This window comes from Amycolatopsis sp. NPDC104819 (genome assembly GCF_055583145.1).
In genome coordinates this window covers 1-115,343 of sequence record NZ_JBVJON010000011.1, presented here as the reverse complement: position 1 = coordinate 115,343, position 115,343 = coordinate 1, and the positions used below count along the sequence as shown (strand labels likewise).

36 protein-coding genes and 1 pseudogene (1 of these 37 running past the window's edge) are annotated in these 115,343 nt (G+C 75.1%); 22 read left to right on the top strand and 15 right to left on the bottom strand.

Translation table 11 applies throughout. The features are described from left to right. From ACZ63E_RS31905 to ACZ63E_RS31885, 5 genes are all read left to right on the top strand, one after another. On the top strand, positions 1-292 hold the final stretch of the coding sequence (locus ACZ63E_RS31905; RefSeq protein WP_465339866.1) for a M56 family metallopeptidase. Its footprint begins 632 nt before the window's first position; the window shows 292 of its 924 coding nt (coding positions 633-924); the start codon falls outside the window, past its left edge; the stop codon is at positions 290-292. 60 nt (positions 293-352) lie between these two features. After that, a complete protein-coding gene (locus tag ACZ63E_RS31900; protein WP_465339865.1) occupies positions 353-1,387 on the top strand; it encodes a glycosyltransferase in 1,035 nt (344 codons plus the stop codon). After that, positions 1,384-2,079 (top strand): polysaccharide deacetylase family protein, encoded by a 696-nt coding sequence (locus ACZ63E_RS31895; protein ID WP_465339864.1) that lies wholly within the window; start codon positions 1,384-1,386, stop codon positions 2,077-2,079. The genes ACZ63E_RS31900 and ACZ63E_RS31895 overlap by 4 nt, the downstream gene beginning before the upstream one ends. 206 nt (positions 2,080-2,285) lie before the next feature. Continuing rightward, positions 2,286-2,987: a response regulator transcription factor gene (locus ACZ63E_RS31890; protein WP_465339863.1), complete on the top strand. Its 702-nt coding sequence runs from the start codon at positions 2,286-2,288 to the stop codon at positions 2,985-2,987. Continuing rightward, the gene (locus tag ACZ63E_RS31885; protein ID WP_465339862.1) at positions 2,984-4,564 is read left to right on the top strand and encodes a sensor histidine kinase; all 1,581 of its coding nucleotides are present in this window, start codon (positions 2,984-2,986) and stop codon (positions 4,562-4,564) included. Before ACZ63E_RS31890 ends, ACZ63E_RS31885 begins: the two co-directional genes overlap by 4 nt. On the opposite strand, the gene ACZ63E_RS31880 is transcribed toward ACZ63E_RS31885, so the two are convergent. Beyond that, positions 4,561-5,547, bottom strand: coding sequence for an LLM class flavin-dependent oxidoreductase (locus ACZ63E_RS31880; protein WP_465339861.1), 987 nt, complete (start codon positions 5,545-5,547; stop codon positions 4,561-4,563). The two genes, ACZ63E_RS31885 and ACZ63E_RS31880, sit on opposite strands and share 4 nt — an antisense overlap. A gap of 130 nt (positions 5,548-5,677) precedes the next feature. Here ACZ63E_RS31880 and ACZ63E_RS31875 point away from each other — a divergent pair, with 130 nt between their 5' ends. Together ACZ63E_RS31875 and ACZ63E_RS31870 are read left to right on the top strand one after the other, a co-directional pair. Beyond that, positions 5,678-7,621: an acetoacetate--CoA ligase gene (locus tag ACZ63E_RS31875; protein ID WP_465339860.1), complete on the top strand. Its 1,944-nt coding sequence runs from the start codon at positions 5,678-5,680 to the stop codon at positions 7,619-7,621. A 186-nt stretch (positions 7,622-7,807) separates the two neighbouring features. Continuing rightward, the gene (locus ACZ63E_RS31870; protein WP_465339859.1) at positions 7,808-8,074 is read left to right on the top strand and encodes a hypothetical protein; all 267 of its coding nucleotides are present in this window, start codon (positions 7,808-7,810) and stop codon (positions 8,072-8,074) included. Here ACZ63E_RS31870 and ACZ63E_RS31865 read toward each other — a convergent pair. Both ACZ63E_RS31865 and ACZ63E_RS31860 read right to left on the bottom strand, forming a co-directional pair. After that, on the bottom strand, positions 8,071-8,508 hold the full coding sequence (locus tag ACZ63E_RS31865; protein ID WP_465314364.1) for an SRPBCC family protein: 438 nt from the start codon (positions 8,506-8,508) through the stop codon (positions 8,071-8,073). The two genes, ACZ63E_RS31870 and ACZ63E_RS31865, sit on opposite strands and share 4 nt — an antisense overlap. 84 nt (positions 8,509-8,592) lie before the next feature. Next, positions 8,593-9,810: an MFS transporter gene (locus ACZ63E_RS31860; RefSeq protein WP_465339857.1), complete on the bottom strand. Its 1,218-nt coding sequence runs from the start codon at positions 9,808-9,810 to the stop codon at positions 8,593-8,595. A 59-nt stretch (positions 9,811-9,869) separates the two neighbouring features. Between ACZ63E_RS31860 and ACZ63E_RS31855 the strand changes: the two genes are divergently transcribed. Next, the gene (locus ACZ63E_RS31855; protein WP_465339856.1) at positions 9,870-10,967 is read left to right on the top strand and encodes an ROK family protein; all 1,098 of its coding nucleotides are present in this window, start codon (positions 9,870-9,872) and stop codon (positions 10,965-10,967) included. Between the two features lies 1 nt (position 10,968). Here the strand turns inward: ACZ63E_RS31855 and ACZ63E_RS31850 are convergent, their stop codons facing one another. The 4 genes from ACZ63E_RS31850 to ACZ63E_RS31835 form a co-directional block, all read right to left on the bottom strand. Beyond that, positions 10,969-11,244: a cysteine hydrolase family protein gene (locus ACZ63E_RS31850; RefSeq protein WP_465340097.1), complete on the bottom strand. Its 276-nt coding sequence runs from the start codon at positions 11,242-11,244 to the stop codon at positions 10,969-10,971. A gap of 64 nt (positions 11,245-11,308) precedes the next feature. Next, positions 11,309-11,521: an isochorismatase family protein gene (locus ACZ63E_RS31845; protein ID WP_465339855.1), complete on the bottom strand. Its 213-nt coding sequence runs from the start codon at positions 11,519-11,521 to the stop codon at positions 11,309-11,311. A 15-nt stretch (positions 11,522-11,536) separates the two neighbouring features. Beyond that, a complete protein-coding gene (locus tag ACZ63E_RS31840) occupies positions 11,537-13,108 on the bottom strand; it encodes a cytochrome c biogenesis protein CcdA (RefSeq protein ID WP_465340096.1) in 1,572 nt (523 codons plus the stop codon). A 114-nt stretch (positions 13,109-13,222) separates the two neighbouring features. Further along, complete coding sequence (locus ACZ63E_RS31835) at positions 13,223-13,405, bottom strand: hypothetical protein (RefSeq protein WP_465339853.1); 183 nt, start codon at positions 13,403-13,405, stop codon at positions 13,223-13,225. 137 nt (positions 13,406-13,542) lie between these two features. On the opposite strand from ACZ63E_RS31835, the gene ACZ63E_RS31830 reads away from it, so the two are divergent. The 5 genes from ACZ63E_RS31830 to ACZ63E_RS31810 are packed head-to-tail and all read left to right on the top strand — an operon-like array spanning position 13,543 to position 15,875. Continuing rightward, entirely contained in the window at positions 13,543-13,914 is a 372-nt protein-coding gene (locus ACZ63E_RS31830; RefSeq protein WP_465339852.1) for a hypothetical protein, read from the top strand. Between the two features lie 7 nt (positions 13,915-13,921). Further along, on the top strand, positions 13,922-14,077 hold the full coding sequence (locus ACZ63E_RS31825; RefSeq protein ID WP_465339851.1) for a hypothetical protein: 156 nt from the start codon (positions 13,922-13,924) through the stop codon (positions 14,075-14,077). Positions 14,078-14,082: 5 nt separating this feature from the next. Continuing rightward, the gene (locus ACZ63E_RS31820; protein WP_465339850.1) at positions 14,083-14,439 is read left to right on the top strand and encodes a hypothetical protein; all 357 of its coding nucleotides are present in this window, start codon (positions 14,083-14,085) and stop codon (positions 14,437-14,439) included. A 13-nt stretch (positions 14,440-14,452) separates the two neighbouring features. After that, positions 14,453-14,755, top strand: a complete 303-nt coding sequence (locus ACZ63E_RS31815) for a hypothetical protein (protein ID WP_465339849.1) — start codon at positions 14,453-14,455, stop codon at positions 14,753-14,755. A gap of 28 nt (positions 14,756-14,783) precedes the next feature. Further along, positions 14,784-15,875 (top strand): ATP-binding protein, encoded by a 1,092-nt coding sequence (locus tag ACZ63E_RS31810; protein WP_465339848.1) that lies wholly within the window; start codon positions 14,784-14,786, stop codon positions 15,873-15,875. Here ACZ63E_RS31810 and ACZ63E_RS31805 read toward each other — a convergent pair. Continuing rightward, positions 15,851-16,525: a hypothetical protein gene (locus tag ACZ63E_RS31805; RefSeq protein ID WP_465339847.1), complete on the bottom strand. Its 675-nt coding sequence runs from the start codon at positions 16,523-16,525 to the stop codon at positions 15,851-15,853. The genes ACZ63E_RS31810 and ACZ63E_RS31805 overlap by 25 nt on opposite strands. A 202-nt stretch (positions 16,526-16,727) precedes the next feature. Here ACZ63E_RS31805 and ACZ63E_RS31800 point away from each other — a divergent pair, with 202 nt between their 5' ends. Continuing rightward, a complete protein-coding gene (locus ACZ63E_RS31800; protein WP_465339846.1) occupies positions 16,728-17,333 on the top strand; it encodes a MerR family transcriptional regulator in 606 nt (201 codons plus the stop codon). Positions 17,334-17,367: 34 nt separating this feature from the next. Here ACZ63E_RS31800 and eno read toward each other — a convergent pair whose 3' ends face one another. Next, positions 17,368-18,651, bottom strand: a complete 1,284-nt coding sequence (gene eno, locus ACZ63E_RS31795) for a phosphopyruvate hydratase (protein WP_465339845.1) — start codon at positions 18,649-18,651, stop codon at positions 17,368-17,370. 237 nt (positions 18,652-18,888) lie between these two features. Here eno and fbaA point away from each other — a divergent pair, with 237 nt between their 5' ends. Then, on the top strand, positions 18,889-19,920 hold the full coding sequence (gene fbaA, locus ACZ63E_RS31790; RefSeq protein WP_465339844.1) for a class II fructose-bisphosphate aldolase: 1,032 nt from the start codon (positions 18,889-18,891) through the stop codon (positions 19,918-19,920). A gap of 6 nt (positions 19,921-19,926) precedes the next feature. Here the strand turns inward: fbaA and ACZ63E_RS31785 are convergent, their stop codons facing one another. Then, complete coding sequence (locus ACZ63E_RS31785; RefSeq protein WP_465339843.1) at positions 19,927-20,367, bottom strand: PTS mannitol transporter subunit IIA; 441 nt, start codon at positions 20,365-20,367, stop codon at positions 19,927-19,929. 324 nt (positions 20,368-20,691) lie between these two features. Here ACZ63E_RS31785 and ACZ63E_RS31780 point away from each other — a divergent pair, with 324 nt between their 5' ends. The 3 genes from ACZ63E_RS31780 to ACZ63E_RS31770 all read left to right on the top strand — a co-directional run bounded on the left by ACZ63E_RS31780 (position 20,692) and on the right by ACZ63E_RS31770 (position 28,882). Next, positions 20,692-23,514 (top strand): ATP-binding protein, encoded by a 2,823-nt coding sequence (locus tag ACZ63E_RS31780; RefSeq protein WP_465339842.1) that lies wholly within the window; start codon positions 20,692-20,694, stop codon positions 23,512-23,514. A gap of 162 nt (positions 23,515-23,676) precedes the next feature. Then, positions 23,677-26,229 carry a helix-turn-helix transcriptional regulator gene (locus ACZ63E_RS31775; protein WP_465339841.1) on the top strand — a complete coding sequence of 851 codons (2,553 nt, stop codon included), beginning with the start codon at positions 23,677-23,679 and terminating at the stop codon, positions 26,227-26,229. Positions 26,230-26,233: 4 nt separating this feature from the next. After that, positions 26,234-28,882 carry an AAA family ATPase gene (locus ACZ63E_RS31770; protein ID WP_465339840.1) on the top strand — a complete coding sequence of 883 codons (2,649 nt, stop codon included), beginning with the start codon at positions 26,234-26,236 and terminating at the stop codon, positions 28,880-28,882. A gap of 166 nt (positions 28,883-29,048) precedes the next feature. Here ACZ63E_RS31770 and ACZ63E_RS31765 read toward each other — a convergent pair whose 3' ends face one another. Further along, positions 29,049-56,309: an SDR family NAD(P)-dependent oxidoreductase gene (locus tag ACZ63E_RS31765; protein ID WP_465339839.1), complete on the bottom strand. Its 27,261-nt coding sequence runs from the start codon at positions 56,307-56,309 to the stop codon at positions 29,049-29,051. 225 nt (positions 56,310-56,534) lie between these two features. Between ACZ63E_RS31765 and ACZ63E_RS31760 the strand changes: the two genes are divergently transcribed. Then, positions 56,535-57,353, top strand: a complete 819-nt coding sequence (locus tag ACZ63E_RS31760) for a DUF2306 domain-containing protein (RefSeq protein WP_465339838.1) — start codon at positions 56,535-56,537, stop codon at positions 57,351-57,353. A 158-nt stretch (positions 57,354-57,511) separates the two neighbouring features. Here the strand turns inward: ACZ63E_RS31760 and ACZ63E_RS31755 are convergent. The 4 genes and pseudogenes from ACZ63E_RS31755 to ACZ63E_RS31740 form a co-directional block, all read right to left on the bottom strand. Further along, a pseudogene (locus ACZ63E_RS31755) lies at positions 57,512-63,631 on the bottom strand (SDR family NAD(P)-dependent oxidoreductase); the annotation flags it as partial. Between the two features lie 9 nt (positions 63,632-63,640). Continuing rightward, entirely contained in the window at positions 63,641-83,224 is a 19,584-nt protein-coding gene (locus ACZ63E_RS31750; RefSeq protein ID WP_465339837.1) for a type I polyketide synthase, read from the bottom strand. 190 nt (positions 83,225-83,414) lie between these two features. Next, complete coding sequence (locus tag ACZ63E_RS31745; protein ID WP_465340095.1) at positions 83,415-103,508, bottom strand: type I polyketide synthase; 20,094 nt, start codon at positions 103,506-103,508, stop codon at positions 83,415-83,417. 23 nt (positions 103,509-103,531) lie between these two features. Next, on the bottom strand, positions 103,532-111,814 hold the full coding sequence (locus tag ACZ63E_RS31740) for a type I polyketide synthase (RefSeq protein WP_465339836.1): 8,283 nt from the start codon (positions 111,812-111,814) through the stop codon (positions 103,532-103,534). A gap of 201 nt (positions 111,815-112,015) precedes the next feature. Between ACZ63E_RS31740 and ACZ63E_RS31735 the strand changes: the two genes are divergently transcribed. From ACZ63E_RS31735 to ACZ63E_RS31725, 3 genes are read left to right on the top strand one after another with little or no spacing between them, the layout of a single operon-like run. Further along, positions 112,016-113,422, top strand: a complete 1,407-nt coding sequence (locus ACZ63E_RS31735) for a glycosyltransferase (protein WP_465339835.1) — start codon at positions 112,016-112,018, stop codon at positions 113,420-113,422. Then, complete coding sequence (locus ACZ63E_RS31730) at positions 113,419-114,381, top strand: ABC transporter ATP-binding protein (RefSeq protein WP_465339834.1); 963 nt, start codon at positions 113,419-113,421, stop codon at positions 114,379-114,381. Before ACZ63E_RS31735 ends, ACZ63E_RS31730 begins: the two co-directional genes overlap by 4 nt. Beyond that, positions 114,371-115,138: an ABC transporter permease gene (locus ACZ63E_RS31725; protein ID WP_465339833.1), complete on the top strand. Its 768-nt coding sequence runs from the start codon at positions 114,371-114,373 to the stop codon at positions 115,136-115,138. Before ACZ63E_RS31730 ends, ACZ63E_RS31725 begins: the two co-directional genes overlap by 11 nt. Positions 115,139-115,343 lie beyond the last annotated feature (205 nt).

Sequence of the window (115,343 nt, the reverse complement as noted above, 5' to 3'; positions counted from 1 at the left end):
CGCGGCCCACCGGGTCGGCGACCGGACGGTGGTCGCGCACGCCGTGGCCAAGGCCGCGCTCGCCGGGCGGGCACACGCGGGTTTCGCCCTAGCCGCCACCGGCGGCCCGGTCCCGCAGCGGGTGTCGGCGCTGCTGGCGCCCGCACCGCGGGTCCGCGGCCGCGTCCCGGTGGTGGTGCTGAGCGCGGTGATCCTCGGCATCGCGGGCCTGTCGGCCGAAACCGCCCTGGACAGCGCCGCCGACCTGCACGACGGCATCGAAGTCGCGCAGATCGGGAACGCCGGCCGATAACCCCACCTTAATCTACGCTCGTGTAGAACTTCTACTAAGCTGTCGTAGAAGGGAGCGGGCATGGCGCGCATCGTGATCGTCTCGGCCCGCGTGGGCGCCGGGCACGACGGAGCGGCTCACGCTCTGGCGGACCGGTTGACCGGCCACGCCGTCGAAGTCCACGACTACCTGGACCTCCTGCCCGGCTCGCTCGGGCACCGCTTGTGCGCCTGCTACCACCGCCAGCTCGAGGTGGCGCCCCGCAGCTGGGACTGGACCCTGAGCGTGCTCGGGACGGCGTGGGGTGCCGGGCTGGCGGCGCGGGCCGCCACCCTCGCCCGGCCGGGGCTGACCGCGCTGGTCCGCGACGCGGACCTGGTCACCTCGACCTACCCCCTGGCCACGCAGGCGCTGGGCGTCCTGCGGACCGCGGAGACCTCTCCCCTGGCGGCCTACCTGACCGATCCCGCCGTGCACCGGCTGGCCGTGCACCCCGGCGCCGACCTGCACATCGCCCCGAACCACCGGGCCGCGGAGCAGGCCCGGTCCCTGGGCGCCGCCGAGGTCGCCGTCGCCGCACCCCTGGTCCGGCCGGCCTTCCGCCGGGCGGGGCCGAGCGAACGTCTCGGCGCCCGGCACGCCTTCGGCCTTCCCGAACGCGGGTGCCTGGCGCTCGTGGTGGCCGGGTCCTGGGGTGTGGGGCAGGTCCGCGAGACCGTCGACGACGTCACGGCGTCCGGCACGGCGGTCCCGGTTGTCGTGTGCGGCCGCAACACGGCCCTGCGCGACCAGCTCCTCGCCGCCGGGCACGGGCACGTGTTCGGCTGGGTCGACGACATGCCGCGGCTGCTGCGCGCGGCCGACGTCGTGGTCCAGAACGCCGGGGGCCTGACGACGTCCGAGGCGCTCGCGGCCGGGCTGCCGGTGCTCACCTACCGCTGCCTGCCCGGCCACGGCCGCGCCAACGCCGCCGTGCTCGACCGGATCGGGGCGGTCCCGTGGATCCGCCGCCGCCGCGACCTCGGACCGGCGCTCGCCGCCGCCCGTCCGCACGACCGGCTCGACGAAGCCCAGGACGCCGTGCCGCTGCTGGAAAAGCTGATGGAGCTCGCGTGAAGACCGCCGTCGTGCTCGCCACGATCACCCTCGCCGCCCACGCCGCCCCGGCGGCGGCGTTCCTGCCCGGCCCCCGGCGCGCCCTGCTGCCCCGGCTGGCCGGCACGACGGCGCCCGGGCAGGTCGCCCTGACCTTCGACGACGGCCCGTCTCCCGTCTCGACACCGCAGTTCCTGCGGGTCCTGGCCGAGCACGACGTCCGGGCCACGTTCTTCCTACTCGGCGCCCAGGCCCAGCAAGCCCCGGACGTCGTGCGCGCCATCGCCGTGGCGGGACACGAGGTCGGCGTGCACGGCTGGGACCACCGCTGCCTGCTGGCCCGGTCACCGCGGGCGACGCATGGCGACCTGCGCGCGACCCGCGATCTCCTGCACCGCCTGACCGGAACAGCACCAGGCTGGTTCCGCCCGCCCTACGGCGTCTTCAGCACGGCGTCGCTGATCGCGGCCCGGCGCCTGGCGCTCCGCCCGCTCCTGTGGAGCACCTGGGGGTTCGACTGGACCGAAGGCTGCACCCCGGGCTCGATCCGCCGCCGCGTCGCCGGCAACCTCGGCGGCGGAGGCACGATCCTCTTGCACGACAGCGACACCACCACCGGCAACGGCGCCTGGCGCGCCACGCTCGGCGCGCTCCCCGGCATCATCGACGACTGCCGTCGTCGTGGCCTCACCTTCGGGACTCCTCGACGGTGAGGATCAGCCGGTCGCGGCTTTCAACGCCAGAGGCGCTGAACCTTCTCCGGGGTGAACCGGGCGCAGGACCGGACGAACTCCGGCTTCGGCACGCACCGCACCGTGCTGAGCGGGCGCCGGGCCTGGATCTGGCCACTGCGCCGCAGGTGGGGCACCATGGAGGACGGCCGCGGTGTGGCGGCCGGACGTCGGCGAAGGAGCCCGCGATGGACGCCCCTGCGACCCTGCCCGGCAGCCGCGCGGCCCCCGGGCGGCTCGTCCTGGTCGTCGACGACGACCCGCGGGTGCGGACCGTCGTGACGTGGCAGCTGGAGGCCGAAGGGTTCCGGGTCGCCGAGGCGCCCGACGGCCGGCGGGCGCTCGAAGCCATCGAACGCGAGCAGCTGGACCTCGTCATCCTGGACCTCGCGCTGCCCGGCGTCGGCGGCCTGGACGTGCTGCGGCGGCTGCGGGACGGCGTGCACGCCTCGTTGCCGGTGATCGTCCTGTCGGGCCGCAGTGGCGAGACCGACCGGATCGTCGGGCTCGACCTCGGCGCCGACGACTACCTCGTGAAGCCCTTCTCCCCCGGCGAGCTGGCCGCCCGCGTGCGCTCGGTGCTGCGGCGCGTCGCGCCCGCGCCGCCCACGACCGCCGCCGGCCTGCGGATCGACCACGCCGCCCGCGAGGTCTTCTTCGACGGCCGCGAGATCACCATGACGGCCAAGGAGTTCGACCTGCTCGCCTTCCTGGCCGCGCACCCGCGGCAGGTGTTCACCCGCGCCCAGCTGCTCGGACGCGTCTGGGCCAGCGCCGCCGAGTGGCAGAGCGAAGCGACCGTCACCGAGCACGTCCACCGCCTGCGCCAGAAGCTCGGGCCACGGCTCGTGCGGACCGTCCGCGGCGTCGGCTACCGGCTCGAGCCATGACGAACGTCCAAGAGACCGTCGGCGACACCGAGGCTCTGCTCCGGGCCCAGTCCGGCGTGCTGGAGCGCATCGCGGGCGGCGCGCCGCTGGCCGAGGTGCTGACCGAGGTCGCGACCGCCCTCGAACGGCTCATGCCGGGCTGCCACTGCTCGATCCTGCTGCTCGACCTGGAAACGGCGACGCTGCACCACGGCGCGGCGCCGTCGCTGCCCGCGGCCTACTCCGCCGGCATCGACGGCCTCCCCATCGGCCGCGACGCCGGGTCCTGCGGCGCGGCGGCCTACCTGGGCGTGCCGGTCGTCGCCGAGGACGTCACGACCGACCCGCGCTGGGTGCAGTTCCGCGCGCTCGCGGGCGCCCACCGGCTGCGGTCCTGCTGGTCGACGCCGATCCGCGGCCGGGACGGTGTGGTCGGCACCTTCGCCGTCTACCACGAGCGGACCCACCAGCCCGCGCCCCGCGAACGCGACCTGGTCGACCGGCTCACCCACCTGGCGTCGGTGGCCATCGACCACAACACGCTCTTCGGCGCGCTGGCCGACAGCGAAGAGCGGTTCCGGCGCGCCTTCGACGACAACGTGATCGGCATGGCGATCACCGAGCCCGACGGCGCCGTCACCCGGACCAACGAAGCGTTGCGGGACCTGCTCGGGCGCACCGAGTACGAGCTGATCGGCGCCCGGCTCGACGAGCTGCTCACCCCGGCCGGGGCACCGCCCTACGAGGCGACGCTGCGCCACCCCGACGGGCGCACGCTCGACGTCGTCGTCTCGGTGTCGCCGGTCGCCGGGCCGGACGGGCTCCCGGTCCGGCTGATCGCGAACGTCCTCGACGTCACGCAGCGCCGGGCGGCCGAGCGCGAACGCCGTGGCCGGCGCGAGGCCGAGGTGGCCCGTCAGGCGGCCGAGCAGGCCAGCCGCGCCAAGACCGACTTCGTCGCCGCCCTCGGCCACGAGCTGCGGACCCCGCTGCAGGCCATCACCGGCTTCACCGAGCTGCTGGGCTCGCTCGACCTGCCCCCGGAACGCCGGCGGGCGGCGCTGGAACACATCACCGGCGCGGCCGGGCACATCCTGGCCATGGTCGACGACGTCCTCGACGTGGCCCGGATCGAGGCCAGGGCGCTCCAGCTGCACCCGGCGGATATCAACGTCGCGGCGGTGGTCACCGAGGTGCTGAACCTGCTGGAGCCGCTGGCCGACGCCGAAGGTGTCCGCCTCCGCGACGAGAGCGGGCCGGCCACCGTGTGCTGCGACGAACGCCGGCTCAAGCAGGTCCTGCTCAACCTCGCGGGCAACGCCGTCCGCTACAACCGGACCGGCGGCACCGTCACGATCACCACCCGCACCGAGGCCGACGCCGTGGTCGTCACCGTCACCGACACCGGCCGGGGCGTCGCGCCGGAACACCTGACGCGGTTGTTCACCCCGTTCGACCGGCTGGGCGTCGACACCGACCAGGGCGTCGGCCTGGGACTGCCGCTGGCGAAGGGCCTCACCGAGGCGATGGGCGGCCGGCTCGCCGTCTCGACCGTCGTGGGCCAGGGCACGACGGTCGAGGTGCGGCTGCCGCGCTAGGCGGCGTTGACCTTCGGCATGATCTCCTCGGTGAGCCGCTTGAGGTCGTCGAGGGTCTTCGACGTCGGGACGTCGCGGAACGGCGGCCACAGCAGCGGCATCGTCAGGCCGGCTTCCTTGTAGCGCTTGAGGATGTCCTCGATCTGCTGGGCGCTGCCGGCCAGCAGGTTGGTGCCCTTGCCCGCCGGGGTCTGGTCCATCGGCTCGTCGGTGATGACGAACCAGATCATGCTGCACATCTCGAACCCGTCGGGGAAACCGCGGCCGAGCTCGCCCAGCTCGCGCTCCATCTCGCCCTTCCAGCGCTTGATGTCCTCGGGGGTGTCCTGGATGCCGATCCAGCCCTGCAGGCCGTACTTCGCGATGCGCTTGGCCGAGCGCTTGGGGTCCTTGAGCCCGGAGAAGAAGATGGGCGGCGGCTGCTGGATCGGCTTGTGCCCGAAGCCCGACAGCTCGAAGTCGGCGAACTCGCCGTGGTACTCGAACAGCTCGTTGGACCAGATGCCCTGCATGATCTCGATCGTCTCGCGGACGTGGGCGTGCCGGCGCGGGAACAGCTGCGGGACGCTCGCGGCGGCGAACTCCTCGGGCATCCAGCCGGAGCCGATGCCGACGTTGAGCCGGCCGCCCGAGAGGTGGTCCTGGGTGGCGAGCTCGGCCGCGAGCACGCCGGGCGAGCGGTACGGCGTGTCGATGATGCTCATGCCGATCCGGACCTTCGTGGTCTTCGCGGCGAGCCACGGGATCAGCGTCATGCCCTGGAACCACTTGCCGCGCGAGATCACCGGCAGCGCGTTGGGCAGGTCGGTCATCATGCCGAACGGGTACTGCAGCTCGGCGTGGTCGGACGTTTCGGGGACGACGATCCGGTCGAGCGTCCAGACGGAGTCGAAGTCGAGGTCCTCGGCCAGCGCCGTGAGGTCCTCGAGCTCCTTGAGCGTCACCTCGTCGCGGAAGTTGGGCAGGTACAGGGCGAGCTTCATGCGTCCGGCCTCCTCGTGACGTCGTCGTCCCCGGGATCGTGCGCCGGCCGGCTCAACTCGATCACACGCGATTCTCAAATCCCCGTCAACGGCGCCGGGGCGCGCGGCGAACTGTCTCTATGTTTCCGGTATGGACGTGCTCTGGAGCCCGGCGGCGGACCGCATCGAGAACTCCCCGCTGCGCGCGTACCTGAACTGGCTGGAGCGGCGCGAGGGGCGGCCGTTCCCCGACCACGACACACTCTGGGCCTGGTCGGTCGAGGACCTGGACCGGTTCTGGACCTCGATCGTCGACTACTACGACGTCGAGTTCACCACGCCGTGGACCCGCGTGCGCACCGCCGATCCCATGCCGCACACCCGCTGGTTCACCGGCGGACGGCTGAACTGGGCGCAGCACGCGCTGCGCCGCGGGGCCGACGACACCACCGCGCTGGTCTGCGTCCAGGAGGGTGGCGGGCCCGCGCGCGAGACGACTTTCGGCGCCCTGCGCCGGTCGGTGGCGGCCGCGGCCGGCTGGCTGCGCCGGGCGGGGGTGCGTCCCGGCGACCGGGTCGGCGCCTACCTGCCCAACACCGAGCACGCGGTGATCGCCTGTCTCGCGACCGCCGCCGTCGGCGCGGTGTGGGCGTGCTGCTCCCCCGACTTCGGCGCCGACGGCGCCATCGGGCGGCTCGCGCAGCTCGAACCCACCGTGCTGATCGCGGCGGACGGATACCACTGGAACGGCAAGGAAATCGACCGCGCCGACGTCGTCACGCGGCTGCGCGAGGAGCTTCCGACCCTACGGCACTTCGTCCACGTCCCGTACGTCTTCGACCGGCCGCACCCGGACGGCTCGACGCCGTGGGACGAGCTGCCGGCCCAGGACGCGCCGCCGGAGTTCGAGCCGGTCGAGTTCTCCCACCCGCTGTGGGTGCTGTTCTCCTCCGGCACCACGGGACTGCCGAAAGGCCTGGTGCACGGCCACGGCGGCATCACGCTCGAAGGGCTGAAGTGGTCCGGGCTCTACTGTGGACTGCGGGCCGGCGAGCGGATGTACACGTTCACCTCGACCGGCTGGGCGCTGTGGAACATGCAGCTGGGCGCGCTCACGCAGGGCGCGGCTATCACGCTCTACGAAGGCGCGCCCCACCACCCGGCGGGCGCGGTCTGGGAAGTCGCCGCCCGGGTCCGCGCCGACGTCATGCTGCTGGGCGCCGCGGTGGTCACCGCCAACACCGAGGTCTCGCCCCGGGACCGGCACGACCTGAGCCGGCTGCGGCACGTGATGGTCAGCGGCTCGGCGTTGCCGTCGGCCGGGTACCACTGGCTGATGGAGCACGTCCGCCCGGACCTGCGGATCGACTCGACCAGCGGCGGCACCGACATTTCCGGCTCGTTCGTCGGCGCCAACGAGTACACGCCGGTCCGGGTGGGCCGCATCGGCGGACGGCTCGCCGGCGTCGACTGCGCGGCCTGGGACTCCGGCGGCGAGCCGGTGGTCGACGAAGTCGGGGACCTCGTGATCACGCAGCCGATGCCGTCGATGCCGGTGTCCCTGTGGAACGACCCGGACGCCGCCCGCTACACCGAGTCCTACTTCGACACCTGGCCCGGCGTCTGGCGCCACGGCGACTGGGTGACTATGCACGCCGACGGCAGCGTCTCGATCCACGGCCGGTCCGACTCGACGCTCAACCGCCAGGGCGTCCGGCTGGGCAGCAGCGACTTCTACGACGTGCTCGAGACCCTGCCGGAGATCACCGAGACGCTGGTGATCGGGGTCGACCGGCCCGACGACGGGTATTGGCTGGGGCTGTTCGTGGTCCCGGCGCCCGGCCACACACTCGACGACACGCTCAAGGGGAAGATCGTCACCACCCTGCGGACCCGGCTCACCGCCCGGCACGTCCCGGACGAGATCGTCGAGGCGCCCGCCGTCCCGCACACGTTGAGCGGCAAGCGGTTGGAGGTCCCGATCAAGAAGCTGCTGGCCGGTCGCGCGCTGGAGAAGGCCGCGAACATCGCGTCGGTCGACGATCCGGACGCGCTGCGGTGGTACGCGCGGTTCGCCGCGGACCGGGCCCGCTGACATGCGTTTGGGAGCGACGCTCGCGTACTTGTCGCCCGGGCCGCCGATCGATGTCGCGGAGTGGGCGAAACGCTTGGCGGGCGCGGGTTTCGAGAGCTTGTGGACACCCCAGATCATCGGGCGCGGCTTCTTCGTGCCGGACCCGTTCGTCACGCTGGCGGTCGCCGCCACGGCCACCGAGAGAACGTGCCGCGGCTACGGGACCTGCTCGGCGACGAACGGCCACCGCTGCTCCTCGGTTCGTGGGGCGCCAACGTCGAGCGGGCCGCCCGCGAGTTCGACGGCTGGCCGGCGGCGGCCCACCGCCGCACGGCTGAGCAGATCATCACCGCCCACGACCGGTTCCGCGCCGCCGGCGGACGGCGGGCGATCGTTTGTGCCATCACGGTGTCCACAAAGGACGATCTCGACCCGGACGGGCCCGATCCCGCCCGGGTGCGAGCCCTGCTCTAGGTGAGCAGCTGCCGCAGGCCCGCGATGCCGCCGCCGTAGACGTCCTGGGCGAAGGTGCGGTCGAGCGCCTCTTCCTGGTCCGCGTCGGCGTCGTACTCCGCCCACCACTCGACGAACGACTCGCCCGTGTCGGTGACCGGGCTGACCCGGATCGTCGAGACGTAGCGGCGCACGCCGAACGGGTTCGCCCCGGTGAACGCGTAGGTGAGGGTGCGGGCGGGGTCGTCGAGGACGAGCAGCCGCTCGTCGAACGGGTCGCCGCCGGCCGCGAGGGTCAGCCGGCGGACGGCTCCGACGTGGCCGTCGGCGCCTTCGACGATCTCGCAGTGCCCGATCGCGCCGAGGAAGTCGGGCAGGTCGCCGAAGGCGCGGACCCGGGCCCAGACCTGGTCGACGGGCGCGGCGACAACTCCGCTGGCGTAGGGACGCGGCATGGTCTCTCCAAGTGTCGGTCCACCGGTCCCGGCGCCGGGACCTTCCGGATCATCGCAGCGTCTCACGCCGTTCACAACGGAATCTCAACCGGCCGTCAACTCGGCCGGTGGCCGCCGCTCGGCCTTGCGGCGATCCACCACGAACCCCACCACGGCCAGCCCGAGCCCGATCGCGCTCACCACCACGCCGGCCCACGCCGTCGCGCGGTAGCCGAGGCCGGCCGCGATGACCACGCTGCCCAGCGCCGCGCCGAGGCTGTTGGCCGTGTTGAACGCCGACTGGTTCAGCGCCGCGCCCATCAGCTGGGCGCCCGGGGCCACCGCGATCAGCCGGGCCTGCAGCACCGGGCCCAGGAACAGGATCGTCCCGCCGATCAGGAACGCGCCGGTGAACAGGCCGAACGCCGAGCCCACCGTCAGTCCGAAGTAGACGTTCGCGGCGATCACCGCGGCGAAGCCCACCAGCATGGCGCGCCGCAGGTTCCGGTCGGCCTGCCAGCCGCCCAGGAAGTTGCCCACCGTCATGCCGAGCCCGACCGCGACGAGCGCCCACGGGACCGCGCCCGGCGACAGCCCGGTGACCGAGGTCGTGATCGGCGCGAGGTAGCTGTCGACGGCGAAGAACCCGGCGATCCCGATCGACGCCGTCACCGCCACCAGCCACACCTGCGGCCGGCGAAGCGCGCGCAGCTCGTCGGCCGGCGACCCGCCCGCGGCCGGCGCGTCCGGCACGGTGACCGCCACCGCCACCAGCGCGAGCAGGAACACCCCGGCGATGACCAGGTACGCCGGCCGCCAGCCGACGGCCTGCCCGAGCCGGGTGATCACCGGGACCCCGGCGACGTTGGCCACCGTCAGCCCGCTGAGCACCACGGCGAACCCGCGCCCCTCGCTGCCCGGCCCCATCAGCGTCGCCGCCAGCAGGCCGGCGGCCCCGAAGTACGCGCCGTGCGGCAGGCCCGCGGCGAACCGGGCGACCAGCACCAGGCCGAACGACGACGCCACCGCGGAGGCGACCGTGCCGAGCACGAACAGCACCAGCAGCCCGAGCACCAGCCGTTTGCGCCGCATCCGCGCGGTGACCGTCGCGAGCACGGGCGCGCCCACGACCACACCGAGCGCGTACGCGGTGATCATCCAGCCGGCCCGCGCGACCGAGTCCGGTTCGGCGTTGCCGAGCACGCTGCGCGCGATGTCCGGCAGCAGCCCGGCCGGCACGAACTCGGTCAGCCCGATCGCGACCGAGCCGAGGGCCAGGGCGAGCAGGGCCGCCCAGCGGCGCCGACGGGTGAGGTCGTCCATTCCGGCGACTTTAGCAACGCTGTTGCGTTAATACCAGGGCCCGGCGGTAGGGTGACGCCGTGCACCTGGCTTTCCTGCGGGACTACCACGAAGCGCTGGTGATCGCGCTGGCCCGGACCGTGCCCACGCTCGAGCGCGGCACCGTCGCCGAGGTCACCGGGCTGACCCCGCAGGCCGTGTCGAAGGTGCTGGCCCGGCTGGTCGAGGAAGGCCTGCTGGAGCCCGCCGGCGTGCGACGCCCGCCGCGGGGCAAACCGGCCGCGGTCTACCGCCTGGTCCCCGGCAGCCGCTGGGCGATCGGCGCGCACGTCACCCGCCGCGAGCTGCGCCTGGTCCTCGCCGACCTGGCCGGTGACGTCCGCGCGTCGACGGCGACACCGCTGCCGGCCGACTTCACCCCGGAGCAGCTGCTGGACGAGCTGGCGGCCGGCGTCACGGCGATGATCGCCGGGCACGGTCTGGCCGGCCCGGAGCTCGCCGGGGTCGGGATCGGCATGATCGGGCCGCTCGACCAGTCGACCGGCACCGTCCGCGGCGCCCACCGGCTGCGGCACTGGCGTGACGTCCCGCTGGCCGCCCTCGCCGAGCGGCGGCTGGGCCTGCCCGTCGTGCTGGACAAGGACGTCACCGCCGGGGTCACGGCCGAAGCCTGGCGCCGCGGAACGGCTTTCCGCAACGCGGCCCTGGTCGTGGTCGACGCCGGCGTGGGCGCCGGGCTGTGGCTCGGCGGCGCCGCCCACCGCGGCGCGCACACCAACGCCAGTGAGTTCGGGCACGCCGTCGTCCAGCTCGACGGCCCGCTCTGCGCCTGCGGCCGCCACGGCTGCCTGGAAGCCGTGCACGAGCAGGCGACCGACCCCGCCGCGGCCGCCGCCGTGCTCGCGACCGGAGTCGTCAACCTCCTGCAGACCCTCGACCTCGGCCACATCGTCCTCGGCGGCGCGGACCTGCTCCCCCACGGCGAGCTCTACCGGGAAGCCGTCGACCACGCCGTGCGCACCCAGGTGCCGGGCGCCGAGTGGCTCACCGTGGACGTCTCCCTGACGTCGCTGGGCACGGACGTCGTGGCGGCCGGCGCGGCCATGCAGGTGCTCAACGCCCGCTACGGCCTCCCCGACCCGACCCGGCCCCGCGAGCCCGCGGCGGCGAGCCGGTGACTCAGGTTTCCGGCGACCAGTCCGCGCACGTGCCGACGGCGAAGCCGCGGCCCGGGAAGACCTTGCGCACCAACAGGTCGTGCACCTCCGGGTCGGCGTCCCCGCACCCGTCCGCCAGCACCGACACGCGGTAGCCGCGGTCCGCGGCGTCGTAGCAGGTGGCGGCGACCATCGCGCTGGTGGCGACCCCGGTGACGACCACCGCGCCGATCCCGCGCGCCCGCAGCACGACGTCCAGGTCCGTGCCCGCGAAGCCGCTCGCGCGGCGTTTGAGCACGACCACGTCCGCCTCGTGCACGGGCAGGGCCGGCTCGGCGCCGGCCGAGCCCTCGTGGAACGAGTCACCGGCGTCGAAGAACCCGGCGAACAACGGGTCGTCGTCCGGCAGGTCGGCGCGGTTGACGCGGAAGGCGGTGCGGGATGAACACCACGAGCGTCCCGGCAGCGCGCGCTCGCGGCAGGAGGTCCGCGACCCGCGGCAGCACGGCCGCGGCGAAGTCGTGGTTTCCGGTGATGCCCCGCTGGAGGTCACCGACGATCAGAGCCGTCTTCACGGGACGAGGCTACCGTCAGCCGAACGTGAAGGAATACGCCTGCAACCCTTTGCTCAGCTTCACGGTCACCGTGCCCTGCCGCGGATTCGGCGCCTGGACGACCGCGTGGATGTCCGGGCTGCCGGACACCGGGATCGTCTGTGTGACACCGCCGGCGGTCGCCGTGACCGTGCCCGTGCCGCCGACGTCGAGGTAGACCACCGAGGCGTTGTAGGTGAGCGTCAGGGAAGCGTCGTCGCCCGCGGTGAGGTACTCGGGGGTCGTGGTCCACGCGCCGTGGAGGTCGACCGGGGCGCCGCCGTCTCCGGCGCGTTCGGAGCCGAGGTAGGTTTCCGGGCTCTGCGCGGGGTTCGCGGGCGTGTCGTCGGCGACGTCGGTGCGCGGGGGCAGCGTCCGGGCCGGGTCGGCGGTGGTGAGCAGCTCGCGGATGAGCGACTCGGTGCCGTCGTAGTCGCCTTCGCCGATCGAGACGTGGCGGACCCGCCCGGTGGCGTCGGCGAGGTACTCGGCGGGCCAGGACTGGTTGCCGAAGGCGTTCCAGGTGGCGTAGTCGTTGTCGATCGCCACGGGGTAGGTGATGTGCTGGCGGGCGGCGCCGGCCGCGACGTTGGCCGGGACGTGCTCGAACGCGTACTCCGGCGTGTGCACCCCGACGATCTCCAAGCCCGCGTCGTGGTAGCGCTGGTACCACGCCTCGACGTGCGGAATGGCGCGCTGGCAGTTGATGCAGGAGTAGGCCCAGAAGTCGTAGAGCACGACTTTCCCCGCCAGCACCGGGGGTTTCCCGCCCGGGGTGTTGAGCCACTGGCTGATCCCGGCGGGCTGCGGCGCGGTGCCGCAGTCCTGCAGCTCGTCGGACGGGTCGCACGCCTGCAGGCTGCCGCCGCCCACCTTGTCCGTGCCGAGGGCCTGGTTCAGTCCCGCGGTGTAGTCGGGGATGGCGCGCTGCAGGGCGTCGGCGAGGTTGAACGTGAGCGCGACGGCGAGCCCGATGACCACCACACCCGCGGCGACGCGCACCTGCCGTTGCCGCGTGCGGAACGCCCTCACCCGCTCGGCGACGCGGTTGCCCGCCATCGCGAAGAAGAGAAGCGGAACCGCTGTGCCGACAGCAAAAGCGACGGTGAGCGCGATCGTCCCGGCGCCGATCGTGTGGGTCGCGCCGGCCACGGTGATGGCCGCGAGCACCGGTCCCGCGCACGGCACGTAGACGGTGCCGAGCGCGAGCCCGAGCACAAACGCGCCGCGGTCGCCCGGCACGGATCTGCGGCCCAGGCGGGCGAACGGCCGTTCCAGGAGGTCCTGCACCCGCGGGACCATCATCGCGATCCCGAGCACGACCAGCACGACGAGTCCCGCCCAGCGCAGCACGTCACCGGGCAGGTGCAGCGCGGCGAGCACGAGGGTGCCGAGGAGCGTGACGAGGCTGAAGCTCAAGGCCAGCCCGGCCACGATGAGGAACGGCCGGCGCCGGGTGGGTGCGGCCGCCGCCGCGCCCGTGCCGCCGGTCATGAAAAGCACCGGCAGCACCGGGAGCACACACGGCGAGATGCCGGTGATCAGCCCGCCGACCAAGCCGATCAGCACCAACGTGATCAGGGTGACCTCCTCTGTCCCGGCCGAGCGTAGGCCGATACCGGGTCGCCGCGGCCGGTCCCGCGGCGGCGGTCAGGGATTCGTAAGACTCGCTTCCGGTCCGGCTCAGTCGTGCCACCAGGTCAGCAGTTCCGGCGCCAGTGCACGCGCCTGCGCCGCGCCCGCGTCGGCCGCGATGGCGATGAACCGCGGATCGAGCAGATCCATCGGCGTGGTGAAGAACGGTTCCGCGACGACGACGCGCACCTGGTGACCACGCTCGGCCAAGAGGGCCTGAAAGAAAATCATCGGAAACGATTCGACGCGCTGCTGCTTCGAAACCCTGAGTCGGCGGCCGGGCGGCAACGTTACATCGGCCGAACCGGCCTGTATCAGCGGCCCGGCCCGCGGCTCTGACCAAGCAAGGGACCGGCGAAGGAGAGAGCATGACCGACAGTGGTCACCGGGTCGTCGGCGTCGGCGATCCGATGCTGCACGAGACTTTGCGGTGGTTGACCAGGATGTTCGACGGCATCAAGATCAGACCGCGGCCGCGGAGCGTCGAGGTCGTCGACCTCGAGGAAATCATCCGGTACTTCGTCGAAAACCACCCGGGCGACCCGAAGATCACCGCGGGCGCGCTGCTCCGGCTCCCCTTTCCCCAGGGCCACTTGCTCTTCCAGATCTTCCTCGACGACGCCGACCGCATCTGCCTCGACGAAAGCGGTCATCCGCACGGCCGGCGGCTGGTCGCGAAGTCCCTCGGCCCCGAGCTCGGCCGGCGGCTCGCCGAAGCCGACCTCGTCATCTTCCGATAGGACCACTATGTCGACAACCACGATCGCCGTGTCCATCTCCGTCGGCGCCGGGGCGGCGCTGGCGCTGATGTTCCTGGTGTTCCTGCTGACCGCAAAACGAAGAAGGGCCGCCAGGAGAGTCAGCCTGGCCGGTCTCAAGTCATGGTTCCGGCGAAGGGGATGACGGTGATGGAACCCATTTCACTCAGCTTGGCGATCGCGTCGTTCGTCGGATCGGTCGTCGTGGCTCTCGTGGTGTTGACCCTCCGGAAGATCGTCGACTGGTTCACCGCGCGCCGGCGTATCCCGCAGCGCGACCGCGACGTGATCGGGGTCGTCCTGGCCAAACGGTTGAACAACCACAACTATGTGGAGGTGCCGGGCGTCTTTTCCCGCACCAGCGCGAGCACCCAGATCGTGCAGGCGATCTACGACCGGCGAAACGGCACGGTGCTCGACGCGCGGGCGGTCTCTTCCCCGGCCACTTCCGACCAGGACCTGATCAGGAAGACGAACGAAGGCGACGGAATGATCGTCTTCACCTAGAAAGCCGGGGGAAATGGAACCGATCACACTCATCCTGCTCGCGCTGCTCGCCGGCGCCGGGACCGCGGCGGCCGCCGTTGTCGTCGAAATCCTGTCCTGGCGGGCCGTCGACAGTTACATCGCGTCCCGGTCGGCGGCCAGGGGCTCGGCCGAAATCATCAAGAACCGGCTGGCGACCGGCCGGTACCAGGTGGTCGTCGGCGTTTTCTCCCCGCTCGGGGTCAAGGTCGCCACGCAGTCGTGGGACGCGCAGACCCTCGACCCGGCCCTGCACAACCGCTTCGGTGGCACGAATGTCATCACGATCAGGACCTGACCGCGGTCCGGAAGACGGGAGAGCCCAGGTGGAACCGAGATCGTCCGACTTCTTCTTCGAGGGCACGATTCCGAACGCCGGCCCGACCGACCTGGCGATGTTCCGCGTGCGGCTGTTCGAGCTCATCTCGACCATGGCCCGCCGGAACCGGACCGGCCCCTTCGCGATCACCGCCGGATACGGGTCGCGGCAGCCCGCTCCGGCTCCGCCCGAGCGAATCCAGGCCGCGCCGAAAACCGAACCCCGCGCCGCGGTCCTGACCCCCGCCCAGCCCAAGTGGCGGTTCGACCAGCTGGTCCTGCCCGGGGAGACGACCGAGCTGCTGCTCGACTGCGTCGCCTTCGTCGAGGTCGCGCCGACGATCTTCGACCGGTGGAACCTCCGGTCGATCGAGCCGAACCCTTCGGTCGCGATCAACTTCCGCGGCCCGCCGGGCACCGGGAAGACGATGGCGGCGCACGCCGTGGCCCACCGGCTGAACCGCGGCATCATCACGAGCAGGCTGTCCGACCTGGAGAGCAAGTACCACGGAGACGGCCCCAAGAACGTGGTGAACCTGTTCCGGTCCGCCGCCACGCAGAACGCCGTGCTGTTCGTCGACGAGGCCGAATCCCTGCTGTCACGCCGGTTCTCGCAGCCCGACCAGGCGGCCGAAAGTGCCATCAACTCCATGCGGACGGAGCTGCTCATGGCTCTCGACTCGTTCGAAGGCCTGGTCATCTTCGCCACGAACCTCCAGGGCAGCTACGACACGGCGATCTCGTCCCGGCTCACCCACGTCGACTTCGGCCTGCCCGGCCCGGAAGCCCGGAAGGCGCTCTGGCGCAACCACCTCCCGGACGAGCTTCCGCTCGCCGCGGACGTCGACGTGGCCACCCTCGCGAAGATCGACGGGGTGACCGGCCGGGACATCAAGGAAGCCGTCCTGCGCGCGGCCGTCGCGGCGGCCCGGCGTGGACTGCCGGCGTTGCCGATGGATCTGCTGACCACGCACCTCCGGCAACGCTTGTCCGCCGGCGCCGAGGAAATCCCTTCGGGCTCTGTCGACCTGGCGGCGACGAAAGCCGAGATCGACGCCCGGCTGGCCAGCCGGGCTCAGGGCCGCGAGGGGGCGACGTAGGGACGCAGCGCCGTCGCGAGGTCTTCGTCCGCCACGACGTCGGCGACCGCGGCGTCTTCCGGCGCGGCCCGGTCGACCCGGTCGGGGCAGAACAGGTCGACCGGGGTGCGGTAGGCGTTGCTGTCCAGCTCGAAACTGCCGACCAGGGCGGCGGTGCGCGCTTGCCGCACTTCGTAGCGGTATCGCAGGCGGTACACGGCGATCGACCCGACGCCGCCCTGGTACGGCCCGCAGCCGTAGCCGACGCTCCGGGCGTCCACGGAGAGCGGGTATTCGCACACGACCAGCTGCACCTTCGCCGCGTAGATGGCACCGTGGCGGCCGTCTTGAACCTGCCGTCCGGTGGGATCCGTGCTGGGTTCGGGCACCGGCTCCCACGCCGTCGGAAGCTCCGGCGCGAACGAGCCCCACAGCAGCCGGTGGCCGTTGCCCGGGTCGGGATAACCGGACGTCGCCTTGATCAGGGTGGCGAACCGAGTCCCCGGGCCGGGGAAGGACGCACCGTCCTTGTTGTACGGCGCCGGTTGCTCCGAGGGGCCGGGGCACGGGCGAGCCGGCGGCTCCTCGGTCCCACATCCGGTGACGACGCTCACGGCCAGGAACAGGCCGGCGAGGACCACATTCCAGCGAGCACGCGCGACCCGACGCATCGGACATCCTCTCGGCCGGACCCGGGTTGGCGAGAAGACTCTCACGAAGCGCCGGGGACCCCTCCCGGCTGCTGCATCGCGCCGCGAAATGTGGTCATCCCACCAGACTTCACGGCCGGTGCTGGGCGACCCCGGGCCGCGCGCGGTTCACTGGGCTCTCCCGTGCGAACGGGTGCGAGAAGGGGTACCGGCGACCATGCGGATGGCTGAACTCAGCGCGGAATCGGGTGTTCCGGTCGCGACCATCAAGTACTACCTGCGCGAGGGCCTGCTGCCCGCCGGGCGGCGGGTCGGGCACAACCAGGCGCAGTACTCCCCCGAGCACGTGAAACGGCTGCGGCTCGTCTGCGCGTTGCGCGAGATCGGGGGGCTCTCGCTGGCCGAGGTCGCGGACGTGCTCGCGGCGCTCGACGCCGGCCGGGAAGCTCCGGTGGTGCTCGGTGTGGCGCAGGACGGCCGCGTGCACGTCCGGCCGGTCGCCGAGACCGCGCGCGACTGGGCGCTCGGCCGGGTCGCCGAGTTGCTGGGCGCGCCGGTCGACGACACCGACCCCGCCGTCGCCAACCTGGTCACCGTGCTGGCCGTCTGCCACGGCCTCGACCACGGCGCGATCTCCGGCCGGCTCGCCGAGTACGCCGACCTGGCCCGCGCGGTCGCCGCCGTCGACGCCGCCCTCATCAACGACGTCGGCCCGGCCCGGCGGCCCGGCGAAACCGCGCTCATCACGACCCTGCTCGGCGAACGGCTCTTCGCCGGGCTGCGCCACGTCGCCCTCGTCGACGTGCTCGCCGCGCCGGCGCAGGCCTGACGCCGGGACCCCGCGGTCCCGGCGCCGGCCCGGCTCAGCGCTGCCGGCTCAGCGGCGCCCGGCCCGCGTACCGCGCCGACCGCCCGAGGTCCTCCTCGATCCGCAGCAGCTGGTTGTACTTCGCCGTGCGGTCGGTCCGCGACAGCGACCCGGTCTTGATCTGCCCGCAGTCCGTGGCCACCGAAAGGTCGGCGATCGTCGTGTCCTCGGTCTCGCCGGACCGGTGCGACAGCACGACCCCGTACCCGGCCCGGGAAGCGACCTCGACCGCTTCGAGCGTCTCGGTCAGCGTGCCGATCTGGTTGACCTTCACCAGGATCGCGTTCGCCACCCCCTGCGCCACGCCGTCGGACAGCAGGCCGACGTTGGTGCAGAAGACGTCGTCCCCGACCAGCTGCACCTCCTCCCCCAGCGCCCGGGTCACCAGCTGCCAGCCGGCCAGGTCGTCCTCCGCCATCGCGTCCTCGATGGACGCGATCGGGTACCGGGCCACGAGGTCGCGCAGGTAGCCGGCGTGCTCCGACGCCGAGCGCTTCACGCCTTCGCCGCGGTAGTGGTAAACGCCGTTCTGGTAGAACTCCGACGCGGCCAGGTCCAGCATCAGCGCGACGTCGTCCCCGGGCACGTACCCGGCCTGCTCGATCGCCCGCACCACGAAGCCCAGGGCCTCGTCGGCCGTGTCGAGCTGCGGGGCGAACCCGCCTTCGTCCCCGACGTTCGTGTTGTGCCCGGCGTCGCGCAGGATCCCGCGCAGCGTGTGGAACACCTCGGCCCCCATGCGGACCGCGTCCGCGAAGCTCGTCGCGCCCACCGGCGCGATCATGAACTCCTGGAAGTCGATGCCGTTGTCCGCGTGCGCGCCGCCGTTGACGATGTTCATCATCGGGGTCGGCAGCAGGTTCGCGTCGTCGCCGCCGAGGTGCCGGTACAGCGGCAGCACGTGCGCCTGGGCGGCCGCCTTCGCCACCGCCAGCGAAACCCCGAGGATCGCGTTCGCGCCCAGGCGGGCCTTGTTCGGCGTGCCGTCCAGCTCGATCATCGCGCGGTCCACCGCGGCCTGCGACCGCGAGTCGAGCCCCTCGACCGCGTCGGCCAGCTCGCCGTTCACCGCGGCGACCGCCTTCGAGACCCCCTTGCCCAGGAAGCGGTGCGGATCACCGTCACGCAGCTCGACCGCTTCCCGCGTGCCGGTCGACGCGCCCGACGGCACCGCCGCCCGTCCGAACGAACCGTCGGCGAGCTCGACGTCGACCTCGACGGTCGGGTTGCCGCGGCTGTCCAGGATCTCCCGGCCGGTGACTTGGACGATGGCAGTCATTTCTCTCCTCAGCGCACGACGGAGTCGTACTTCGGTTCCAGGGAAGGCCGGCGGGACGAACACGGCACGGCCGGGACGACGTCGTCACCTGCCACCGGCCGGACCGGTACTCCCCTGTCTACCCGGCCGCCACTGGGGAAAACCCCAGCATCACCCCGCACGAGCACCGCCGGGCCCGGCCGCTGGGCTAGCGTTCCGCCGGAAACCCCACCCCCGAGTCCGAAGTGGAGCCCGACGATGCCCATCGCCACCCCCGAGGTCTACGCGGAGATGCTCGACCGGGCCAAGGGAGGCGAGTTCGCCTACCCGGCCATCAACGTGACCTCGTCCGAGACCGTGAACGCCGCCATCCGCGGGTTCGCCGAGGCGGAGAGCGACGGCATCATCCAGTTCTCCACCGGCGGCGCCGAGTTCGCCTCGGGCCAGAAGGTCAAGGACATGGTCGTCGGCGCGACCGCCCTCGCGGAGTTCGCCCAGGTCGTCGCGGCGCGCTACGACGTGAACGTCGCGCTGCACACCGACCACTGCCCGAAGGACAAGCTCGACGGGTTCGTCCGGCCGCTGATCGAGATCTCGGCCGAGCGGGTCAAGAACGGCCAGAACCCGCTGTTCCAGTCCCACATGTGGGACGGCTCGGCCATCGACCTCGACGAAAACCTCGAGATCGCCACGGAGCTGCTCGCCAAGACCGCCGCCGCGAAGATCATCCTCGAGGTCGAGATCGGCGTCGTCGGCGGCGAAGAGGACGGCGTCGAAGCCGAAATCAACGAGAAGCTCTACACCGCCGAAGGCGACTTCCTCAAGACGATCGACGCGCTGGGCGCCGGCGACCGCGGCCGGTACCTGCTGGCGGCGACGTTCGGCAACGTCCACGGCGTGTACAAGCCGGGCAACGTGAAGCTGCGCCCGGACGTGCTCAAGGGCGGCCAGGAAGCGGCGGCGAAGAAGCTCGGCCTGGACGCCGGGTCGAAGCCGTTCGAGCTGGTCTTCCACGGCGGGTCGGGTTCGCTGCCGGAGGAGATCCGCGAGGCGGTGTCCTACGGCGTGGTGAAGATGAACGTCGACACCGACACGCAGTACGCGTTCACCCGCCCGATCGTCGACCACTTCTTCAAGAACTACGACGGCGTCCTGAAGATCGACGGCGAGGTCGGCAACAAGAAGGTCTACGACCCGCGGTCGTACCTGAAGGCCGCCGAGGGCGGGATGGCCGCCCGGATCGTCGAGGCGTGCGAAGCCCTCGGTTCGTCCGGCACCCGCCTGAAGTAACCGGGTTCACGCTTCACGGAGGATCCGGGTGATCTCGTCCGGGTCCTCCGTGGCGCGCAGGACGTCGAGGTGGGTGGGGTGGACGAGCAGCGCGGTGATCCGGCAGAGGATTTCGACGTGCTCGGCGGCCGACGCGGCGATCGCGATACAGAGTGAAACTTCTTCGTCTTCCCAGGGAATGGGAGTAGCGAACCGCGTGAATGACAGGGACGGGTTCACCAGCAGGTAGTCGTGGACGTGCAGGGCGTGCGGAACCGCGATTCCGTGCCCCAGGTACGTCGACGCCCGGCGCTCGCGCGCGTGCAGCGAGTCACGGTATCCCGTGTGGACGGACCCGGACTCTTCGAGCGACTTCCCTATGTGCGCCAACGCTTCCCAGCGGCTTCCGGCGCGGACGCCGAGGTCCACCGAGCACACGGAGAAGGGCAGCACTTTTTCGTTCGGCATGAGTTCGTTCTTTCGGGAATCCGGAACAGACGGTCAGGGTCACGTCGTCGTGCCCGATCACCGTACGCCACGGAAAGCCGATCCGGCGGCGACCCGGGCGCGCGTCACACCATTCCCGGCTCATGGGAATTTCCTTCGAAGTGAATCTTTTGGCCGTTGTCAAGCGATTCCGCCGTTCTCCACGGAAAACCGGGTCCGGAACCGCCCGGCCAGGCACGAACCGCTCCCGCGCCGAGCCCGGTGCCGCGCGCGCCGGGCGGATGAGCCAGGCTGGAGGCGCCGGCACGGCCCTCGTCCCGGCGTCCGCGCGGAGACGGGAGAGACGTGGCTCTTCGGAGTGGCTTGCGGGGATCGGCCCGGCCGGGACTGGCCGGCCGGGACTGGGAGCTGGGGGTGCTCGCCGGGCGCGCCCGGGCCGCCGCCCTCGGTGAAGGCCAAGCGGTGCTCCTGCGCGGGCCCGCCGGTATCGGCAAGACGCGGCTGCTGGCGACCGCGCTGGCCGAGCCGGCCCGGACCGCGGCCACCGTGCTCACCGTGACCTGCGCCGAAGACGCCGTCGCCGCCTACGAAGTGGTCCGCGCGCTGTTCGCTCCACTGTGGCCGGACGGCGGCGCCGGGGAGTCCGGCCTGCTGACCGGAAGCGCCCGCCTCGCGTTGCCCGCGCTCGTGCCCGGCAGCGGGGACAGCCCGTCCGACACCTATTCGGTCATGCACGGCCTGTCCTGGCTCGTGGCCGGCCTCGCCGCCCGCGGCCCGGTCGTCCTCGCGGTCGACGACGTCCAGTGGTGCGACGAGACCTCCCTGCGCTGGCTCGGTTTCCTGCTGCGCCGCGCCGAAGACCTGCCGGTGCTGGTGCTGGCGGCCCAGCGCACCGGCCCCGGTGAGCCGGGGCCGGAGGAGCTCGCCGAGCTCGGCGCCGCCGCGAACTGCCTGTCCGTCGACCTCGCGCCGCTGGCCGCCGGCGCGGTCGCCGAAATCCTCGAGAGCGGGTTCGGCGCGGTCCCGGACCCCGAGTTCACCCGCCGCGCGGCCGAGGTCTCCGGCGGCAACCCGTTCCTGCTCGACCGCGTCATCGGCGCTCTGCGCGGCCACGTGCCCCCGGACGCGGCGCACGCCGGCGCGCTGGACGAGCTCGGCCGCGAAGCCGTGGCGCGCCCGCTGCTGGACCGGCTCTCCCCCGACGCGCTGGCCGTCGCGCGCGCGATCGCCGTGCTGGGCGGCGAAGACCTCGAGACGATCGCCGCGCTCGCCGGCACGCGGCCCGGGCCGGCGGGCGCCGCCGTGCGGGCGCTGCGGGAGGGCGAGCTGCTCGAGCCGGAGCGGCTGGACTACACCCACGACCTCATCCGCGCGGCCGCGCTGGCCACCGCGGACCCGGCCGAGCTGGCCCGGCTGCGGGAACGCGCGGCCACGCTGCTCAACGACAGCGGCCGCTCCAGCGAGGAGGTCGCCGTCCACCTGCTGGCGCTCGACGGGCCGCCGCGGCCGTGGATGGTCACGGTGCTGCGGGAGGCGGCCGCGGCCGCCGAAAGCCGCGGCGCCCCGGCCGCGGCCGCCCGCTACCTCGGCCGGGTGCTGCGCGCCCACGAGGACGAGGTGCCCGTGCTCGTGCACCTGGCGCGGGTGCTCGGGCAGATCGACCCGGCGACGTCGCTGCGGCACCTCGAGCGCGCCCTCGAGCTCGTCGGCGACCCGCGGCGCCGGGTGCCGATCGTGATGCAGTACGTCATGGTGTCGCTGAGCGCGCAGAACGCCCAGCGGTCCTACGCACTGGCCACCGAGGTGGCCGACGCACTGGAAGCCGTGATCGGGCCCGCGCCCACGGCGGCCGACCGGGCGCTGCGGATGGTCAGCCAGTCGGCGCTGCTGCTGTCCGGCCTGGACGAGAAGGCCACCGTCGTGCCGGTGGGCGCGCGGTTCCGCGACGTCGTCCCGCCGCCGGGTGACACCGCCGAGGAGCGGGACCTGCTCGGCATGCTTTCGTCGCTGGGCACGCTGCAGGGCCGTCCCGCCGCCGAGGTCGTCGCACAGGCCGGCCAGGTGCTGCGCATCGGCGACGTCGCCCCGGGCGGCTGGGCCGTGCTGAGTGCCGTGCTCACCCTCTACCTCGCCGACCACCCCGAGCCCGCGCTCGCCGCGATCACCGGGGTGCTCGGCCACGCGCAGCGCCGCGGGGAGGCCTGGACCTACGTCCTGGGCACGACCATCCGCTCGCTGATCCACCAGTTCTCCGGCAACCTCGCCGACGCGCTGGCCGACGCGCAGTACTCGTTCGACGTCATCACCCAGGAGCGCTGGGCGCCGGGCATCGCCATGCCGCAGACCGCGCTCGGCTCGCTGCTGGTGCGCCAGGGCGACCCGGCGGGCGCGGAGGCGGCGCTCGCCGCGATCGTCCGGCCGCGGCTCGAGGACTTCACGCTCGAGTACCACTGGTACCTGGTGGCGAAGGCGCGGGCCCGGGCCGCGCTGGGCGACGTCGACGGCGCGCTGGCCGGGTTGCGCACCTGCGGGGAAAGCCTGGCGGGCAACGGGATCGGCAACCCGGTGCTGGCGCCGTGGTGGTACGAGTCGGCCGAGCTGCTGGCCGGGCTCGGCCGCACCGCCGAGGGCGAGGCGGTGCTGGACTCCGTCGAGCCGGCGGTCCGCCGCTGGGGCACGAACCGGGCGCTGGGCATGCTGGAGACGGCACGCGGGGCGCTGGCCGACGGCGACGCGGCGATCGAGCGGCTGCGGACGGCGGCCGCGCTGCTGGCGGACTCACCGGCGAAGGTGGAGCAGGCGAAGGCGGAATACCTGCTCGGCCGCCGGCTGCTGGCACGCGGCGACGCCGAGGGCGCGCGCGAGCGGCTGCGCCGGTCGATCGACCTTTCCGTGCTCAGCCGGGACAAGCAGCAGCTCGGGCTGTCGCTGCCGGCGCTGGCCGAAGCGGGCGGCCGGATGCGCCACGGCACGGGCTCGCCGTCGGACGCGTTGAGCGGCAGCGAACGGCGCGTCGCCCAGCGCGCGGCCGAGGGCGCGACCAACCGCGAGATCGCCGAGTCGCTGTTCATCACCCAGCGCACGGTCGAGGTCCACCTGACGAGCGCGTACCGCAAACTCGGCATCGGCGGCCGCGCCGAACTGGCGGAAGCGTTGCGCGACCACTGAGTCACAGTTGGTCGCGGGTTGCCCGGCTGTGCCCGCGAATCCTGGTCAAGCGGGCAGAGCTCCCGGCCCCGCTCGACGGCTCGCCGCCGTCGCTCCCGCGGCGGCTTAGGCTGCGGTTCAGCCCCAGGTCGACGTCGACCGGCCGGCGGAGGAGGTCGTCCCGTGCGCGAACCGCGTCTCGTCGGCCGGGAACGCGCGACGACCGCGCTCGGCGACCTGGTCGCGGACCTCGCCCGCGGCCACGGCGCGACCGCGGGCATCTCGGGAGCCCCGGGCACCGGCCGGACGGCCCTGCTGGAGTGGGCCCGCCCGGCCGCCCTGGCATCCTGCGTCCCAGACGGCGTCCCGTTCGGCGCGGTGACCCAGCTGATGGCGGTTTTGTGGCCACCGGCCCGTTTTGCCGAGCTGCTGAGCGAGTGCTTGGACGACCGCGAACGGGCGGCCACTGTTCTCTGCGACGCGTTCACGTCGCTGGCCGGCGAACGGCCGTTGGTTCTGGCTCTCGACGACCTGCAGTGGGCGGACGAGTGGTCCCTGCGCTGGTTCGCGGCGATGGCGGAACGGACTCACGACCGAGGGATCCTGCTGCTGGCGACGGGGTACGAGCCGTCGGCGTTCGGGCGGCGGATTCCGTTGGCGCCGTTGACCGAGGACGAGACGGCGGTGCTGGCGCGGGAGGTGCTGGGTGAGCTGCCGCCGGAGGTGATGGCGGCGGTCCTGGATGTGGTGCGGGGGCGGCCGGCGGTTCTGCGGGAACTGGCCGCGGAGTGGGCGGCGGATGCGGGACAGGCCTCGGCATCGGCATGGACCCCAGCACCGGCACTGGCACCGGCATCGACCTCAGCCTCAGCCTCGACCAAGCACGGCATGGCCACGCACGAAACCGCGAGCATCGAAGTCGGCCAGACCTCACCCGCAACCCCACGCCCAGCCGCGAAGTGGGCCGCGGAAGCTAGCAAACCACCCGCGTACTGGCGCCCCGACCGGATCGCCGCGACCGGACAAGCGCTGGCCTCCGCTCGCGCAGCCCGGATCCGCCGGGGCCTTCCCCTCGATGCCCTGGCTCTCCTCCGGGGCATATCCGTCTCCGGGCGGCTCGGCGCCGGCGCCGCCGCGGCGCTCGCCGGGCTCGCTCCCGACGCCGTGCCCGCGGCTATGCGCGCCCTCGAAGCGGGTGGCCTCGTCGACGACCCGCGACCAGCCGATGTGCTCGCCGAGCTGAGCGGCCCGGACCGCGCCGCGCTGCTGCGGCGGGCGGCCGAACTGGCTCACCGGAGCGGGGCGGGGGCGCTCGTCGCCGCGGATCTGCTGCGGGGGGCTCCGCCCGTCGGGGAACCTTGGGCGCGGGCGGTGCTCGTCGACGCCGCCGAACAGTCCGCGGCCCAGGGCGACGCTCCCGCGGCCGCCGAGGCCCTTCGCCGTGCGCTCGCCGAGCCCGGCGGGCCCGCGGACCGGGCCGCCGTTCTGCTCCGGCTGGCGTCGGCGGTGGTCCGCCGCGAACCCGGGCACGCCGACCGGCGGCTCGTCCAGGTGCTGACCGAACTGCCGCACCTGCCGGCCGCGACCACGGCCGCCGACCTGCTCCTGGCCCGTGGTGACGGCGAAACCGTGCACCGGCTGGTCACCGGCGAACCCGCCCGGGCCGCCCTCGCGTGGCTCGCCCGGGCAGACGCGGCGGGCGAACCCGAATGGCCCGGCAGCGACGACGACGATCCCGCCGTCGCCGGGGCCGCCGCCTTCCGGCTGGCCGTGCGCGGGGAAAACCGGGCCCGCGCGCTCGAGCTCGCCGAACACGCCCTCGTCGTGCGGGAAGACGCGCCGCTGATGCCGCGCGTCGCCGCCTGCCGGGCGCTGCTCTGCGCCGGGGCGGCCGAAGCGGCCGTCGACGGGCTCACCGTCGTCGTCGCGGCCGCGCGCCGGCGGGACGCGCGCGCCGCCGCCGCCCGCGCCCTCGTGGACCGCGCCGCCGCCGCGCTGCGGGCCGACCGGCCGGAGGACGCCCTGTCCGATCTGGCCGCCGCCGACCGGGAGCTGCCCGTGCGGTGCTGGCACCCCGCCGCCGTCCCGCTCCGGCTCGCCGTCGAGGTCACCGCGCGGCTGCGGCTCGGCCGGCTCGACCAGGCCCGCGACGTCGCCGCCGAGGAGCTCCGCGGCGACGGTCACGGGGTGTCCACGGCGTTCCTGCTGCACGCCGAGGCAGAGCTCGCCCTCGCCGACGACGACCCCGAGACCGCGCTCGCCGCGGTCCTCGAATGCGGCCGCGTGCTGCGGTCGCGGGGCTGGGTCAACCCGATGGTCGCCGGGTGGCGCACGACGGCGGCCCTGGCGCTGCGCCGTCTCGGGGACACCGCCGCGGCCGTCGCCCTGGTCACCGAGGAGATCGAGCTCGCCGAGCGCTGGGGCACCGCCGCCGCGCTCGAAGCGCTGCGCGACCGGGCGGCCGCCGGCCCGCGCCGTGCCGTCCCCTCGCCGCGCCCGCCCGCCGACCCGCTGCCCGCGCCGCGGTTCCCGCAGCGGCCCGACACGCTCTCCCCCGCCGAACGCGACGTCGCCGAGCTCGCGGCGCGCGGGCTCGCCAACCGCGAGATCGCCCGGGAGCTGTCGATCGCGCTGCGGACGGTCGAGCTGCGGCTGACCAAGGTCTACCGCAAGCTCGGGCTCAAGGGCCGGACCGCGCTCGCGGACCGCTGGACCACCCGGGCGCCGGGAGGCTGATCCGGTGCTGGTCGAACGCGAAAGCCAGCTGGCTCTGCTGGACGACGCCGTGCGCGAAGCCGGCGGAGTGGTTGCGGTGCAAGGGGAAACCGGCACCGGCCGCTCGGCGTTGCTGCGATGTCTGGGCCGCACGGCCGCGGACCGCGGCGCGCGGGTGCTGCGCGCCGGGGGCGCCCCCGCGGAGCGGGACCTGCCGTTCGGCGTGGTGCGCCAGCTCGTGCTGCCGCTGCTCGACGACCCGTGCGGGGCCGCGCTGCCCGCGCTCGCCGGGCGGATGGTGCGGACGCTGGCCGGTCCGGTCCCGGACGGCGTCGACGAGGTTCCCGTGCTCCACGGCCTGCACGTCCTGCTGGCTTCGCTGGCCGAGCGCGAGCCGGTGGTGGTGGTCGTGGACGACCTGCGGTGGGCCGACGCGCTTTCCGTGCGCGCGCTGGGTTTCCTCGCCGGCCGGCTGCGCGGGACGCGGGTGCTGCTCGGGGTCGTGCTGCCGAACACCCCGCGGGCGCCGGACCTGCGTGAGCTCGACCGGACCGCGCGGCGCCGCGTGCGCGCGCTGCCCCTGTCCCCGGCCGGCTCGCGCGTGGTCACGAACGCGCGGATCGGCGCCGGCGCCGCGGCGGAGTTCGCCGCGGCCTGCCACGACCTCACCGGCGGCCGGCCGAAGGACCTGGGCCGGCTGCTGGACCGCGCGTTCGCCGACCGCCTCACCGGCGCGGCCGCGGACTGCGCCCTGCTGCGCGAGCTCGGCGCCGCCGTGCACCGCGACCGGCTGCGGCTGCTCGTCCGGCGCGAGCCGGCGGTCGAGGCGTTCGCGCGGGCGGTGGTGGTGCTGGGCCGGCACGCCGAGCCCGCGCTCGTCGCCCACCTGGCCGGGCTGGACGACGCCGCGTGCGCCGAAGCCCGCGCCCTGCTGGGCGGGACCTGGCTGGACACCGCGGCCGACGGCCGGCTGGTGCCGGAGCCCGCGCTGGTGCGGGTAGTCGAGGAGGCGTGGTCCGCGGCCGGCGCCGCCGACGCGCACCGGGCCGCGGTGGCTTTGCTGACGGCGCAAGGGTTTCCGCCCGAGGACGTGGCCGGGGCCGACCCGCCCCGCGGCACCCTCCCCTGGGCGGCGCGGCACCTGCGTCGGGCGCTGCTCGACGTGCCGCCCGGGCAGCCGGGCCGGGCCCGGCTGCTGACCGAGCTGGCCGCCGCCGAGCCGGATCCCCGCGCCGCCGTGCGGCACCTGGTCCAGGCGGCGCCGCTGCTGCCCGCCGGCCGCGAGCGGGCCGAAGCGGTCGCGCGGATCCCGCTGACCGCGGCCGCGCGCGGACCGCTGGTGACCGAACTGGTCCGGACGGTCGGCGACGCGGCCGTCCCGGACGGCTCCGACCTGGCCCACCGCCTGGAAGCCCGGCGGTGGTTCACCGCCCTCGAGGACCCGGCCCGGCTCGCCGCGGCCGCGGCCCGGCTGCGGGAGCTGCCGGCCCGGCCGGGCGGTGGCGGTGAACGGGAGCTGCGCGCCGTGGTGCTGCTGGCCGCCACGCTCGGCGGCCGGATCACCGCCGCCGAAGCCGCCCGGCAGGCCGCGGTCCTGCTGGACCACGAGCCCGCACGGACGGTCCGCGCCGGGACCGCCCTGCGGATCGTCCCGCTCGTGCTGACCGCCGCGGGCCGGCCGGACGCCGTCGCGCCGTGGCTGGCGTCGGCGGGCGGGCCGCGGGCGACGGCGGCGACCCGGGTGCTCGTCGACGTCCACCGCGCGCTGGCGCTGCTTTCGCGCGGGCGGTTCACCGAGGCCGGGGAGCCGGCGGAACGGGCGTTCCGGGCGGCCGACCCGGGCGGTTACGACGTGCTGGCGCTGCCCGCGACGACCCTGGCGCTGGTCGCGGACTCCGCGCGCAGCCGGGACTTGGCCCGGCAGGTGCTCGACGGGCTGCCCGGGGACGACGACCTCGCGGTGTTCGCGGTCCGCCGGGGGCTGCTCGGGATGCTGGCCGCCCGCGAGGACCCGGAGGCGGCGCTGGCGCAGTTCCTCGACCGCGGCCGGCTGCTGGACCGGGCGGGCTGGCGCAACCCGGCGATCTACGCGTGGCGCGGCTCGGCGGCGCTGCTGGCGCGGCGGCTCGGTCACGCGGAGCAGGCCCGGCAGCTGGCCGAGGAGCACCACCGCCACTCCGTCGCGTGGGGCGCGCCGGCGATCCTCGGCCGGTCGCTGCGGATCCTCGCGGTCCTCGCCGAGCCACGACGCGCGGTGGAGCTGCTCCGGGAGGCCGTGGACCTGCTCGACGGCGCCCCGGACGAGCTCGAGGCGGCCAAGGCCAGCGCCGACCTGGGCACGCGCCTGCGCACGACGCACCCTGAGGCGGCGCGCCGCCTGCTGGCCCGCGCCCAGCAGCTGGCCGAAAGCTGCGGCGCGGGGCGCCTGGAAGCCCGCGAGGACGGCACGTTCCGCCACGCGGACCGCCCCCGCCCGCCGGCCGAGCTCACGGCGGGCGAGGCCACGGTGGCCCGCCTGGCCGCCGGCGGCCGCACGAACACCGAGATCGCCGACGAGCTGAGCATCAGCCGCCGCGCGGTGGAGAAGCATCTGACGAGTTTGTACCGCAAGTTGGAGATCGACGGGCGCGCTCAGTTGGGGGCGGTGTTGAGCGCTCGGCCGGCCGCGGGGTGAGAGGGGCGGTCGGCCGCCGCGAGAGACCGACCCCTTCCGGGCAGCCCGGCTGCGGGTTGAGAGGGACGGGTTGCCCGCTGCGAGAACCGGACCTTTCCGCGCAGCTCGGCTGGGCGCGTTCTTGAGCTCTCGCCTGGCCGCAGGCAGCCAGCTGGGCACCGTCCGCTCAGTCCTCCGCGCCCAGCTTCTCGTCCAGCAGCGCGAACATCTCGTCGTCGCTGGCGTCGGTGAAGTCGACCTCCGTCACGTCGTCTCGGGCGGTCCACGTGCCGCGGACCCGGTCCAAACCAGCCGTGATCTCCTCCCGGGCCTCCGCGTCGATCACCGTGTCGCGCAACGCTTCCTCCAGCCGGGCCAGGTCGGCGAGGATTGCCTGCTCCGGCTTGTCGTCCGGGGCCAGCAGCTCCGCCAAGTACCCCGCCAGCTCGCGCGGGGTCGGCTGGTCGAACGCCACCGTCGCCGGCAGGGCCAGCCCCGTCACCGCGCTCAGGCGGCGGCGGAGCTCGACCGCCGTCAGGGAGTCGAAGCCCAGCTCCGAGAACGCCTGGTCCGGGCCGACGGCGTCCTGGTCGCCGTGCTCCAGCACCACCGCCACCGCGTCCGCGACGACGGTGAGCAGCAGCTCGATCCGCTCCGTCCCGCCGAGCCCGGCGAGCCGGGACGCCAGGTCCGGGACGGCGGCGGCCGGAGTCCGCCGGGCCGGGACGAGCGCCCGCAGCACCGGTGGCACTTCCTCCAGCGCTCGCAACGCCGGCAGGTCGAGACGCACCGGAATCACCAGCGGGTCCGCGCCCGCCCGTACCGCGTCGAACGCGGCGAGACCGTCTTCGGGGGCCAGCAGCCCGACGCCGGCGCGGGCCAGCCGCCGGATCTCCGCTTCGGGCAGGGCCGCCGTCATGCCGGTCTCGGCCGTCCACGGGCCCCACGCCAGCGACACCGCGGGCAGGCCACGACGCTGCCGGTGGATGGCCAGCGCGTCCAAGACGGCGTTCGCGGCCGCGTAGTTCGCCTGGCCGGCCCCGCCGAACGTGCCCGCCAGCGAAGAGAACAGCACGAACCCCGCGAGGTCGCGCCCGGCCGTCAGCTCGTGCAGGTGCCGGGCGCCGTCGGCCTTGGGCCGCAGCACGGTGTCGAACCGCTCCGGCGAGAGCGACCCGACCACGCCGTCGTCCAGCACCCCCGCCGCGTGCACGACGGCGGTGAGGTCGAGCTCGGCCAGCACCGCCTCGAGCGCGGCGCGGTCGCCGACGTCGCACGCCTTCACCTCGGCTCGCGCGCCCAGCTCCGCCAGGTCGTCGAGCAGCCCGGGCTCGGCCCGCCCGGACCGGCTGACCAGCACGAGGTGCCGGTGCCCGCCGGCCGCCAGGCGACGCGCGACCAGCGCGCCGAGGCCGCCGGTGCCGCCGGTGACGAGCACCGCGCGGTCCCGGTCCCATCCGGCGCCGGCTTCGCCCGGCGTGGCCCGCCCGACCCGCGGAACCGAAGCCACTCCGTCCATAATGGACAATTCAGGTTCCCCGCTGCCGAGGAAGTCCTGTGTGGACAGTGATCCGTCGGAGTCGACGAGCACGAACCGGCCCGGGTTCTCCTGCTCCGCGGAGCGCACCAGGCCCCAGACGGCGGCCGCGGCGAAGTCTTCGCCGGCGAGCGCGCCACGGGTCCGCAGCACCAGCTTCGAGCCGGCGAACCGCGCCTCGGCCAGCCACGTCTGCACGAGCGCCAGCACGTCGGCCGTGACGGCGCGCAGGTCGGCTCCCGCCGGGACGGCCACCTCGACGAACTCGCCCACCACGGGCAGCTCGGCCAAGGCGTACCCGGAAACCCGGACGACGTCGGCGGGCGCGGGGGCGACCGGTGTCCAGTTCAGCCGGTAGAGGTGCGCGGCCCGCAGCTGCCCGGCTTCGCGGACCGTGAGTCCCTCGGCAGAGGCCACCGGCGCGCCGGACGTGTCGGCAATCTCCAGCGCGACGCTGTCCGGCCCGGCCGGTGCCAGCCGGACGCGCAAGTCCGTCGCCCCGGGCCGGTGCACCGACACCCCGCGCCAGGTGAACGGCAGCGCGGGCGGCGCGTCCGGATCGGCAATCAGCTTGCCGTGCAGCACGGCGTCGAGCAGCGCCGGGTGCAGGCCGAAACCGCCGGCGTCGTCGACGCGGACCTCGGCGAACAGCTCGTCGCCGCGCCGCCACAACGCTTTCAGGCCTTGGAACGCCGTGCCGTAGGCGAACCCGCGGTCGGCCAGGGCCTCGTAGGCGCCGGCCACCTCGACGGCGATCGCGTCCGCGGGCGGCCAGTCCCCCACCGCGAAGTCCGGCGCCGCGTCCGGGGTGAGCGCACCGGTCGCGTGCCGGGTCCACGAGCCGTCGTCGCCGCACGAGTGGATCTCCACCGGGCGGTGGCCGCTCGGGTCGGGTGCGCTGACGGCCACCTGCACGGTGACACCGTCGGTGAGGACCAGTGGCGCGAGCAGGGTCAGGTCGCCGACGCGCGCGCAGCCCGCCTGGGCGCCGGCGTGGCGGGCCAGTTCGAGGAACGCCGTGCCGGGCACGAGGTTCGTCCCGAAGACGACGTGGTCGGTCAGCCACGGCTGCGTCGAAGCGGACAGCCGGCCGGTGCTGACGAGCGTGCCGGTGCCCGCCACCTCGACGGCCGCGCCGAGCACGGGGTGCCCGTCCCCGCGCGGGGCCGCGGCCGCCCGCGCCGGCGGCCAGAACCGCCGGTGCTCGAACGGGTACGCGGGCAGATCGGCCCGCGGCCCGTCGGCGGGCCAGCCGACGTCGACGCCGGAGACGTGCAGCCGGGCCAGCGCCGTGACGAACGTCCGGTCCTCGGCGCGGTCGCGGCGGGCGAGGGGCACCACGGCCGCGTCCGGCACGTCGACCAGGCCGGACAGCACGGCGTCCGGGCCGACCTCGACGAACCGCGTGACCCCGGCCGCGGCGAGCCGCTCGAGCGCGTCGGCGAAGCGCACGGCGTCGCGCACCTGCCGCACCCAGTACGCCGGGTCGGTCACGTCACCCGCGGCGACCACCGGGATCCGGGGCTCGGTGAAGGTGAGGCCGGCGACGACGTCCCCGAAGCCGGCCAGCATCGGGTCCATCAGCAGCGAATGGAACGCGTGCGAGACGCGCAGGCGCCGTTGCTTGCCGAACTTGCCCGCGACGGCGGTGACCGCGTCCTCGAGCCCGGACAGCACCACCGACGCGGGCCCGTTGACGGCCGCGAGGTCGACACCGTCGCCCAGGAAGGGGCGCACATCGGCTTCGGTGGCCTGGACGGCGATCATCACGCCACCCTCGGGCAGCGCGCCCATCAGACGGGCGCGGGCCGAGACCAGCGTGCAGGCGTCGTCGAGGGTCAGCACGCCGGCGACGTGCGCCGCCGCGATCTCGCCCACCGAGTGCCCGGCGACGAAGTCCGGCCGCACCCCCCACGACTCGAGCAGCCGCGCCGCGGCGACCTCGAAGGCGAACAGGCCGGGCTGGGTGTGTTCGGTGCGGTGCACCCGGTCGTCGGCGAGCGCGGCCCGGACGTCGGGCGCGAACCGGTCGAGGACCTCGTCGAACGCCGCCGCGAACACCGGGAACCGCGCGGCCAGCTCGCGGCCCATGCCCGGCCGCTGCGCGCCTTGCCCGGAGAACAGGAACGCGGTCGAGCCGGCGCCGGCCACCCCTTCGACGACCTCGGCGGACGGCTCCCCGCCGGCGAACGCGGCCAGTGCGCCGGCGGGCCGCTCGGAGACGACGACGGCCCGGTGCGTGAACTTCGATCGCCGAGCCAGCGTCCGGCCCACCGCCGCCGCGGGCAGTGCGTCCACTGTGGACGAAAGCCGGGCCGCGTGGGCGCGCAGCGCCGCGGCCGAGCGCGCGGACAGCGGCCAGACGGCGGGCCCGGCTGACTCTTCGGCCGGCGCGGGAGTTTCCGAGGCCTGCTCGATGATCACGTGGGCGTTCGTGCCGCTGATGCCGAACGACGAGATCCCGGCCCGCCGCGGCCGCGCCGCCAAGGGCCAGTCGCGGGCTTCGGCGACCACCTCGACGGCCCCCGCGGTCCAGTCCACCTGGGACGACGGCGTGCCGCTGTGCAGGCTGGCCGGGACGACGCCGTGGCGCATCGCCTGGATCATCTTGATGATGCCCGCCACCCCGGCCGCGGCCTGGGTGTGCCCGATGTTCGACTTGACCGAACCCAGCAGCAACGGGGTTTCGCGGTCCTGGCCGTAGGTGGCCAGCAGCGCCTGCGCCTCGATCGGGTCGCCCAGCGCGGTGCCGGTGCCGTGCGCTTCGACGACGTCGACGTCCGAAGTGGACAGTCCGGCGCCGGCGAGCGCGGTGCGGATGACCCGTTGCTGCGACGGGCCGTTCGGCGCCGTGAGGCCGTTCGACGCCCCGTCCTGGTTGACCGCGCTCCCCCGCACCACGGCCAGGATCCGGTGGCCGTTGCGGAGCGCGTCGGACCGCCGCTCCAGGACCAGCAGGCCGACCCCCTCGGACCAGCCGGTGCCGTCGGCGTCGTCGGAGAACGCCTTGCACCGGCCGTCCGGGGACAGCCCGCGCTGCCGGGCGAACTCGACGAACGTCGCCGGGGTCGCCATCACCGTCACCCCGCCGGCCAGCGCCAGCGAGCACTCGCCGGACTTCAGCGCCTGGCTCGCCCAGTGCAGCGCCACCAGCGACGACGAGCACGCCGTGTCGACGGTGACCGCCGGGCCTTCCAGCCCGAGCGTGTAGGCGACGCGGCCGGACGCGACGCTCGGCGCGCTGCCGTTGCCCTGCTGGCCTTCGTAGCCGCTGCCGGCGAGCAGGCCGCCGTAGTCGCTGTACATCACCCCGGCGAACACCCCGGTCGCGCTGCCGCGCAGCGTCGCCGGGTCGATGCCCGCGTGTTCCAGGGCCTCCCACGACGTCTCGAGCAGCAGGCGCTGCTGGGCGTCGGTCGCGACGGCTTCGCGCGGGCTCATGCCGAAGAACGCGGCGTCGAAGTCCGCGGCGCCGGTGAGGAACCCGCCGGCCCGCGCGTAGGTCGTGCCCGGGTGGTCCGGGTCGGGGTCGTAGAGCGCGGCCAGGTCCCAGCCGCGGTCGGCGGGGAACGGGCCGATGGCGTCGCGGCCGGCGGCGACCAGCTCCCAGAGCTCGTCGGGCGACGCCGCGCCGCCCGGGTAGCGGCAGCCCATGCCGACCACGACGACCGGGTCGTCGTCGGCGGCGCGGACCGCGCGGGCCTCGGTCGCGGGCGCGTCCCCGCCGAGCAGCTCGGTCAGCAGGAACGCGGTGAGTGCCGCGCTGTTCGGGTGGTCGAACACCAGAGTGGTGGGCAGCCGCAGCCCGGTCGCGGTCGCGAGCCGGTTGCGCAGTTCGACCCCGGTGAGCGAGTCGAAGCCCAGCGCGGAGAACGCGCGGCCGGGTTCGACGGCCGTGCGGTCGGCGTGCCCGAGCACCGCCGCGACGTGCGTGGCGACCAGGTCGGCGACGACGTCGTGGCGGCCGGCTTCCGACAGCTCCGCCAGCCGCGCCGCCAGCTCGCCCGCGGCGGCGGCCCGGCGGGTGGTCGCGCGGACCAGCCCACGCAGCGGCGCGGCGACCTCGCCCGAGGCCGTGGCGGCCGGGCGGACCGGCACCAGGGCCGGGATCCCGGCGGTGACGGCGGTGTCGAACAGCGCGAGGCCGTCCTCGGCGGTCAGGGCCGTGATCCCGGCCCGCGCCATCCGCGCCACCTCGGCGTCGCCCAGCTCCGCGGTCATGCCGCCGACGCCCGCCCAGGGGCCCCAGGCGAGCGAGACGGCGGGCAGCCCGCGGGCGGCGCGGTGCTCGGCGAGCGCGTCGAGGTAGGCGTTGGCGGCGGCGTAGTTGGCCTGCCCGGCGCCGCCGATCGTGCCGGCGACCGAGGAGAACAGCACGAACCCGGCGAGGTCCGCGGTCAGCTCGTGCAGCAGCCACGCGGCTTCGGCCTTCGGCCGCCAGACGCGGTCGAGCTGGGCGTCGGTCATCGTCTCGACGGTGCCGTCTTCGAGGACGCCCGCCGCGTGCACGACGGCGGTCAGCCGGTGGCCTTCGAGGACCGCGGCGAGCGCGGCGCGATCGGTGACGTCGCACGCGGCGACGGTCACCTCGGCCCCGGCGTCGGTCAGGTCGGTGACGTCGGCTCGGCCACCACGGCTGAGCAGCAGCAGCCGGCGCATGCCGTGCGTGGTCACCAGGTGCTTCGCGAGCAGGCGGCCGAGACCGCCGGTGCCGCCGGTGATGAGGACGGTGCCGTCGGGGTCCCAGCCCAGCGGGGCAGGTTCGGCCGCGGCCTTCGCGAGCCGCGGGACCTCGACGACGCCGTCGCGCACCCGGGCCTGCGGCTCCCCGGCGACCAGGTCGATGTCGGCCGGGTCGGCGCAGTCGACGAGCACGAACCGGCCCGGGTGCTCGGACTGCGCCGCCCGGACCAGGCCCCACACGGCGGCCGCGGCGAGGTCGGAGCCGTCGGTGGCGCCGGTGGTGTGGAAGACGAGCTCGGCGTCGCGGGGTTCGGCGAGCCAGTCGCGGACCAGCTCCAGGGCCCGTGCGGGACCGTCGGCGGTGACGACGACCCGCTCCGGCCGGTCGCCGCGGGCCGGGGTGACCGGGACCCAGCCGAGGCGGAAGAGCGCGTCCTGGGCGCGGGTGCGGGCGGCGGTCGCCGGCCGGAAGGTCACCGCGTCGACGGCCGCGACCGGGTGGCCATCACCATCCGCAAAGGACAGTGACACGGCGTGTTCGCCGGCCGGGGTGATCCGGACGCGCACCAGCGACGCGCCCGTGCTGTGCAGCCGGATCCCGCGCCAGCTGAACGGCACGTGCGGCCGGGCGTGCCCGGCGGTGAGGGCGACGGCGTGCAGGGCGGCGTCGAGCAGCGCCGGGTGGATCCCGAAAGCCGCGGGCGGCTCGTCACCGAGGCTCAGCTCGGCGAAGACCTCGTCGCCGTGGCGCCAGGCGCGGCGCAGGCACTGGAACGCGGGGCCGTACCCGAGGCCGAGCGTGGCCAGCCGGTCGTAGGCGTCACCGAGGTCGAGTGGTTCGGCGCCGGCGGGGACCACCACGGTCCCGGTCGTGGCGGCGGTGTCCGGTTCGAGGACGCCGGTCGCGTGCCGGGTCCAGGCCCCGCCGTCCCCTTCGGCCCGGGCGAACACGTCGAAGTCGCGCAGCCCGTCTTCGCTGGGGGCGACGACGCGGACCTGCAGGTGCACGGCGCCGTCCGCCGGGACGACGAGCGGCTCGACGACGGTCAGCTCGCGCACGGCCGCGCCGGCGTGCAACGCCAGTTCGGCGAAGGCCGCGCCGGGCAGCACGGTCGTGCCGAGGACCGTGTGGTCGGCCAGCCACGGCTGGGCGGCCAGGGAGATCCGGCCGGTGTACAGCTGCCCGGCGCCGTCGGCGAGGTCGACCGTGCCGCCGAGCAGCGGGTGCGCGGCCGCGGTGAGCCCGAGGCCGGCGGCCTGCCGTGCCGCGGGCCAGAACCGTTTGTGCTGGAAGGCGTACCCCGGCAGCGGGACCGCGCGGCCGTCGGTGAGGCCGTCCCACCCGACCGGCAGGCCGGCCGCGAACAGGCGGGCGAGCGCGGTGCGGAAGGCGCGGGGTTCGTCGTGGTCGCGGCGCAGCACCGGCACGACGAGGGTGTCGTCGTCGCCCGCGGCGAGCCCGGCGAGGACCGCGGCCGGGCCGACCTCGACGAACTTGTCGACGTGCCACGCCCGCAGGGCGCGCAGGGCGTCGGCGAAGCGGACCGTGTCACGGACCTGGCGCACCCAGTACGCGGGATCGGTGACACTTCCGTTCGCCACCACGGGAATCGTCGGTTCGTGATAGGTCAGCCCGGCGGCGACCGCGCCGAACTCGGCGAGCATCGGGTCCATCAGCGACGAGTGGAAGGCGTGCGAGACCGGGAGCCGCTTGGCGTCGCCGAAGTGCGCGGCGACCGCCGCGAGGGCGGCTTCCGGACCGGAGACGACCACCGAGCGCGGCCCGTTGACGGCGGCGAGGGCGGCCCCGCCGGTGAGCAGCGGCCGGACGTCGTCCTCGGAGGCACGCAGGGCGACCATCGCCCCGCCGGGCGGCAGGGCCTGCATCAGGCGGCCGCGGGCGGTGACCAGCCGGGCCGCGTCGGCCAGGGAGAACACCCCGGCGACGTGCGCGGCGGCCAGCTCGCCGATCGAGTGCCCGGCGACGTAGTCCGGACGGACGCCCCGCGCGGCCAGGGTGTGGAACAACGCGACTTCGACCGCGAACAACGCCGCCTGGGTGTGCTCGGTCCGGTCGAGCGCCGCGGCGTCGTCGCCCCACATGACGTCGCGGACCGCCGGGTTCAGCTCGGCGAGGACGGTGTCGAGCGCGGCGGCGAACACCGGGTCGGCGGCCAGCTCGCGGCCCATGCCGAGGCGCTGGGATCCCTGTCCCGAGAACAGGAACGCTGTCCGGCCGGGGGTGACCACGCCGGTGACGACGTCCGGGTGCTCGCGGCCGGCGGCGAGCGCGGCCAGCGCGGCTTCGCCGAACACGGCGGCCCGCTCGTCGAAGCGGGCCCGGCCGTGGGTGAGGGTCCACGCGACGTCGCGTGGGTCGTGCTGTCCGATGTGGACGCTGAGCCGGTTCGCCTGGGCACGCAACGCTTCCGGCGTCTTGGCGCTGAGCAGCCACGGCACCTCGGGCGCCTCGGGCCGCTCGGGAACCACGCGCGGCGCGGGCTGCTCCAGGATGACGTGGGCGTTCGTGCCGCTGATCCCGAACGACGACACCCCGGCGCGGCGGGGGCGCCCGGCGTCGGGCCAGGCCGTCGCGGCGGTGGCCGGCTCGACCGCGCCTGCGGTCCAGTCGACGTGCCCGGACGGCTCGGTGACATGCAGCGTCCGCGGCACGACGCCGTGGCGCATCGCCTGCACCACCTTGATGATCCCGGCGACGCCCGACGCCGCCTGGGTGTGCCCGATGTTGGACTTCACCGAACCCAGCAGCAGCGGTGTCTCGCGGTCCTGGCCGTAGGTCGCCAGCAGCGCCTGCGCCTCGATCGGGTCGCCCAGGGTCGTGCCGGTCCCGTGCGCCTCGACGACGTCGACGTCCGAAGTGGACAGTCCGGCGGTGGCGAGCGCGGCGCGGATGACGCGTTGCTGCGAAGGGCCGTTAGGGGCGGTGAGGCCGTTGGACGCGCCGTCGGAGTTGACCGCGGATCCCTTGACCACGGCCAGGATCTCGTGGCCGTGGCGCTCGGCGTCGGAGAGCCGCTCGAGGACCAGCATGCCGACGCCTTCGGACCAGCCGACCCCGTCGGCGCTGGCGGAGAAGGGCTTGCAGCGGCCGTCGGCGGCGAGGCCGCGCTGGCGGGAGAACTCGACGAACGCCGTCGGCGTCGACATCACCGTGACGCCGCCGGCGAGGGCGAGGTCGCACTCGCCGGCGCGCAGGGCCTGCGCGGCCCAGTGCAACGCGACCAGCGACGAGGAGCACGCCGTGTCGACGGTGACCGCGGGGCCTTCGAGCCCGAGCGCGTACGCGACCCGGCCGGAGGCGACACTGCCGGCGCTGCCGCTGGTCTTGTACCCCTCGGCGTCCTCACCGCCGTCGAGCAGGCGGCTGTAGTCGCCGTACATCACCCCGGCGAACACCCCGGTGGCGCTGCCCCGCAGCGCCGACGGGTCGACGCCGGCGCTTTCCACGGCCGCCCAGGACGTTTCGAGCAGCAGGCGCTGCTGGACGTCGGTCGCGACGGCCTCACGCGGGCTCATCCCGAAGAAGCCGGCGTCGAAGTCGGCGGCGTCGTGCAGGAACCCGCCGTGGCGTGTGTAGGACGTGCCGGGGTGCGCGGGGTCGGGGTCGTAGAGCGCGGCGAGGTCCCAGCCGCGGTTCGACGGGAACTCGGTGACGGCGTCGCCGCCGCGCTCGACCAGCCGCCACAGGTCCTCGGGCGAGGAGACCCCGCCGGGGTAGCGGCAGGCCATGCCGACGATGACGACCGGGTCGCCGTCGACGGCCTTCGTGGTGGGGGCCGTTTCGGCCGGGGTGTCCCCGGCGAGGTGGTCGACCAGGGCGCCGACGGTCGGGTGGTCGAACACGAGCGTCGCGGGCAGCCGCTGCCCGGTGGCGGCGGTGAGCCGGTTGCGCAGCTCGACGGCGGTGAGCGAGTCGAAGCCGAGGTCGGCGAACGACCGGTCGGGGGTGATCCGCCCGGTGCCGCGGTGGCCGAGGACGTGCGCGACCTCGGTTGCGACAACCGCGGCGGCCTCCGCGCGACCACGCAGCCGCCGGTGCGCGGTAGCCGTCGCGCGGCGAGCCGGGGCGCGGACCAGACCGCGCAGCGGGTACGGGAGGTCGTCACGCCGGCGCAGGACCGCCCGGTCGAGCCGCACGGGCAGCACGACGGGCGCGCCGGCGGCGAGGGCGGCGTCGAAGAGTCCGGTGCCCTGGTCGACGGCGATCGGCGGGAAACCGGCGCGGGCGAGCCGGTCGAGACCGGTGTCCCCGAGCTCGGCGGTCATGCCGGCGGTGGCGACCCACGGGCCCCACGCGAGGCTCGTGGCGGGCAGGCCGCGGGCGCGGCGGTGCTGGGCGAGGGCGTCGAGGAACGCGTTGGCGGCGCCGTAGTTGCCCTGACCGGGCAAGCCCAGGGTGCCGGAGACCGACGAGAAGAGGACGAGGTCGGTGCCGTCGGCGGTGAGCTCGTGCAGGTGCCAGGCGGCGTCGGCCTTGGGCCGCGTGACGGCGGCCAAGCGCTCGGGCGTGAGGTCGGTCAGGAGGGCGTCGTCGAGAACGCCGGCGGAGTGGACGACAGCAGTGATGTCACGGTCTCGCAGCAGCAGCTCGAGAGCCGCGCGGTCGGCGACGTCACAGGCGGCGACGGCGACTTCGGCCCCGGCCGAGGTGAGCTCGGCGACGAGTTCGCCGGCCCCCGGGCTCTCGGCTCCCCGGCGGCTCACCAACAGCAGCCGGCGGGTCTTCCCGGTGGTGACGAGGTGCCGGGCGACGATCGCCCCCAGCCCGCTCGTTCCCCCGGTGACGAGGACGGCCCCCTCCGGGTTCCAGGACCCCGAGCTTTCACGTGAAAGCTCGGGGGTTGTCATCCGGGCGGCGAGGAGGGTTCCGGCGCGGAGGGCGAGTTGGGGTTCTTCGCCGGCCAGTGCGGCCAGGAGGAGCTCCGGCGAGACGGACTCGTCGAGGTCGAGCAGGCCGAAGCGGCCCGGGTGCTCGGCCTCGGCGGCACGGATCAGGCCCCAGACCGCGGCAGCCGGGAGGTCCGCTCCCGTGGTCGCGCCGCGGGTCAGGAACACCAGCTTGCCCGTCGCCGACTCCGTGACCCAGCGTTGGGCCAGGTCCAGGGCTCGGGAGGTCAGGGCCTGCGTCGAGGCCGGGATGTCGTCGCCACCGGCGAAACACGCCACCACCAGGGGTGACGAGGTGAGGTCCGCCGTGGTGGGAAGGGGCAGGGTGAACGGGTTCTCGCCCCACAAGACGGCCGACGGCGCCGGGGCGGGCACCGGCACCGGGGTCCAGGCCAGGGTGAACAGCGCGTCGGAGCGCTGGTCGGTCGGACGGTGTTCGCGCAGGTCCAGGGCGTCGATCGTGGCGACCGGGTGCCCGGCGGGATCGGTCAGCGTGAGGCCGTCGTCGCGGACGTGGACGCGCAGCGCCACCGCGCCCGCCGCGTGCAGCGACACTCCGCGCCACGAGAACGGGAGTGCCCGCGCCGGGGTGCCCGGGCGCAGCGTGAGGCCGTGCAGCGCTGCGTCCAGCAACGCCGGGTGCAGGCCGAACTCCGCCGCTTCCGCGTGGTGCTCGGCGTCGAGCGCCACTTCGGCGAACACTTCGCCGCCGCGGCGCCACGCCGCCCGCAGGCCGCGGAAGCGCGGGCCGTACGCGAACCCGTCCGCCGCGAAGTCCGCGTAGAAGTCGTCCAGTGGCACCGGTTCCGCGTCCGCGGGCGGCCACGCACCGAGGTCGGACGCGGGCAGCGCCGCCGCCGGGCTCAGCGAGCCGAAGGCGTGCTCGGTCCAGGAGTCCTCTTCGGACTGTCGTGAGTGGATCGACACCGGCCGGGCGCCGCGCTCGTCCGGCTCGCCGACGCGCACCTGCACCGACGCCGGCACCACCAGCGGGACGGCCATCGTCAGCTCGTCGATCCGCGGGCAGCCGCACTCGTCCCCCGCCCGGATCGCCAGTTCGGCCAGCGCCGTGCCGGGCAGGAGCGTCGTCCCCGCGACGACGTGCTCGGCCAGCCACGGCTGGGCGGCCGTCGACAGCCGCCCGGTGAGCACGTGCTCGTCCGAGCCGGCCAGCGCGACCGCGTCGTCCAGAAGTGGGTGCGCCATCGAGCCGGCCGGGCGCACCGGCCGCGGCGCGGGCCAGAACCGCTCGCGCTGGAACGGGTAGGTGGGCAGCTCCACCGGCCGGCCGCCGGCCAGCGCGGGCCGCCAGTCGACGTCCACCCCGGCCACGAACAGCCGGGCCGCGGCCTCGGTGAACGCGACCTCCTCACCGCGGTCGCGCCGCATCAGCGGCACCGCGAGCCCGTCCGGCACCAGCGCGGACAGCACACCGTCCGGACCGGCTTCGACGAACCGCGTCACCCCGGACTCCGTCAACGCCGTGACGGCGTCCGCGAACCGGACCGCTTCCCGCGCGTGCCGCACCCAGTAGTCCACCGTGGACGGATCCGCGCCGGAATCCACAGTGGACACGAACGGCAGGCGCGGTGCAGAGAAGGTGACTCCGCTCAGGACTTCGGCGAACTCCGCGAGCATCGGCTCCATCAGCGGCGAGTGGAAAGCGTGCGACACCGTGAGCCGCCGCGTCTTCTCGAACCGAGCGGCCACCTCGGCGACCGCTTCCGCCGGTCCGGACAAGACGAGCGAGCGCGGCCCGTTCACCGCGGCAATCGCGACGTCCGGGCCCAGCAGCGGCCGGACCTCGGCCTCGCCCGCCACGACCGCGACCATCGCGCCCCCGTCCGGGAGCGCCTGCATCAACGCGCCCCGGGCCACCACGAGCCGACACGCGTCGGCCAGGGAGAACACCCCCGCGGCGTGCGCGGCGGCGATCTCGCCGATCGAATGCCCGGCGACGACGTCGGGCGTGACACCCCACGACTCGGCCAGCCGCAACAGCGCGACCTGCACGGCGAACAACGCGGGCTGCGCGAACTCCGTGCGGTCCAAGCGATCCTGGTCGTCACCGCGCACGGCGCCGGCCACCTCGGGGCCGAACTCCGCGAGCACGGCGGCGTGGGCCTCGGCGAACACCGGGAAGCGCCGGGCCAGCTCCCGGCCCATCCCCGCGCGCTGCCCGCCCTGGCCGCTGAACAGGAACGCGGTCTTCCCCGGCGTCGCGACGCCGGTGACGGTCCGGCGGTCCCCATCGGCCGCGAGGACGACCGCCCGGTGCGCGAACCGGGACCGGGCGGCGAGGGAATACCCGACGTCGAGCGGGCTGCCTTCGAGCCCGGTCGCGCTTTCGTTCCAGGCGCGCAACGCGGGCTCGGACTTGGCCGACAGCGGCCACGGGACGACCGCGGGCACCGGCGCGGCGGGCGTCTCCGGGCCGGCCGGGGGCTGCTCGAGGATGGCGTGGGCGTTCGTGCCGCTGATGCCGAACGACGAAACCGCCGCGCGGCGCGGCCGGCCGCTCTCGGGCCATTCGGTGGCCTCGCCGAGCAGGGCGACACCGCCGTCTTCCCAGTCGACGCGTGAAGACGGCGTGTCCGCGTGCAGGGTCCGCGGCAGCACACCGTGGCGCATCGCGAGGACCATCTTGATCACGCTCGCGACGCCGGCGGCGGCCTGGGTGTGCCCGAGGTTCGACTTGACGGACCCCAGCAGCAGCGGCGTTTCCCGGTCCCGGCCGTAGGTCGCGATGAGCGCCTGCGCCTCGATCGGGTCGCCCAGTGGCGTGCCGGTGCCGTGGCCTTCGACGGCGTCGACGTCCACAGGGGACAGACCGGCGTTCGCGAGCGCCGCGCGGATGACGCGTTGCTGCGCCGGGCCGTTCGGGGCGGTGAGCCCGTTGGACGCGCCGTCCTGGTTGAGCGCGCTCCCCCGCACCACGGCCAGGACCGGGTGGCCGTGGCGGCGGGCGTCGGAAAGCCGTTCCAGCAGGAGCATCCCGGCGCCTTCGGCCCAGCCGGTGCCGTCCGCGCCGTCACCGAAGGACCGGCAGCGCCCGTCCGCGGACAGGCCGCGCTGCCGCGAGAACTCGACGAACGTCGACGGGGTCGCCATCACCGTGACCCCGCCGGCCAGGGCGAGGTCGCACTCCCCCGACCGCAGGGCCTGCGCGGCCAGGTGCAGCGACACCAGCGACGACGAACACGCCGTGTCCACCGTGACCGCCGGGCCTTCCAGACCGAGCACATAGGACACCCGGCCGGACGCCACGCTGCCCGCGCTGCCGCTGGTGAGGTACCCCTCGGCGTCTTCGCTGCCGCTGAGCAGGCGGCTGTAGTCGTGGTACATCACCCCGGCGAACACGCCGGTCGCGGTGCCGCGCAGCGCCGCCGGGTCCAGGCCCGCGCGTTCGACGGCCTCCCACGACGTCTCCAGCAGCAGCCGCTGCTGGGCGTCGGTGGCCAGGGCCTCACGCGGGCTCATGCCGAAGAACTCGGCGTCGAACTCGGCCGCGTCGTGCAGGAACCCGCCGTGCCGGGTGTAGGAGGTGCCCGCGTGGGCGGGGTCGGGGTCGTAGAGCGCGTCGAGGTCCCAGCCGCGGTCGGCGGGGAACTCCGAGACGGCGTCGCGGCCGTCGCGGACCAGCTCCCAGAGCTGGTCGGGCGTGCGGACACCCCCGGGGTAGCGGCAGGCCATGCCGACGATGACCACCGGGTCGCCGGTGGTCGCGGTGGCGCGGCGGACCTCGGCGGCGGGCGGGCCGGCGTCGACCAGCTCGGCCAGCAGGTACGCGGCGAGCGCGGTCACGGTCGGGTGGTCGAACACCAGGGTGCTGGGCAGCCGCAGCCCGGTGGCGGCGGCGAGCCGGTTGCGCAGGTCGACGCCGCTGAGCGAGTCGAAGCCGAGGTCGGCGAACGAGCGTGCGGGGTCGATGGCCGCGGCGTCGGCGTGCCCGAGGGCGAGCGCGACGTGCGTGGCGACCAGCCCGGCGAGGGCCTCGGCCCGCTCGGCGGCGGGCAGCGGCGTGAGGGTGCGGACCAGGTCGCCGGCCTGCGCCGACCCGGCGGCGGCGCGGCGGCGGCCGGGCCGGACGAGCCCGCGCAGGACGTGCGGGACTTCGGGCAGCCGCCGCACGGCGGCGAGGTCGAGCGGCAGCGGCAGGAGCGCGGGCTCGCCGGCGCCGCGGGCGGCGTCGAAGAGGGTGAGGCCGGTTTCGACGGGGACCGGCGGCAGCCCGGCTTCGGCGAGGCGGCGCAGGTCCACTTCGGACAGTGTGGCCGTCATGCCGCTGCCGGACTCCCACGGGCCCCAGCCGAGGCTCACGGCGGGGCGGCCGCCGGTGTGGCGGAGGCGGGCGAGAGCGTCGAGGAAAGCGTTTGCGGCCGCGTAGTTCGCCTGGCCGGCGCCGCCGAACGTGCCGACGACGGAGGAGAAGAAGACCAGCTCGGTGCCGGGCGCGGTGAGCTCGTGGAGGTGCCAGGCGGCGTCGGCCTTGGCGCGCAGGACGGTGTCGAAGCGCTCGGGGGTGAGGGCGGCGAGGGTGCCGTCGTCGAGGACGCCGGCGGCGTGGACGACGGTGGTGATGTCGCGGCCTTCGAGCAGCCGCGCGAGGGCGTCGCGGTCGCCGACGTCGCAGGCCGCCACCTCGACGCGGTCGCCCAGCTCGGTGAGCAGGCCCGGGTCGGCGGTGCCGGAGCGGCTGACGAGCAGCAGGTCCCGGCAGCCGCGAGCGGCGAGGTGCCGGGCGACGGCGCTGCCGAGCCCGCCGGTGCCGCCGGTGATGAGGACGGTGCCGTCCCGGTCGGCGGGTCCGGTCGGCGCTTCGGTGACGCGGGCGAGCCGGGCGGCGAGGACGCGGCCGTCGTCGATCTTCAGGACGGGTTCGCCGGTGGCGACGGCTTCGGCGGGCTCGAGGGAGCCGTCGGTCTCGACGAGCACGAACCGGCCGGGGTGCTCCGCCTGGGCGGCGCGGACGAGCCCGCCGGCGGCGGCCGCGACCGGGTCGCCGGGCGGCGTCACGACCACGAGGGTGCGCTCGCCGGCGAGGGTGTCCTGGAGCTTCGCCAGCACGCGGCCGGTCACCTCGCGCAGTGACCGCGGGACGTCGGTCACGTCACCGGCGACGGCGAGGACGTCGAAGTCCGGCGCGGGTTCCCGGGTGGTGACGGGTGTCCACTCGAGCCGCAGGAGCGGGCGCGGGGCCTTCGCGGCGCCGGGCCGGCGCAGGACGAGGCGGTCGACGGAGACGACGGGAGTCCCGGCCGGATCGGTGGCGTCGACCCGGAGGCCGCCGCCGGCCGCGGTGAGCCGCACGCGCAGGGCGGCGGCGCCGGTGGCGTGCAGGGTGACGCCGTGCCAGGAGAACGGGACGCCGCCGGTGTGGCCGGGGTCGAGCAGGGAGACGAGCCGGAGGGTGGCGTCGAAGAGAGCGGGGTGCAGGCCGAAGGCGGCGGCGTCGGGCCGTTGAGGTTCGGTGAGGGCGACTTCGGCGAAGATCTCGTGGTCACGGCGCCAGGCGAAGGTGGGGCCGGGGAAGGCGGGGCCGTAACCGAGCCCGTCGGCGGCGAGGCGGTCGGTGAGATCGGTGAGGTCGAGGGCTTCGGCGCCGGCGGGGGGCCAGGTGCCGGGCGAGCCGGATGCCGCATCGGCTGACGACCCGAAGCCCGGCGTTCCTGAGTGGCCGGTGTCGGCCGGGCCGGATGCCGCGTCGGCGGGCGGCCAAAGACCCGGCGCGCTCGGGTGGCCGGTGGCGGGCGCCGCATCGGCGGGCGACCCGAAGCCCGGCGTGCCCGGTTGCCCGCCGTCGGGCGAGGCGGATCCCGTGACCAGCGCCGTCTCCGGGAGCAGGCGGCCGCTTGCGTGCTGCTGCCAAGGCTCGTCCGCCTCCGCCGGGCGGGACGACACCGTGAACTCGCGTCCGCCCTCCTCGTCCGGCGCTGCCACGCGCAGCTGCAGGTCGTGGTCCGCGGTCAGCTCCAAGGGTGACTCGATCGTCAGCTCGTCTACGGCCAGGTCCGCGCCCGCCGTGAGGGCCAGCTCCACGAACGCCGTGCCCGGGAGGACCGGGACACCCTGGACCGTGTGGTCGGCGAGCCACGGCTGGGTCGCCGTCGTGAGGAGGCCGGTGCGGACCATGCCGCCGTCGGACAGGTCGAGGGCCGTGCCGAGCAGCGGGTGTCCCGGGGCCGCCGGCCAGAAGCGCCGGTGCTGGAACGCGTACGTCGGCAGGTCCACGACCCGCGCGCCCGAGCCGGCGAACCACGCTGGCCAGTCCACTGTGGAGCCCGTGACGTGCAGGCTTCCCAACGCTTCCAGGATCGTCTCGGTCTCGGGGCGGCCGCGGCGCAGGACCGGCGCCACCACCGCCGCCGGCTCGTCGACCAGGCCCGACAGCACCGCGTCCGGGCCGAGCTCGACGAACGTCGTCACCCCCGCCGCGGTCAGGCGGCCGAGCGCGTCGGCGAAGCGGACCGTCGCGCGCACGTGCTCGACCCAGTACTCCGGGGACGTCACGTCGCCCGCCGCGATCACCGGGACCACCGGGGGCGCGAACGTCAGCTCTGCCACGACCTCGCGGAACTCCGCCAGCATCGGGTCCATCAGGTGCGAGTGGAACGCGTGCGACACCGCGAGCCGCTTCGACTTCGCGAAGCGCGCGGCCACTGCCGCGACCGCGTCCTCGTCACCGGACACCACCACCGACCGCGGCCCGTTCACCGCCGCGAGGCCGGCGCCCGGGACCAGCGCCGCGCGAACGTCCTCTTCGGACGCTTCGACCGCCACCATCGCGCCGCCGCGCGGCAGGGCCTGCATCAGCCGGCCCCGCGCCGACACCAGCGCGCACGCGTCGGCCAGTGAAAGCACGCCGGCCACGTGCGCGGCCGCGATCTCGCCCACCGAGTGCCCGGCGACGAAGTCCGGCCGGACGTCCCACGACGCCAGCAGCCGCGCCAGCGCGACCTCGACCGCGAACAACGCCGGCTGCGCGATCCCGGTCTCCGCCAGCGCTTCGGCGTCGGCGCCCCACACCACCGAGCGCACCGCGGGGTCGAACGACGCCAGGACCTCGTCGAAGGCTTCCGCGAACACCGGGTACTCCGCGGCCAGCTCCCGGCCCATCCCGATCCGCTGGGCGCCCTGCCCGGTGCACAGGAACGCCAGCGACCCCGGCGCCGCGACCCCCCGCGCGACCTCGCGCACGCCGTCGGCGGTCGCCAGGAGCACCGCGCGGTGCGGGAACCGGGCCCGGGCGGTGGCCAGGGTGAACCCGGCGTCGAGCGGCGCGGGGGAAGCACCCGTGACACGCGTGATCTGCTCGTCCAGCGCGGCTTCCGAACGCGCCGAAAGCACCCACGGCACCACCGGACGCCCGGCCGCGGGCGCGGAACCGGCCGCCGGCGCCTCGATCACGACGTGGGCGTTGGTGCCGCTGATCCCGAACGACGAGATCCCGGCCCGGCGCGGCCGCTCGGCGACCGGCCACTCCCGCACGTCGGCGAGCAGCTCGACCGACCCGGCCGACCAGTCCACATGGGACGACGGCGTCCCCGACCACAGCGACTTCGGCACCACACCGTGGCGCATGGCGAGGATCATCTTGATGATCCCGGCGACCCCGGCTGCCGCCTGGGTGTGCCCGATGTTCGACTTCACCGACCCGAGCAGCACCGGCGTTTCCCGGTCCTGACCGTAGGTCGCCAGCAGCGCCTGCGCCTCGATCGGGTCACCCAGAGTCGTTCCGGTGCCGTGTGCTTCGACGACGTCGACGTCCGAAGTGGACAGACCGGCGGTGGCGAGCGCGGCGCGGATCACGCGCTGCTGCGACGGTCCGTTCGGCGCGGTGAGCCCGTTCGACGCGCCGTCGGAGTTGACCGCGGACCCGCGCAGCACGGCCAGCACCCGGTGTCCGTTGCGGACGGCGTCGGACTGCCGCTCCAGCACGAGCAGGCCGACGCCCTCGGACCAGCCGGTGCCGTCGGCGTCGTCCGAAAAGGACTTACAACGGCCGTCGCTCGCGAGGCCGCCTTGGCGCGCGAAGTCCAGGAACGTGGCCGGGGTCGACATCACCGTGACCCCACCGGCCAGCGCCAGCGAGCACTCCCCCGACCGCAGCGCCCGCGCCGCCCAGTGCAGCGCGACCAGCGACGACGAGCACGCCGTGTCCACCGTGACCGCCGGTCCTTCCAGGCCGAGCGCGTAGGCGACCCGGCCGGAGGCGATGCTGCCCGCGGTGCCGTTGACGTCGAAGCCGCGCGCGTCGGGATCCTGCGGGAGCGCCGCGTAGTCGTGGTACATCACCCCTGCGAAGACCCCCGTGTCACTCCCGCGCAACGAGGTGGGGTCGATGCCGGCCCGCTCGAACGCCTCCCACGACACCTCGAGGAGCTGCCGCTGCTGGGGGTCGGCGCTGAGCGCGTCGCGGGGTGAGATGCCGAAGAAGTCGGCGTCGAACCCGGTGGCCTCGTGCAGGAAACCACCTTCGAAACCGGCGCCGGGCGTGTGCCAGCCGCGGTCCGCGGGGACCGGCGTGATGCCGTCGCGCCCCTCGGTCAGCAGGTCCCAGAAGTCCTCCGGCGAGGCCACCCCGCCCGGGTACCGGCAGGCCATGCCGACGATCACCACCGGGTCGTCCTCGCGCGCCGCCACCCGGGCCGGGCGCCGGGCCGGTTCGTCGCCCGCCGCCAGGAACTCCGTGACGGCGTCGGGGGTCGGGTGGTCGAAGACGAGCGTCGCGGGCAGCCGCCGCCCGGTCGCTTCGGCGAGGCGGTTGCGCAGCTCGACCGACGTCAGCGAGTCCAGGCCCAGCTCGCGGAAGGTCAGCGACGAGTCGACCGACGCCGCGGACGCGTGCCCGAGGACGTTCGCCACCGTCGCCACGACCAGCGCGCCGAAGTCGGTCGCCGCCGCGGCCGCGCGCCGCGGGCGGGGCGGCGCCAAGCGATGGAACACCGGCGGCACGACGTCCAGGGCGCGCAGCGCAGCGCGGTCGACGTGCGCGGCGACCACCGCCGGCTCGGCCCCGGCCAGCGCCGCGTCGAACCAGGCCAGGCCCTCCGCGACCGAGTGCGTGGGCAGCCCGGCGCGCGCCATCCGCCGCAGGGCGGCTTCGGACAGCGTGCCGGTCATGCCACCGTCGCGCGCCCACGGGCCCCACGCGATCGCGCGGGCGGGCAACCCGGCGGCGGCGCGGACGCGGACGAGCTCGTCGAGAGCCGCGTTGGCCGCGGTGTAGGCGCTCTGGCCGCCGTTGCCGAGCACACCGAACACCGACGTGAACACGACGAACGCCGCAAGGTCCGGCGCCAGCTCGTGCAGGTGCCAGGCCGCGTCGACCTTCGGCGCGAGAACGCGCGCGAGCCGGTCCGGGGTCAGGGCGGCGAGCACACCGTCGTCGAGGACCCCGGCGGCGTGCACCACACCGGTGACGGCGTGGGCGGCGAGCAGCGCCGCGACGGCCTCGCGGTCGGAGACGTCGCAGGCGGCCAGCGCCACCTCGGCGCCGAGCGCGGTCAGCTCGTCGGCCAGCTCGCGGGCGCCGGGAGCGTCGGCGCCCCGGCGGGCGGCCAGCACCAGCCGCGTCACGCCGTGGGCCGTCACCAGGTGGCGGGCGAGGTGGCCACCGAGGCCGCCGGTGCCCCCGGTGATCAGGACGGCGCCGCCACCCCAGTCGACCGAGGCGGGTTCGGTGGCGGCGACCGGCGCGAGCCGCGGCACCTCGACGCGGCCGTCACGGACCCGGACCTCCGTCTCGCCGGACGTCGGCAGCGCGGCCAGCTCGGCCGCCGAGGGCACGCCGGAGAGCAGGAAGAACCGGCCCGGCCGTTCCGCCTGGGCCGAGCGGACGAGCCCTTCGGCCGCCGCGGCGACCGGGCCGCCGCCGGTGACGAACACCAGTCGCGTGTCGTCTTCGAGGTGCCCGCGCAGGTGGCTCAGCACGGTCGAGGTCACCAGGCGGACGCCGGCCGGGACCGGCAGGCCCACCGGGTCCGGGACCGGCACGAGCAGGACGTCGGCCGACGACGGGACCGCGTGCCGGCCGGCCAGCAGCGCGCCGAAGCCGTGGTCGTCGGCGCCGACGACGGCCCAGGTCAGCTCGGCCGGGGCGCCGAGGTCCTTCGGTGTCCACTCGACGCGCAGCAGTGGCGGCGCCACCGGGCCCGCGTCGGCCGGGGGGCGCAGCACCAGGGAGCCGACGGTGGCGACGGGCGCGCCCTCCGGGTCGGTCACCGACAGGGTCACGGTGTCCGGGCCGAGACGGCGCAGCCGCAGCCGCAGCGCGGACGCGCCGACCGCGTGCAGGCCGACGTTCGCCCACACGAACGGCAGCCGGGCGCGCGGGCGCGGGTCGAGCCCGAGGAACGGCACCAGGTGCAGCGCGGCGTCGAACAGGGCCGGGTGCAGCAGGTAACCCGCGGGATCCCCGGCTTCCTGCGGCAGCACGAGGTCCGCGCACAGGTCGTCGCCCTCGTGCCAGGCCGCGCGCACCCCGCGGAACGCCGGCCCGTAGTCCAGCCCGGCGGCGGCCAGGGTCGGGTACAGCTCCTCGACGTCGATCGGCTCGCCGCGCCCGCCGCCCGCCGGGAGCACCGGCGCCGGGACGGCCGGGACCAGCCGGCCGGTCGCGTGCCCGGTCCACGTGCCGTCGCCGGCGCGGGAGTGGACGGTGACCGGGCGGCCGCCGTCGTCGGCGCCGACGCGGACCTGGACGGTCACGCCGTCGCCGGTCAGGGGCAGCGGCGCGGTGAGGGTCAGCTCGGCGAGCGCGCCGCAGCCGACCTCCGCGCCGGCGCGCAGCGCGAGTTCGACGAACCCGGTGCCGGGGAACAGGATCCGGTCGTCGACGACGTGCCCGGCGGGCCAGGGCAGCGTGTCCGGCGAGACGTGCCCGGTGAGCACGACGCCGTCTTCGCCGGGCAGTTCGACGGGCGCGCCGAGCAGCGGGTGGCCGGAGCGGTCGAAGGGCCGGGCCGCGGGGCGGGCGGTGGCCCAGAAGCGTTCGTGCTGGAAGGCGTACGTCGGCAGGGCGACCCGGCGCGCGCCGGTGCCCGCGTAGAACGCCGTCCAGTCCGGCTCGACGCCGAGGACGTGCAGCCGGCCGAGCGCGGTCGCGAACGCCGTCTCCTCGGGACGGTCCGACCGCAGCAGCGGCACCGGCGCCGCATCGGGCAGCGTGCGCGCGACCAGCCCGGAGAGCGTGCTGTCCGGGCCGATCTCGACGAAGGCGCCGGTTCCTTCGTCGCGCAACGACTTCAGCGCGTCGGCGAACCGGACGGTCGCGACGACCTGGCGCACCCAGTAACCGGGGTCGGTCAGCTCGCCGGGTCGCACCGGGCGGCCGGTGACCGTCGAAACGACCGGCAGCACCGGCTCGTGGAAGGTCAGTTCCGCGGCGACGCGGCGGAAGTCGTCGAGCATCGGCGCCATCAGCGGCGAGTGGAAGGCGTGCGACACCGAAAGCCGCCGGGCCTCCTCGAACGACGCCGCCAGCCGCAGCAGTGCCTCCTCGTCACCGGAGACGACGAGCGACTCGGGCGCGTTGACGGCGGCGATCGCGACGCCGTCGGTGAGCAGCGGCCGGACCTCGTCTTCGGTGGCCTGCAAGGCGATCATCGCGCCGCCCTCGGGCAGCGCCTCCATCAGCCGGCCGCGCGCGACGACGAGCGCGCACGCGTCCGGCAGGTCGAGCACCCCGGCGACGTGCGCCGCGGCCAGCTCGCCGATCGAGTGCCCGGCCACCCGCTCCACGCGCACGCCGAGCGACACGGCGAGCCGGAACAAGGCGACCTCGAAGGCGAACAGCGCGGGCTGGGCGACCCCGGTGCGGTCGAGCACGGCCGGGTCGCCGGTGCCGACCGCCGCGGTCACCTCCGCCGGGAAGTGCGCGCAGACGTCGGCGTGGGCGGCCGCGAAGACGGGGAAGCGGGCGGCCAGCTCACGGCCCATGCCCGGGCGCTGGGTGCCCTGCCCGGCGAACACCGCGGCGACGGCGGGCTCGACGGCGGGCGCGGTGCCGCTCGCGATCTCGGCGCCGCCCAGCAGCACGGCCCGGCGGTCGAACGACGACCGGGTGGTGACCAGAGAGTGCCCGACGTCGACCGGGTCGGCGGCCACCGTCCGGAGCCGGTCCACGGCCGCGCGCAGAGCCGCTTCGGACTGCGCCGAGACGACCCACGGGACGGCGGCCGCGACGACCTCGCGCGCGGGCCCGGCGGCGACGTCGGCCGGGGCCTGTTCCAGGATCAGGTGCGCGTTCGTGCCGCTGATGCCGAACGACGACACGGCGGCGCGGCGCGGCCGGCCCGCCTCGGGCCACTCGCGGGCCGCGGAGACGAGGTCGATCGCACCCGCCGTCCAGTCCACATGGGACGACGGCGGGTCGGCGTGCAGCGTGCGCGGGACGGTGCCGTGCCGCAGCGCCGCGACCATCTTGAGCACCCCGGCGACCCCGGCGGCGGCCTGCGTGTGGCCGATGTTCGACTTCACCGATCCCAGCAGCAGCGGGGTTTCCCGGACCTGGCCGTACACGGCGAGCGCGGCGCGGGCTTCGATCGGGTCGCCGAGCCGGGTGCCGGTGCCGTGCGCTTCGAGGACGTCGACGTCGGCGGGGTTCAGGCCCGCGTCGCCGAGGGCCTCGCGGATCACGCGCTGCTGGGCCGGGCCGCTGGGCGCGGTGAGGCCGTTGGACGCGCCGTCGGAGTTGACCGCGGACCCGCGCACGACCGCGAGGACGTCGTGGCCGAGCTCGCGGGCGCGCGAAAGCCGTTCGACGACGACCATGCCGACGCCTTCGGCCCAGCCGGTGCCGTCCGCGCCGTCGCCGAACGCCTTGCAGCGCCCGTCTTCGGACAGGCCGCCCTGCTTCGCGAACTCGACGAAGATGCCGGGCTCGGCCATCACGGTGACCCCGCCGGCGATGGCCAGCGACGTCTCCCCCGAGCGCACCGACCGCACGGCCAGGTGCAGCGCGACCAGCGACGACGAGCACGCCGTGTCCACCGTGACGGCCGGGCCGCCGGTGCCGAGCACGTAGGCGACCCGGCCGGAGACCAGGCTCGGCGAGGTGCCGGTGAGCACGTACCCCTCGGCGTCGCCGGTGCCTTCGGCCAGCCGCGGGCCGTAGTCCTGCGCGGTGGCGCCGACGAACACGCCGGTCCGGGTCCCGCGCAGCGACGACGGCGCGATACCGGCGCGTTCCAGGGTCTCCCAGACGACTTCGAGCACGAGCCGCTGCTGGGGCTCCATCGCCTGGGCTTCGCGCGGCGAGATGCCGAACAGGCCGGCGTCGAACCCGGCGACGTCGGCGAGGAAGCCGCCCGGGCGCCCGGTGCCGAGCACCGACGCGGGCCAGCCGCGGTCGGCGGGCATCGCGGCGATCGCGTCCACTTCGGACTCGACGAGCCGCCAGAGGTCTTCCGGGGACGCCACCCCGCCGGGGTAGCGGCAGCCGAGGCCGACGATCACCACGGGGTCGGTGTCCCCGGCCGCGGTGACGGCGGGCGCGCTCGCCGCGGCGCCCCCGGCGAGGTGCCCGGCCAGCGCGCGGGCGGTCGGATGGTCGAACAGCTCGGTCGTCGCCAGGGTGCGGCCGGTGGCCGCGCCGAGGCGGACGGCGAGGTCGACGTTCATCGCCGAGTCGAAACCCAGCTCGCGGAACGGCGTGCCGGGGTCGACCTCGGCGCCGAGGACCGCGGCGGCCTCGGCCCGCACGAGCGCGAGCAGGTCGCGGTCGACCGGGACGGCCGCCGGGGCGGGCTCGGGCGCGTCGAACCAGTGGCGGCCGCGGTCGAAGGCGTAGGTGGGCAGGTCGACCGGCCGGCCGCCGTCGGTGAGCGCCGTCCAGTCGACACCGACGCCGTGGACGTGCAGTTCGGCCAGCGCGGCAACCGCGCCGAAGTCCTCCGGGCGCCGGGAGCGCGACGAGCGCACGGTCACCGGGTCGGTCCCGAGGCAGGCGCGGACCAGCGAGGTGAGCGTGCCGTCCGGGCCGAGCTCGAGGAACGCCGTGGTCCCCTGGTGCGCCAGCGTGGTGACGGCGTCGGCGAAGCGGACGGTGTCCCGGGCCTGGCGGACCCAGTGGTCGGCCGAGCACAGCTGGGCCTGGCGGATCACGCGGCCGGTCACCGTCGAGACCATCGGCAGCCGCGGCGGGCGCAGGTCGAGCTGCTCGACGACCCGGCGGTAGTCGGCCAGCATCGGGTCCATCAGCGGCGAGTGGAACGCGTGCGAGACGGCCAGGCGTGTCACCTTCCGGCCGCCGGCCTCGAACCGGGTGGCCAGCGCCAGCACCGGCTCTTCGGGACCGGCGAGCACGACGGACGCGGGCCCGTTGACCGCGGCGAGCACAACGTCGTCACCCAGCAGCGGCTCGACTTCGCCGGCAGCGGCGCGGACGGAGACCATCGCGCCGCCCGGCGGCAGCGACCCCATCAGCCGGCCGCGGGCGGTCACCAGCACGCAGGCGTCGTCGAGAGAGAGCACGCCGGCGACGTGCGCGGCGGCGATCTCGCCGACCGAGTGCCCGGCGACGAACTCCGGCTCGACGCCCCACGACGAGAACAGCCGGTACAGCGCGACTTCGTAGGCGAACAGCGCGGGCTGGGTATGGCCGGTTTCGGCGAGCACGGCGGCGTCGGCCGAGCCCGGTTCGGCGAACAGCACGTCCCGCAACGGACGTTCGGTGTCACAGCGCGCGCAGATCTCGTCGAGCGCTTCGGCGAACACCGGGAACCGCTCGTACAGCGCGCGGCCCATGCCGGGCCGCTGGGCGCCCTGGCCGGGGAACAGGACGGCCAGCCGGTGCTCGCCGGCGGTGCCGGTGACCACGTCCGCCGCCGGCTCGCCGGCCGCGAGCGCGGGCAGCGCGCCGGCGTCGAGGACGACGGCCCGGTGCGGGAACGCGTCGCGGGTGGTGACCAGGGAGTGCGCGACGTCGAGCGGGTCGGCGTCGAGGCCGGTCAGGGCGCGGGCCTGACCACGCAGGCCGCCCGGGGTGCGGGCCGAAAGCACCCAGGGGGCGGCTTCGGACGACGGTCGCCGGGGCGGCTCCGCGGCCGGGGGCGCGGCGGAGAGGACGAGGTGGCAGTTGGTGCCACCCATGCCGAAGGACGACACCCCGGCGTAGGCCCGGCCGCCGGGCCAGGGCACGGGGTCGACGGCGACGCGCAGGCGCCAGTCGTCGAACCGGATGGCCGGGTTCGGGTGCTCGTGGTTGCGGCTGGGCGGGACTTCGCCGTGGGACAGCGCCAGCGCGACCTTCAGCAGGCCCGCGACCCCGGCGGCGCCCTCGAGATGCCCGATGTTCGTCTTGACCGAGCCGACCCACAGCGGCTCCTCGCCGCGCCCGGGTGCGAAGACGGCGCCGAGCGCGGCGGCTTCGAGGGGGTCGCCGACACGGGTGCCGGTGCCGTGCAGCTCGACGTACCGGACGGCGTCGGCGGGCACGTCGGCGCGGCGCAGCGCGGCCCGGATGACCGCTTCCTGCGCGTCGGCGCTGGGGGTGGTGAGGGTTTCGCTGAAGCCGTCGTTGTTGACCGCGCCGCCCTCGATGACGCAGTGGACGCGGTCGCCGTCCCGCAGGGCGGCGGCCAGGGGCTTGAGGACGACGAAACCGCCGCCCTCACCGCGGACGTAGCCGTTGGCGCGTTCGTCGAAGGTGTAACAACGGCCGTCGGGCGAGAGACCGCCGAACCGGTCGGCGGCGATGGTGCTCTCCGGGGCCAGGTTGAGCTGGACCCCGCCGGCCAGCGCCAGCTCGGCCTCGCCGCTGCGCAGGGCCTCACAGGCGAGGTGCACGGCGACCAGCGACGACGACTGCCCGGTGTCCACCGACAAGCTCGGCCCGCGCAGGCCGAAGGTGTAGGAGATGCGGTTGGCGACGACGGCGCGGCTCTGCCCGGTGAGCGTGTGGTGCCCGATCGCGTTCGCGCCGCCGCGCTTGAGCAGCGTCGCGTAGTCGTCCGCGCTCGCGCCGACGAAGACGCCGGTCGGCGAGCCGGCCAGCCGCGACGGGACGATCCGCGCGTCCTCGAGGGCTTCCCAGCCCAGTTCGAGGGCGAGGCGCTGCTGCGGGTCCATCGTCGCGGCTTCCCGGGCCGGGATGCCGAAGAACGCGGCGTCGAAAGTGTCCACTTCGGACAGGAAACCGCCACGGCGGGTCTCGGGCGGGACGGAGGCGCGGCGCGCGGGCGGGACCTCGGTGGTGCCGTCGGCGCCGTCGCGCAGCAGGGTCCAGAACGCGCCGGGCGCGGGCGCCGCGGGCAGCCGGCAGGCCAGCCCCACGATCGCGACGGCACCTTCGCGGGCAACGTGCTCGGCTCGATCCACCGCGGCGCTCCCAGTGATCCGGTTCGGGCGGGCGCCCGGCCGCCTCACGACGCCGGAGCCACCGCCGGGGTTCAGGTCGAAGGCGACTATGCCGCCGCGCGGGCCGGTTTTTCCCCAGAGATCGTCGCTCCGCCCGCCGGCCGACGTCGCGAATGAAGTCTGCGGTTTTCCGTGGTTCGGCGGAGGCATGCTCTTCGCGCCGGATGCCCCGAAGGAAGGCCGACCATGACACGCATCGGAAGGGCGTTGAGACGCCCCTGGATCATCCCCTTCTACTTCCTGGTGTTCGGGTTCCTCGCGTTCCGGTTGCCCAACTACCTCGGCTTCGACCCGAGCAAGTCGACCGCGGCGACGCGCCTGGACCTGCCCTTCTACTACCCGTTGCTGGTGGCGCACATCGTCTTCGGCTCAATCGCGTTCGTGACGGCGTCGATCCAGATCTGGCCGTGGCTGCGCAACCGCAAGCCGAAGCTGCACCGGATCTCGGGCCGCGTCTACGTCCTGGGCGGCGCGCTGCCGGCCGGGCTCGCGATCCTGACGATCACGCCGTTCCTGACCCACGGCCCCGGCCAGAAGGCGGGCAACGCCCTGCTGGGCCTGCTGTGGCTGACCACGACGATCATCGGCTTCCGCCGGGCGCGCCAGGGCCGGATCGTCGAGCACCGCGAGTGGATGCTGCGCAGCTTCGCGTTGTGCTTTTCGATCCTCGCGTCCCGCTTCTGGCTGGGCCCGGCCATCCTGTGGCTGGAGCCCGAGGTGTTCACGATGGGCGTCGACGGCCCGCCGGCGGTGCAGGACCAGGTGTCCACGCTGACGTCGTGGGTGCCGTGGGTGGTCAACCTGCTGATCGCGGAGTGGTTCAACCACCGCGCCCGCTACAAGGCGCTGGGCCGCCAGGCGGCCAAGCGCGCGGCGGCGAAGGTGGTCGTGCCCCAGGATCCGGCGCCGACCGCGGCCGCCCAGCCCGCGCACCCCACGCCGGCGCTGGCGCCGAACACGAAGACGCCGGTCCTGGAGCGTCCGGCCCCCGACCCCGTCCCCTAGTCTCGCGGCTGCCTTCCCGCGGCGAAGAACCCCGGCACACTCCCCCAGGTGCCGGGGTTCTTCGCGTTCACCGATCGGCCTGGCTGTCCGAGGGCGAGCCGGCCGAGGACATCGTCCGGACATGGACGAGCCCGGACGGCTGCCCCGGGGCCGAGCCCTCACACCCGCGGCAGCCAGTCCTGGACCGCTGCCACGGCTTCCGCGATGTGCTCTTCCACGATCGTGAAGTGGTTGCCCGGGACGTCGGTCACCGTGTCCGCGTGCGCCCACGCCGAGCGCCAGTCCACCGACTCCTGGGCCGCCACGATCGGCTCCGACGCGCGCACCAGCAGCGTCGGGCACGGCAGCGGGCCCAGCTCCCAGCCCTCCATCAGGTCGAAGCACCAGGCCATCGCCGACAGCCCCGCGCTCGTCACCTCGGTGTACTGCTGGTTGCGCTTGTACAGGCCCTGCATCAGCCCGCCGCCGGCACTCGAGACGAACTCGCTGTCCACCGCGTACGGGTCCAGCAGCGCGACGCCGGCCGGGGGTGTGCCGCGGCGGCACAGCTCCGTCGCGATCGCGTGCACCAGCAGGCCACCGGTGGACACGCCGAGCACGATCGCCGGCTCGCCGCCCGTGTACGCGGAGATCGCGTCGGCCTCCGCCGCGACCAGGGCCTGGCGGTCGGCCGGGAGCGCTTCGCCGTCGGTGAAGCCCGGGATCGGGACCGCCGAGACGTCGTGGCGGCCGCGGCAGGACGCCGCGAAGAGGGAGTACTGCTGCACCCCCGCCATCGCCACCAGCGCCGGGACGCAGATCAGGTGCGGGCCGGGCTCGGCGTCCGGGGACCGGCGGGCCAGCCGCAGCGGGCGGATCGGCCGGGTCAGCTCTTCGGACGTGCGGAACTTCGGGCGCAACGTCGCCGCCGCGCGCAGGAACGCGATCGCGTCCGCCTGCTGCCCGGCCTTCAGCGCGTCGGTGAACAGGCCCGCGATCGTCTCCGGAGCCTGCACGGACACCGTGCTCGTGACTTCGGCCGTCGTTCCGGTGACGAGCTCGCCCGCCAGGTGCGCGGCCAGCTCCTCCGGTGTCGGGTGGTCGAACACGACGCCGACCTGCAGGATCAGGTCCGTCGCCGTCTGGAGGCGGTTGCGCAGGTCCATCGCGGTCAGCGAGTCGAAGCCCAGCTCCGGGAAGCTGCCGTCGGCCGGGACCGCGGCCGCACCCGGGTGCCCGAGCACGGCGGCGGCCAGGCCGCGGACCAGCTCCAGCACCGCGCCCGGCCGGTCGCCGGCGGGCAGCTGCGCGTACGTCCGGGCGAACGAACCCGCGTCCTGCTCCGCCGTGGCCGCCGAGCGGCGCGACGGCGGCGGGACGAGCGCGTACATCAGCCGCGGCACCTCGCCGGCCGCGCGCATCGCGGCCAGGTCGAGCCGGATCGCGGCGAGCACCGGCTCGGCGGGGTGGGCCAGCGCGGCGTCGAACAGGGCCACCCCCTGCTCGGCGGACAGCGCCAGCGCTCCCCCGCGCTCCTGACGGCGACGGCTCGTCTCGTCGAGCCGGGCCGCCATCACGCTGCGGTCGCCCGCCCAGGTGCCCCACGCGATCGACGTCGCCGGGAGGCCGAGGCCGTGGCGGTGCCGGGCGAGGCCGTCGAGGAAAGCGTTTGCGGCGGCGTAGTTGCCCTGGCCCGCGTTGCCCGCCAGCCCGGCGAACGACGAGAACAGCACGAACGCCGTCAGCTCGCGGTCGCGGGTCAGCTCGTGCAGGTGCCAGGCCGCGTCGAGCTTCGGCGCGAACACCGTGTCGAGCTTCTTCGGGGTCAGCGAGCCGAGGACGCCGTCCTCCAGGGCGCCGGCGGTGTGGACGACCGCCCGCACCGAGGGTTCCGAGCCGAGCAGCCGGGCGAGCGCGTCCCGATCGGACACGTCACAGGCGCGAACGTCCACAATGGCGTCGAGCTCGGCCGCGAACTCCGCGGCGCCCGGCGCGTCCGCGCCGCTGCGGCTGACCAGCAGCAGCTCGCGGACGCCGTGCTCGGTGACCAGGTGCCGGGCGACCGTCCGGGCCAGCGCGCCGGTGCCGCCGGTGACGAGCACCTTGCCCGCCGCCGACCAGTCCACAGTGGACTCCTCGCCGCGGACGCGGGTGAGGCGGCCGACGTGCGGGACGCCGTCGCGCAGCACGACCTGCGGCTCGCCCGAGGCGAGCAGACCCGGCAGCAGCGGCAGCAGGTCGCGGATGGACTGGTCGCCTTCGCGTTCGAGGTCGGCCAGCACGATCCGGCCGGGGTTCTCCGTCTGCGCCGAGCGCAGCAGGCCCCACGCGGTCGCGCCGGCGAGGGCGTCTTCGGTGGCGCCCCGGGTGACGAACACCAGCCGCGTGGTGCGCAGCCGGTCTTCCTCGAGGAACGCCTGGACCTCGCCGAGCACCCACTTCGTCAGATCGCGGGCCGCTTCGCGGTCGTTCTCCGGCCGCACCGGCACCAGCGGCATGAGGATCACCTGGGGCGCGGGCAGGCCCTCGTCGAGCGCGGCGGTCAGCGCGCCGAGGCCGAGGAACGTCTCGACCGCGCGGCCGAGGGTGTAGACGGCGCCGGTCAGCCCGAACTCGTCGGCCCCGGCCACGACCCAGGTGCCGTCTTCGAGCCGGCCGGGTTCCGGGGCCGGCACCGGCTGCCACTCCCAGCGGAAGAGGCTGTCGCCGTGGGCCGGCGCGCTCTCGATCGTCCCGGCGTCGCGCAGCAGCAGCGAGCCGACGGAGACGATCGGCGTGCCGGTGGTGTCGGCGAGGTCGACGCGGACACCGTCGGGGCCGGTGGGGCTGACGCGCACGCGGGCCCGGGACGCGCCGACCGCGTACAGCTCGACGTCGGTCCACGAGAACGGGAGCCGGCTGCGGCCTTCGCCGGTGAACGACGCCGCGTGCAGCGCCGCGTCGAGCAGCGCCGGGTGCAGGGCGCACGCGGCCGCTTCGGGCCGGTTGGCCGCCGGCAGTGCGACCTCGGCGTAGACGTCTTCGCCGTGCCGCCAAGCCTTTTCGAGCCCGCGGAAGAGCGAGCCGTAGCCGAAACCGTTCTCGGCGGCCTGCTCGTAGAAGCCGGTCAGGTCGATCGGCTCGGCGCCGACGGGCGGCCACTCGGCCGGGAACTCCCCCGCCTCCGGGACCTCGCCCGCCCGCAGCACGCCGGTGGCGTGGCAGGTCCACGGCTCGTCACCGGCGTCGGGCCGGGCGTAGACCGACAGCGTCCGCCGGCCGGCCGGGGTCGGCGGGCCGAGCACCACCTGGGTGCGCACGGCCTGCCCCGGCGGGACGACCAGCGGCACGGTCAGGGTCAGCTCGTCGACGACCGGGCAGCCGGCCTCGTCGCCGGCGCGGACGGCCAGCTCCAGGAACGCGGTGCCGGGCAGCAGGACCGCGCCGCCGAAGGTGTGTTCGGCGAGCCACGGGTGCGTCGCGACCGACAGCCGCGAGGTGAACAGGAAACCTTCGGTGTCCGGCAACGCCGTCACGGCGCCGAGCAGCGGGTGCTCCGCCGCGGCGAGGCCCAGCGCGGTGATGTCGCCGGCCGCCTGCAGGGTGCCGCGGGGCCAGAAGTCCGTGCGCTGGAAGGGGTACGTCGGCAGTGCGACGCGGTCGCCGTCGGGGACGCGCCAGCCGACGTCGGCGCCGCGGGCGAAGGCGGCGCCGAGCGCGGCCAGGAACCGGTCCGGCCCGCCGTGGCCGAGCAGCAGGGTCGCCGACGCCGTCGCGCCGGTGCCGGACTGCTCCAGCAGCGCCTGCAGGCCGAGGCTGAGCACCGGCTGCGGGCTGATCTCGACGAAGTGGCGCGCGCCGCGGTCGAGGGCGGCAAGGACCCCGGCGTCGAAGCGCACGGTGTGTTCCAGGTTGCGGTACCAGTACTCGCCGTCCAGCTCCGGGCCGTCGAGCCAGCGCCGGTCGGCGGTGGAGAAGAACGGGATCGAGGTCTCCCCCGGGTGCAGCTCGCCCAGGACGTCGAGGAGCTCGTCGTGCAGCACGCGCACCTGGGGGCTGTGCGCGGCGAAGTCGACCCCTTCGACGCGCCAGCGCATCAGCCCGGCCGAGGACAGCCGCTTTTCCAGCGCGGTCAGGGCTTCCGGCTCCCCGGCGACGGTGACCGTGCGCGGCCCGTTGACCGCCGCGATCGACAGCTTTCCCTCGAAGTCGCCGAGCAGCTCGCCGACTTCGGCTTCGGACGCCATCACCGACAGCAGCCCGCCGTGCCCGGCCAGCCGGTCGCCGATCAGGCGGCTGCGCAGCGTCACGATCCGCGCGGCTTCGGGCAGCGACAGGATCCCGGCGAAGCACGCGGCCGCGATCTCACCCTGCGAATGCCCGAGCACGGCCGCCGGCCGGACGCCGTAGGAACGCCAAAGGTGGGCGAGGGAGACCATCACGGAGAACAGCACCGGCTGCACGACGTCGACCCGGTCGACCGAGGGCGCGCCCTCGACGCCGCGCAGGACGTCCAGCAGCGACCAGTCCACGTACGGCGTGAGGGCTTCGGCGCACTCCTCGATGCGGGCGCGGAAGGCCGGTTCGGTGTCCAGCAACGCGATCGCCATCTCCGGCCACTGCGAACCCTGGCCGGGGAACACGAACACCGGGCCGGGCGCGGCCGTCACCGTGCCGGTGGCCACGGTCGGCGCCGGGACCCCGGCCGCGAGCGCGGACAGGCCTTCGCGCAGGGTGGCGTGGCCGGTCCCGGCCACGACGGCGCGGTGGTCGAAGCGGCTGCGGGCCAGCAGCGTGCGGGCGATCCCGGACAGCGGCTGGGCGGGGTGCTCGTCGAGGTGCGCCAGCAGCCGGGCGGCCTGCCCGGCCAGGGCTTCCGGCGACTTCGCCGAGAGCACCCACGGAATCGCGACCGGCTCCGCGGCGGCCGTGGCGGGTTCGGCGGGCGGGGCCTGTTCGAGGACGACGTGCGCATTGGTGCCGCTGACCCCGAACGACGAGACGGCGGCCCGGCGCGGCGCCCCGGTCCGCGGCCACGGCCGCGGTTCGGTCAGCAGCTCGACGGCGCCCGCGGTCCAGTCGATCTTGGTGGACGGCTCTTCGGCGTGCAGGGTGCGCGGCAGGACGCCGTTGCGCATGGCGAGGATCATCTTCAGCACCCCGCCGACGCCGGCCGCGGCCTGCGTGTGCCCGATGTTCGACTTCAGCGAGCCGAGCCACAGCGGCCGGCCCTCGGGCCGGTCCTGGCCGTACACCGAGATCAGCGCCTGCGCCTCGATCGGGTCGCCCAGCGTGGTGCCGGTGCCGTGCGCCTCGACGACGTCCACATCGGACGGTGACAGCTTCGCGTCGGCCAGCGCGGCGCGGATCACGCGTTGCTGCGACGGGCCGTTGGGCGCGGTGAGGCCGTTGGACGCGCCGTCGGAGTTCACGGCCGAACCGCGCAGCACGGCGAGGACCTCGTGGCCGTTGCGCCGCGCGTCGGACAGCTTTTCCAGCGCCAGCATGCCGACGCCTTCGGACCAGCCGGTGCCGTCGGCGCCTTCGGCGAACGCGCGGGAGCGGCCGGTCGGCGAAAGCGCGCCCTGGCGGCTGTACTCGATGAACACCATCGGCGTCGACATGATCGCGACACCGCCCGCCAGCGCGAGCGAGCATTCACCGCGGCGCAGGGCCTGCGCGGCGAGGTGCAGGGTGACCAGCGACGACGAGCACGCGGTGTCGACGCTGACGGTCGGGCCTTCGAAGCCGAAGGTGTAGGAGATGCGCCCGGAGGCGACACTGCCGGCGCTGCCGTTGCTCTGGTACCCCTCGAGGTCCTCGGTGACGCCCTGCAGCGCGATCGCGTAGTCGTTGTACATTACGCCGACGAACACACCGGTCGCGCTGCCGCGCAGGGAAAGCGGGTCGATGCCCGCGCTTTCGCAGGCCTCCCAGGCGGTTTCCAGCAGCAGCCGCTGCTGCGGGTCGGTGGCCAGCGCCTCGCGCGGGCTCATCCCGAAGAACGCCGCGTCGAACCCGCCGGCGCCGTGCAGGAACCCGCCCTCGGCGGTGGCGGAGGTGCCAGGCCCGCCGGTGTCGCCGAGCAGGTCGGCCAGCGGCCAGCCGCGGTCGTCCGGGAAACCGCCGATCGCGTCGGCGCCGTCGTCGACCAGCCGCCACAGGGCTTCGGGGGTGTCGACGTCGCCGGGGTAGCGGCAGCTCATGCCGACCACGGCGATCGGCTCGTCACCCGCGGACTCCGCGGCGACCAGGCGCTCACGGGTGCGTTGCAGGTCGGCGGTCACCCGGCGGAGGTAGTCGAGCAGCTCGGCTTCGGTCGCCACGGGTCACTTCACCCCCAGATCGTTGTCGATGAACGCGAGGAGCTCGTCGGCGCCCAGCGCGCCGGCGGCCGGGGTCTCCCCCGGGTCGCCGGGGCCGGTCCACTTGACGAGCAGGGCCTGCAGCCGCACGGTGATCGCGGCGCGGGCGTCGTCGTCGGTGGCGACGGCGGCCAGCAGGTCTTCCAGCTTTTCGATCTCGGCCAGCGCCGGGCGGGCGGCCGCGCCGTCGCCGAGGGCGGTCGCGACGAGGAACTCGGCGACCCGGGTGATCGTCGGGTGGTCGAAGACCAGCGTCGCGGGCAGCCGCAGCCCGGTGCGGGCCTCCAGGCGGTTGCGCAGCTCCACCGACGTCAGGGAGTCGAAGCCGAGGTCGGTGAAGCCGACGTCGGCGCCGACCGCGCCGTCGTGGCCGAGCACGGCCTCGACCTGCTTGCCGACCAGCCCGATCGTGACCGGGAGCCGGTCCTCGGCGGGCAGCGGCGCCAGCCGGGCGGCCAGGTCGCCGCCGGGTTCGACAGCGGCCGCGCGGCGGGGCGTCGCGGTCACCAGGCCGCGCAGGGCGGGCAGGAGCGGGTCCTGGCCGCGCAACGTGGCGAGGTCGAGGCGCAGGGCCGCGACCGCGGGCAGGCCGGACGCGAGCGCGGCGTCGAACAGCGCAACACCGTCCTCAGTGGACAATGGCGGGAAGCCCGAGCGGTTCAGCCGGGCCAGTTCGGCGTCGGTGAGCGCACCGGTCATGCCGCTGCCGGAGTTCCAGGCCCCCCAGGCGATCGAGACGCCGGGCTCGCCACCGGCGGCCCGCCGGTGGGCGAGCGCGTCGAGGAAGGCGTTGGCGGCGGCGTAGTTCGCCTGGCCGGCCGCGCCGAGCGTCCCGGCGATCGAGGAGAAGAAGACGAGCCGGGTGCCGGGTGCGGTGAGCTCGTGCAGGTGCCAGGCGGCGTCGACCTTGGGCGCGAACACGGTGTCGAACCGGTCGGGGGTCAGCGTGTCGAAGACGCCGTCGTCGAGGACGCCGGCGGCGTGCACGACCGCGGTCGGTTCGGCCGCTTCGAGGACCTTCGCGAGGGCGTCGCGGTCGCCGACGTCGCACGCGACGACGTGGGCGTCCGCACCCAGCTTCGCCAGCTCGGCGACGAGCTCGCCGGCCCCGGGCGTGTCCTCGCCGCGGCGGCCGAGCAGCACCAGGTGTCGCACACCGCGTTCGGCGAGGTGCCGGGCGAAGGTCGCGCCCAGCCCGCCGAGCCCGCCGGTGACGAGCACCGTCCCGCCGGGGTCCCAGGAGCTTTCACGTGAAAGCTCGGGGGTCAGGCGGGCCGTGTGGAGCCGACCGGCGCGCAGGGCCACCTGGGGTTCGCCCGCGGCGAGCGCGCCCGCGACGGCTTCCGCCGGGACGTCGTCACCGTCGGAGTCCACGAGGACGATGCGGCCCGGGTTCTCCAGCTGGGCCGCCCGGAGCAGGCCCCAGACGGCGGCGTGCGCCAGGTCGACGTGCTCGCCGGGCTCGACCGCGACACCGTTTCGCGTGACGACGACCAGGGTCGGTTCGCCGTCGAGCGCGCGCTGGACGTCGGTGAGCACCTGGGCGGTCACCGTGCGGACGGCGACCGGGACCGGCCCGTCGGCGGCGGGCACCCGGAGCAAGACGACCGGCGGCGCGGCCGGGATCGCCGGGGCTTCGGGCAGCAACGGCCAGGTGAGCCGGTAGCCGGTCGGCGCCGGGGCGGCCGACGTGGGCACCGCGCGCAGGGCCAGGGAACGGACGGCGACGGCCGGGGTGCCGTCCGGCGTGGTCGCGGTGACCTCGACCGAACCGTCGATCGGCCTGAGCCGGACCCGCAGCGCGGTCGCGCCGGAGGCCAGGAACGCCGCGCCGGTCCAGCTGAACGGCAGGCCGCCGCCGACCGGCAGCAGCGACGCGGCGTGCAGCGCCGAGTCCAGCAGGGCCGGGTGGACGACGAACCGCGCGGCGGACTCGTGATCCTCCTCCGCCAGCGCGACCTCGGCGTAGACGTCGTCGCCGTGCCGCCACGCCCGGGTCAGGCCCTGGAACATCGGGCCGTACCCGAGGCCGCGGTCGGCCATCGTGTCGTAGAAGCCTTCCAGCGCGACGGCTTCCGCGCCGGCGGGGGGCCACTCGGCCCAGCCCGCGACCGGCTCGTCGAGGGCGGGCACGAGGGTGCCGCTCGCGTGCCGGGTCCAGGCGTCGCCCGGCTCGCCGTCGTCGCGCGAGTAGACGCGTAGGGTGCGGGCGCCGTCGTCCCCGGCGCCGCTGACGGCGACCTGGACGACCACCCGGGCGCCGTCCGGGACGACCAGCGGCGCTTCCAGGGTGAGCTCCTCGACCCGCGGGCAGCCGGCCTGGTCGCCGGCCCGCACGGCCAGCTCCAGCAGCGCCGTGCCCGGGACCACGACGGCCCCGCCGACGGTGTGCCCGGCCAGCCACGGCTGCGCGGCCAGCGACAGCCGTCCGGTGAACAGCAGGCCGCCGGAGTCCGGCAGCTCGACCGCGGCGCCGACCAGCGGGTGCCCGGCGGCCCAGAGCCCGGCCGCGGACACGTCACCGGCCTGGGCGAGCCCGCCGCCCGGCCAGATCCACTGGTGCTGGAAGGCGTAGGTGGGCAGCGGCACGGCCCGCGCGCCCGGCGCGGACACCGCGGCCCAGTCGAGGGTGACCCCGGCGACGTGCAGCCGGCCGAGCGCGTCGGTGACCGCTTCGGCTTCGGGGCGGTCTCGGCGCAGGAACGGGACGGCGACGTGGTTCGCGCCGAGGGACTCCGCCGCCATGGCGGACAGGGTGGTGTCCGGCCCGAGCTCGGCGAACGCGGTGACACCCAGCTCGGTCAGCCGGCGTACGGCCGGGCCGAAGAGCACCGGCCGCCACACCTGCTCGACCCAGTGCTCGGCCGAGGCCAGGGTCGCGGCGGAGACCTGGTCGCCGGTGACCGTCGAGACGATCGGGATCCGGGGCGCGGCCGGGTTCAGCCCGGCGACGACCTTGCGGAAGTCGTCGAGCATCGGGGTCATCAGCGGGGAGTGGAACGCGTGGCTGACGCGCAGCCGCCGGGTCTTGCGGCCGTCGGCGGCGAAGTGCGCGGCGATCTCCTCAACGCGACCGGCGGCCCCGGACACCACGACCGACGACGGCCCGTTGACCGCGGCCAGCGCGACCTCGTCCTCGTGCCCGGCCAGCAGCGGCCGGACCTCGTCCGCGGTGGCCTGCACGGCGACCATCGCGCCGCCGGCGGGCAGCTGCCGCATGAGCCGGCCGCGCGCGGCGACCAGCGTGCACGCGTCGACGAGGTCGAACACCCCGGCGACGTGCGCGGCGGCGAGCTCGCCGATCGAGTGCCCGGCCAGGTACTCCGGGGTGATCCCCCACGAGCGGACCAGGTGGTACAGCGCCACTTCGAAGGCGAAGAGCGCGGGCTGCGCGTACTGCGTTTCGTCGAGCACGCCCGGCTCCTCGGCGAACAGCACCTCGCGCAGTGGGCGGTCCAGCTCCCGGTCCAGCCGCGCGAGCACGGTGTCGAACGCCTCGGCGAACACTGGGAAGCGCGCACAGAGGTCACGGCCCATGCCCGGCCGCTGGCTGCCCTGCCCGGCGAAGAGGAACGCGGGCACCTGCTCCCCCGCCGGCCCGGTGACCAGGCCGGTGGTGGTGCCACCGCGGGCCAGCACGGACAGGCGGTTCTCGAGGTCCTCGCGGCCCTCCCCCACGACGACCGCGCGCTCGGCGAAGTGCGTCCGGGTGGTGGCCAGCGCGAACCCGACGTCGGCCGGGTCGCCCGGCTGGCCGGCGAGGTGCGTGAGCAGCCGGGAAGCCTGCGCCCGCAGCGCTTCCGGGGTCCGGCCGGACAGCGGCCAAGCGACCACTGAAGGCGCCGGCTCGGGCCGCGGCGCCACCACCGCGGCCGGCGGCGCTTCGAGCACGGTGTGGGCGTTGGTGCCGCTGATGCCGAACGACGACACGGCGGCCCGGCGCGGGCGGCCGCGCTCGAGCCAGGCCCGCGCCTCGGTGAGCAGCTCGATCGCGCCGCTCGACCAGTCGACGTGCGAGGACGGCTCGGCGACGTGCAGCGTGCGCGGCAGCGAGCCGGCCCGCATGGCCTGCACCATCTTGATGATCCCGGCGACCCCGGACGCGGCCTGCGTGTGGCCCAGGTTCGACTTGATCGAACCCAGCAACAGCGGCTCCTCACGGTCACGACCGTAGGTGGCCAGCAGCGCCTGCGCCTCGATCGGGTCACCCAGGGTCGTGCCGGTCCCGTGCGCCTCGACGACGTCGACGTCCGAAGTGGACAGTCCGGCGGCCGCGAGGGCCTGGCGGATCACACGTTGCTGCGCGGGCCCGTTCGGGGCGGTGAGCCCGTTGGACGCGCCGTCGGAGTTGACCGCGGACCCGCGGACGACCGCGAGGATCTCGTGGCCGTTGCGCTGCGCGTCGGACAGCCGTTCCAGCACCAGGACGCCGGCGCCCTCGGACCAGCCGACCCCGTCGGCGGTGTCCGAAAAGGACTTGCAGCGGCCGTCGGCGGACAGGCCGCGCTGCCGGCTGAACCCGATGAACGTGCTCGGGGTGGACATCACGGTGACCCCGCCGGCGAGCGCGAGCGAGCACTCCCCGTTCTGCAGGGCGCGGGCCGCAAGGTGCAGGGCGACGAGCGAGGACGAACACGCCGTGTCGACGGTCAGCGTCGGCCCCTCCAGGCCGAACGCGTAGGCGACCCGGCCGGAAGCGACGCTCGGCGCGCTGCCGTTGCCCTGGTAGCCCTCGGTGTCCGGGCTGCCCTGCAGCAGCAGGCCGTAGTCGGAGTACATGACCCCGACGAACACTCCGGTGCGGGACCCGCGCAGCGAGCGCGGGTCGACGCCGGTCCGTTCGACGGCTTCCCAGGAGACCTCCAGCAGCAGCCGCTGCTGGGAGTCGGTCGCGAGGGCCTCGCGGGGGCTCATCCCGAAGAACGCCGGGTCGAATTCGCCCGCCTCGTGCAGGAAACCGCCGTGACGCGTGTAGGACGTGCCGGGGTGGTCGGGGTCCGGGTGGTAAAGGCCCTCGACGTCCCAGCCGCGGTTGACCGGGAAGCCGGACACCGCGTCGACGCCGTTCTCCACCAGGTTCCACAGGTCCTCGGGCGAGCCGACCCCGCCGGGGTAGCGGCAGCCCATGCCGACGATGACCACCGGGTCGCCGTCCACCGCGGCCGGCGTGGTGACCGGCTCGGGGACGTCGACCTCGCCGAGCAGGAACGCGGCCAGCTCGGCCGGGGTCGGGTAGTCGAAGGTGAGGGTGGCGGGCAGCCGCAGCCCGGTGGCCGCGTCGAGGCGGTTGCGCAGCTCGACCGCGGTGAGCGAGTCGAAGCCCAGCTCGCGGAACGGCCGGTCGGCGGCCACCGCGGCGGTGCCGGTGTGCCCGAGCACGGCGGCGACCTGGGCGCGGACCAGGTCGAGCACGGCCCGGGACCGCTCGGCTCCGGAGAGGCCGGTCAGCGGGCCGTCCAGGCGCGGCAGGTTCGCCGCGCTCTGCCGGGCGGGCGGGCGGACCAGGCCGCGCAGCAGGTGCGTGACCTCGGGCTGGGCGCCGAGCGCGGCGAAGTCGAGCCGGACCGGCAGGACCGTGTCGAGCCCGGACGCGCAGGCCGCGTCGAACAACGCCAGCGCGTGCTCCGGCTCCAGCGCGGGCATCCCGGTGGCGGCCATCCGCCGCAGGTCGGCGTCGGTGAGGGTGGCGGTCATGCCGCCGGCCCGCGACCACGCGCCCCAGCCGAGCGACAGCGCGGCCTGCCCGCGGGCCCGGCGACGCCGGACCAGGGCGTCCACCGCCGCGTTGGCCGCGGTGTAGTTCGCCTGGCCGGCCGCGCCGAAGGTGCCGGCGACCGAGGAGTAGACGACGAACGCCGTCAGGTCCCGGTCGCGGGTCAGCTCGTCGAGGTGCCACGCGGCGTCGAACTTGGGCGCCAGCACGGTGTCGAGGCGCTCGGGGGTCAGCGAGCCGAGGATGCCGTCGTCGAGGACACCGGCGGTGTGCACAACGGCGGACAGCTCGACGCCGTCCAGCACCCGGGCCAGCTCCGCGCGGTCGGCGACGTCCGCGGCCGCGACGTCGACCTCGGCGCCGGCCGCGGTCAGCTCGGCGACCAGCCCGGCCGCGCCGGGGGCGTCCGCGCCGCGGCGGCTGACCAGCAGCAGCCGCCGGGCGCCGTGGGTGGTGACCAGGTGGCGGGCCAGCGTCGCGCCGAGCCCGCCGGTGCCGCCGGTGATGAGCACGGTGCCCTCGTCCCACCTCGGCGGGACGGCGTCGGCGGAGGGCACGCGGGTGAGGCGCGCGACGCTGATCTCGCCGTCGCGCACCCTCGTCTGCGGTTCGCCCGACGCCACGACGGCGGGCAGGGCGGCGATGGACTCCGGTGTTCCGTCCACATCGGACAGGAGGAACCGGCCCGGGTGCTCACGTTGCGCGGAGCGCACGAGCCCCCAGACCGCCGCGGTGGCGGGGTCGTCCGGCCCGTCGGTGACGAACACCAGCCGCGAGTCGCGCAGCCGCGGCGTCGACGTCCAGGACTGCAGCAACGCCAGCGCGTCGGCGGCCGCGGCGCGCACCCCGCGCGGGCCCGGCTCGCAGGCCGGGACGTGGTGGACGACCACCCCGGGCGCGGCCTCGGCGATCGCCGCGAAGTCGTCGAGCACGGCCCAGTCCGGTCCGGCCACCTCGGCCGGCCGGGGCGCGGCGACCCAGTCCAGGCGGTACAGCGAGTCGGTGTGCCCGGCGCGGGCCGGGGCGGCGGGCCGCAGGACCAGCGAGCCGACGGTGGCGACCGGGTCGCCGGCCGCGTCGCGCAGCTCGATCGTGACGGAGTCTTCGCCGCGCCGGGTCAGCTTGGCCCGCACGACCGCGGCGCCCCCGGCGTGCAGGGTGACGTCGCTCCAGGCGAAGGGCAGCCTGCCACCGTCCACTTCGGTCAGACCCGCGTGCTCGGCGGCGTGCAGGACCGCGTCCAGCAGCGCCGGGTGCAGCCCGAACGCCGCCGCGTCGCGCTCGGCCGCCTCGGGCAGGACGACGTCGGCGTACACCGCTTCCGGCGTCCGCCAGACGGCCGTGAGGCCGCGGAACAGCGGGCCGTAGGCGAACCCGCCCGAGGCGAGCCGCTCGTAGAACCCTTCCAGGGAAACGGTTTCCGCTTCCGGCGGTGGCCACGCGGCGGTGGTGTCCGGCGCGGCCGTGCCGGTGCCGAGGCGGCCGCTCGCGTGCCGCGTCCATGGCTGCTCACCACCGCCGTCCGGGCTCGAGTAGACGGCCAGGGTGCGGTCGCCCGCGGGCCCGGCCGGGCCGACGACGACCTGCAGGCGCACGGCGCCGTCGGCCGGCAGCACCAGCGGGACCTCGAGGGTCAGCTCGTCGACCCGGTCGCAGCCCGCCCGGTCGGCCGCCTTGATCGCGAGGTCGAGATAAGCCGTGCCGGGGAGCAGGGCGGCGCCGAGCACGAAATGGTCGGCCAGCCACGGCTGCGTGCGCAGCGAAAGCCGGGCGGTGAAGAGGAACCCGCCGGAGTCCGGCAGTTCGACACCCGCGCCGAGCAGCGGGTGCCGGGCGGCGTCGAGGCCGGCCGAGCCGAGGTCGCCGGCCACCGCGCCGGAGGTGCGCGGCCAGTGGCGCTCCCGCTGGAACGGGTAGGTCGGCAGGTCCGGGCCGGGGCCGCCGGCCGGGCCGAAGAACGCGGGCCAGCCGACGCGCACCCCGGCGACGTGCAGCCGGCCCAGCGCGGTGACGAACGCGGTCTCCTCGGGCTGGTCGCGCCGCAGCAGCGGGACGCACGCGACGTCCGAGCCGAGGATCTCGCTCGCGGCGGCGGACAGCGACCCGTCCGGACCCAGCTCGACGACGGCCGCGGCACCCTGCTCACCGAGCACGCGCACGGCGTCGGCGAAGCGGACGGGCTGCCGCACGTGCTCGACCCAGTACTCCGGCGTGCGCAGGTCAGCGGCTTCGCCGGTCACGGTGGACACGATCGGCAGCCGCGCCTCGCCGAACTCCAGGCCCGCCAGCACCGCGGCGAAGTCCTCGAGCATCGGGTCCATCAGCGGCGAGTGGAACGCGTGGCTGACGGCGAGGCGCCGGACGGCGTGCCCGGCGCCGGCGAGCGCGTCGGTCGTCCGGGTGACGGCGGCTTCGGGGCCCGCGACGACCACCGCGGCCGGGCCGTTGACCGCGGCGATCGTCACGCCGTCGGCCAGGAGCTCGCGGACGGCGGCTTCGGGCGCGCGGACCGCGGCCATCGCGCCGCCGGCCGGGAGCGCGGCCATCAGGCGGCCGCGGGCGGCGACGAGCGTGCAGGCGTCCTTCAGCGACAGGACGCCGGCGACGTGCGCGGCGGCGATCTCGCCGACCGAGTGCCCGGCGAGCCAGGACGGCCTGACCCCCAGCGACTCCAGCAGCCGGAACTGGGCGACGCCGAGGGCGAAGGTCGCCGGTTGGGTCCAGTCGGTGCGGTCGAGCAGGGTGCCGTCCTCGGCGAAGAGCACGTCCCGCAGCGGCTGGTCGAAGTGTGCGCAGACGGCGTCGAGCGTGTCGGCGAAGACCTGGAAGCGCCGGTACAGCCCGGCTCCCATGCCCGGCCGCTGCGCACCCTGGCCCGCGAAGACGAACGCGGTCTTGGCGCGGGCCCGCGCGGGTGCGCCGGACGGCGTCTCCGCGAGCGCGGCCAGCTGGCCGAGGGGGTCGCCGACGATCGCCGCGCGATACGGGAACGCGGTGCGCGTGGTGGCGAGCGCCCGGGCGATCCCGGCGGGCGCGCGGTCGCTGAGCAGCGCGTGCAGCTGCGCGGCCTGCGCGGACAGCGCCCGTGGCGTCCGCGCGGACAGCAGCAGCGGCACGACCGGCGGCTCGCCGGCGACGGCGGTCCCGGCGGCCGGGGCCTGCTCGAGGATGGCGTGCGCGTTGGTGCCGCTCAGGCCGAACGACGAGACGCCGGCGCGGCGCGGGCGGCCGGACTCCGGCCAGGCGCGGTGCTCGGTGAGCACGCGGACCGCACCGGCGGTCCAGTCGACCCGGCTCGACGGCTCGTCGACGTGCAGGGTCCGCGGCAGCTCGCCGTGGCGCAGTGCGAGGACCATCTTGATGATCCCGGCGACCCCGGCGGCGGCCTGGGTGTGGCCGAGGTTGGACTTGACGGCGCCGAGCCACAACGGCTCTTCGCGGTCGCGGCCGTAGGTCGCCAGCAGGGCCTGGGCTTCGATCGGGTCGCCGAGGACCGTGCCGGTGCCGTGCGCCTCCACCGCGTCGACGTCCGAAGTGGACAGTCCGGCGTCGGCGAGGGCCTGGCGGATCACGCGTTGCTGGGCAGGCCCGTTCGGCGCGGTCAGGCCGTTGGACGCGCCGTCGGAGTTGACGGCCGTGCCGCGGACCACGGCGAGCACCGGGTGACCCTTTTCCCGGGCCGTGGACAAGCGTTCGACCACGAGGATGCCGGCGCCCTCCGACCAGCCCGTGCCGTCGGCGCCGTCGGCGAAGGGCTTGCAGCGGCCGTCGGCGGCGAGGCCGCCCTGGCGGGCGAACTCGGCGAAGGAGCCAGGCGTGGTCATGATCGTGACACCCCCGGCCAGGGCGGTGGTGCACTCGCCGCGGCGCAGCGCCTGCGCGGCCCAGTGCAGCGCGACCATCGACGACGAGCACGCGGTGTCGACGGTGACCGACGGGCCCTCCAGGCCGAGCGTGTAGGACAACCGTCCGGAAAGGACACTCGCGGTGGTGCCGGTGGCCAGGTGACCCTGGACGTCCTCACCGGAGGTGGCCAGGAGGGTCCCGTAGTCCTGGCCGTTGGTGCCGACGAACACGCCGGTGTCCCCGCCGTGCAGGGTCGCCGGGTCGATCCCGGCGCGCTCCAGCGCTTCCCACGCCACTTCGAGCAGCAGGCGCTGCTGCGGGTCCATCGCCACCGCTTCGCGCGGCGAGATGCCGAAGAAGTCGGCGTCGAAGTCGGTGACACCGTCGAGGAAACCACCGGTGAGCGCGTATTCGTAGCCCGAGGCGAGGGTGGCCAGGTCCCAGCCGCGGTCGTCCGGGAAGGACGTGATGCCGTCCCCGCCGGTCGCCAGCAGCCGCCAGAAGTCCTCGGGCCCGCGGACACCGCCGGGGAAGCGGCAGCCGATGCCGACGATGACGATCGGGTCGTCGCCGTTCGCGGCGCGCACCGGCGCGGCGGCTTCGACGAGCGTCCCGGCCAGCTCGGCGAGCAGGTGACGGGTGAGGATCTCCGGGGTCGGGTGGTCGAACACCAGCGACGCGGGCAGGTCGAGCCCGGTCGCCAGTGCGACGACGTTGCGCAGCTCCACCGCGGTCAGCGAGTCGAAGCCGAGGTCGCGGAACGCGCGGTCGGGCGCCACTCCCCCGGCGCCGCTGTGGCCGAGGACGAGGGCGACCTGCTCCAGCAGCAGCCCGAGCAGGAAGTCGAACCGGTCGTCCTCGGGCACGGCCGCGAGCCGTCCGCGCAGCTCGTCGTCACCGCGCGGGGCTTCGACACGCGCGGCCGCCGGGATGCCGCTGAGCAGCGGGCCCGGGCGCAGCACGTGCGCGTAACGCGTCCAGTCGATGTCGGCGACGACGACGGTGGTGTCCGCGAGCACGCGGTCCAGCGCGGCGGCCGCGCGCTCCGGGGCGAGGGGGTTCAGGCCGCCCCGGCGGGCGCGGTCGGCGACGGCGGGGTCCGCGGCGAGCATGCCGCCACCGGCCCACGGGCCCCAGGCGACCGACGTCGCGGGCAGGCCGAGGCCGCGGCGGTGCTCGGCGAGGGCGTCCAGCGTCGTGTTGGCCGCCGCGTAGGCCGCCTGGCCGGCCGAGCCGAACGTGCTGGCGACCGAGGAGAACAGCACGAAGCTCCGCAGGTCCGCGGCGCGGGTCAGCTCGTGCAGGTGGACGGCCGCGGTGACCTTGGCGCGGTAGCCCGCCTCGAAGCGGTCCGGGGTGAGGGCGCCGAGGACGCCGTCGTCGAGGACACCGGCGGTGTGCACCACATCCGTCAGGTCCGGCACGTCCGCCAGCACGGCGGCGAGGGCGTCGCGGTCGGCGACGTCGCACGCGGTGATCGTGACGTCGGCGCCGAGGTCGGTGAGCTCCCGGCGAAGGTCGTCCGCGCCGGGGGCGTCGGGCCCGCGGCGGCTGAGCAGGACCAGGCTGCGGCCGGTCTTCGCCAGGTGGCGCGCGACTTCGGCGCCGAGGGCGCCGGTGCCGCCGGTGATCAGTGTGGTGCCCTCGCCGGGTTCGCGGCCGCGGCTCGCGGGCGGCGCGGCGACGATCCGGCGGCCGAACAACCCGGCCGCGCGGATCGCCAGCTGGTCCTCACCATCGGCGCCGGTCAGCGCGGCGGCGAGCCGCCGCGGCACCTCGGCGTCCAGCTCGGCGGGCAGGTCCACCAGACCGCCCCAGCGCTGCGGGAGCTCCAGCGCGGCGGCGCGGCCGAGGCCCCAGACGGCGGCCTGCGCGGGCCGGGCCACCGGGTCGCCCGGGGCCACCGCGACGGCCTCGCGGGTCACGCACCACAGTGGCGTGGAGCCGAGCGCCTGCAGCAGCGTGGCGGTGGCGGTGAGCCCGGCCGGGACCCCCGGGAAGCCGGTTTCGTCCAGGGCCAGCAGGGAAAGCACGGCGTCGAACTCGCGATCGCGCAGGCGGTCGCCGAGGGTGCCGTCGAAGACCAGGGGTTCGCCGTCGAAGTACTCGGCGACGGTGGTGACCCACGGGTCGTCGGCGAGCGCGGCCGGGACGACCACGAGCCACGATCCGGTGCCGGGCCGGGCCGCGGTGACCGGGACCCACGTCGCCTGGTGGCGCCATCTGTCCACAACGGACTCTTCGTGGCGCGAACGGCGGTAGGAGGACAACGCGGGCAGCAGCGCGCCCACCGAAGCGTCGTCGACGTCGAGCCGCGCGGCCAGGCCGGCGGCGTCCCCGCGGTCGACGGCGGCCCAGAACTCGGCGTCGGCCGTCTCGCCGGTGGGGGCGGCGGCCGAGGGCCAGAACCACTCGTGCTGGAACGCGTACGTGGGCAGCGGAACCCGGCGGGCGCCGGTCCCGGCGAAGAAGGCGGACCAGTCGATCCGGACGCCGGAGACGTGCAGCTGCCCGAGGGCGCCGACCAGCGTCTCGACGTCGTCGCGGCCGCGGCGGGCCACCGGGATCCCGTCGGTCATCGCGGACAGGACCGCGTCGGGGCCGATCTCGACGACCAGCCCGGCTTCCCGCAGGCGCGCGGCGGTGTCGGCGAACCGGACCGGCTCGCGGACGTGCGCGACCCAGCGGTCCGGGTCGGTGACCGCCCCCTCGGCGATCATCGGCACGGCGGGCGCCTCGAAGGCCAGCCCGGCGATGGCGTCGCGGAACGCGGACAGCATCGGGTCCATCAGCGGCGAGTGGAACGCGTGCGAGACGGTCAGCCGCTTGGTGTCCTCGAAGTGCGCCGCGGCGGCGAGCACGGCGGCTTCGGCCCCGGACAGCACCACCGAGTCCGGGCCGTTGACCGCCGCGAGCGCGACTTCGTCGTTCAGGTAGGGCGTGACGGCCTCCTCGGTGGCGCGGACGGCGACCATCGCCCCACCCGGCTCGAGGTCCTGCATGAGCGACGCGCGGGCCGTGACCAGCGCGCAGGCGTCGTCCAGGGACAGCGCGCCGGCGACGTGCGCGGCGGCGATCTCGCCGACGGAGTGACCGCCGACGACGTCCGGCCGGACGCCCCAGGAAGCCAGCAGGCGCACGAGCGCGACCTCGACCGCGAACAACGCGGGCTGCGCGAACCCGGTCCGCGACAACGCTTCGGCGTCGTCACCCCACAGGACTTCGCGCACACGCGGGTCGAGCCGGTCGAGCACCGCGTCGAGCGCCGTGGTGAACTCGGGGAAGGTGTCGTAGAGGCCGCGGGTCATCCCGGGCCGCTGGGCGCCCTGGCCGGTGAAGACGAACGCGACCTTGGGAGCGCCCTTCGCCTCGCCGGTGGTGACCAGCGGCGACGGACGGCCCTCGGCGAGCGCGGCCAGCGCCTCGGTGCCGCGGACGACGGCGCGGTGGTCGAACGCCGGGCGCGTCGTGGCCAGGGAGTAGCCGAGGTCGATCGGGTCGGCGCCGTTCGCGGTGACGTCCAGCAGGCGGGCGGCCTGCGCGCGCAGGGCTTCCGGCGTGCGGCCGCTGAGCACCAGCGGGACGCACGGCAGTTCGCGCTCGGCTTCGTCGCGGGCCGGGACGACCACCGGCGGTTCTTCGATGATCGCGTGGGCGTTGGTGCCGCTGATCCCGAACGACGAGACACCGGCGCGGCGCGGGCGGCCGGCCTCGGCGGGCCACGGCCGCTCGCCGGTGAGCAGCTCGACGTTCCCGGCGGTCCATTCGACGTGCGTGGACGGTTCGGTGACGTGCAGCGTGCGCGGCAGGGTGCCGTGGCGCATCGCCTGGACGACCTTGATGATCCCGGCGACCCCGGCGGCGGCCTGCGCGTGCCCGATGTTGGACTTGATCGAGCCCAGCAGCAGCGGCGTTTCCCGGTCCTGGCCGTAGGTGGCCAGCAGGGCCTGGGCCTCGATCGGGTCCCCGAGGGTGGTCCCGGTGCCGTGCGCCTCGACGACGTCGACGTCCGAAGTGGACAGTCCGGCGGCCGCGAGGGCCTGGCGGATCACGCGCTGCTGCGACGGGCCGTTCGGCGCGGTCAGGCCGTTGGACGCGCCGTCGGAGTTGACCGCCGAACCACGCAGGACGGCGAGGATCTCGTGGCCGTTGCGGCGCGCGTCCGACATCCGTTCCAGGACGAGGATCCCGGCGCCCTCGGACCAGCCGACGCCGTCGGCGGTGTCCGAAAAGGACTTGCACCGGCCGTCGGCGGCGATGCCGCGCTGCCGGCTGGAGGCGACGAACGAGCCAGGAGTCGACATGACGGTCACACCACCGGCCAGCGCGAGCGAGCACTCCCCCTGCCGCAGGGCCTGGGCGGCCCAGTGCAGCGCGACCAGCGACGACGAGCACGCCGTGTCGACGGTGACCGTCGGGCCTTCGAGGCCCATCGTGTAGGCGATCCGGCCGGAGGCGACGCTCGGCGCACTCCCGTTTCCTTGGTAGGCCTCGGCTTCCGGGCTGCCCTGCAGCAGCATCCCGTAGTCCGAATACATCACGCCGACGAACACGCCGGTCCGGGAGCCGCGCAGCGACACCGGGTCCACACCCGCGCGTTCGACGGCCTCCCACGACACTTCGAGCAGCAGCCGCTGCTGCGAGTCCGTGGCGAGCGCCTCCCGCGGGCTCATCCCGAAGAACGCCGGGTCGAACTGCCCCGCGTCGTGCAGGAACCCGCCGTGACGCGTGTAGGACGTGCCGGGGTGGTCGGGGTCCGGGTGGTAGAGGCCCTCGACGTCCCAGCCGCGGTTGACCGGGAAGCCGGACACCGCGTCGACGCCGTTCTCCACCAGGTTCCACAGGTCCTCGGGCGAGCCGACCCCGCCGGGGTAGCGGCAGCCCATGCCGACGATGACCACCGGGTCGTCGGACACCGGCCGCGCGGTCACCGGGGTCTCTTCGACGGCCGTGCCGGTCAGCTCCCGGTCGAGGTGCGCGGCGAGCGCCTCCGGGGTCGGGTAGTCGAAGACGAGCGTCGCGGGCAGCCGCAGGCCGGTCGCGGTGTCGAGGCGGTTGCGCAGTTCGACGGCGGTGAGCGAGTCGAAACCGAGGTCCTTGAACGCGGTCCGGACGTCGACGGTGTCGGTGGCCGCGTATCCGAGGACGAGCCCGGCTTCGGTGCGGACCAGGTCTTCCAGCGCCCGGGCGCGGTCGACCCCGTCGGCCGGGAAGGCGCCGCGGCTCGCGGCCGGGGCGGCTCCGCCGGGGACGAGCCCGCGCAGCACCACGGGCACCCCCGGGCGGCCACGCAGGGCGGCGACGTCCAGGCGCATCGGCAGCACTGCGGGTTCCGCTTCGGCGAGCGCGGCGTCGAACAGCGCCAGGCCCTGGGCCGGGTCGAGCGGCGGCAGGCCCGCCGCGGCGAGCCGGCGGTGGTCGGCGGCGGAGAGCTGGGCCGCCATGCCCGCGTCCCCGGCCCACGCGCCCCAGGCCAGCGCCTGGCCGGGCCGGCCCGCCGCGCGCCGGCGCTGGGCGAGCGCGTCGAGGAAGGCGTTGGCAGCGGCGTAGTTGCCCTGGCCGGGGCTGCCGAGCACGCCGGCGGCCGAGGAGAACAGCACGAACGCGCCGAGGTCGCCGGTGAGCTCGTGCAGGTTCCAGGCGGCGTCGACCTTGGCGCGGAAGACGGTCGCGACACGCTCGGGGGTCAGGGTCTCGATGACACCGTCGTCGAGGACCCCGGCGGCGTGCACAACGGCGCCGACCGGGTGCTCGGCCAGCAGCGCGGCGAGGGCGGCGCGGTCGGCGGCGTCGCAGGCGGCGATGGTGACGTCGGCGCCGAGCGCGGTCAGCTCCGCGCGCAGCTCGGCGGCGCCCGGTGCGTCCGGGCCGCGCCGGCCGGCGAGCAGCAGGTTCCGGACGCCGTGGGTGGTGACCAGGTGCTTCGCGACCAGCCCGCCCAGGCCGCCGGTGCCGCCGGTGACCAGGACGGTGGCGCCGGCCGGGAAGTGCGCGGCCGGGCCGTCGCCGACCGGGAGGCGGGCCAGCCGCGGCAGGACGATCTCGCCGTCGCGCACCGCGGCCTGGGCCTCGCCGGAGTCGAGGATCCGCTGCAGCGGCGCGGCGAGGGGCTCGGCGGTGTCGGCCACGTCGACCAGCACGAACCGGTCGGGGTGCTCCGCCTGCGCCGAGCGGACCAGGCCCCAGACCGCCGCGGCGGCCGGGTCCACGAGGTCGCCCTCGGCCGCCGGGACGGCGTTCGTGGTGACAAAGACCAGCCGCGACCGGGCGAAGTCCGGCTCCGCGACCCAGGTCTGCAGGAGCTCGAGGGCCCACGCCGTGGCAGCGTGGGCGGCTTGCGCGCCCCCCGCGCCGAGGGGCACGGGAGCGAGGACCACGGCCGGGATCCCGCTGATCCGCACGGTCGCCAGGTCGGCGAACACGGCCGTCGTGGAGAAGCCGAGCCCGGCGCCGAGGACGACCCAGTCGGCGTCGTCGGCGGGCCGCGTCACGGCGACCGCGGGCGCGGGTGTCCACACGGGACGGAACAGGGACTCGTGCCGGGTCGCGCGCAGCTCCCCGGCGGCGACCGGGCGGAACGTCAGCGAGTCGGCGGCGAGCACCGGCGTGCCCGCGGGATCGGTGACGGCGAGGGCGACGGCGTTTTCGCCGGTCGGGGTCAGGCGGGCGCGCAGAGTCGTCGTGTGGGCGGGCTGGACGCCGACGCCGTTCCAGGAGAACGGCAGGCCGTCGCGGTCGAGGTGCGCGCAGGCGTGCAGGACCGCGTCCAGGAGGGCCGGGTGCACGCCGAACGACGCGGCCTCGGCCTCGTGCTCCATCGGCAGCGCGACCTCGGCCAGGACTTCGTCACCGAGCCGCCACGCCGCATGCAGCCCTTGGAACGTCGGACCGTACCCGAGTCCTCGGCCGGCCAAGTCCTCGTAGAAGCCGTCCAGGTCGATCGGCTCGGCGCCGGCGGGCGGCCACTCCCCCGGCAGGACCGCGGCGGGCGCGCCGCCGACACCGAGGCGGCCGAAGGCGTGGCGCACCCAGGTTTCGTCCTGCTGGGAGTAGACGCTGACCGAGCGGCCGCCGTCCTCGCCCGCCGGGCCGGCGACGACCTGCACGCGCACCCCGCCGGACGCGGGCAGCACGAGCGGCGCCGCGAACGTCAGCTCCTCGACGCGGGCGCAGCCGACCTGCGCGCCCGCGCGCCCGGCGAGCTCCAGGAACGCCGTGCCGGGCAGCAGTTTCGCGCCGAGGATCTCGTGCTGGCCGAGCCAGGCCTGGCGGCGCGCGGACAGCTCGCCCGCGAAGAGGAAGCCGCCGGACTCGGGCAGCTCGACGGCCGCGCCGAGCAGCGGGTGCCCGGCCGGGTCGAGCCCGACCTGGCCGAGGTCGCCGCCGGTGCCGCCTTCGAGCCAGTAGGTGCGGCGCTGGAAGGCGTAGGTGGGCAGGTCGACCACCCGGGCGCCGGTGCCGTCGTGCCAGGCCGTCCAGTCGAAGCCGCCGCCGCGCACGTGCCAGCGGGCCAGCGCCGAGAGCAGCGTCGTGGTCTCGTCGCGGCCGCGGCGGGTGCTCGGGATGCAGTCCGCGCCGGGCCCGGTCAGCTCGGCGGTCATGGCCGAGAGGGTCGCGTCCGGGCCGACCTCGAGGAAGGTGCTGACCCCGCGGGAAACCAGGTCGGCGACGGTGTCGGCGTACCGGACGGCGGCGCGCACGTGCCGCACCCAGTAGTCCACAGTGGACACGTCACCGGCGGCGACGACCGGGATCGACGGCGCGGTGAAGGTCAGGGTTTCGAGCACCGCGCGGAAGTCGTCGAGCATCGGTTCCATCAGCGGGGAGTGGAACGCGTGGCTCACCGTGAGCCGCTTGGTCTTCGCGAAGTGCGCGGCGACGGCGAGCACGGCGTCTTCGGCGCCGGAGACGACCACCGCGTCCGGGCCGTTGACCGCCGCGATCGAGACGTCGTCGGTGAGCAGCGGCAGGACGTCGGCTTCGGCCGCCTGGATCGCGACCATCGCGCCCCCGGCGGGCAGCGCCTGCATGAGCCGGCCGCGGGCCTCGACCAGCTTGACCGCATCCGGCAGGGAGAGCACCCCGGCGACGTGGGCCGCGGCGATCTCGCCGACGGAGTGCCCGGCGACGAAGTCCGGGCGCACGCCGAGGGACTCCAGGAGGCGGAAGAGCGCGACCTCGAAGGCGAACAGCGCGGGCTGCGCGACGCCGGTGTCGTCCACAGTGGACGTCTCCGGCAGGTCGAGCAGGCCGAGGATTTCGTCGCGCGTGCGGACGAACACGGGGAAAGCCAGGGTCTCGCCCATGTCGGCGCGCTGGGAACCCTGGCCGGTGAACAGGAACGCCGACGCGCCGGGGTGCAGGGCCGAGCCGGTGTGCACACCGGGCGCGGCGGCCGAGGTGGCCAGCGCGTGCAGGGCGGTCAGCAGCTCGCCGCGGCCGGCGCCGGTGAGCACGGCCCGGTGCGGGAAGGCGACCCGGGTGCTCGCCAGCGAATGGGCGACGTCGAGTGGTGTGTGCTCCGGGCGGGCGTCGAGGTGGGCCAGCAGCCGGGCGGCCTGGGCGCGCAGGGCGTCCGGGGTGCGGCCGGACACCGGCCACAGGTAGCCGGCGGGCTCGCGGACCGGGCCCACTTCGGCCGGTTCCGGGGCGGGCTGTTCGAGGATGACGTGCGCGTTGGTGCCGCTGATGCCGAACGACGACACGGCGGCCCGGCGCGGTTTCCCGGTCTCCGGCCAGGGGCGCGGATCGGTCAGCAGCGCGACGCGGCCGGCCGTCCAGTCCACATGGGACGTCGGGGTGTCGACGTGCAGGGTGCGCGGCAGGACGCCGTGGCGCATGGCCTGGATGGTCTTGATGACCCCGCCGACGCCGGCGGCGGACTGCGTGTGCCCGACGTTCGACTTGAACGAGCCGAGCCACAGCGGTTCGCCCGCGCGCTCGCGGCCGTAGGTGGCCAGCAGGGCCTGCGCCTCGATGGGGTCGCCGAGGACCGTGCCGGTGCCGTGCGCCTCGACGGTGTCGATGTCGTCGGGGGTCAGCCCGGCGTTCTCCAGCGCCTGGCGGATGACCCGCTGCTGCGAAGGTCCGTTGGGCGCGGTGAGGCCGTTGGACGCGCCGTCGGAGTTGACCGCGGAGCCGCGGAGGACGGCGAGCACCTCGTGCCCGTTGCGGCGGGCGTCGGACAGCCGTTCCAGCAGGAGGAGCCCGGCGCCTTCGGAGAACCCGGCGCCGTCGGCCGCCTCGGCGAAGGACTTGCAGCGGCCGTCGGAGGCGAGGCCGCCTTGGCGGTCGAACTCGCCGTAGAGACCGGGGGTGGCCATCACGGCGACACCGCCGGCGAGGGCGAACGAGCACTCCCGTGCCCGCAGCGCCCGCGCGGCCCAGTGCAGGGCGACCAGCGACGACGAGCACGCCGTGTCGACGGTGACCGCGGGGCCTTCGAGGCCGTAGAAGTAGGCGATGCGCCCGGAGATCACCGAGGATTCGGTGCCGGTGACCAGATAACCCTCGACGCCGTCGGGCAGCGCGGCGAGACCGCGGCCGTACCCCATGGACCCGGCGCCGACAAAAACCCCGCCGGTGCTGCCTTCGACCTCGTGCGGGTCGATGCCGGCGCGTTCGAAGGCCTCCCAGGCCAGCTCCAGGACGATCCGCTGCTGCGGGTCCATGGCGAGCGCTTCACGCGGTGAGATGCCGAAGAAGGCGGGGTCGAAGTCCCCGGCGCGGTGCAGGAACCCGCCCTGGTGCGGCGAATCCGGCCAGCCGCGGCCGTCGGGGAAGTCGGTGACGGCGTCGACACCGTCGTCGACGAGCCGCCACAGGTCTTCGGGCGACTGGACACCACCCGGGTAGCGGCAGCTCATGGCGACCACGGCGACCGGTTCGGCCGCCGCGGCGAGCAGCGTGGTGTTCTGCCGCCGCAGCTGCTTGTTCTCCTGCACGGCGACGCGCAGTGCTTCGACGACTCGATCCGACCCGGCCGGCATAGACATCTCCAGGTGAGCGTGGTCTTACCCGGGTGACGCCACCGCGACGGCGTTCCTCACGGACCGGCGCCGAGCGAACGTCCACTTGCCGGGGAGTCAACCGCACGCCCAGCCCGGAAACCCCCAGACTTGGCCCTGGACGCGACGAAGGCGGCACCTCCCGGGGAGGTGCCGCCTTCGCGCGGGAGGATCAGTCCTGGTCGCCGCCCAGGACGAAGCGGACCAGGTCGTCCGCGTCCATGTCGCCCACGTCGCCGTCTTCGTCCGGCCGGGCGTCCTCCTCCGGCCGGTCCGCGCGGTCCGCCGCCTCCGAGAGCAGCTCCATCAGGCCCAGGGACCGCAGCTGGTCGAACGACACCGCCGCCAGGAACTTCCGGACCCGGGCCTCCTCCGCCGACGCCGGGGCGTCGGCTTCGTCGCCGAACAGCTCGCGGTGGAGGTGGGCCGCCACCGCCTGGGACGTCGGATGGTCGAACACCAGCGTCGACGGCAGCCGCAGGCCGGTGCGCTCACCCAGGACGTTGCGGACCTCCACCGCCGCCAAGGAGTCCACGCCCATCTCGCGGAACGCCTGCGCCGGCTCGATGTCCCCCGGCTCGCCGTAGCCCAGCAGCTCGGCCGCCACCTCGCGGACCAGCCGCAACAGCGCGTCGCGCCGCTCGGCCGGGTCCAGGCCGGCCAGCTCCTCGTGCAGGGTCGCCTCGGCCACCACCGCGTCGCGCTCCGAGCCCGCCGCCGAGAGGGCCTCGCGGACCTCGGGCAGCTCGCTCAGCAACGCGCTCTCGCGGGGCAGCGTGAACGTCTGCGCGAAGCGGTTCCAGTCGAAGTCCGCCGCCAGCACCGCGCCGCGGACGCCGAGCGCGCGGCCGAACGCGACCATCGCCTCCGCCGGCGCCAGCGGCACCAGGCCGTGGCGCTGCATGTGCTCCAGCATGTCGCCCTGCAGTGCCATCCCGGCCTCGCCCCAGACGCCCCAGCCGATCGACACGCCGGGCAGGCCGCGGCGTTCGCGGTCTTCGGCCAGCGCGTTGAGGTAGGCGTTCGCCGCGGCGTACGCGCTGAGCTTGCCGCTGCCGAGCATGCCCGACACCGACGAGTACAGCACGAAGAAGTCGAGCGGCCGGTCGCCGACCAGCTCGTCGAGGTGCCGGGCACCCTCGACTTTGGACTTCAGGACGCCCTCGACCTCTTCCAGGGTCAGCGCGACGACGTCGGCACCGTCCTGGGCGACGCCGGCCGCGTGGACGACGCCGCGCAGCGGGTCCGATCCGGGGATCGCCGCCAGCACCGCCTCGACCTGGGCGCGGTCGGCGACGTCGCACGCCACCACCGACACCTCGGCGCCGCGTCCGGTCAGCTCTTCGACCAGCTCGGCCGCACCCGGCGCGTCGGGGCCGCGACGGCTGGTCAGCAGCAGCCGCCGGACGCCGGCGTCGGCCAGCCAGCGGGCCGTCTCGACACCGAGCGCGCCCGTGCCGCCGGTGATCAGCACCGTGCCCGGACCGGCCAGCGCCGGGGTGACCGCCGGGGTCTCGGCCGCCGTCGTGCGGCGCAGCCGCCGCCCGAGCAACCGGCCGTCGCGCAGCGCGATCTGGTCCTCGCCGTCGAGCCCGGCCAGCACGTGCGGCAGGTTCCGCAGGTCGGCCTCGCCCGGTTCGGCGGGCAGTTCGACGAGCCCGCCCCACGCCGCCGCCCGTTCCAGCGCGACGGTGCGCCCGAAGCCCCAGACCGCCGCCTGCCCGACGGTGTCCGCGGCCGCGTGCCGCCCCTCGATCGGGAGCGCCTCGCGGGTCAGGCACCACAGCTTGGCTTCGACCTCGGCCCGGGCCAGCGCCTGGACCAGGACGGCGGTGAGCACGACGCCCGGCGGCGCGGTCGGCGCCGCGTCGATCTTCCGCGTGCTCAGCGCGAGCAGCGAGACGACACCGTCGAACGGTCCCGGCAGCTCCCCGAGGCGGGCGGCCAGCGCGGCCGGGTCGGGGTCGGTCACCGTCAGCACGGTGACGTCGCCGGGCAGCGCGCCGAGCACCCGCGCGCTCCAGCCGTCGCCGGTGTCTCCGGTGTCTCCGGGGACGACGGCCAGCCAGCGGCCCGGCGCGGCGCTGCCGGCGGGCGGCTTCAGCGGGGTCCAGTCGATGCGGTACCACCAGCGGTCGACGGCGGCCTCGGTGCGCAGCTTCTCCCGCCACGACGCCAGCGCGGGCAGCACGGCGTCCAGCGCGCTCCGGTCGACCTCCAGCGCCGAAGCCAGCACCTCGCCGTCGGTGGCCGCGACCATGCCCCACAGCCGCGCGTCGGCGGCGCTTTCGCCGCTCGCGACGGCCTGCGGCGCCGGTTCCGGCCAGTAGTTCTTGCGTTGGAAGGCATACGTCGGCAGCGGCACGCGCGCGGTGACGCCGGCACGCTCGTAGAAGGCGGCCCAGTCGATCGTGACACCCTGGGCGTGCGCCCCGGCGACCGCGGTCACCATCCGGCGCCAGTCGCCTTCGCCGGTGTGCAACGTCTCCTGGAACACCAGCGGCTCGCCGGTGCGGTCCATGGTCTGCTCGAGCGCCATCTTCAGCACCGGGTTCGGGCTGGGCTCGACGAACGCGCTCGCGCCGCCGGCCACCAGCGCGTCGGCCGCTTCGCCGAACAGCACGGTCTGACGCAGGTTCCGGTACCAGTACCGGGCGTCCAGCTCCGCGGTGTCGAGCAGCCCGCCGGTCACCGACGAGAAGAACGGCACGGCCGAGCTGCGCGGCGACACCGGCGCGAGCAGCTCGAGCAGGTCGTCCTCCAGCAGCTCGACCTGGGGCGAGTGCGCGGCGAAGTTCACCCCGGCCAGCCGCCAGCGCATCATGCCGGCGGCCGAAAGCCGCTTCTCCAGCTTCGCCATCGCGGTCTCGTCGCCGGAGACGGTGACCAGCTTGGGGCCGTTCACCGCGGCGATCGAGACCTCGCCGCCGAGCTCCGCGACGAGCGCGCGGACGTCGTCGGCCGGGGCGACCACCGAGAGCATCACCCCGGTGCGGGCCAGCTTCTGCCGGATCAGGCGGCTGCGCAGAGCGACCACCCTGGCACCGTCCTGAAGGGACAGTCCACCCGCGACACACGCGGCGGCGATCTCGCCCTGCGAGTGCCCGGCCACCGCGGCGGGTTCGACGCCGAACTCGCGCCACAGCGCGGCGAGCGACACCATCACCGCCCACAGCGCCGGCTGGACGATGTCGACCTCTTCGAGCGCCTCGGCGTCGTCGAGGACGTCGAGCAGGGACCAGTCGGCGAACTCCGCCAGCGCGGCGGCGCATTCGGCCAGCTTCGCGGCGAACACCGGCGAAGCGGCCAGGAGGTCCTTGGCCATCCCGGCCCACTGGGAACCCTGGCCGGGGAAGACGAAAGCCGGGTTGCGCGTCCCGAAGGTCCGGCCGGTCACGACGTCCGGGGCCGCTTCGCCCGCCGCCACCGCGGTGAGCGCGGCGGTGAGCCCGGCCCGGTCCTCGCCGACGAGGACGGCCCGGTGGGCGAACGCCGTCCGGCCGGACAGCGCCCGGCCGACCGCCGAGACGTCCTGTCCCTCCAGGTGCGCCAGCAGCCGTTCGGCCTGCCCGCGCAGGGCGCCGGCGGTCCGGCCGGAGAGCACCCACGGCACGATCGGCGGCGCCTGCGCCGGTTCGGGCGCGGGCACCGGCGCCGGGCCGGCTTCGAGCACGGCGTGGGCGTTGGTCCCGCTGATGCCGAACGACGACACCGCCGCGCGGCGCACCCGGCCGGTCTCCGGCCACGGCCGGGCGCCGGCGAGCACCTCGACCCCGCTGTCCGCCCAGTCCACATGGGACGACCGCGTTTCGGCGTGCAGTGACCGCGGCAGGACGCCGTGGCGCATCGCGAGGACCATCTTGATGATCCCGGCGACCCCCGCCGCGGCCTGGGTGTGCCCGATGTTGGACTTGACCGAGCCGATCGGCAGCGGGTTTTCGCGGTCCCGGCCGTAGGTGGCGATGAGCGCCTGCGCCTCGATCGGGTCGCCGAGCGCGGTGCCGGTGCCGTGCGCCTCGACCGCGTCGACGTCCGAAGTGGACAGTCCGGCGTTCGCCAGCGCGGCGCGGATCACCCGCTGCTGTGAAGGGCCGTTCGGGGCGGTCAGGCCGTTGGACGCGCCGTCGGAGTTGACCGCGGACCCGCGGACGACCGCGAGGATCTCGTGGCCGTTGCGCACCGCGTCGGACTGCCGTTCCAGCAGCAGCATGCCGGCGCCTTCGGCGAAGCCCAGGCCGTCGGCGTCGTCGGAGAACGCCTTGCAGCGCCCGTCCGGCGCGAGCCCGCGCTGGCGGCTGAACCCGACGAACGTGCCCGGTGTGGCCATCACGGTCACCCCGCCGGCCAGCGCCAGCTCGCATTCGCCGCTGCGCAGCGCCTGCGCGGCGAGGTGCAGGGTGACCAGCGACGACGAACAGGCCGTGTCGACGGTCAGCGTCGGGCCTTCGAAGCCGAAGGTGTAGGCGACGCGGCCGGAGGCGACGCTCGGCGAGCTGCCGTTGCTCTCGTAGCCGTCGGTGTCGGCGAGGTGGTTGAGCGTCAGGCCGTAGTCGTTGTACATCACGCCGACGAACACGCCGGTGCGGCTGCCGCGCAGGGACACCGGGTCCACGCCCGCGCGCTCGACGGCCTCCCAGCCGGTTTCCAGCAGCAGCCGCTGCTGGGCGTCGGTGGCGAGCGCCTCGCGCGGGTTCATCCCGAAGAACTCGGGGTCGAACTCGCCCGCGTCGTGCAGGAAGCCGCCTTCGCGGGTGTAGGTCGTGCCCGGGTGGTCCGGGTCCGGGTGGTAGAGCGACCCGACGTCCCAGCCGCGGTCGGCCGGGAACGCCGTGATGGCGTCGCGTTCCTCGGTGAGCAGCCGCCAGAGGTCCTCGGGCGAGGCGACCCCGCCCGGGAAGCGGCAGCTCATGCCGACGATGACGATCGGGTCGCCGGCCACCGCGGCCGGCGCCGGGGTCTCGGCGGCGACGGCGCCGGAGCCGAGCAGCGCGTCCAGGAGGTGCTCGCCCAGCGCGGCCACGGTCGGGTAGTCGAACACGGCGGTGGCGCCGAGCCGGACACCGGTGACGCCGTCGAGCCGGTTGCGCAGTTCGAGGGCGGTCAGGGAGTCGAAGCCGAGCTGCTGGAACGTCTGCCCGGCGTCGATCGCGCCGCCGTCGGCGTGCCCGAGCACCTGCGCGACCTGGGTGGTGACCAGCTCCCGGACGGCCCGGGTGCGGCCGGCGGCGTCAAGCGCGGTGAGCCGCTGGACGAGCCCGACGGCCGCTTCGGCGCCCGCCGCGGACCGCTTGAGCGGCACCCGGATGAGGCCGCGCAGCACCGGCGGTACGTCCCCCATGGCGCGCAGGACGGGCAGGTCGAGCCGGACCGGCGCGACGTCCGGGACCTCGGCGGCGAGGGCGGCGTCGAACAGCGTGGTGCCCAGTTCGGCCGGGATGGCCGGGGTGCCGGCCCGCGCCATGCGCGCGAGGTCGGCGTCGGACAGGGCGCTGGTCATGCCGCTGCCGGTCGCCCACGGACCCCACGCGAGCGAGGTGGCGGGCAGGCCGGCCGCGTGGCGGCGCCGGGCGAGGGCGTCGAGGAAGGCGTTGGCGGCGGCGTAGTTGGCCTGCCCCGCGGTGCCGACGGTGCCGGCGACCGAGGAGAACACGACGAACGACCGGAGGTCCCGGGTCAGCTCGTGCAGGTTCCAGGCCCCGGCGACCTTGGGCCGCAGCACCCGCGCGAAGCTCTCCGCGGTCTGGGAGTCCAGGACCCCGTCGTCGAGGACGCCGGCGCTGTGCACCACGGCGGTCAGCGGGTGTTCGAGCCCGTCGATGAGCGCCTCGAGGGCGTCCCGGTCGGCGACGTCGCAGGCGACTGCGGTGGCTTCGGCGCCGTGCGCGGCGAGCTCCGCGACGAGCGTGGCGACCTCGGCGGGGTCTCCCCCGCTGCGGCTGACGAGCAGCAGCCGCCGCATCCCGTGCTCGGCGGCGAGGTGCCGGGCGAAGACGGCGCCGAGGCCACCGGTGCCGCCGGTGACGAGGACGGTGCCGTCCGGATCGCCGAAGGCCGCCGTTTCGGGCCGGACCGCGACCCGGGCGAGCCGGCCGCCGTGCACCCGCCCGTCCTTGACGGCAACCTGCGGCTCACCGGCCGCGAGGGCGGCGGCCAGGTGCGCACCGGCGTCGTCGAGATCGAGAAGCGTGACGCGGCCGGGGTGTTCGGCCTGCGCCGAGCGCACCAGACCCCACACCGCCGCGGCGACGGGGTCGCCTTCGGTGGCCCCGCGGGTGAGGACGGCCAGGCGGGTTTCGCGGAGGCGGTCGTCGGCGAGCCAGCGCTGGAGGAGGTCCAGGACCCGGGTGGTGAGGTCGAGGGCGGCGGTGGCGAGGTCGGCGGCGGCCGGCGGGTCGAGGAGGGGCAGGACGACCAGGTCAGGCGCGGCGCTGGCCGCGGCTTCGAGGTCGGCGAAGGTGGTGGAGATCCCGGCTGAGGCGAGGAGTGCGCCCGCGGTTTCGGGCGCGGAGGATGTGGAGTCGGGATCGGAGTCGGCTGAAGAAGCCTCGCCCGGCACGCCGGAGCCCGCCGAGCCCGAGCCAATCCGACCACCACCCAGCGCGCCGGAACCCGTCGAATCTCCGTCGGGCGGCAGGAACAGCACTCCCGCCGTGCCGAGATCCTTCGGCTCGACCGCCAACGGAGTCCACGTCAACCGGTACAGGTTCTCCTGGCCCACCGGGCCCGAACGCACCTCCGCCGGCTGCCGCAGGCGCAGGCTCGCCACCTCGGCCACCAGCTCGCCGGCCGTGTCCGTGATCGTCAGCGACACCCCCGCGCCGGCGCGGGCGATCCGGACGCGGACCGAAGCCGCGCCGGTGGCGTGCAGCTGCACGCCCTCCCACGCGAACGGCAGCCCCGCCTCGCCGCCGAGCAGGCCGATCGCGTGCAAGCACGCGTCGAACAGCGCCGGGTGCAGGCCGAACGCGCCCGCCTCGCCCGCGTCGTCCGCGGGCAGCGCCACCTCGGCGAACACCTCGTCGCCCGACACCCAGGCCGCCTTCAGGCCGCGGAACGTGCCGTCGTAGGACAACCCCGAACCAGCCAGGCTTTCGTAGTGCGAAGACAGGTCGGCCGGCGCCGCGGCCGGAGGCCACGGGAAGACCTCCGCCGGCGCGCGGCGCGGGCCAAGCGCGCCGGTCGCGTGCCGGACCCACGTCAGGTCGTCGCCGTCCTCCGGTCGCGAGTGGACGGTCAGGGTCCGGCGGCCGTCCTCGCGCGCCTTCGAAACGAGCAGCTGCAGCTGGACACCGCCGCTCTCCGGCAGCACCAACGGCGCTTCCAGGGTCAGCTCGTCCAGGCACGGGGTGCCGGCTTCACCGCCCGCGCGCAGGGCCAGCTCCGCGAACACCGTCCCGGGCAGCACCACCGCTCCCCCGACGACGTGCCCGCGCAGCCACGGGTGCCCCGACACCGACAGCCGGCTGGTCAGCAGCACCTCGTCCGACCCGGCCGGGCGCACCACGGCCCCGACCATCGGGTGGCCGCCGACGCCCAGGCCCGCCGCCGTCGCGTCCCCGCGAGGAGTCGCGCCGCCGCGGGGCCAGAACCGCTCGCGCTGGAACGCGTACGTCGGCAGCTCGGCGCGCCGCCCGCCGGGCAGCACCGCCGCCCAGTCGACGCGGGCGCCGGCCACGTGGAGGCCCGCGAGCCCGGCCAGCGCCGCCCGCGGTTCGGGGGTTTCCTTGCGCAGCAACGGGACCGTGATCGCGTCGGCGAGCACGCCCGCCGTCATGGCGGACAGGACGCCGTCCGGGCCGAACTCGGCGAACACCCGCACGCCGTGCTCGTGCAGCGCCGTCACCCCGTCGGCGAACCGGACCGTGCGGCGGACGTTGGCCACCCAGTGCTCCGCCGAGAACTCCGTGACGAGCGCGCCGGTGACCGTCGAAACCACCGGGATCCGCGGCGGCGCGTACGCCAGCCCTTCGGCGACCGCGCGGAAGTCCGCCAGCATCGGGTCCATCAGCGGCGAGTGGAAAGCGTGCGACACGGTCAGCCGCTTGGTCTTCTCGAACCGGCCCGCGACCGCGAGCACGGCCTCCTCGGCTCCGGCGAGCACCACGGCGTCCGGGCCGTTGACCGCCGCGATCGCGACGTCGTCGCCCAGCAGGGGCCGGACCTCGTCCTCGGTCGCCCGCACCGACACCATCGCGCCGCCGGCCGGCAGCGCGCCCATCAGCTCGGCGCGGGCCCGCACCAGCGTGCAGGCGTCGGGCAGGGACAGCACCCCCGCGACGTGCGCGGCCGCGATTTCGCCGACCGAGTGCCCGAGCACGTGGTCGGGCCGCACGCCCCACGACTCGAAGAGCCGGTACAGCGCGACTTCCAGAGCGAACAGCGCGGGTTGCGCGGCGGCCGTGCTGGCGAGCCGCCGGGAGTTCTCGCCCCAGACGATCCCGGCCCAGTCGCCGGGCAGCTGCTCGGCGATCGTGTCCCAGGCCTGGGCGAACACGGGGTACCGCGCGTAGAGCCGGCGGCCCATGCCGAGCCGCTGGGCGCCCTGGCCGGCGAACACCGCGGCCAGCTTCGCCTGCTCGGCGACCCGGCCGGTGACGACGGCCGGGTGCGGTTCGCCGGCGGCGAGCGCGTCCAGCGCGGCGGCCAGCTCCGCGCGGTGCTCCGAGAGCACCACCGCGCGGTGGTCGAACGCGGCCCGGCCGGTGGCGAGGGTGTGGCCGGCGTCGACGCGGTTGACGTCGAGCCCGGCCAGGCGCGCGGCCTGCTCGCGCAGGGCCGGTTCCGTGGTGGCCGACAGCGGCCACGGCACGACCCCGGCGTCCGGCGGCTCCGGGACGGCCACGGGTTCCGGCGCCTGCTCGAGGATCGTGTGGGCGTTGGTGCCGCTGATGCCGAACGACGACACCGCGGCGCGGCGCGCCCGGCCGGTCTCCGGCCACGGCCGGTTCCCGGTGACGACCTCGACGTCCCCGCTCGCCCAGTCGACGTGCGAAGACACCGCTCCGGCGTGCAGCGACGGCGGGACGACGCCCTGCCGCAGCGCGGCCACCATCTTGATCACGCCGGCCACGCCGGCCGCGGCCTGTGTGTGGCCGATGTTCGACTTCACCGAGCCGAGCAGCAGCGGGGTTTCGCGCTTCTGGCCGTAGGTCGCCAGCAGTGCCTGCGCCTCGATCGGGTCGCCCAGCGTGGTGCCGGTGCCGTGGCCTTCGACGACGTCGACGTCCGAAGTGGACAGACCGGCGACGGAAAGCGCCTGGCGGATCACGCGCTGCTGCGAAGGACCGTTCGGGGCGGTGAGGCCGTTGGACGCGCCGTCGGAGTTGACCGCGCTGCCCCGCACCACGGCGAGGATCGGGTGCCCGTTGCGCTGCGCGTCGGAAACCCGTTCCAGCAGCAGCATCCCGGCGCCTTCGGACCAGCCGACGCCGTCCGCGCCGTCGCCGAAGGACTTGCAGCGGCCGTCCGGGGAAAGCCCGCGCTGGCGCGAGAACCCGACGAACGTGCCCGGGGTCGACATGACCGTGACACCCCCGGCGAGCGCCAGCGAGCACTCCCCCGAGCGCAGGGCCTGCGCGGCCCAGTGCAGGGCGACGAGCGACGACGAACACGCCGTGTCGACGGTGACCGCCGGGCCCTCCAGGCCGAGCACGTAGGCGACGCGCCCGGAAGCGACGCTGCCCGCGCTGCCGTTGCCCTGGTAGGCCTCGAGGTCCGCGCCGGCGACCAGGCTGTTGTAGTCGTTGTACATCACGCCGGCGAAGACGCCGGTCCGGCTGCCGCGCAGGCTGCGCGGGTCGATGCCGGCCCGCTCGAACGCCTCCCACGAGACTTCGAGGAGCAGCCGCTGCTGGGTGTCGGTCGCGACCGCCTCGCGCGGGCTCATCCCGAAGAACGCCGCGTCGAACTCGGCCGCGTCGTGCAGGAAGCCGCCGTGGCGGGTGTAGGAGGTGCCCGGGTGGTCCGGGTCGGGGTCGTAGAGCGCGTCGACGTCCCAGCCGCGGTCGCCGGGGAACTCGGTGATCGCGTCGGTGCCGCCGGCGACCAGGTCCCAGAGCTCCTCCGGGGTGGTGACGCCGCCCGGGTAGCGGCAGCTCATCGCGACGATCGCGATCGGCTCGTCGGCCACCGCGACCGGCGCCGGGGTGTCTTCGACGCGGTCGCCCTCGCCCAGCACCTCGACGAGGTGGCGGGCCAGCGCGGTCGCCGTCGGGTAGTCGAACACTGTCGTGGCGGGCAGCGCGACACCGGACGCGGCGGTCAGCTTGTTGCGCAGGTCGACCGCGGTGAGCGAGTCGAACCCCAGCTCTTGGAACGTCTTCGTGGCCGAAACGGCCGTCGCGTCGGAATGGCCGAGCACGAGCGCGACCTGTTCGCGCACCAGGGTCAGCAGCGCTTCGGCACGCTCGTCCGGCGACAGCCCGGCCAGGCGGCGAAGCAGCCCGGCGGACCCGCGGCCCGCCTGCTTGCGGCCGGTGACACGCACCAGGCCGCGCAGCAGCGGCGGGATCTCCGGCTGCGTCCGGATCACCGGGAGGTCGAGGCGGACCGGCAGCAGCACCGCGCGATCGGTGGTGAGCGCCCGGTCGAAGAGCCGGATGCTCTGCTCCGGCTGCAGCACGGGCATGCCGAGCCGGGCCATCCGCTCGAAGTCGGCTTCGCCGAGGGTCCGGGTCATGCCGGTCGCCGCGGCCCACGGACCCCAGCCCAGCGACTGCGCCGGGAGGCCGTCAGCCGCGCGGTGCAGGGCGAGCGCGTCGAGGAAGGTGTTGGCCGCGGCGTAGTTCGCCTGGCCGGCGCCGCCGAAGGTGCCCGCGACCGAGGAGAACGAGACGAACGCTCGGAGCGGGAGGTCGCGGGTCAGCTCGTGCAGGTTCCAGGCCGCGTCGACCTTCGGGCGCAGCACGGCCGCCAGCCGGTCCGGCGTGAGCGAGCCGAGGACGCCGTCGTCGAGGACACCGGCGGTCTGCACGACCGCGGTGAGCGGGTGCTCGGCCGGGACGGCGGCGAGCAGGGCCGCCAGCGCGTCGCGGTCGGCGATGTCGCAGGCCTCGACGTCGACGTGGGCGCCGGCCGCGGTGAGGCCGGCGGCCAGCTCGGCCGCGCCGTCGGCGGCCCGGCCGCGGCGGCTGACCAGCAGCAGGCGCCGCGCGCCGTGCTCGGTGACGAGGTGGCGGGCCAGCAGCCCGCCGAGTCCGCCGGTGCCCCCGGTGATGAGGACGGTGCCGTCCGGGTCCCAGCTCGAGCTTTCACGTGAAAGCTCGACGCCCGGCGCGTCGGCGCGCGCGAGGCGGGCGGCCCGCGGTTCGCCGTTGACGAGCGTGAGCTGCGGTTCACCGGTGGTGAGCGCGGCCGGCAACGCGGTCAGGGACGCGTCGGCGCCGTCGAGGTCGATCAGCGCGACGCGGCCCGGGTGCTCGACCTGGGCGGTGCGGACCAGGCCCCACACGGCGGCCGCGGGCAGGTCGGCCCCGGTCGTCGCGCCGCGGGTGACCAGGACGAGCCGCGCGGGCCGCTCGCCGGCCAGCCAGTCCTGCAGCACGCCCAGCACGTGCGTGGTCAGTTCGTGGGTCTCCCGCACGACGTCGGCGCCCTCGGCGGCCGCGACCGGCCACAGGACAACGCCGTCCCGGGCGTCCAGGGGGCCGGAAAGCCGCGCGGCGGCCGGGAACACCCCGGCGACGCCGAGCGGGTCGGCCCCGGCGACCGAGACCGGGCCGGTCTCGGGCGCGCCGACGGCGATCGGCGTCCAGTCGAGCCGGAACAGCGAGTCGCGGTCGGCGGCCGGCGCCGCGGACTGGGGCCGCAGCACCAGCGAACGCACGGTCGCGACCGGCTCGCCGCCGGGATCGACCAGGTGCAGGGACACCGCGTCGTCGCCGGCGGGCGTGACGCGCAGCCGCACCGCGGTCGCGCCCGAGGCGTGCACGGTGACGCCCTCCCACGAGAACGGCAGGGCGCCCGGCCGCACGGCGGAGCTGAACGACGTCGCGTGCAGGCACGCGTCGAGCAGCGCCGGGTGCAGGCCGAACCCCTCGGCGGGCTCGTCCTCGGGCAGCTCGGCTTCGGCGTAGACGTCTTCGCCGTGGCTCCAGGCGGCGGTCAGGCCGCGGAACGCCGGGCCGTACTCGAAACCCCGGTCGGCGAACCGGTCGTAGAGGCCGTCGAGGTCGATCTCGGTGGCGTCGGCCGGGCGGGTGACCACGGCCGCGGGCTCGGCGGCAGGACGCAGCGTGCCGCCGGCGTGACGGGTCCACAGCTCGTCGGGGGCGTCTTCGCGGCGCGAGTAGATCGAGACCGGCCGCTCGCCGTCCTCGCCCGGGGCGCCGACGGCGACCTGGACGTGCGTGCCGGTCTCCTCGGCCAGGACCAGCGGGGCTTCGAGAGTCAGCTCGCCGGCGGCCGGGCAGCCGGCCTGCTCGCCGGCCGCGGTGGCCAGCTCCAGCAGCGCGGTGCCCGGCAGCAGCACCGAGCCGGCGATCCGGTGCCCGGCCAGCCACGGGTGCGACGCGAGGGAAAGCCGTGCGGTGTAGAGGAAACCGTCCGACTCGGGCAACTCGATGCCGCCGTTCAGCAGCGGGTGGGCGACGGCGTCGAGACCGGCGCCGCCGGTCAGCAGCGCCACCCGCGGCCAGAACCGTTCGTGCTGGAACGGGTACGTCGGCAGCTCGACCGGCCGCCCGGTGTCCAGGTAGGACTCCCAGCCGACGTCGACGCCGTGCAGGTGCAACGCGGTGAGCGCGTCGACGACCGAGTCGTCTTCGTCACGGTCGCGGCGCAGGCACGGGACCGCGACCGCTTCCGGCGGCAGGGTTTCCGCGGCCAGCGCGCTGAGCACCCCGGCCGGGCCGAGCTCCAGGAACGCCGTGACGCCGTCGGCGAGCAGGGTCGATACGCCGTCGGCGAACCGGACGGCGGCGCGGACGTGCCGCACCCAGTAGTCCGCTGTGGACAGTTCCGCGACCGTGCCGGTCAGGTTCGAGATCACCGGGATTTCGGCGGGTGCGTACTCGATCGTCTCCGCGATCGCGCGGAACTCGTCGAGCATCGGGTCCATCAGCGGCGAGTGGAAGGCATGGCTGACGTCGAGGCGGCGGGTGCGGTGCCCGTCCGTGGCGAAGGCGGCGGCGATCTCGGTGACGGCGTCCGCGTCGCCCGAGACGACGACCGACTCCGGCCCGTTGACCGCGGCGATCGACACCCGGTCGCCGAGCCGGGCCGCGACCGCGGCTTCGGGGGCGTTGATCGCGACCATCGCGCCGCCGGCGGGCAGCGCGGCCATCAGGCGGCCGCGGGCGGCGACCAGGCGGCAGGCGTCCTCGAGCGAGAAGACCCCGGCGACATGCGCCGCGGCCAGCTCGCCGATCGAGTGCCCGAGCAGCAGGTCCGGCGTGACACCCCAGGAGCGCACCAGGCGGAACAGCGCGACCTCGAGCGCGAACAGCGCGGGCTGGGCGAGGTCGGTGGACTCCAGCGACCCGTCGGCGTCGAACATCCTTTCCCGCAAAGGAAAGTCGAACTGCGCGCAGACCTCGTCGAGGGCGGCGGCGAACACCGGGTACCGGTCGTGGAGGACCCGGCCGGCGCCGGCGCGCTGGGCGCCCTGGCCGGTGAACAGGAACGCCGTGCGGGCGCCGGAAACCGCTTCACCGGTCGCGAGCCCCGGCGCCTCGGCGCCCGCGGCCAGGGCGGCGAGCGCGGCGAGCGGGTCGCCGGTCAGCACCGCGCGGTGCTCGAAGGTGGTGCGGGTCGTGGCCAGCGACCAGGCGACGTCACCGGGCCGGTCGCCGACCGCGGTGGCCAGCAGCCGGGTCGCCTGCGCCCGCAGCGCTTCCGGGGTGCGGGCCGACAGCAGCCACGGCGCGGGCCGCTCGGTGGACGCGGGTCCCGGCTCGGCCGCCGGGGGCTGTTCCAGCACGACGTGGGCGTTGGTGCCACTGATGCCGAACGACGACACCGCCGCGCGGCGCGGGCGCCCGGTCTCCGGCCACGGCCGGGTCGCGGTGACCAGCTCGATGTCCCCCGCCGTCCAGTCCACATGGGACGACGGCGCGTCGACGTGCAGGGTCTTCGGCACCACGCCGGAGCGCAGCGCATACACGGACTTGATCACGCCGGCGACGCCGGCCGCCGCCTGCGTGTGGCCGAGGTTCGACTTGACCGAGCCGAGCAGCAGCGGCCGGAACTCGTCACGCTCCTGGCCGTAGGTGGCCAGCAGCGCCTGGGCCTCGATCGGGTCGCCCAGGGTGGTCCCGGTGCCGTGGCCTTCGACGACGTCGACGTCCGAAGTGGACAGTCCGGCGGCGGAAAGCGCCTGGCGGATCACGCGTTGCTGCGACGGGCCGTTCGGGGCGGTCAGGCCGTTGGACGCGCCGTCGGAGTTGACCGCGCTGCCGCGGACCACGGCGAGCACGGGGTGTCCGTTGCGCTGCGCGTCGGACAGCCGTTCCAGGACGAGGACACCGACCCCTTCGGACCAGCCGACCCCGTCGGCGGCGTCGGCGTAGGACTTGCAGCGGCCGTCGGCGGCGAGGCCGCGCTGGCGGCTGAAGTCGATGAACGTGCCCGGGGTCGCCATCACGGTGACGCCGCCGGCGAGCGCCAGCTCGCACTCGCCGCGCTGCAGCGCGGTCGCGGCCATGTGCAGCGCGACCAGCGATGACGAGCACGCCGTGTCGACGGTGACCGACGGCCCTTCCAGGCCGAAGACGTAGGACAGCCGGCCGGACAGCACGCTGCCCGCGTTGCCGGTGCCGAGGTAGCCGAGCGAGTCGGCCGGGAACTCGACGTTCGCGCCCAGGTAGTCGTGGTACATGATGCCCGCGTAGACGCCGGTGCGGCTGCCGCGCAGGGTTTCCGGCCGGATGCCCGCGCGTTCCAGCGCCTCCCACGACGTTTCGAGCAGCTGCCGCTGCTGCGGGTCCATCGCGAGGGCCTCGCGCGGGGAGATGCCGAAGAAGCCGGGGTCGAAGCCGGCGACGTCGTCGAGGAAGCCACCTTCGCGGGTGTAGCTGGTGCCCGCGTGGTCGGGGTCCGGGTGGTAGAGCGCGTCGACCGGCCAGCCGCGGTCGCCCGGGAAGCGGGAGACGCCGTCCCCGTCGCCGAGCACGAAGTCCCACAGCTCGTCGGGCGAGGTGATGCCGCCCGGGTAACGGCAGCCCATGGACACGATGACCACCGGGTCGGCCTCGACCGGCGTCGCGCGCACCGGCGTGGGCGTGGCGGCGTCGAGGGTGCCGACCAGCTCGTCGTGCAGGTGGCGGGCCAGCGCGAGGACGGTCGGGTAGTCGAAGACGAGCGTCGCGGGCAGGCGCAGGCCGGTGTCGGCCTGGACGGCGTTGCGCAGCTCGACCGCGGACAGCGAGTCGAAGCCGAGGTCCGAAAAGGACTGTCCGGGTTCGACCTGGCCGAGCGAGCTGTAGCCCAGCAGGCCGACGACGTGCGTCCGGACGAGGTCGACCAGCGCGCGCTGCCGGTCGGCCGGGGCGAGCCCGGCGAGCCGCGCGGTGAGACCGGAGTCGGCCCGCGGCCGGCGGCGCGCGCTCCCCCGGACCAGGCGGCGCAGCAACGGCGGCACCTCGGGCGCGGCCGAGAGCGTGTCGAGGTCCAGCCGGACCGGGGCGAGCAGGGCGTCGTCGGCGCCGAGGGCGGCGTCGAACAGGCTCAAGCCCTGCTCGACGGTCAGCGGCGGCGTGCCCGCGCGGGTCATCCGGTCGCGGTCGGCGTCGGTGAGGGTGCCGGCCATGCCGGTCTCCCACGCACCCCAGGCGAGGCTCACGGCGGCCTGGCCGTGCGCGCGCCGGTGGGCGGCGAGGGCGTCGAGGAAGGCGTTGCCGGCGGCGTAGTTGCCCTGCCCGGCCGCGCCGAAAACCCCGGCCACGGAGGAGAACAGCACGAAGGTCTCGGCGTGTTCGGCCAGTTCGTGGAGGTGCCAGGCGGCATCGACCTTCGGCCGCAGGACGGCGTCGAGCTGGTCTTCGTTCAGCGACCCGAAGGTGGCGTCGTCGAGCCTGCCCGCGGTGTGCACAACGGCGGTGATCTCGTGCTCGGCGAAGATCCGGGCAAGGGCATCGCGATCGGTTACGTCGCAAGCGATCGCGGTGGCGTCGACGCCCAGCTCGGCGATCAGCTCGGCCGCACCCGGCGTGTCGGGGCCGCGGCGGCCGGCGAGCAGCAGGCGGCGGGCGCCGTGCTCGGCGACCAGGTGGCGGGCGAGGTGCGAGCCCAGGCCGCCGAGGCCGCCGGTGATGAGGACGGTGCCGTCGAAGCGGCCTTCGGCAGCGGGTGCGACAGCCGCCCGGCCGAGCCGCGGGACGTGCAGCCGCCCCTCGCGGACGACGACCTTCGGCTCCCCCAGCCCGACGGCCGCGGCGAGCAGCTCGTCGTCATCGGTGTCGACGAGCGTGATGCGGCCGGGCTGTTCGGCCTGCGCGGAGCCGAGGAGGCCCCAGATCGGCGCGGTCGCGAAGTCGGTCGAACTGGCGACGACCACCAGGTGGGAGTCCGTGGAGTGACCCAGCCAGTCTTGAACGGTGTGGAGGACTTCGCGCAGGGTCTCGCGGACGGCTTCGGGGGTGTCCCCGCCGGTGGGCCGGTAGACCACGTGCGACGGCGATCCGCTCGTTTCCCCGAGCAACGGCCAGTCCACCGGACCGGCCGCCGCGCTCGCCGGGACCGGGACCCAGTCCACGGTGAACAGCGACTCGTGCCGGGCTTTCCGGCCCGCGCCGGTGCCCGCGGCCACCGGTCGAAGAGCCAGCGCCTCCACCGAGGCGACCGGCTCGCCCGCCGTGTCGGCGACCTCGATGGCCACCGACACCGGGTCCGCCGCGTCGATCCGCACCCGCAGCGCCGACGCGCCCGGCGCGTGCAGCGTGACACCCGACCACGCGAACGGCAGCAGCCGGTCCGCGTCCTCGCCGCGGTCCGCCGCGCCCAGCGCGTGCAGGGCCGCGTCGAGCACCGCCGGGTGCAGGCCGTACGCGTCGGTCGCGCCGGCCTGCTCGGGCCGGGTCACCTCGGCGAACACCTCGGTGCCGCGGCGCCAGACGCGCTCCAGCCCCTGGAACGCCGGGCCGTAGCCGAACCCGGCCGACGCCAGGCCGTCGTAGAACCCGGTGAGGTCGACTTCCTCGGCCTCGGTCGGCGGCCACTCGACCGGCGCCGGGGCCGCGGCGCCCGGCGCGAGCACACCGCCGGCGTGCCGTTCCCACGCCGTGTCCTCGGGTTCGTCCTCGAGTCGCGAGTGGACGGTGAACGCGCGCCGCCCCGCGTGGTCCGGGGCGCCGACGAGCAGCTGCAGCCGGACGCCGCCGCGGTCGGGGAGCACCAGCGGCGCTTCGAGGGTGAGCTCGGCGACGCGCGGGCAGCCGACGCTGTCGCCCGCCCGCATCGCCAGCTCCAGGAAAGCCGTGCCGGGCAACAGGATCGCACCCATGATGACGTGGTCGGCCAGCCACGGTGTCGCCGTGGCGGAGAGCCGGCCGGTGAACAGGTGGCCTTCACCGTCGGCCAGGCCGGTCGCCGCGCCGAGCAGCGGGTGGCCGGCCGCGGTCAGGCCGAGCCCGCCCGGGTCGGTCGCCACCGCGCCCGGCGGCGTCGCGGCCGGCCAGTAGCGCTCGTGCTGGAACGCGTACGTCGGCAGGTCGATCAGCCGGGCACCGGCGTAGAACCCGCGCCAGTCAACGGGAACACCCGCGACGTGCAGTGCGGCGACCGCGGAGGCCGCGGACTGCTCTTCCGGCCGCCCGGCCCGCAGCAGTGGCACACACTTGACGTCGTCGCCGGCGCCACTCGCCATCGCGGACAGCACGCCGTCCGGGCCCAGCTCGACGAACCGGGTGACGTCCCGGTCGGCCAGCCACCGCACGCCGTCGCCGAACCGGACGGTGTCGCGCACATGGGACACCCAGTAGGCCGGATCCTGCAGCTCCCCCGCCGTCGCGACGCGGCCGGTGCGGTTCGAAACGATCGGCAGCGTCGCTTCGCCGTAGGAGATCCGGCGCGCGACGGCGGCGAACTCGCCGAGCATCGGCTCCATCCGCGCCGAGTGGAAGGCGTGGCTCACCCGCAGCCGCTTGGTCCGCCGGTCGCCCAGCGCGGTTTCCAGGGCGTCGATGGCCGCCGCGTCCCCGGAGAACACCACGGAGTCCGGCCCGTTGACCGCCGCCAGCGAGACCTCCGGGCCGGTGATCAGCTCGCGGGCTTCGGCTTCGGTGAGCTCGGCGGCGAGCATCGCGCCCCCGGAAGGCAGCTCCTGCATGAGCCGCCCGCGCGCGGTGACGAGCGCACAAGCGTCTTCCAGCGAGAACACCCCGGCGACATGCGCCGCGGCCAGCTCGCCGACGGAGTGCCCGAGCAGGTAGTCCGGCCGCAGCCCCCACGACTCGGCGAGCCGGAAGAGCGCGACCTCCAGGGCGAACAGCGCGGCCTGTGCGTGCTTCGTGTCGTCGAGACCGGCGCCGGTGCGCACGACCTCGGTGAGCGCCGGGTCGAGGTGGGCGCACACGGCGTCCCACGCCTCGGCGAACACCGGGAAGGCTTCGCGCAGCTCAAGGCCCATCCCGGCGCGCTGTGACCCCTGTCCGGTGAACAGGAACGCGACCGCTCCGGACGTCGCGACGCCGGAGGGACCGTTCCCCTCGGCCAGCGCGGTCAGTCCGGCCCGCAGGTCGTCCACAGTGGACCCGGTGACGACCGCGCGGTGCGGCAGCGCGGCCCGCGAGACCCCGAGAGAGTACGCCAGGTCCACAAGAGACAACTCTGAATCCACAAAGGACAGCAAGCGGGCGGCCTGGCCCCGCAGCCCGGCGGCGTTCTTGCCGGACACCGGCCAGTTCAGCACGCCGGGCACCCGCGGCGCCGGCGCGGCCACGGCTTCGACCGCGGGCGCCTGCTCCAGGATGACGTGCGCGTTGGTGCCGCTCAGCCCGAACGACGACACCCCGGCCCGGCGCGGCCGCCCGGTCGCCGGCCACGGCCGGGTGCCGGTGACCAGCGCGAGCCCGCTGCTGTCCCAGTCCAGCGCCGACGTCGGCGCGTCGACGCCCAAGGTCTCCGGCAGCACGCCGTGCTGCAGTGCCAGGACCATCTTCAGCACGCCGGCCACACCGGCGGCGGCCTGGGTGTGCCCGAGGTTCGACTTGACCGAGCCCAGCCACAGCGGCTCGCCGTCGCGGTCACGGCCGTAGGTGGCGGCCAGCGCGCGGGCCTCGATCGGGTCGCCGAGGGTGGTGCCGGTGCCGTGCGCCTCGACGGCGTCGACGTCGGCCGGGGTGAGCCCCGCGCCGGCGAGCGCCGCGCGGATGACCCGTTCCTGCGCCGGGCCGCTCGGGGCGGTCAGGCCGTTGGACGCGCCGTCCTGGTTGACCGCGCTGCCGCGCAGGACCGCGAGCACGCGGTGGCCGTTGCGCTCGGCGTCGGACAGCCGTTCGAGCACGAGGACACCGGCGCCCTCACCCCAGCCGGTGCCCGCGGCGCCCTCGGCGAACGAGCGGCAGCGGCCGTCGGGCGCGAGCCCGCGCTGACGGCTGAAGGCGATGAACAACGTCGGTGTGGCCATCACGGTCGCGCCGCCGGCCAGGGCCAGGGAGCAGTCGCCGCGGCGCAGCGCGTGCGCGGCCAGGTGCATCGCGACCAGCGACGCCGAGCACGCGGTGTCGACGGTGATCGCGGGGCCTTCGAGACCGAGCGCGTAGGCGACCCGGCCGGACAGGACACTCGAGGCGTTGGCCGTCGAAAGGTAGTCCTCGGCGCCTTCGGCGGCGCTCGCGGCGAGATGGATGTAGTCCTGGAAGTTCGTGCCGGTGAACACCCCGGTCGCCGAGCCGCGCAGCGACGACGGGTCGATCCCGGCGCGCTCGACCGCCTCCCACGAAATCTCCAGCATCAGCCGCTGCTGCGGGTCCATAACCAGCGCCTCGCGCGGCGAGATGCCGAAGAACGCCGGGTCGAAGTCGCCCGCGTCGTGCAGGAACCCGCCGTGGCGCACGTAGGACGTGCCGCGCGACGCGCCGTCCGGGTCGTGCAGCCGCTCGACGTCCCAGCCGCGGTCGGCGGGGAACTCCGTGATGGCGTCCCGGCCCTCGGAAAGCAGTTCCCACAACGCTTCGGGGCTCGACGCCCCGCCGGGGAAGCGGCAGCCGAGGCCGACGACCGCGATCGGCTCCTGGTCGGCCGTCTCGGCCTCCCGCAGCTTCGCGCGGGTCTCCTGCAGCTCCACGGTGACCCGCTTGAGGAAGTGCCGGAGCTTTTCTTCGTTGTCCATCAGCGCTCGCCCATCCTGCGTGCTCACGAGATCCCGAACTCCTTGCCGAGCAGGTCGAACATTTCGTCGTCCGAAGCCGCGAAGACGTCTTCGCCGTCCGCGCGCTCCGGCCGCAGGCCGTCGAGCAGCCGGTTCAGCCGGCGTGCCACGTCGTCTCTGCGGGTTTCCCCGAGGTCGGCGGCCGCCACGGCCCGCTCCAGGCCGGCCAGCTCGGCGTCCAGGGGGTCGGCCGCGGGCTGGTCCGCCGGCACCAGCTCCTCGCGCAGGTACCGCGCGAGCGCGAGCGGGGTCGGGTGGTCGAAGACCAGGCCCTGCGGCAGGTTCAGCCCGGTGCGCCGGGCCAGCAGGTTGCGGAACTCGACCGCGCTCAGCGAGTCGAACCCGAGCAGGCCGAACTTCGCCTCGGGCTCGATCGTGTCCCCGGACGCGTGCCCGAGGATCATCGCGGCGGCCGTGCGCACGGCCTTCGACAGCGTGCTGACGCGCTCGGGCTCGGACATCCCGGCCAGCTGCGCGGCCAGCGGCTCCTCGGCGGTCTCCGGCGCCCGGCGCGCGGCTTCGATGGCCGCGCGGGCGCTGGGGACGCCGTCGAGCAGGTGCGTCGCGCGCATGAGGGCCATGCCGGGCGCGTAGCGCGTCCAGTCGATGTCGGCGACGGTCACCGAGGTGTCCCCGCGGCGCAGCGCTTCCCCGAGCGCGAGCAGCGCCCGCCGGGGGGCGAGGGCCGCGGCGCCGCTGCGGCGCATGCGTTCCTGGATGGCCGGGTCGGCCGCCATGCCGACCTCGCCCCAGGCGCCCCAGGCGACCGAAAGCGCGGGCAGCCCGGCGGCGGCCCGCTGTTCGGCGAGCGCGTCGAGGACGGCGTTCGCGGCGGCGTAGCTGCCCTGCCCGGGCCCGCCGACGGTGCCAGCGATGGAGGCGAACAACACGAAGAGGCTGAGATCCAGCCCGGCGGTCAGTTCGTGGAGGTGCAGCGCGGCGGCGGTCTTGGGCCGCAGCACGGTTTCGAAGCGGCCCGGGTCGACGGCGTCGACCACGCAGTCGTCGAGCACGCCGGCGGCGTGGACAACACCGCGGAGGGGGAATTCCGCCGGGAGGTTCTCGATCAGGGCGGCCACGGCGTCCCGGTCGGCGACGTCGCAGGCGGCGACGGTCACCCGGGCGCCCGCGGCGGTGAGCTCGCCGGCCAGTTCCCGGGCGCCGGGGGCGTCGAGACCGCGGCGGCTGGTGAGCACGATGTGCCCGGCGCCGGACTCGGCGAGCCAGTGCGCGAGCTTCCCGCCGAGGGCGCCGGTGCCGCCGGTGACGAGCACGGTGCCGTCGGCGGGCACTTCGCCCGGGTGGCGGGCAGGTGCTCCGGCCGGGTCGGACACGAGCCGTCGCACGAGGACGCCGTTCGCGCGCACCGCGATCTGGTCCTCCTCCCCCGCCGCCGCGAGCGTTCCGGGCAGGCGGGTGACCGCGCGGGGGTCGAAGTCCGGCGGCACGTCGACGAGCCCGCCCCACCGGCCGGGGTACTCCATCGCGGCCACGCGCCCCAGGCCCCACACCGCGGCCTGGGCGAGACTGCCCGCCGCGTCGGAGGGGCCGACTCGCACGCCGCCGGTGGTCAAGCACCACAGTGGCGCGTCGACACCGGCGTCCCCCAGCGCCTGAACCAGGGCCGCCGTCGTCGCGAGGCCGCCGGGTACGGATGGCGCGTCGGAGCAAGGCTTCTCGTCGAGGGCCAGCAGCGACAACACCCCGGCAGGGCTCGGGAAGGTCTCGAGCAGCGCCGTGATCCGCTCGGCCAGCGCAGCGCGGTCCGGCCCGTCGACCACCAGCCGGACGGTGTCCGCGCCCAGCACGTCGACCAGCACCTCGATGCGCTCGTCGCCGTCGAGAGCGGCCGGGACCGCGATCAGCCAGTCCTCGCGGCGCGGCGCGGTGGTGCCGGTGAAGGGCTGCCAGTCGACGCGGTAGCGCCAGCCGTCGGTCGTGGAACGGTCGACGTGTCCCTTGCGGTGCGCGGAAAGCGCGGGCAGCACCCGCGCCAGTTCCTCGGCGTCGGCGCCGAGCTCCGCCGCCAGCGTCGCGACGTCGGCACCTTCGAGCGTGGTCCAGAACGTGTCGCTCGCCTCCACCGGCGCCGCGGCCTCCGGCCAGAACCGCTCGCCCTGGAACGGGTACGTCGGCAGCCGGACCCCGCGCGCGTCGGCCCCGGCGAAGAACCGGGGCCAGTCGACCGTGACGCCGTCGACGTGCAGCCGGCCCAGCGCGGTGACGATCGTGGTCTCCTCGTCGCGGCCCGCGCGCAGCAGCGGCACGCAGGTCGCCTCGACGGTCTCGGCCGCCATGCCGGAGAGCACGGCGTCCGGGCCGACCTCGACGAACCGCGTGACCCCGCGCCCGGCCAGGTCCGCGACGACGTCACCGAAGCGGACGGTCCGGCGGACGTGGTCCACCCAGTACCCGGCCGTCGCGAACAGCTCGTGCTCGGGCCGCCCGGTCACCGCGGAGATCAGCGACCGCTTCGGCGACCGCAGGTCGAGCCCGGCGACGACCTTCGCGAAGTCCTCCAGCATCGGCTCCATCAGCGGCGAGTGGAACGCGTGGCTCACGGCCAGCCGCTTGGCCTTCTCGAACCGCTCCGCGACCGCGAGAGTGGCGGCTTCGGCGCCGGCGATCACCACGGAGGACGGCCCGTTGACCGCGGCGAGCGCGACGTCCGGGCCGAGCAGCGGCTCGACGTCGGCGGCACTCGCGCGCAGGGCGACCATCGCGCCGCCCTCGGGCAGCTCCTGCATCAGCCGGGCGCGGGCGCCGACGAGCGTGCACGCGTCGGCCAGCGACAGCACACCGGCCGCGTGGGCGGCGGTGATCTCGCCGATCGAGTGCCCGGCGAGGTGGTCGGCGCGCACACCCCACCGGTCGAGCAGCCGCAGCAGGGCGACTTCGACGGCGAAGATCGCCGGCTGCGCCCAGCCGGTGGTGTCCAGGCGGGCGGCGTCCTCGCCGAACACGACGTCCCGCAGCTCGTCGCCGAACTCGGCGCAGACCTCGTCGAACGCGTCGCGGAACACCGGGTACCGGTCGTACAGCCCGCGGCCCATGCCCGGCCGTTGCGAGCCCTGGCCGGTGAACAACAGCGCCGTGCCACCATCGCGGGCGGTGCCTTCGAGGAGGTCGCCGGCCGCCAGCGCCGAGCGCAGCGCCTCGGGATCGGCGCCCACGACGACCGCGCGGTGCTCCAGCGCGGCCCGGCGGATGGCCAGGGCGAGCCCGGTGGCGGCGAGCGGCGACCCGGCGCCGGCCAGGCGGGCGGCCTGGGCGTGCAGCGCGGGCCGGCCGCGGGCCGAGAGCACCCACGGCACCACGGCGGCCGGGGGTTCCGGAGCCGGCGCGGGCGCCTCGGGCGCCTGTTCGAGCACCACGTGCGCGTTCGTCCCGCTGACGCCGAACGCCGACACCCCCGCCCGGCGCGGCCGGGCCACCTCGGGCCACGGCGTCGCTTCGGTGACCAGGTCGATCGCCCCGGCCGTCCAGTCCACATGGGACGACGGCGCGTCTACGTGCAGGGTCGGCGGCACCAGGCCGTGGCGCATCGCCTGGACCACCTTGATCACCCCGCCGACCCCCGCGGCGGCCTGGGTGTGGCCGATGTTCGACTTGAAGGACCCCAGCAGCAACGGCGTTTCGCGGTCCTGCCCGTAGGTCGCCAGCAGCGCCTGGGCTTCGATCGGGTCACCCAGGGTCGTCCCGGTTCCGTGCGCTTCGACGACGTCGACGTCCGAAGTGGACAGACCGGCGTCGGCCAGCGCGGCCCGGATCACCCGGCGCTGGGACGGGCCGTTGGGCGCGGTGATGCCGTTGGACGCGCCGTCGGAGTTCACCGCAGACCCCCGCACCACGGCGAGGACCTCGTGGCCGCGGCGGCGGGCGTCGGACAGCCGCTCCACGACGAGCATGCCGACCCCCTCGGCCCAGCCGGTGCCGTCGGCCGCGTCGGCGAAGGCCTTGCAGCGCCCGTCCGGCGCGAGGCCGCCCTGCCGGCTGGTGCCGAGGAAGTAGTTGGGGCTGGACATCACCAGCACCCCGCCGACGAGCGCGAGCTCGCACTCCCCCGCCCGCAGCGCCTGCGCCGCCAGGTGCAGGGCGACCAGCGACGACGAGCACGCCGTGTCGACCGTCAGCGAAGGGCCTTCGAGCCCGAGCACGTAGGACACCCGGCCGGAGACCGCGCTGGCGGCGTTGCCGAGCCCGGCGTGCGCGCCGACGTCGGCGGTGCTGCCCGCGAGCACGCTCGCGTAGTCCTGGCCGTTGGTGCCGACGAACACGCCGGTCGGCGTGGCGCGCAGGCCGAGCGGGTCGATCCCGGCGTCTTCCAGGGCCTCCCACGACGTTTCGAGGACCTGCCGCTGCTGCGGGTCCATCGCGAGGGCCTCGCGCGGGGAGATGCCGAAGAAGGCGGCGTCGAAGCGGTCGATGCCGTCGAGGAACCCGCCGTAGGTGGTGGCGGACGCGCCCGCGGCGAGGGTCGCGAGGTCCCAGCCGCGGTCGGCCGGGAACGGGCCGACGGCGTCGTGCCCCTCGGAAACCAGCGTCCACAGGTCGTCCGGTGAGCGGACCCCGCCCGGGTAGCGGCAGCTCATGCCGACGATCACGACCGGGTCGTCGGTGCGCGCGCGGCCGCGGCGGACCGGCCCGGACCGCTCGTCGTCGCCGAAGAGCCCGGCCAGCAGCAGGCGGGCGACGGCGGCCGGGGTCGGGTGGTCGAACACCAGCGTGGCGGGCAGTTCGAGAGCGGTGGCGGCGGTGAGCCGGTTGCGCAGCTCGACCGACATCATCGAGTCGAACCCGAGGTCGGTGAACGGGTCGGCGGTGCCCACCGCGCCGGTGTCGCCGTGGCCGAGCACGGCGGCGACGGTCGTGCGCACGAGGTCTTCGGCCGCGCGGCCGCGGTCGGCCTCGCCGAGCGCCGCCCAGCCGCCGGCCACCGGGCTGGCCGGGACGCGCACCGGCGTCGCGGGCACGGCGTCGACGGGCGCGACGGCGCCGGCGAACTCGACCTCGGCGGCGAGCAGCACCGGCCGGTCGGCGGAGTCGAGCAGCGCGAGGCTGACCGCGTGGTCGCCGAGCGGGGCGACACGCAGCCGCAGCGAAGACAACCCCCGCGCGTGGAGCGAAACCCCGCGCCAGGCCACCGGTTCCTCGCCGCACGCCTGCGCGGCCTCGGCGAGCAGGAGGGGGTGCAGGTCGAACGCACCCGGGTCCCCTTCGAAGGAGACGTCGGTCAGGTATGCGCCTTCGGCCAGGACGGCGGGTTCCGGGCCCGCGTCCGCGGCGAGGGCGCCGGTGGCGTGGTGGGTCCAGGCCGGGGTGTCCACCGCGGAAAACACGTCGACCGGACGGCGGCCGTCCGGGCCGGGCGGCCCGACGCGCACCTGCAGCGCCACCACGTCCTTCGGCGCCAGGGCGAGCGGCTCGGTGAGGGTGAGCTCGGCGACCTCCGCGCAGCCGAGCGTGCGGGCCGCGCGCAGGGCCAGTTCGAGGAACCCCGTGCCGGGGAACGAGGTCCGGCCGGCGAGCCAGGGCTGGGTGGCCGGTGAGACGGTGCCGGTGAGCACGGTTTCGGTGCTCGCGGCGACGTCGAGGGAGGCGCCGAGCAGCGGGTGGCGCACCGGGGTGAGGCCGAGCCCGGCCGCGTCGCCGGTGCGCGGGGTGAGCGTCGGCCAGTAGCGCTCGCGTTGGAAGGCGTAGGTGGGCAGGCCGGCCGGGCGGGCGCCGGGGAGGACGGCCGGCCAGTCGGCGGCGCCGCCCGCGACGTGCAGCGCGGCCAGCCCGGCGATCAAGGCGGTGGCTTCGTCGTGGTCCTTGCGCGCCAAGGGGATCGCGCCGTCGACGAGTCCGGAAAGGACGGCCGCCGGGCCCAGCTCGACGCACCGCGTCACGCCGGAGCCGGTGAGGCGGGTGACCGCGTCGACGAAGCGGACGGTGTCGCGGACCTGCCGGACCCAGTACTCCGGGTCGGTGACGTCACCGCCGGCGACCACCGGGATCTCCGGCTCGGCGAACGAGAGCTTCGCGACCACGGCGCGGAAGCCGTCGAGCATCGGGTCCATCAGGCGCGAGTGGAACGCGTGGGACACCTTGAGCCGCCGGGCTTCGGGGAACCGGGCGGCAAGCGCGGTGACAGCGGCTTCGGGGCCGGACAGCACCACCGACTCCGGGCCGTTCACCGCGGCGAGGTCGACGTCGACGGCGACGGCACGAACGTCCTCTTCGGACGCTCGCACGGCGATCATCGCGCCGCCTTCGGGCAGCTCGCCCATCAGGCGGGCGCGGGCGGAAACCAGCGTGCAGGCGTCGTCCAGGGACAGCACCCCGGCGACGTGCGCGGCCGCGATCTCCCCGACCGAGTGCCCGGCCAGGAACGCCGGGCGCACACCCCACGACTCGAGCAGCCGGTACAGCGCGACTTCGTAGGCGAACAGCGCGGGCTGCGCGTGCTCCGTCCGGTCGAGCCGGTCGTCGGTGACCACGCCGAGGCGTGCGGAGAGCTCGGCGAACGTCTCGGCGAAGACCGGGTACACCTCGGCGAGCCGGGCGCCCATCCCGATCCGCTGCGCGCCCTGGCCCGAGAAGAGGAAGGCGGTTTCGCCGCGTGACGCGGTCCCGGTCGTCACGTTCGCCGCGGTCCCCTGGTCGAGCCAGGAGCGCAACCCTTCGCGCAGGGACGCGGTGTCCGGGCCGGTCACGGCGAGGCGGTGTTCGAAGGCCGTGCGGGTCACCGCGGTCGACAAGGCGACGTCGGCCGCGTCGGTGTCCTCGGTGGTGGCGGCCAGCAGCGCGGCGGCCTGGGCGCGCAGCGCGGGTTCCGAGCGCGCGGAGACGAACCACGGCACCGGCCCGCCGGCCCGCGGACCGCGTTCGACCGGCTCGGGCTCCGGCGCCTGCTCGATGATCGTGTGGGCGTTGGTGCCGCTGACCCCGAAGGACGACACGGCGGCGCGACGCGGCCGTCCGGTCTCCGGCCACGGCGCCGGCTCGGTCACCGGCCGGACCGCGCCCGCGCTCCAGTCCACTTCGGACGAGAGCTGCTCGGCGTGGAGGGTGCGCGGCACTTCGCCGTGGTTGATCGCCAGGACGGCCTTGATGATCCCGGCGACCCCGGCCGCGGCCTGGGTGTGCCCGAAGTTCGACTTGACCGAGCCGATCAGCAGCTCGTGCTCGCGGTCACGACCGTAGGTGGCCAGCAGCGCCTGGGCCTCGATCGGGTCACCCAGCTTCGTGCCGGTGCCGTGCGCTTCGACGACGTCGATGTCCGATGTGGACAGTCCGGACGCGGCCAGCGCCGCACGGATCACCCGCTGCTGCGACGGTCCGTTGGGGACGGTCAGGCCGCTGCTGGCGCCGTCGGAGTTGACGGCGGTGCCCCGCAGCACGGCGAGCACCGGGTGGCCGAGCCGCCGCGCGTCGGACAGCCGTTCCAGAACCAGGATCCCGGCGCCCTCGGCCCAGCCGACACCGTCCGCACCCTCGCCGAACGCTTTGCAGCGGCCGTCCGGCGCGAGCCCGCCCTGCTTGCTGAACTCGGCGAACGCCTCGGGCGTCGCCATCACCGTGACCCCACCGGCGAGCGCCAGCGAACACTCACCGGTGCGCAGCGCCTGGGTGGCCCAGTGCGCGGCGACCAAAGAGGACGAACACGCCGTGTCGACCGTGACCGAAGGGCCTTCGAACCCGAAGGAGTAGGCGACGCGGCCGGAGAGCACGGCCGCGGTCGTTCCGGTGCCGGCGTGCCCTTCGACGGTCTCACCGGACGCGGCGAGCAGCTTGCCGTAGCTCTGGCCGTTGGTGCCGACGAACACGCCGGTGCGGCTGCCGCGCAGGCTCGCCGGCACGATCCGGGCGCGTTCGAGGGCTTCCCAGGTGACTTCGAGCAGCAGCCGCTGCTGCGGGTCCATCGCGAGGGCCTCCCGCGGGGAGACGCGGAAGAACCCGGCGTCGAACCGGTCCGCCGCCTCGACGAACCCGCCGCGCCACGCGCCGACGTCACCCAGGCTGATCGTGCTGCGGTCCACCCCGGCCAGCAACGCCGACCAGCCGCGGTCGGCCGGCAGCGGGCCGATCGTGTCGGTGCCCGCCGCGAGCACGTCCCACAGCTGCTCGGGGGTGGCGACCCCGCCGGGGAAGCGGCAGCCGATGCCGACGATCGCGACCGGCTCCGCGGCCGCGTCCTCCATCTCCCGCACGCGCCGGCGCGACCGGTGCAGGTCGGCGGTGACGCGCTTGAGGTAGTCACGCAGCTGGCTCTCGCTGGCCATCCTCGCCTCTCGGGGGTCGTCCGGTGAGGGCTCGCGGCACCGCGGTCCGGGTTCCGCATCGCGTGAGTCAACCGCGTCCACCTCCCTTAAACCCTTAGATTTCGGCGCCGGCGGGGTCGCGGAATGTAGGTGATTCACGGAAAGGCCGGCGTTACGGTCGCGACGGCCGTGTGCTCCCCGCCCGAGGAAAGGTGCTTCCCCATGAGCCGACAACGGCGTCCGATCCTGTTCGTCAGCTCACCGGACAGCGGGCTGGTCAACTCCCTGCTGGTCCTCGCGGCGGAGCTGTCCCGGCGGGGCGTGCCCGACCTCTACTTCGCCACCTTCGACAACCGCCGCGCCGAGGTCGAGGCGATCGGCGCCGACGGCACCGGCACCCCGGTGCGGTTCCGGTCGCTCGGCGCGCCGATCCCCGAGCTGTCCTCCGGCTCGTGGGACGACGAGACCTACCACGCCGTCACCCAGAAGTCCCGCTGGAAGGCGCACAAGGCGCTGATGCGGCACACCTTCGACACCCGCTTCCGCGACCAGGCCTACCGCGCGCTCACCGAGGTCGTGCGCGAGGTCGAGCCGGCCGCGATGGTGGTCGACTCGCTGCTGCACGCCGGGTTCGAGCTGGCCGTGACCCTGCGGATCCCGCACGTGGTGAGCGTGCCGTTCTCGGTGAGCAACCACCTGACCAAGCTGCCCAAGGGGTTTCCCGTCCCGCACTCGGGGCTGCCGCTGGAGATGACGCCGAAGCAGCGCCGGGCCAACGCGCTGTTCGGGTTCCGCCGCAAGACGCTGTTCGTCGCCGACTCCTTGCTGCGCAAGAAGGTTGTCGAGTACGTCAAGTCCAACAAGGAGCTCGGCGTCTCCCGGCAGGCCGCGAAGTACACCGCGCGGATCGACGACGCGGCGCTCGTGCTCGTCTACTCGCTCGCCGAGCTGGAGTACCCGGTGGACATCCCGGCGAACTTCCGGATGCTCGGCGCGATCGTGCCGCCGCTGCCCGAGCTGCCGGACGAACAGGACGTCAAGGGCTGGCTCGACCGGCACGAATCGGTCGTGTACATCGGTTTCGGCACGGTCGTGCGGCTGACCGGCGACGAGGTGAAGGGGCTCGTCGAGGTCGCGCGGCGGCTCGAAGGCAAGCACGCCGTGCTCTGGCGGCTGCCGAAGGAGTCGTGGCACCTGCTGCCGCCGGCCCCGGAACTGCCGTCGAACCTGCGGGCCGAGCAGTGGCTGCCCTCGCAGCTCGACGTCCTCGCCCACCCGCACGTGCGCGCGCACTTCACCCACGGTGGCGGCAACGGGTACATCGAAAGCCTGTACTTCGGCAAGCCGCTGCTGCTGCGCCCGCTCTTCGTCGACGGCTACGACCAGGCGGTGCGCGCCCGCGACACCGGCGTCGGCCTGATCGTCGAGTCCTCACACGGCATCGACACCGACGACGTCACCGCGAAGCTGACCGAGGTGCTCGAGAACCCGTCCTTCACCACCCGCGCGCGAGAGATGGGCCGGCTGCAGCACGAGCCGGGACGCGGCCGCGACGGCGCCGTCGACGCACTGCTGGCACTGGTCGCCGACGAGGACGCCGCGGCCGAGCCGGCCCGGTCGGCCCGGTGATCGAGGCGGCGGGCCTGGCCCGCACCTTCGTCTCCGACGGCCGTGAGGTCGCCGCCGTCCGCGGCGTCGACCTGCGGGTCGAACCCGGGGAGATCGTGGCGTTCCTCGGCCCGAACGGCGCCGGCAAGACCACGACCATGCGGATGCTCACGACCCTGCTGCGCCCGACCGCCGGGCAGGCCCGGATCGCCGGCGCCGACCTGCGCACCGAGCAGGCGCGGGTGCGCCGGCACCTCGGGTACGTCGCCCAGGGCGGCGGCACGCTCGACGAGCGCAAGGTCCGTGAAGAGCTGATGCTGCAGGCCCGGCTGTACGGGCTGAACAAGGCCGACGCCACCGAGCGCGTCCGGGAGATTTCGGGCCAGCTCGGCCTCGACGGCCTGGAGGAGCGGCTGACCGCGTCGCTCTCGGGCGGCCAGCGGCGGCGGCTGGACCTGGCGCTGGGCATGGTGCACCTGCCGGTGGTGCTGTTCCTCGACGAGCCGACCACCGGGCTGGACCCGCAGAGCCGCGCCCACCTGTGGAGCCACATCCGGCGGCTGCGCGACGAGCAGGGCGTGACGGTGTTCCTCTCCACCCACTACCTCGACGAGGCGGACGCGCTGGCCGACCGCATCCAGGTCATCGACGACGGCGTGATCGTCGCCGAGGACACCCCCGAAGCGCTGAAGTCCCGCCTGCTCGGCGACGGCGTCGAGGTGACGGTGCCGCCCGAGCGCGCGGACCACGCGGAACTGCTGCTGGCCGGGCTGCCGGGCGTGCGTGGCCTGCGGCGCGAGGAAGAGACGCTGCGGTTCCAGGTCGCGCACAGCGAGGAGGTCCTGTCACCGCTGGTGCGGGCCCTCGACCAGCAGGACATCCCGCTGGTGGCGCTGCGCGTGCGACGTCCCACCCTCGACGACGTGTTCTTCGCCCTGACCGGCCGGGGCCTGCGCGAAGGAGCGGCCGATGCTGCGTGACGCGATCCTGGTCTACCGCAGCGAGCTCGCGGTGACCCTGCGGAACAAGCCGTACCTGGTGCTGGGCATGATCCAGCCGGTGCTGTACCTGGTGCTGTGCGGGCCGCTGCTGGCGGTGCTGGTGAGCAAGACGCCGGGCACGCCGGCCGAGACGTCCTGGGTCGACCTGACCCCGGCCCTGATCATCCAGATCGCGGCGACCAACGGCGTCTACTGCGGGTTCGTGCTCCTGGCGGGCATCCGCGCGGGCGCGGTCGACCGGCTGCGGGTGACGCCGGTGAGCCGCACCGCGCTGAGCCTCGGGCAGGCGCTGCCGTCGGTGACGCTGTCGCTGGTGCAGGGGGTGATCATCCTGCTGCTGGCGAGCCTGGTGTTCGGCGTGGCGCTGAGCGTGGTGGGGGTGGTCCTGGTCCTGCTGATCACGGCCCTGACGGCGTTGACGATCGCCTGCTGCGCGGACGCGATCGTGCTGAAGCTGCGGAAGGAGGACACGTTCACGTCGATCGTGAACATCGTCATCCTTCCGCTGACGCTGCTGTCGGGGATCCTGCTGCCGATCACGCCGGACCGCGCGCCGATGTGGCTGTACGTGCTGTCGCGGTTCAACCCGCTGGCGTACGTGGTGGACATCAGCCGGGCGAGCTTCCGCGAGACGTTGCCGCTGGTGCCCACGCTCCTGGGCGCGGCGGTGATCATCACACTCGCGGCGCTGGCGGTGCGGTGGAACTCGCGCACCTTCCAGGCGGTCGCCGCCTGACCGTACACACGAAACCGGGCCGGGGAGCGATCCCCGGCCCGGTTTTGTGTGTGCGCTCAAGTTGGGTGATCTGCCGCGGCTTGTCGTGAGTGTTTAGGGCGGTTCTAACCGGGTGGATTCAAGCGGTCGTCGCAACAGGCTCCTGCGTGGACAGTAGCTGGTTGAGTCGCTCAGCTGGGGTGTCCCAGCCGAGCGTCTTGCGGGG

Excerpts from the sequence above, each read along its gene's own strand:
- ACZ63E_RS31900 (WP_465339865.1), top strand. The coding sequence starts at position 353 with ATGGCGCGCATCGTGATCGTCTCGGCCCGCGTGGGCGCCGGGCACGAC.
- ACZ63E_RS31890 (WP_465339863.1), top strand. The coding sequence starts at position 2,286 with ATGGACGCCCCTGCGACCCTGCCCGGCAGCCGCGCGGCCCCCGGGCGG.
- ACZ63E_RS31885 (WP_465339862.1), top strand. The coding sequence starts at position 2,984 with ATGACGAACGTCCAAGAGACCGTCGGCGACACCGAGGCTCTGCTCCGG.
- ACZ63E_RS31880 (WP_465339861.1), bottom strand. The coding sequence starts at position 5,547 with ATGAAGCTCGCCCTGTACCTGCCCAACTTCCGCGACGAGGTGACGCTC.
- ACZ63E_RS31875 (WP_465339860.1), top strand. The coding sequence starts at position 5,678 with ATGGACGTGCTCTGGAGCCCGGCGGCGGACCGCATCGAGAACTCCCCG.
- ACZ63E_RS31865 (WP_465314364.1), bottom strand. The coding sequence starts at position 8,508 with ATGCCGCGTCCCTACGCCAGCGGAGTTGTCGCCGCGCCCGTCGACCAG.
- ACZ63E_RS31860 (WP_465339857.1), bottom strand. The coding sequence starts at position 9,810 with ATGGACGACCTCACCCGTCGGCGCCGCTGGGCGGCCCTGCTCGCCCTG.
- ACZ63E_RS31835 (WP_465339853.1), bottom strand. The coding sequence starts at position 13,405 with ATGATTTTCTTTCAGGCCCTCTTGGCCGAGCGTGGTCACCAGGTGCGC.
- ACZ63E_RS31830 (WP_465339852.1), top strand. The coding sequence starts at position 13,543 with ATGACCGACAGTGGTCACCGGGTCGTCGGCGTCGGCGATCCGATGCTG.
- ACZ63E_RS31825 (WP_465339851.1), top strand. The coding sequence starts at position 13,922 with ATGTCGACAACCACGATCGCCGTGTCCATCTCCGTCGGCGCCGGGGCG.
- ACZ63E_RS31820 (WP_465339850.1), top strand. The coding sequence starts at position 14,083 with ATGGAACCCATTTCACTCAGCTTGGCGATCGCGTCGTTCGTCGGATCG.
- ACZ63E_RS31815 (WP_465339849.1), top strand. The coding sequence starts at position 14,453 with ATGGAACCGATCACACTCATCCTGCTCGCGCTGCTCGCCGGCGCCGGG.
- ACZ63E_RS31805 (WP_465339847.1), bottom strand. The coding sequence starts at position 16,525 with ATGCGTCGGGTCGCGCGTGCTCGCTGGAATGTGGTCCTCGCCGGCCTG.
- ACZ63E_RS31800 (WP_465339846.1), top strand. The coding sequence starts at position 16,728 with ATGGCTGAACTCAGCGCGGAATCGGGTGTTCCGGTCGCGACCATCAAG.
- eno (WP_465339845.1), bottom strand. The coding sequence starts at position 18,651 with ATGACTGCCATCGTCCAAGTCACCGGCCGGGAGATCCTGGACAGCCGC.
- fbaA (WP_465339844.1), top strand. The coding sequence starts at position 18,889 with ATGCCCATCGCCACCCCCGAGGTCTACGCGGAGATGCTCGACCGGGCC.
- ACZ63E_RS31785 (WP_465339843.1), bottom strand. The coding sequence starts at position 20,367 with ATGCCGAACGAAAAAGTGCTGCCCTTCTCCGTGTGCTCGGTGGACCTC.
- ACZ63E_RS31760 (WP_465339838.1), top strand. The coding sequence starts at position 56,535 with ATGACACGCATCGGAAGGGCGTTGAGACGCCCCTGGATCATCCCCTTC.
- ACZ63E_RS31750 (WP_465339837.1), bottom strand. The coding sequence starts at position 83,224 with ATGCCGGCCGGGTCGGATCGAGTCGTCGAAGCACTGCGCGTCGCCGTG.
- ACZ63E_RS31745 (WP_465340095.1), bottom strand. The coding sequence starts at position 103,508 with ATGGACAACGAAGAAAAGCTCCGGCACTTCCTCAAGCGGGTCACCGTG.
- ACZ63E_RS31740 (WP_465339836.1), bottom strand. The coding sequence starts at position 111,814 with ATGGCCAGCGAGAGCCAGCTGCGTGACTACCTCAAGCGCGTCACCGCC.
- ACZ63E_RS31735 (WP_465339835.1), top strand. The coding sequence starts at position 112,016 with ATGAGCCGACAACGGCGTCCGATCCTGTTCGTCAGCTCACCGGACAGC.
- ACZ63E_RS31725 (WP_465339833.1), top strand. The coding sequence starts at position 114,371 with ATGCTGCGTGACGCGATCCTGGTCTACCGCAGCGAGCTCGCGGTGACC.